Genomic DNA, 113,172 nt, shown 5'->3' on the forward strand with positions numbered 1-113,172 from the left:
CGGACGAACTTCCGCCTTGCCGGACCGCCGCCTGGACTCCGCCTCGGCTCAACCGAGGGCTTTGACACAGGCCCTAACCGGAGTGCGGCGACCTCCGGCCGGCGGCTTTTCGCGTCAACGACCCGCGAGCGGGCAACCGCTTCTTCAGGTCCGCCCAGGCGGCCTGCACGTCGGCGCTGATGGGGGTGCCGGCTTCGCGGTAACCGAGAAGCCGGGCAATGCCGAGCCCGATCGCGAAGCCGCCGAGTGCGCCGAGCGTCGCGTGCAGGGGCCACGACACGGCTACGGGTCGTTCCGGGGCCTCGGCGGCCTTGAGCACGCTGACCTGTGCCAACGCGCCGAGACCGGCCGGCGCGGCGTCCCGTTCCGCGATCCGCTGCAACTCGGCGGCGAGCTCGTTGGCGATTGCCGCAGCTGCGGAAGCGTCACCGTCGGTAACGGCAACGTCGATCGCCAGGGCATTCACCGTTGACGACGCCACGATTTTGTCAGCCATCTCTGCGGTCGTGTATGGCAACTGGAGCGCGTCGACCACCGGCCGGGTCAACCGCGGAGTGTTCATCATGCTGGCGTAGGTCTTCACCCGCCGCTGCATCAGCTTCTCGGCGTTAGGTGGCGCGGAGCCGGCCTGCTCCTGCGTGTTGGGCCCGTTCCCCTGCCCGGTGGCGGGCTGTTCCCGAACGAAGGTGACGAGCAGTTGCACCTCGGCCCGATAGCTGAGGGGCTGACTCGTGGCCAGGACGCCGGCTCCGGCACCGCCCAGCACCGCGAGCGTCGCCACGATTACCCACCGTCTTCCGATTACGCCAAGCAGGCGAGCGAGGTACATGCGGCTCCACGTCAATCGGCCGTCGAGGAAGCGCCAGACTACCTCCCGCGCCAACCGAGGCCGTTGGGCTGCCCCTGGTAGCGGTGGCTCCACCACCCCGGGCACCTGGCGCGCGCCTGACACACGCCCCAGGTGGGCCGGGAACGCGAAGTCAAGGAGCGGTCGCGAGGAGTCCGGTCCTCGCGGGCGATTGCGGAGCGGAGCATCGTTCGGGTAGAAAGTGCCAGCGGCGTGGAACCCGTCGTACCACGCACTTTTGCAACTTCGGGGGAAAAGCGAGTGGAAGGCGTGTGGCCAGCCGCAGCTGTTCTACAGGCTGGCATCGATTCGAGGTCTGTCCGAGGCATCGGGTGTTAGTTCTGCTACGGCGGCTCGTCTCGCCGGAACGCCTCTATATCGCAGCCCTCGGCCTGACCGGTCTCGCGGCGCTGGTGTCGGTGACCCTACCCGCGACGGAGCGCGGCGAACTCGCCGCGAACATGGTGAGCGCCACCATGGGGGCCGCGCTTGGCGGTTTCTCCATTGACACGTTCCTGCTGTCTCGGCCAGGCGGATGGATCATCTCCCGAGGTCGGCGGTGGATCCTGGGCATCCTCGCGCTGTCGCTGGTGCTCACCCTCGTGGCCGCGGCGCTACTGACCGCGTTGGCCGGCATCGGCAGCTACGCGGTGGGCATGGGCGCCGCGTGCGGTCTGACCGTCTTCAACACGGCCGCCTCGTTGGGCCTGCGACTCAAGAGGTTCTGGTTCGTCTACTCCATGCGGGCCGTAGCCGGCGCCGTCCTGGTGGTCGGCTACGGGTTCCTCTATCTGGACAAGCAACTCGACGGCGGCCTCTGGAGCATGCTGTGGCTTGTCGTGCAGGTCGTCGCCGCAGCTGTCCTGGGCTTGGCAGTCCTCGCGTGGGCCCGGCGGTTCCGCCCAATTCCGGCGGCTACCGCAGGGCAGCCCGAATATCGCGCCGACCTTGTTGCCATGGGTCGGCTGCACATCGGGGTCTGCGCGCAGATGCTGACGTACCGGATGAGTCAGATCCTGGTGGCCCGCTTCGCCGGAGCGGGGGCACTCGGTGTCTACGCATTGGCTGTGGCGGCCCTGGAATTCGCTCAGTCCGGCGCGGTGGTCAAGTCGCAGCGGATCCTCGCCGAGCGTGATCCGGACGCCATCCGTGACCATGGCCGAGAGGTCATCAAGGGTGCGCTGCCGGTCGCGTCCCTGGCCGTCATCGGGCTCACTGTCCTTGGCCTGGTCGCGCCCGACTACCACTATGCGTGGATCTTCGGACTGCTCCTGTTGCCGGGAACGTTGGCTCTCTCAGCCGGCAAGACCTGGAGTGCCGCCCTGCTCAAGCGGAGCGGTGAACAGGCGACCACCGCAGTGGCCCTGATCACGATGTCCGTATCGATGGTGCTGTACTTCCTCCTCATTCCGTGGGCGGGCGCGTTCGGCGCCGCCATCGCATCATCGGTCGCGTACGGTGTGTACGCCTTCCGGACTCGGCAGAGCCTACAGCGCAATTCGCATTTCCTCCTCAAACGAATGGCTTAGCGGTGGACGTCTCAATCATCGTATTGACCTGGGAAGACTTCGAGCGCACCAACGGTTGCGTGCGATCGTTGCCGGCCGACGCGGAGGTCGTCGTCGTCGACAACGGCAGTGCCGCCGACATCAGTGCGGCACTGAGCGCGATGTGTGAAGAGACCGGAGCAAAGTACGTCCGCTCGGACGAGAATCTCGGCTATGCCAAGGGAATGAATCTTGGCGTGCGGCACAGCACGCGATCGCGCGTGATTCTGTCGAACAACGACATCGTCGTGGAGCCGGGCGCGATCGAGCTATTGATGGCGCAGCTCGATGATCCCGCTGTCGGGGCCGCATTCCCGAAGGTGCTCGACGCCACGGGCAAGGACCAGACCGCGGCGGGCCGCTTCCTGACGGTGGGTGCTGGCGTCGCGCACGCCACCGGGCTGAGCATGCTCTTCCCACAGTTGCGAATCGTCTCCACGCCCGATCAGGGCGACTGGCTCTCCGGGCCGTTCGTCGCGATGCGGCGGCAGACGCTCGACCAGATCGGCGGCGTCGACGAGTCCTCGTTCTTCTACTCCGAGGATCTGCGGCTCTGCTGGGCTGTTCGGCAGTTGGGGCTGCGTCTCGCCTACGTGCCGGAATCCGTCGTGATGCACGAGGACGACGCAAGCGCCAAGCGCCGGTGGCCGGTGGAGGAGATCTCGCGCCGGCAGACCCGCGAGTTCATCCGGGCCAGCCGGGAGCTCGCCGGCTGGCGCGGGAACGTCGCCTGCTCCGCATACACGTTCGGCGTGCTGATGCGGGCGGCCGTCGGCGGCGGCACGGCCCGACGGGCGGTGGCCAAGGGGGCGGTGGAAGGCATGGGAGCACGATGAAGGTCCTGTTCGTCTGCACGACCGGCGGTTCAGGGCGACGACAGCTCGGTGGCGCCGAACGTTTCCTCATCGAGATGCTTCCGGCCCTGACCGAGCAGGGCGTGGAGGTGATCGCCGCCACGCCGGACGATGAGGTTGCGGAGTCGCTTCGCGCATCGGGAATCCAGTGGATTCCGCTCGGCGCCACGAAGCGCGTCGATCTCGGGTACGCGCGGGGGATCCGACGGATCGTCGAAGAGCTACGTCCGGACGTGGTGAGCGCGCACCTGCTGTCCGCTGCGATGCACGTCCGCGCGGGGCTGGGCGTCCAGAGCCGGCGGACGCCGGTGGTCGTCGCGCTGCACAACAGCCTGTGGCAGTACCGCGACACGGCAGAATCGCTGCGCCAGAAGGCTGCGGTGCAGGCCAATATCACCACGGACCTGGCCTTCCGCCGGCTTCGGCCGCACGCGACCGTTGCGGTCTCCACCTTCGAGGGCGACGAACTAGAAAAACGTGGACACGTGCGGAAAAACGTCCACGTGATCCCGAATCCGCTGCCCGCGGTCTGGCCCTCGGTCGACGACATGCCCGAGCTCGCGCCGTCGGCTCCGATCCGCGTCGGCTTCCTCGGTCGGATCGAGCGGGAAAAGGGTGCGGACCTGCTGTCGGACATCGCGGCCGCGCTGCCCGAGGTCGAGTTCTTGATTGCCGGCGCGGGGACCACGCCGATCGCGCCGCTTCCGAACATCCAGTTGGTTGGACGGGTGGATGCGGCCTCGTTCCTGCAAAAGGTGAATTGTCTACTCGTGCCGTCTCGGGTGGAGTCCTTCGGACGCAGTGCCCTGGAGGCGATGTCTCTCGGCGTACCGGTCGTGCACTCCGGTGTCGGCGGGCTGTCGGAGATCACCCGGCAGGGTGCGGGTGTCCTCGGGTTCCAGGCTGAGATGACCCCGGAGGCGATGGTGGCGGCCATCCAGGCGGCAACCAAGCCGGCCGCCTACAACGCGCAGCGCCGCGACCTGGCGCGGGAGTACGCGACGCAATACTCCTTCTCGCGCTGCGTGGAGCGCTGGCTCGGCCTCTATCGAGCAGTCGCGAATGACACTCGCTGAGAGACGGCTCTGGTCGGTCGGACTCCCTCTCGCCCTTGGCATTCTCCTGCTCCTGGCCACCCAGTGGGCCGGGCTCGCGGTCACGGCCGGTCTGGTGGTGGTGGCCATCTTCGCCGCCCGGGCCCGGTCCTGGGCCCTGGCTGCCTGTGCCGCCGTCTGGAGCGCTGCCATGCTCGCGGTGCAGACGCTGCCCGGCCCCTACGATTCCTGGGCGGGCAAGGCGGTTCTGCCGGTTCTCGCTGGATACGTGTCCGTCTTCCTGGCCGCTTGGGCCATCGGAAGGCAGGTGATCAGCTGGCGAACCGACCGGATCAACCTGCCCATGCCCAGGCCTAGGCCGCAACTCCGCTGGCCAACCGACCGGCGCCTGTTGACGTACCTGTTGGTGCTGCTCGGCATCGCGTCCGTGACCGCGGCAATCCGCTTCCGCGGCGTCGTACCACCCCTCTTCGCCGACAACCCAGACGTGGCCCGGCAGGCGCTCCGGCTGCAGTCGAGCATCGTCATCGGCCTGTTGTCCGAGGCGTGGACCCTCGGGATGGGCGTCTCGCTGCTGCGCGCCGTGTCCGGCAACCGGAGCAGGTCGCTCATCTTCTACGTGCTCGCCGGCGTCTTCACGGTGGGTGCGGCCCTCGGCGCGAGCAAGAACTCGGTGCTCGTCGGCATCGCACCCGCCCTCATCGCCGCGCTCTCGGCACGACACTCGCGGCCACGCGCGTCGAAGTCCTTCAAGAAGATTCCGGTCATACTCCTGATCGCCGCGGTGGTGCTCGGCACGGCGGTCTTTCTCGGCGGGCAGCGCACCATGGCGGGCACCGGCTCGTTCGAGACGGAGTTCCGGTCGCGATATGGCAACAGCGCGCTGGCGAGCAGCGCCGCGTCGCTCGACCTGTCGCTGAGCTCCTCCACCGAGACGTTCGGCCGACTCTGGTCGCAGCGGGAGAACTTCGAACCGACGTACGGCGCGTACTCGCTGACGTTCCTGGGGTCGCACGCCCAACCGCTGTTCGGTCAGGTCGACCTGTACGGGCTGACGTCCCAACTGAGCCAGCCGTACTTCATGAATACCGCGACCTTCGTGGCCATCCCGTTGCTCGACTACGGGCCGATCGGGGTCCTCTTCTTTCTCGCCGCCCTAGGGTTGGCGATCGGCTCGACCGAACGCTGGTTCGAGTTTTCGGCGTCACCCGCCGCACAGTTGGGGCGGGGATTCATCGTGTACTTTGCCCTGTTCGGCGTCTACGAGCTATATCCGCTCATCTATCCAACCTGGCTGAGCCTGGTACCCGGGCTCTGGGTCCTGCACTGGCTGGGGAGAACGGCGAAATGAACGAGACACGGCCCATGGGCCTCACAGTCGTAACTGTCCTCTACAGGTCTGCCGAAATGCTGGCGGAGACGCTACCGACCTGGGTACGCAGCGCCGGCAACCTTCCGATCACCTTCATCTTCGCCGACAACTGGCCAGAGGACGGGTGCGAGAAGGTCATCGCGAACTGCCTCGCCGACGACCAGTACGAGTACCTCCCCGACTCGTCGAATCCGGGTTTTGCGGCGGGCTGCAACCGTGCGGTCTCCGCCGTCGATACGAGCCACGTACTGCTGCTCAATCCTGATGTGTGGCTGCCCGACGACGCGTTGGCCCGCATCTGCGCCGCCATCGCCGAGGACCCAAGCAGGCCGATCGCGGTCGGTCTGGCGATGCACGGTGGGGAATACATCGGCATCGACGTCAACCCGATCTCGCTCTTCATCGACCGAACCGCCACCGCGTCGCGGGGGCCTCTCGGGCCGTCGGGCGGCGCCGCCGTCTTCCCAACCGAGCTGTTCCACCGCTTCGGCGGGTTCTACGAGCACCTCTTCGCCTGGGGTGAAGACGCTGACCTGGCCTACCGGCTCTACGCGTCGGGACTGCGGACTCGTGCGCTCGATCTCGTGCTTCCCCACGCGGGTGGGCACAGCGTCGAGGGCGACAACAAGCTCCAGGGCTTCCGCGCCTTCCTGTTGGCCCGCAACCGGCTCCTGGTCGCGGCCCGGGTCTTCACCTGGCCGCTGATGCTCGTCGCCATGCCGATACTTGCCCTGGCGCACCTTGCGCTCGCCGCCCGGCGTGTCCGTCAAGGCCTGCTGTGGCCGTTCCTCCGTGGCGTCGGACGTGGCCTGGTGGAGAGCCCAGCAGCCCGACGGCAGTGGAGCGGCAAGCGGTTCGGCTTCACATCCCTGTACAGCTATTTGAATGTTCGGAGAGCCGAATGACAGCACACAGCTGGAGCGTCGTTACGGTCACCTACAACTCGGCGGAAACGCTGCGTCAGTGTTGGGCCGGCGCGGCGAAACCGTACGAGTGGATCGTGGTGGACAACTGCTCGGCCGACGACTCCGTGGCCGTCGCGGAGGAGTTGGGCGCCCGGGTGATCCGCCTGCCGGAGAACGTCGGCTTCTCCAAGGCCAACAACGTCGGGGCACGGGAGGCGGCGGGCAACTATGTCCTGTTCGCCAACCCGGACCTCGAGATCGAGCCAACTGGCTTCGATGTGCTGCAGGCGCACATCGACGTCCACGGTGGCCTGGCCGCGCCGCAACTGGTCACCTCGGAAGGCGTCCTACAGCCCAACGGTCGTGGCTTTCCCTACGCGACGGCCAAGCTGGGCAACCGCAAGGTCTGGCCCCTGTCCCGGATGCATGCCTCCTACCGGATCATCGCGAAACCTGGCGAGGCGATCTGGGTGGCCTGGGCAATGGGTGCCGCGATTGCCGCACGCAAGGCGGATTTCCTCGCGATGGGCGGGTGGAACGAGGAGTTCTTCCTCTACTACGAGGACCACGAGCTCGGATTGCGGGCATGGCGGCACGGCCTTCCCGTCGCCCTGCTCGGTGACGTCCGGTGGACCCATCACTGGGCTCGTGCAACCAACTCGTTCCGGTGGTCGCGGGCGCATTCGTTCGAGCTGCAGAGCGCCCGGACCTTCTTCGGCATGTTCCCCGAGTTCCTGATCGGGTTGCCCCTGGCCTCGCGGCGCAACCGACAGGCGGCGAGCCTGATCGGATCGCCGGTGCCGGCCCAACGGGGTCCGGGCGAGTCGGTGCCCTCGCCGACCAGTGCCGGGGGAGCCAGCTAGTTTAGGCGGTCTCCGTTGCTACCTTTCCTCAGGCGCCCGGCGCGACAGCCGATGATGTCGCAGCCGGCCGCCGAGGCGTGTGGCGTCGATCGGTGCGGCACCGTCGACGGCCGGTGGCAGGGTCCCAGCACTGCGCCCGACCACCTGCGGCAGACCTGGTGAAGCGACCTCCGACAGATGCTGGTGGCCGTTGCGCTCGGGCTGGTCGGCTTCTTCAACGCCCGGTAGCTCCCCACTGAAGATGGGAACTTGCGTGGTTACACAGCTCGCGGGTCGACACGTGGGCAGAAACGAAGCGATGGCCGCGCGCTCGATCAGGCGCCTCCCGAACCCGGCGGACTGGATCGCCGTCGCCGTGCTCCTTGCGTTCCTTCCGGTCGTGCACGACGTCAGGACCACGCTCACAGCCCCCTACTGGCTCGATGAGGCATGGGTGGCGCTCTCGGTACGGTTCCCGCTCGCCGACCTGCCGGTCACGACCTCGTCGACTCCGATTGGCTGGAGCTTCCTCCTCCGACTCGTCCCGGACCCCGACTACCTTCGGGCGGTTCCACTCGCTTTTCACGGACTATCGGTCGGTGTGGCGTATGCGCTCGGGCGTCTGCCGCAGTGGCCGACTCGGCGACTCGGGATCGTGGCGGGCACCGTCGCCGGAGCAGCGGTCCTACTCCTCCCGGCCCAGCAGGTCCGCCAGGACCTGAAGCAGTATTCCGCCGACGCCGCCGTCGCGGTGAGTCTGCTCGCGTTGACCGCATGGACGGAACGGGCGTGGTCTCGCAGGCGGCTCGGCGTGGTCGCGGCCGCAGTGTGCCTGGGAATGCTCTTCAGCCACGTGACCGCCATCATCGCCCCATGCGTGTTCGGCGGATTACTTCTGGTCACCGTGATTCGACGTCAGTGGTCGCGGCTCCTTGACGTCGCCGTGGCCGGCTTCATTGCCGCGTTGCTCGCGGCAGCCATCTATGTCGGCATCTCGGCGCGAGCCCGAACCGACGCAATGCAGGAGTTCTGGGCCTCAAGTTTTCCACGGCTGGCAGAGGTGCCCGGCTATGTTCTAGATCGGGCACACGACCTGACCGTGATCCTCGGCGCGCCCGTGCTGCTCGTTGTCGGGCTGGTCGTCATCGGCGTCGTAAGCCTCGTTAAGGCAAGCCGCCCCGCCACGGCCATCGCGGTGAGCCTGCTGCCGACGACGGTGGTAGCCCTGGGGGTCGCGAAGGTATACCCACTCCTGGACCCGCGCACCTCGCACTTCCTCCTCGTCACGGCTGCGGCGGTGGCGGGCATCGGTCTCGTCGGCACGGCGAACCTGGCGGCCGGGCTCGTCAACCGCGTGCTGCACCGCGATGCGCCGACCGTCGTGACTGCGGCGATCTGCGCGCTCCTGCTCGGTGTGTTCAGTGTTCACAACGGCGCCTGGTACCGGTTCGATGGAGACGAGCCCGGGCTCGAACGTTTGCCGACCACCATGATGGACGTTCGAACAGCGACCGAGTACGTAAACGCACACCGATCGCGGAACGACGTGGTCATCCTGAACCACAAGGCGTGGTACGGCTTCGTGTTCTATTCCGGAAGCACCGCGATTGACCTGGTCGCTCCGTACGGCAATACCGTTGGCTGGTGGGTCGAGATGCCCACTCGGTCAGACGTCGTCATGGTCCCCGGTACAGATAAGGCAGGCATCCGTCTCGGCCTTGACCAGGCGCTCAGGTTGGCTGGGCAGCGCGGGGGCGCGCGCATCTGGTTGATTCGGTCCTACGTCGGAGGCGAGGAGGCCGAAGCTTGGCGGTCGGTGCTCGCCGACTACCGCGTGGAACAGGTGACCGACGGAATCGAGCCGGTGGTCCTGATCAGCGAGGGCTAACAAATTCCGCATTACACGCCGCAGCGGGCCGGCCGTCCCGCGAGACCGATCAGCGACCCAGGTTAAACACGAGCACATCGACGCCCCGCTCAATCTCAGCCATCAGATTTCAATCCATGGACGGACCGCATGCAGACAGCCGAGCAGGGCAGCCGCGAATCCGCAGTTGCCGCAGAATCCACAGCACTGAGGAGTGACACCTCAGACAGGCAGATCGAATCTGAGGCCGCTGCGCCGGCCATGGTTCGAATCGAATCGAAATACAGGGAACTGGTCGCACGCCTACCCGGGATGGCGGCGTTCGCATGGTTCGGCCTCACCATTCTGGTCGCAGGCGTACCGTCCGCCCTGATGCCTTCGCCGGGTTTCGACCCGAGCTGGAAGGCCGGCATCGGCTTCGCAGTCTCCGACAATCTGCGCTTCGGTAAAGACATCGTCTTCAATTACGGTCCGTGGGGGTTCCTCGACTGGCCGCAGCATGTGAGCCGCCCGCAGGCGGCGCTGGGCTTCCTGTTCACGACGACGGCGGTTGTCGTCCTCTTCTGGGCCATCTACCTCTGCGTCCGACTGAGGTGGTCCGCCGGCGCCGCTGGCGCGATCGCTTTCGCCGTCACCGTTGCCAGTGGGCCAGCCGGGCCGGGCGGCAGGTTCGTCTACGCCGGCCTTCTGTTCGCCCTTCTAACGCTGCACCACCGGAGCACCAGGCGGACACACGACTGGCGGGGCACCCTGCCGACCGCAATCCTCACTGCCGTCGGGACCTTGCTGCTACAGGTCAAGTTCTCCGAGGGTGTGGTACTCCTTGCCCTGGCCGGTCTCGTCGCGGTGAGCGTCCGGTCGCTGGGGGACCTCATCAGGGGCGTCGGAGTAGCCGCGGCAGCCTTCGTGGTGACGTTCCTGACGCTCTGGCTTGTGGCAGGGCAGCGGGTCGCCGACATACTGCCGTGGGTGCGAGGCTCGCAGGAGATTTCCAGCGGCTACCAGGAAGCCCTCTCCATCGAGCAGGGCGAATACATTGTTGGCTATCTCGCCGCAGGGCTACTCGCGATCATCGTCGGAATCCTGGCATTGAGCAATGCGGTGCGCCACAAGACCGTCGTAACCGCCGGAGTCGTCGTGGTGTCGGCGGTCGTGCTCGCTTTCGGATTCAAGCATGGGTTCACCCGCCACGACCCGGCACACGAAGTCTCGTTCTTCATGGCGGCAGGCTTCCTGCTCATCGGCTTCGCCGCCTGGGTACGACGCCCCGGAATTGTACTGGCAGCCGCACTGGCGGCATTCATCATGGCACCCTCCGGCCTTGGAAACTACGACCCCTTCCAGGCCAGAGACCAGTGGAGGACGGGCACAGAACTCCTGGTCAACAACAACTATCGCCTCACCTCGATAGAGGCCAGCAGGATGCGGGCGCGCGACAAGTATCAGTTGCCGGAGAATGTTGTCAGCGAACTACGTGGTCGACCCGTGCACGTCGACCCGATGGAGCTGACCCTGCCGTGGGCCTACTCGTTGGACTGGCGCCCGGTCCCGGTCTTCCAGTCCTTCTCGGCGTACACGCCGTACCTCGACGAACTCAACGCCAAAGCTCTCGTCGAGGCGCCGGCAAACCAGGTCGTGCTGCACGAGGCCACGGTCGGCATCGATCGCCGCAATATCCGATGGGACACTCCCCAGTACCTGCTTGCCTTGGCTTGCAACTATCGTGTCGGCGCGCGCGCCGAACGCTGGTCTGTTCTTCATCACAGCCAGAACCGCTGCTCTCCGCCACAGACCACGCTCACCCAGCCGGTGACGGCGGGCGTGCCCGTTGCGGTCCCAGAGGCCGGTCCGAAGGAGATGATCGTCGCGCGTTACCGGCCTGAGCCAAGCTCGATGCTGGCCTCGTTGGTACACCTCGGCTTGAAGGACTGGTCGCCAATCCAGGTCGGCACCGACGACGGGACCTTCCGCCTGGCGGAGGCACTGACCGATGGCCCGCTAATGGTCTCACTCCCCGCCGAACTGGCCTGGCAGGCACCCTTCGACGCCTTCCAGTACCGCCAGCTCACCTTCAACCGCGCCGGCACGGTCGAATTCCAGGTCATCAGGGTGCAGTAGGTCAAGAACGAAGGCCTCCGGCCGGTGGAGCTGCCCAGGGACAGCGCCGCCAACCGGAGGCCTTCGTGTTTCCACCGCTGCCGGCCAGCTGACCGGGCCCGTACACGTTCAGCTGCCGCGACGCCACAGATCCCGGAGTGCGTCCCAGTTGCCAGCGATGCCTTCTTGGCAGAGCGTTTCGATGTAAGTGACGGCGTCGGTGTCATCGCGGTCCCACCAGATACCGCACATCACCCGACCATCCTTCAGTTTGAATACATACTCGAGGTAGCTCCCGGCCACACCGCTGATGTTGCCGGTCGTACGGGTTGCCTCGCGCAGCCCGGGCGACAAGGTGCCGCCGGCGAGGTTGAGCTGGAGGCGGAAGGCGCGTGCCGCGTCCTTCTCCTTCTTGTCGGGATAGAGCACGAAATGCAGAAATGCACCGCCGTAGTGGCAGAAGATGTGCCGCTTCTCGTTTGCAGGCAGGAACGGGGCGCCAAGGTCGTTGTACGCCGCACAGCCGCCGGCCTGCGCCAGCCAGGGCTCGGCCAGCGGCGCCAACTCGCCCTCGAACTTGGTCTTGTTGATGGACAGCTGCGTCGCCTCGAAGGGCGCGAGGGTGGCCTCGGTCGACGGCGCTCCCGCGTCGTCGCCACTGCGGCCGACGAAGAATCCTGCGGCGCCAGCGAGCAGGACGAGTACCAACGCACCGGCAATCAGAAACCACTTGGGGCGCTTCGGCTTTGGAGCCACCGGGGCGATCCGCCGGCCTCCGGATGACAAGGGATCAAACGGCGTCGGTCCGGCATGGTCGGCGTAGGCCGGGGACTGTGGGGCGGCAGAGACCGGCCGTGTCGACGGCGGTAGGGGCGAGGCCGGCACACCGGAGACCGATAGCGGGGGCACCGAGACCGGTTGCCCGGAGACCGGCTGGGTAGACATCGCCCACGGCTGCGCAGCCCAGGGCGGCTGAGGCGGAGCGGAAACCGACTGCGGCGGAGCAGAGACCGACTGCGGTGGGGCAGAGACCGACTGCGGCGGAGCGGAAACCGACTGCGGTGGGGCGGAAACCGACGCCGGCGGAGCAGAGACCGACTGCGGCGGAGCAGAGACGGACTCCGACGGCCCAGCACCCGGGTCTGGCATCGGGATGAGCACCTCCGACGCAGAGGTCGGCGGGTGCAGTTCCATGCCAAGGGCCTCGAACAGGCGTTGCGCCCCCATGCCGTTCTGCGCCGGGTACGCGACCCACGGCCGGGCGGCGGTGAAGTCACAGTTGACGTAGCGCTGCCCGCCAGGGGCGTGTGCCATGGCGCTGGCCGCGCTGGCGAACGCCTGCCGCCACTGTTGGTCGGCGGCCGCGGCACCCTCCAGCACCGCCACCGTGACGAGCCGGTCCTGCCCGTCGATAGCCCACCAGGCCATGCCCACCTTGCAGACGCTGAACGCCTCGGTGAACCTATACGGACCGACCGGTTGCATACAACAACTCCTCTGCTCATCCGCCGTGCGGATAGTACAGAGGCGATGCCCGTGCCATCACCCCCTGCGTTCGCCGCTCGCGGTGTGCTCGACCACTATCTGCCACTGCGACCAACCCGACGGCGCACGACCTTGCCCTTGAAAGTTTTCATGCATACAGTCGCGCCATGAATGAAGGCGGTGCGGGGTCGACCGACCACCTGCTCGACCTCTTCCACGGCGTACGACTCACCCCCATCCAGCGCCGCATCGCGCACTGCCTGGTGCAGCACGCCAGAGCAGCGGCCTACCTGTCCGCCGCCGAGGTCGCCGAGATGGCCGGAGTCAGCCAGCCGTCGGTGACCCGGTTTGCGATGGCGCTCGGTTACGACGGCTACCCCGCCCTCCGCCGCCGGCTACGGGACGCGGGTGCCACCGATGGCACAACGACAACTACGGACGACGCCGGCAACGAACTACAGCAGGCGGTACGCGCAGAGATGGGGAACCTGGACCGGCTGGCGACTCAACTCGCCGACCGGGACCGGATCGCCGAGACCGGGCGGTTGCTCGCACAGAGCCGCCCCCTGCCAGTGCTCGGCCTACGCGCCGCCGCGCCGCTCGCCGCGTACTTCGCCTATTTCGCGGCCAAGGTGCACCCGGACGTGCGGGTGCTCGACGACGGCGGCAGCCTGCTCACCGACCGCCTGGAGCAGGCGGCTGAGGCCGGGGCGTCCGCCCTGCTCGCATTCGTGCTGCCCCGCTACCCCAGGGAGACCCTGGACGCGCTGCGCGACGCCCGCGCCGCAGGGCTGACCGTGGTGGCGATCACCGACTCACCGGTCAGCCCCGCCACCGAGCACTCCGACGTGGTGCTGCCCGCGGCGGTCGGCGCGCAGCTCGTCTTCGACCTGCACACCGCCCCGATGACCCTGGCCATGGTGCTGTTGCAGGCGATCTGCGACGCCGCCCCGGCCGATACCCAGCGCCGACTGGAGGCGTTCGAGGCCTCTGCGGCTCGCCGTCAGTTGTTCCGCGGATGACCGGAGGAGACCCGAGATGACCCAGCCCGTCCGTGCCGCACGGGGCAGCAAGCTCACCGCCCGTGGGTGGCAGCAGGAGGCCGCCCTGCGGATGTTGATGAACAACCTCGACCCCGAGGTGGCCGAACGACCCGACGACCTGGTCGTCTACGGCGGCACCGGCAAGGCGGCACGGGACTGGCCTTCGTACCACGCGTTGGTCCGCACGCTTACCGACCTGCGCGAGGACGAGACGATGCTTGTGCAGTCCGGCCGCCCGGTCGGCGTGCTTCGCACCCACGAATGGGCGCCCCGGGTGCTGCTGGCCAACTCGAACCTGGTCGGTGACTGGGCGACCTGGCCGGAGTTTCGCCGGTTGGAGCATCTCGGGCTGACCATGTACGGGCAGATGACCGCCGGTTCGTGGATCTACATCGGCACCCAGGGCATCCTGCAGGGCACCTACGAGACGTTCGCGGCGGTGGCCGCGAAGAGGTTCGCGGGCACCCTCGCGGGCACACTGACGCTGACCGCCGGCTGCGGCGGGATGGGCGGCGCGCAGCCGCTCGCGGTCACCATGAACGGCGGTGTCTGCCTGATCGTCGACGTCGACCGGACCCGGCTCGACCGTCGGGCGCACGACCGCTATCTGGACGAGGTCGCCGACTCGCTGGACGACGCGGTGCGGCGGGTGCTCGCCGCGAAGCGGGACCGGCGCGCGCTCTCCGTCGGCGTGGTCGGCAACGCCGCCGAGGTCTTCCCCGAGTTGCTGAGCCGTGGCGTCGCCATCGACATCGTGACCGACCAGACCAGTGCCCACGACCCACTGTCGTACCTGCCGGTGGGGGTGGAGTTGGCCGACGCCCGCGACTACGCGCAGGCGAAGCCGGCCGAGTTCACCGACCGGGCTCGTGCGTCGATGGCGAAGCACGTCGAGGCGATGGTCGGTTTCGCCGACGCCGGCGCCGAGGTCTTCGACTATGGCAACTCGATCCGCGGCGAGGCGCAGCTCGCCGGCTACCAGCGCGCCTTCGACTTCCCCGGCTTCGTGCCCGCGTACATCCGGCCGCTGTTCTCCGAGGGTAAGGGCCCGTTCCGGTGGGCGGCGCTCTCCGGCGACCCGGCCGACATCGCGGCCACCGACCGGGCCATCCTGGAGCTGTTCCCGGAGAACGAGCACCTGGCCCGCTGGATCCGGATGGCCGGCGAGCGGGTCGCCTTCCAGGGCCTGCCGGCGCGGATCTGCTGGCTCGGGTACGGCGAGCGGGACAAGGCGGGCGTGCGGTTCAACGAGATGGTCGCCTCCGGCGAACTTTCCGCCCCGGTCGTCATCGGTCGGGATCACCTGGACGCCGGCAGCGTCGCCAGCCCGTACCGGGAGACCGAGGCGATGGCCGACGGCTCCGACGCGATCGCCGACTGGCCGCTGCTCAACGCCCTGGTCAACACGGCCAGCGGCGCCTCCTGGGTGTCCATCCACCACGGCGGCGGGGTGGGCATCGGCCGGTCGATCCACGCCGGGCAGGTCTGCGTGGCCGACGGCACCGCCCTCGCCGGGCAGAAGATCGAGCGGGTCCTCACCAACGACCCGGCGATGGGTGTGATCCGGCACGTCGACGCCGGTTACGACATCGCCCGTGACGTGGCGGCCCGCACCGGCCTCCGCACGCCGATGACGGAAGGCGGACCCGCGTGAGCGCGAGGAGTGCAGCGCAGCGGAGCCCCGCAGTCGCGAACAACAGGAGTAGAGCGTGACTGACGACCTTCCCGGCCGGTTCCGGGCTCTGTGGGACGAGATCGCGCCCGTCGGGCGGGACGCCGACAGCGGCGGCTACCTGCGGTACGCGCTGACCGCGCCGGAGATCGAGCTGCGCAGCTGGTTCCGAGCGCAGGCCGAACGCCGGGGCCTGCCGGTGACCGAGGACGGCAACGGCAACCTTTTCGCTCACTGGGGTGACCTGGAGGCTTCCGACGCGGTGCTCACCGGCAGCCACTTCGACTCGGTGCCGCACGGCGGGGCGTACGACGGGCCGCTCGGCATCGTCAGCGCGTTCCTCGCCGTGGACGAGCTGCGCGCCGCCGGTGTCACCCCGAATCGGCCGCTCGTGCTGGCCGCGTTCGTGGAGGAGGAGGGTGCACGCTTCGGCGTACCGTGTCTGGGGTCGCGGCTGCTCACCGGGGCCCTGCCGCCGGACCGCGCGGCCGGCCTGCGCGACGCGGCCGGGGTGAGCTTCGCCGAGGCGCTCGGTGACCGGCCGGCGGGTGCCCGCCCGGAGCTGCTGGGCCGGTTCGGCGCCTTCGTGGAGTTGCACGTCGAGCAGGGCCGCGCCCTCGTCGACGCCGACGCGCCGGTCGCGGTGGCCAGCGCGATCTGGCCGCACGGCCGGTGGCGCTTCGACGTCGTCGGCGAGGGCAACCACGCGGGTACGACCCGGATGGCCGACCGCCGCGACCCGATGCTCACGTACGCGTTCACGGTGCTGGCGGCCAACAAGGAGGCCCGGCTGCGGGGTGCGCACGCGACGGTGGGTCGGGTCGCCGTCGAACCGAACGCCACAAACGCGATTCCGTCGAAGGTGACCGGCTGGCTGGACGCCCGGGCGGCCGACCCGCAGACGCTGACCGGGCTGGTCGACGCGGTCTGGGGCAAGCTCGCCGAGCGGGCCCGGCGCGACGGTACGGTGGTGACGGTCACCGAGGAGTCGGCGACCCCGCTTGTCGCCTTCGACGGCGGGCTGGCCGAGCGGCTGGCCACGCTGCTGGATGCGCCAGTGCTGCCCACCGGCGCGGGGCACGACGCCGGGGTGCTCGCCGCGCACCTGCCCACCGCGATGCTGTTCGTGCGCAACCCGACCGGGGTGTCGCACTCCCCCGCCGAGGCGGCCAGCGACGACGACTGCGCCGCCGGGGTGCGGGCGCTGGCCCGGGTGCTGGAGGAGCTGACATGCCGGTGACACCGACCCGCTGGCTCGCCGAGTACGCCTGGCTGCCCGAGCACGCCGAACCCACCCCCGACGTGCTGATCGAGGTTGAGGACGGCCGGATCACAGGGCTCACGCCGCTGCTCGGGACCGGCGGCCCGCCCGCCGGGATCGAGGTGCTGCGGGACGCCACCCGGCTGCCCGGCCTCACCCTGCCCGGGCTGTCCAACGTGCACTCCCACGCCTTCCACCGGGCGTTGCGCGGGCGTACCCACGGTGGTCGGGGCGACTTCTGGACCTGGCGGGACCAGATGTACGCCGTCGCCGACCGGCTGGACCCGGACACCTACCTCGCCCTGGCCCGGGCGGTCTACGCCGAGATGGCGCTCGCCGGGATCACCGGCGTCGGCGAGTTCCACTACCTGCATCACCGGCCCGACGGCGGCACCTACGACGATCCGAACGCGATGGGTGCGGCGCTGGTGGAGGCCGCGGCGCACGCCGGGATCCGGCTCACCCTGCTGGACACCTGCTACCTGACCTCCAGCGTGGACGGTCAGGCCCTCGCCGGGCCGCAGCGCCGCTTCGGCGATGGCGACGCGACCCGCTGGGCCGAGCGGGCGGCGGCATTCCAGCCGACGGACTCCCACGCCCGGGTCGGTGCGGCCGTGCACTCGGTGCGGGCGGTCCCGGCCGACCAGCTCCGCACGGTTGCGGACTGGGCGCGGGAGCGGCGGGCACCACTGCACGTGCACCTCTCCGAGCAGCCCGCCGAGAACGACGAGTGCCGGGCCGTGCACGGGCGCACGCCCACCGCCGTGCTCGCCGAGCACGGCGTGCTCGGGCCGGACACCACCGCCGTGCACGCCACCCACCCGACCAGCGGCGACCTGACCCTGCTCGGCGAGAGCCGGACCGGGGTGTGCCTCTGCCCGACCACCGAGCGGGACCTCGCCGACGGGATCGGCCCGGCCCGTCGGATGGCCGACGTGGGGATCCGGTTGAGCCTGGGCAGCGACAGCCACGCCGTGATCGACCTGTTCGAGGAGGCCCGGGCGGTGGAACTGGACGAGCGGCTGCGCACCCGCCGACGCGGCCACTTCGCGCCGGTCGACCTGCTGACGGCGGCCAGCACCGCCGGGCACGCCGCGTTGGGCTGGGCCGACGCCGGGAGGATCGCCGTCGGCGCTCGCGCCGACCTGGTGACGGTACGGCTGGACAGCGCCCGTACCGCCGGCGTGCCACCGGTGGGCGTGTTCTTCGCGGCCTCCGCAGCGGATGTCGAGCAGGTCATGGTGGACGGCCGGGTGGTGGTGGCCGAGGGCCGGCACCTCACGGTCGACGTGCCGGCCGAGTTGTCGGCGGCCATCGAGGCGGTGACTCCCGCATGAGCAGTCTGCTTGTCGACAACATCGGGGAGCTGGTCACCAACGGTGCCGGTGAGGGCCCGCTGGGCATCCGCCGCGACGCCGCCGTACTCATCGAGGGAGGCCGGGTGGCCTGGGTCGGGCCGTCCGCGCACACGCCAGCCGCTGACCAGCGGGTCGACGCCGGCGGAGCGGCCGTGCTGCCCGGCTTCGTGGACAGCCACGCCCACCTGGTCTTCGCCGGGGATCGGGCCGCCGAGTTCGCCGCTCGGATGGCAGGTGCGCCCTACACCGGCGGCGGCATCCGGACCACTGTCGGAGCGACCCGGGCCGCCACCGACGACGAACTGCGAGCCACCGTGCGCCGGCTGCGCGGGGAGGCGCTGCGCCAGGGCACCACGACCATGGAGATCAAGAGTGGGTACGGGCTGACCGTCGCCGACGAGGCCCGCTCACTGCGGATCGCCGCCGAGGTGAGCGTGGAGACCACCTTCCTCGGCGCGCACGTGGTGCCCGCCGAGTACGCCGACCGCCCCGACGAGTACGTGGGGCTGATCTGTGGGCCGATGCTGGCCGCCGCCGCGCCGTACGCGAAGTGGATCGACGTGTTCTGCGAGCGGGGTGCCTTCGACGTCGACCAGGCCCGGGCCATCCTGTCCAGCGGTCAGGCCGCAGGGCTGGGCGTCCGGATCCACGCCAACCAACTCGGTCCCGGCCTGGGCGTTGCGCTCGGGGTGGAGCTGGGCGCGGCCAGCGTCGACCACTGCACCCACCTCAGCGACGCGGACGTGGCCGCACTGGCCGGCACGGCCCACAGCGACGGGTCGGGAACCCGCACGGTGGCGACCCTGCTGCCGGGTGCCGAGTTCTCCACCCGATCGCCGTACCCGGATGCCCGTCGACTGCTCGACGCCGGTGTCACCGTTGCGTTGGCCACCGACTGCAACCCCGGCTCGTCGTACACCTCGTCGATGCCGTTCTGTGTGGCCCTCGCGGTCCGCGAGATGCGGATGACCCCGTCCGAGGCGGTCTGGGCCGCGACCGCCGGTGGCGCGCGGGCGCTGCGCCGCGACGACATCGGCGTCCTCACCCCCGGCGCCCGGGCCGACCTCGTCGTCCTGGACGCGCCGTCCTACCTGCACCTGGCCTACCGGCCCGGTGTCCCCTTGATCCGCCAGGTAATGCGCAACGGAGTGCCCCAATGACGACCGTGACCATCCAGCCCACCGGAGTTTCGGCCGACGACGTGCTCGCGGTGGCCCGTGCCACCGCCACTGTCGTCCTCGACCCGGCCACCATCGACGCGATGACGACCAGCCGAGCCATCGTGGACGGCATCGAGTCGTCCGGCCGCCCCGTCTACGGTGTCTCCACGGGGTTCGGGGCACTGGCCAACACGTTCATCGCCCCGGAGCGGCGGGCCGAGCTGCAACACGCGCTGATCCGCTCGCACGCGGCCGGGGTGGGCGCCCCGATGCCCCGCGAGGTGGTCCGGGCCATGATGCTGCTGCGGGTCCGGTCCCTCGCGCTGGGCCGATCCGGGGTCCGCCCGCTGGTCGCCGAGGCCCTGGTCGATCTGCTCAACCACGACATCACCCCCTGGGTGCCGGAGCACGGCTCGCTGGGCGCGTCCGGTGACCTGGCACCGTTGGCGCACTGCGCGCTGGTGCTGCTCGGCGAGGGCTGGGTCCTCGGCCCGGCCGGCGAGCGGCAGGACGCGGCCGACGCGCTGACCGCCGCCGGGCTCAAGCCCATCGAGCTGGCCGCCAAGGAGGGGCTGGCGCTGATCAACGGCACCGACGGCATGCTCGGCATGCTGCTGCTGGCCATCCACGACGCGGCGCACCTGTTCGCCATGGCCGACGTGACAGCGGCGCTGGCCATCGAGGCGATGCTCGGCTCGGAACGGCCGTTCCTGCCCGAGCTGCACGCGATCCGGCCGCACCCCGGTCAGGCGGCATCGGCGGCGAACATCCACCGACTGCTACAGGACTCCCGGGTGATGGATTCACACCGCGACGACCTGGCGCACGCCGTGCAGGACGCGTACTCGATGCGGTGTGCCCCGCAGGTGGCCGGCGCGGCCCGCGACACCCTGGACTTCGTCCGCACGGTCGCGGGCCGGGAGCTGGTGTCCGTGGTGGACAACCCTGTCGTGCTGCCGGACGGCCGGGTCGAGTCGACGGGCAACTTCCACGGTGCGCCGCTCGGCTTCGCCGCGGACTTCCTCGCCATCGCCGCCGCCGAGGTGGGCGCGATCGCCGAGCGGCGGGTGGACCGGTTGCTCGACGTCACCCGATCCCGGGAACTGCCGGCGTTCCTGTCCCCCGACGCCGGGGTCAACTCCGGGCTGATGATCGCCCAGTACACGGCGGCAGGGATCGTCGCCGAGAACCGTCGCCTGGCCGCCCCTGCCTCGGTGGACTCGCTGCCCACCAGCGGCATGCAGGAAGACCACGTCTCGATGGGCTGGGCTGCGGCCAAGAAGCTACGCACCGTGCTGGACAACCTCACCAGCCTGCTCGCAGTCGAGTTGCTGGCCGGCGTACGCGGCCTGCAACTGCGCGCACCGCTGGACCCGTCACCGGCCGGCCGGGCCGCCGTCGCCGCGCTGGGCGGGGCGGCTGGCGAACCCGGCCCGGACGTGTTCCTCGCCCCCGTGATGGAGGCCGCCCGTGCCGTCGTCGCCGGGCCGGACCTGCGCGCCGCCATCGAACGGGAGGTCGGCCCGCTGGGCTGACCTCCCTCGGGTCGCTGTCGTCCGCAGCAGGTCAGGCGGCGGGCGGCAGCACCTCGCGCCCGTCAGGAGGCGGGCGGCAGCACTTTCGCGACCAGCTTGGCCAGCTCACGCAGCGCCTTGCCGCGGTGACTGATCGCGTCCTTCTCCGCCGGGGTGAGTTCGGCGTTGGTCCGCTCCTGCCCGTCGCCCAGGAAGATCGGGTCGTAGCCGAACCCACCATCGCCGCGCGGAGCGCGCAGCACCCGACCGGGCTGCCGGCCGTCGACCAGGTGCTCCTTGCCGCCGGGCAGCACCAGCGCCACCGTGCAGACGAACGAGGCCGCCCGCTGCTCGTCGGGCACGTCGGCGATCTGATCCAGCACCAACTGAAGGTTGGCCTTGTCATCGCCGTGCTTGCCGGACCAGCGGGCGCTGAACACCCCCGGCATCCCGTTGAGCGCGTCCACCGCGATCCCCGAGTCGTCCGCGATGGTCGGCAGCCCGCTCTGGCGGCAGCCCTCCCGCGCCTTGATCAGCGCGTTCTCGCCGAAGGTCAGGCCGGTCTCCGGCAGCTCCGCGTACTGCTCGATGTCGTCCAGCCCGATCAGGGCGATCCGGTGCGCGCCGAGCGCGCCGTCCAGGATCCGCTGAAGTTCCACAAGCTTCTTACGGTTACGCGTAGCGAGCAGGACCTTGTTCATGAAAGAGCCTTCCGCTGCGCTTCGGCCAACTCCGCGCAGCCCGCGACGGCCAGGTCGAGCAGGCTGTCGAGCTGGTCCCGGGCGAACACGCCCGCCTCGCCGGTGCCCTGCACCTCCACGAAGTCACCGGCACCGGTGCACACCACGTTCATGTCGACCTCGGCGGCGACGTCCTCCTCGTAGCAGAGGTCCAGTCGCGCCTCGCCGGCGATGATCCCCACGCTGACCGCAGCCACCGACCGGTGCATCACCTTCTCCGGCTTACCGGCCAACGCCTTGCGGGCGGCAAGCCACCCCACAGCGTCGTGCAACGCGACGTACGCGCCGGTGATCGCGGCCGTCCGGGTGCCGCCGTCGGCCTGGAGCACGTCGCAGTCGAGCACCACCGAGTTCTCGCCGAGCGCCTTGAGATCGATGCTGGCCCGCAGACTGCGGCCGATCAGCCGGGAGATCTCGTGTGTGCGGCCACCGACCCGACCCTTGACGCTCTCCCGGTCGGAGCGGGTGTTGGTGGCCCGGGGCAGCATCGCGTACTCGGCGGTCACCCAGCCGAGCCCGGAGCCCTTGCGCCAGCGGGGCACCCCCTCGGTGACGCTCGCCGTGCAGAGCACCCGCGTGCCGCCGAACTCGACGAGCACCGAGCCCTCCGGATGGGTGCTCCAGCCTCGGGTCAGGGTCACCGGTCGAAGTTGAGAGGGCCCTCGCCCATCAGGTCGCGCCATCCCTGCACCCTATGCGGTGCGGTGATCCACCTCGCTCGGGGTGCCCCGAGCAGCATTCGAGTCGTGCACACGGAGGAACCCGGCGACCGCGGCCGGCCACCCGAACTCCTCGGCCCGCTCCCGGGCGGCACGCCGCCGCTGGGCCTCCGGCCGGGCCGCCAGGCTGGTCACCGCCGCCGCCATCGACTCCCCCGAGCCGTACGCGGCCAGCCCGGCCTCGCCGACCACCTCGGGCAAGGCACTGGCAGCGTTGACCACCACCGGGGTGCCACCGGCCAGCGCCTCCAGCCCAGCGAGACCGAAGGTCTCCACCGGGCCCGGTGCCAGCACCACGTCCGCGCTGGCCAACAACGCGGCCACCGCGGCACGGTCCGGCAGGAAGCCGACGAACGTGACCGGCAGCCCTGCCGCCCGCCGGGCCAGAGCGCCGCGCAGCGGGCCATCACCGGCCATCACCAGCACCGCCGGTACGCCTTCCCGGCGCAGCTCGGCCAACGCCTGCACGGCCAACTCCGGCCGCTTCTCCGGGGACAGCCGAGCGCAGTGCACCAACAACAACTCGTCGGAGTCGGCGTACCGAGCGCGTAGCCGAGGGTCGGCCCGGTCCGGGTGGAAGGTGTCCAGGTCCACCCCGAGCGGCACCAGGTCCACGTTGTCGGCGCCGATCCGGTCGAACTCCTCGGCAGCCCACCGGGTCGTGCAGACGATCCGGTCGTACGCCCGGCTGGTCGCCCCGTTGAGCCGATCGGCGATCGGCCGGCGCAGCGCGTCCGGCACACCCCACTGGCCGAGCAACCCGGTCAGCGACTCATGCGACACCATCACCGACGGCACCCCGTGCGCCCGCGCCCACCGGCCCGTCCAGCGCAGCGACCACCGGTCGGAGACCTCCAACCGATCCGGTGCCAGATCGACGAGCAGCCGGGCCAACCGGCGTCGACCAACCAGCAGCCGGTAGCCGCCGCTGCCGGGCAACTCCGGGCCGGGCAGGGTGACCACCCGCCCCCACGGGTACGACTCGTCGGCGGCCCGCTGACCGGGTATCACCAGCACCGGCTCATGCCCGGCCGCCCGGTAGCCCTCCCCGAGGTGTCGCAGCGCGGTACGCAGGCCACCCGAGCGTGCCGTCACGAAGTTGGCGAGCCGCACGATCCGCAGCCCGCCCGCAGCCCCGGTCACGACGCGGCCGGCAGGCCAACGGTGGCGGCCACTGCCCGTACCGCGTGGTAATGCCCGATCAGCTCGTCGCCGACGGCCTCCCAGCTGCGCCGGCTGACCGCGACCCGGGCGGCCAGCCCGTAGGCCCGCCGCCGGTCCGCGTCGCCGGCCAGGTCGGCTACGGCGGCGGCCAGCGCGTCGCCGTCGTTCGGTGGCACCAGCAGCCCGGTCACACCCTGGTCCACCAGGTCGACCGGTCCACCGCTGGCCGGCGCCACGACCGGCACCCCGGAGGCCAGCGCCTCCTGGATGGTCTGGCCGAAGGTCTCGTGCGGTCCGGTGTGCACGAACAGGTCCAGGCTGGCGTAGAGCCGGGCCAGTTCCTCGCCGTGCTGCACGCCGAGGAACGTCACCCCGGGCAACTCCCGGGCCAACTGGCGGCGGGCCGGGCCGTCGCCGGCCACCACCACCCGCACCCCGGGCAGCCGCGACGTCGCCGCCAACAGCTCCACCCGCTTCTCCGGTGCGAGCCGACCGACATAGCCGACCAGCAGCTCACCGCCGGGTGCCAGCCGGTCCCGCAGCGCCGCACACCGCTTGGCCGGGTCGAAGCGACAGGCGTCCACACCGCGGCGCCACAGCCAGATCCGCTGCACCCCGTTGGCGATCAGGTCGGCGGCGGCACGAGTAGACGGGGCGAGGGTGCGCTGCGCCGAGTTGTGGATCTCCCGGATCCGGCGCCAGGCCGCCGCCTCACCCCAGCTCACCCGGTACGCCCGCGCGTACGCCGCCACATCGGTTTGATAGACCGCCACCGTGGGCAGGCCGTGCCGGCTGGCCAGCGTGGCCGCCCGTGCGCCGAGGACGAACGGACTGGCCAGGTGCACCACGTCCGGCTCGGCCGACAGCAGCGCGCCGGTCAACCGGCTGGTGGTCGGCACACCCAACCGGAAGCCCTGGTAGCGGGGCAGCGGCACGCTGGGAATGCGCACCACCGGGTACGGCAGACGATCGATGTTCTGCCGGCCCGCAGAGTGCGGGGCGGGTGCGATGACCACCGGCTCGTGGCCCTGGTCAAGCAGATGCTCCGCCGTCCGCACCACGGAGTGCGCGACGCCGTTCACATCCGGTGGGAACGACTCGGTCACGATGGCGATCCGCATGCCCACACGGTGCGGGTGCCACGGGTGCGACAGACGACCGTCCGCTGACCGGCCGGCGAACACTACGGCACAACACCGCGGCCCGGCCCGCCCCAACCGGGACGTGGTGGGTCAGATGTCGTAACTGGCGCCGGGCCGGGCCACGTCGATCGATCCCGGGTACGCGGTGGCGGCCGACTCCAACGTGTGTGCCTCGCTGCCCCAGGCGGGCACCAGGTGGGTGAGCAACAGCCGACCCACCTGGGCCTTGGTCGCCGCCTCACCGGCCTCCCGGCCGGTCAGGTGCAGATCCGGCGGATTGTCCATGCCGTCGAGGTAACTAGCCTCGCAGAGGAAGACGTCGGCGTCCTGGGCCAGCCGCAGCAGCGCCTCGCAGGGCGCGGTGTCCGACGAGTAGCACAGCGAGCGGCCCTCGTGCTCCAGCCGCACCCCGTACGTCTCGACGGGATGGTTGACCCGGTCGACAGTGACGGTGAACGGGCCGATCGGGAAGGTGCCCGGCTGCAGGGCGTAGAACTGGTAGACGTCCTCCACGGAGCCGTCGTCGCCGTACGCGGCACTGAGCCGGTCCGGCGCACCTGCGGGCGCGTAGACGGGCAGTTTCGGGTAGGGGCCGTCCGGGGCGTACCGGCGCACCACCACATACAGAACGGCGTCGAACATGTGATCACAGTGCAGGTGAGTCAGCAGGATCGCGTCCGGGGCGTGCAGTCCCGCGTACCGCTGGAGGCTGGACAGCGACCCTGAACCGAAGTCGACCAGGAGCCGGAAACCGTCGGCTTCGACGAGGTAGGCCGAGCAGGGCGACTCGGGGCCGGGAAAGCTGCCGGCGCTTCCAAGGACGGTCAGTCGCATCGAGTTGTCTCGCTGTCACTGTCAGTAGCATTCGTGGCGGTCGTCGCCTCAGCCATGATCTCTACCGACGCGTACGTCACGCTGCGCAGCCTACGCTGGGGTGCCTGGCAGCAAGAATCATCCAACCGAAGTTGTCACGAACGTGACACGTGCTCACGGCGCGGCGGGCCGCCTACGGGCCGTCGACGCACATCGACGGCCCGTACACGAAGAGACCAATTCGGTCAGGCCCAGAGCTGCCCCTCCAGGGCGTCCTCGGCATCGGCGAGCGTGCCGCCGTACGCGCCGGTGGACAGATACTTCCACCCGCCGTCACACACCACGAAAGCCACGTCGGCCCGCCGACCGTCACGGACCGCCTCGTGCGCCACCGCGAGCGCGGCATGCAGGATGGCGCCGGTGGAGAATCCGGCGAAGATGCCCTCCACCTCCACCAGTTGGCGGGTACGCAGCACCGCGTCCCTGGTCCCGACCGAGAAGCGCCGGGAAAGCACCGAGGCGTCGTACAGCTCCGGCACATACCCCTCGTCGATGTTGCGCAGGCCGTAGACCAACTCGCCATAACGCGGCTCGGCGGCTACGACCTGAATGCCGTCGACCTTTTCCCGCAGGTAACGCCCGGTGCCCATCAGGGTGCCGGTGGTGCCGAGCCCCGCCACGAAGTGCGTGATGGTGGGCAGGTCGTGCAGCAACTCCGGCCCGGTCGTCTCGTAGTGCGCCCGAGCGTTTGCCTCGTTGCCGTACTGGTAGAGCATCACCCAGTCGGGGTGCTCGGCGGAGATCTGCTTGGCGGTGGCGACCGCCTGGTTGGAACCACCCGCCGCCGGCGAGAAAATGATCTCGGCCCCGTACATCCGGAGCAACTGGACCCGCTCGGTGGAAACATTCTCGGGCATCACACAGACCAGCCGGTAGCCGCGCAACTTGGCCACCATCGCCAACGAGATGCCGGTGTTGCCACTGGTCGGCTCGAGGATCGTGTCACCCGTCCGGAGCCGACCGGCCTCCTCCGCCGCCCGGACCATGAACAGCGCCGCGCGGTCCTTGATGCTGCCGGTGGGGTTCCGGTCCTCCAGCTTGGCCCAGAGCCGCACCGGCGGAGCCCCGTCAGGCACCATCGGGGAGAGCCGGGGCAGGCCGACCAGCGGCGTACCCCCGCAAGCGTCCAGCAGGCTGTCGTACCGCGCCATGGCGGCCGACCTCAGCGAGCCGCGACGGCGGCGCCGTGCGAACTGATCGCCGCTGCCGCGGCGCCGTGCGAGCTGATCGCCGCTGCCGCGGCGCCGTGCGAGCTGATCGCCGCTGCCGCGGCGAAGCCGAACGCGCCGCCGGCGACGGCCGGCAGGATGGTGACGCTGTCGCCGTCGGAGAGCTTGGCGTCCAGCGCACCGAGGAAGCGCACGTCCTCGTCGTTCACGTACACGTTGACGAAGCGGTGCAGCGTGCCCGCCTCGGTGATCAGCCGGCCGCGCAGGCCGCCGTGCCGGGAGTCCAGGTCGGTGAGCAGATCGGCGATCGTGTCGCCGGTGCCGTCGACGACCTTGGCGCCGCCGGTGTAGCTGCGCAGGATGGTGGGGATGCGAACTTCAATGGCCATGATGTCTAGCTCCTCGATCGGGTGTGCCTACGGGTGACGTGACGAGACGGGTGCGGACGCTGACGGATCAGCGGCCGGAACACTCGTAGTCGACAGTCGCCGGGCTCTGCCCGAACATGTAGGACTGGACGGCATGCGGGTCGACGCCCGCCTCCACGACCCGGACCGGCTCCTCGGTGATCACGCCGTCGACGATCCGGAACGACCGGATCTCTTCCAACTCGGGGTCACGGGTCGAGACGAGCAAATAGTGCGCGCCCGGCTCACCGGCAAAGGAGACATCCGTCCGCGACGGGTACGCCTCGGTGGCGGTGTGCGAGTGGTAGATGACCACGGGCTCTTCGTCCCGGTCGTCCATCTCGCGCCACACCCGCAGATGCTCCATCGAGTCGAACTCGTAGAAGGTCATCGACCGCGCGGCATTGTCCATCGGGATGTGCCGGGTCGGGGTGTCGCTGCCGACGGGACCAGCGACCACGCCGCACGCCTCGTCGGGGTGATCCCGGCGCGCGTGGGCGACGATCGCGTCGATGATCGACCGGTCGATGCTCAGCACAGGCACCAGCCTAACGCCTGCCGAGCACAGGTCGAAGTGGTGACGGTCACGCTTAGTCGATCAAGGCGTTGAGCAGCGACTCCTGCAAATACCCGAGGTACGCGTAGACCGAAAGCTGGAACACCCGGCTGGAGGCCGGGTCCTCAGCGACCGCGTCGTCCAGCTCCTCGCCCAGGTCCGTGCCGTCCTTGATCTCCAGCCGGACGCCCATCGCGAGCCGGGCGTCGTTCAGCGCCCGCAACCACGCCTCGGCCGTTTCGGCGTCCAGCCGCACCTCGCCGCCAGCGTCGTCGGGCAGCGCGGCCAGGATCGCCCCCGCCTGATCGATCTTCGCGGTCTTCAGGTCGCCCTCGGTGTAGCGGCGGAACTCGGCGGTGTCGGGCGCATCCTTCGGGTAAACCGCCGGAAAGAGCCGACCGACGACCGGGTCGGTGTGGTCGAAGCCATCGGTGAGCAGGCCGACCACCTCGGAGGCGACCTTGCGCAGCACCCGCACCTCGTCGACGGCGAAGTTGGCGACATAACGGCCAGCCTGACGATGGAACATGCTCACGATTTGTCCACCGTCGCCCACAGCCCATACGCATGCAGCTGCGACGCGTCGTGCTCCATCCGCTCCCGGGCACCGGTGGAGACCACGGCGCGGCCCTTGTGGTGCACGTCCAACATCAGCTGCTCGGCCCTTTCCCGGCTGTAGCCGAAAAGCTTCTGGAAGACCCAGGTCACGTACGTCATCAGATTGACCGGGTCGTCCCACACGATCGTCACCCATTGCCGGTCAGCCGCCGGCACCTCGTCAGTGTCCGGCGTCTCGACCGGTGCAACCTGTGGAGCCGCCATGCCCTCCATCGTGCCACCGGTTTCCCGGAACCGAGGAACCGGAACGCCGGCCCGGCGCGGATCGCCCATCCCGGGCACCCCTGAACCACCCCGGACGCCCTCGGAGGCGTGGGGCGGAGCAGACCCGGACCGGGAGGTGGTCACGCCGTCACGCGAGCAGGATGCCGTGATCGACTGCATCGGAGAGCACCGCGCCCAGCGAGAGCCGGATCACCTCGAACCGTCGGGAGACCTCCCGGGACAACCCCAGCTCGACCTCCCGCACCGCGCGTTGGGACCAGGCCCGCGCTGCGCTGTGGTCGTCCTTGCCGGGCGTACGCCACTGCTGCCAGCACCCGCCGGATAGCGCCACCGCGACTGGTGGGAGCACCTCGTCGCGGGACGCCGTCGGATAATTGGCGAGGGCGTCGATCGCCTCCGCCCCGGTCAACCCGGCCACTCCGGCCGTGCTGGTGATCAGCAGCACCTTGTCCAACTCGTGACCGGGCCGGTGATCGGCCAGGCCGTACTGCACGGCAGTGGCGATCCGCCGCAGCACTCCTTCGGCCGGTGGCGCGGCGAGCACCCGGGCCGCGGCGTCGGCCACGATGCCGCGCACCGCCTGGTCGCACTGCGCGGTGGCCAACAGCGACAACGCCGCCATCTCCCGGTCCAGTAGATCCGGTAGGCCCGCGCAGCCGACCCCGAACACGATCTCCTGAACTGCGCGCAGGTGGATCTTCGCCAGTTCCAGTGCGAGGTGCTGGCGGATCCGCTGAGCACACGAGCGGGTGAGCCGGTCGAGTTGCTCGGACCAGGCCCCCGGATCGGCGGCCACGGCGACCCGGCCCTGCTGGCCTGGCAGCACCGGAGGGTCGACGCTGGCTCGCTGCAACCCCTCCTGCGACGACCAGCCCACCAGTGCCCGGCGCAGATCGGCGATGGAGTCGGCAGCCGAGTCGGCGCTGGCCGGGAACCACCGCGCGCCGGCCAGCGCTGGCACGGCGGCCAGCAACGCCGCTCGGTGTGCCGCCACGGTCACCGCGACCGCGTCCACTTCTGTCGACTGACCCTGGACCGACGGGACGGACGCCCCCGCGTCCTCCGTTCCCGCGGTGCCGTCGGTCAGCGGCGCCCAACCGGCCGCGCCGGGGGTAACCGCGAAGACGACCTCCACCGGGGTCGGGGCGACCTCGGCAAGCAGGTTCAGCTCAGCGGCGGTGAACGCCTGATCGGCGGCGATCACGAAGAGCAGCGCACCGGCCCGGCCCACCGCGTCGAGCAGCACCCGCTTGCCAGCCACCCCAAGCGTGGCGGTGTCCGGAACGTCGATCAGAGTGAAGTGCCGCAGCAGTGGCTCGGGCACGGTCAGCTCGACACGCCGAGGCGGACGGGCCAACGCAGGGCCGGCGGCGTGCCGGTCCGCGCCGTACGAGTGCGGCTGGCGGTAACCGGGCACGAACGCCGCCCGAGTGGGCACCTTGGCGTCTCGCACCACCAACCAACTGCCCGACGGCACGGTGAGCATGACCGGGTCGAGCCCGAGCAGCCGGGCGAGCACGGTGCGCCGTTCGGCACCGGCCGGGCCGACAGCGACCACACCGAGTGGCTCCTCCGGGGCAGGCGCGGTCACGCCGATCTGGGTGGGCAGCGGGCCGCCGCTGGGCAGGTCGGTCGGGCCCACGATGTCATCCGACGAGTCGACTGAGGGGAGAGGGCCCTGCTTCATCAGGTGGCCTCCCGTGGCAGGCGACCGGACACCCGGTCGCGTGGGAATTCCGGTAATAGGAACCCGGATGCCGGAAGAGTACGGGCGGGCCGATGACCAGGAGGAACACTTCGGATACTCAGCGGTAATTGTGCGGCTACTCAACTTCGTTGGGTGATGGTGCGGGCGCGGACGGATCCCGATCGATATGCTGCGCGCATGAGTCGATGGAAGTTCGTCGGCCGGACCGACGAGCTCAACCGCCTGCTCGCGGCGGTGACCGGCGAGGCTGGCCGTGGGCTCTTCTTCAGTGGCAGCGCGGGCATCGGCAAGAGTCGGCTGCTGCGCGAGGGCGTGAGCGCGTTGCCCACCGAACGGTTCGCGATCTGGTCCATCGCGGCCAGCGCAACCACCGCCGCGCTGCCGTTCGGCGGGCTGGTGCAGGTCCTCCCCGCCGAGCAGCCCCAGGGCCTGTCCCCCGCCGGGATCCTGCGCTGGGCGCTCAACGTGCTGCAACAGCAGGCAGCTGGCCGACGCATCGTGCTCGCCATCGACGATGCCCACCTGCTCGACCCGCCCTCGGCGGCGCTTGTGCACCTGGTCGCCCGCACCGAGAACGCCACAGTGGTCGGCACCCTGCGCGACGGCGAGCAGATTCCCCTGCCGATCCGGGCACTCTGGACCGACGATCTCGTCGAGCACGTCGAGCTGACCCCGATGCCGCACGCGGACACCGCTGGCCTGCTGGCGGCGATCCTGGGCGGCCCCGTCGACGCCGGCTCCGCCGACCGGCTCGGCCGACTGTCGGCAGGAAATCCGCTGATGCTGCGGGAGCTGGTGCACGCCGCCAACGGCAGCGCCGAGTTGAAACGCACCTACGGGATCTGGAAGTGGACCGGGCGACTGGAGCTGGCACCCAACCTGACCGACCTGATCGACACCCGGGTCGGGAAACTCACCGACGGCGTCCGCGCGGTCGTCGAGCTGGTCGCGTTCGGCGAACCACTCGGCCTGCACCTGCTCAAGCAGGCCGCCGACCAGTCGGACGTGGAGACCGCTGAGGAACGCGGGCTGATCAGTGTGGTCCAGCACGACCGGCGGACCAACGTCCGGCTGGCTCATCCGCTCTACGGCGAGGTGATGCGCCGCCGCTGCCCGGTCAGCCGCACCCGCCGACTTCAGGCACACCTCGCGGAGCTGCTCGAGCAGGTCGGCAAGCGCCGACGCGACGACCTGCTGCGGGTCGCGGTCTGGCGACTCGACTCGGGCACCGCCCAGGACCCGGCCCTGTTGGTGGACGCCGCGGTCCAGGCGTTCACCCGTTATGACGTGCCGCTGGCGACCCGCCTGGCGCGCGCCGCGTTGAACGCCGATGGCGGCTCCGACGCGGCGGAGCTGCTGGCAACCATCCTGATGTTCGCCGACCGGCCCGAAGAGGCGATCGAGGTCCTCGACGCGGTGACCCCCGACCCGGGCGACGAGCGGCGGTTCTGCCGCTGGCTGACCGTGCGGGGGATGGTCAGCTACTGGGGGCTGAGCCAGGAGTCCACGGTGGAGGAGATCGCGAGCCAGGTCGAGCAGCTCAGCGACTCCGCCGACCGGTCCCGGGTGCACGCCTTCGAGGCGATCATGCGCCTGCACCGACTGGACACGACCACCGCGGTGCGGCTCAGCCAACGCGTACTGGACCGACCGGCGGCCGGCGTCGCCGCCCGCGAGCTGGCCCGCTGCACCATCGCGTACGTCCAGGCCGCGCAGGGCCAGCTGAACCACAGCGGTACGGCGATCGCCCAGGTGCATTCTGCGGTAGCCAACTGGCGCACCGACATGCCGTACCTGCAACTGGCTCTGGAGCTCGCCCGGGGCACCCGGCTCATGCTCACCGGCGACCTGGCCGGGATCGACGCGATCGTGGCCGACGAGTTCGCCGACCTCGCCGGCGCCGGTGACTTCCGGCTCGGCACCGGCTACCTGGCCATCCTCCAGGCGTACGCGGCCCGGCTGCGCGGGCAGAGCGACGCGGCCATGCGGACCTCGCTGGGTGCCTGCGCGGTGCTGGCCACCAGCCGGGTCTACGCCGGCCTGGCCCAGGCCGAGCGCGCCCAGTCGGCGGCGCTGCGCGGTGACGCCGTGCAGGCCGCTGCGGCGATGGCCGAAGCGGACCGCACCCATGCACCGGGTATGGCGGTGCTCTACCCGTGGCTGGAGCAGGCCCGGGGCGCGACGCTCGCCGCGTCGGGTGACCTGCCGGGCGCGGTCAAGCAGCTCAGCGACCTGGTGGACCGGCTACGTTCGGACGGCTTCGCCGGGCACGAGGTGCACGTCCTGCACGACCTCGTCCGGCTGGATCAGGCTGGCATGCCGATCGGGCCCACCTGCTCCGATGGTGGCCGGCGCACCGTGGCGCAGCGCCTGGCCGAGCTCTCCGAGCGGGTCGACGGGGTGCTTCCGCCGCTGCTGGCCCGGCACGCCCGCGCCGCGGTGACCGACTCCGCGGCGGATCTGCTCGCGGTCGCCGACGACTACGCCGCACTGGAGTTGACCGTGTACGCAGCCGAGGCCACCTCCCAGGCCGTGCAGCGGTTGCGCCAACAACACTCGGCGGCGGCCAACGATGCCCGGGAGCGCCTGGCCGGCCTGCTCGGGCGTTGTGACCTGATCCGGACGCCAGCCCTGCAGGCGGGCGCGCCGGTGCTCACCGAGCGGGAGTGGCAGGTGGCCCGCCTCGCCGCGCACGGCGCTTCCAGCCGGGCCATCGCCGAACGCCTCTACCTCTCGGCCCGCACCGTGGAGAATCACCTCCAGCGGATCTACGCGAAGCTTGGCGTGACCGGCCGGGCCGAGCTGTGGGCCGCGCTACGCGCGATCCCGGGCCACGACGGCGGCGACGCAGACTGAACCTTAGGCTGGGGCGGTGAGCATCAACCGCCCCGCGCTGCTGACCGACCACTACGAGCTGACGATGGTCAGCGCGGCACTGAAGGACGGCACCGCCGACCGCCGGTGTGTCTTCGAGGTGTTCAGCCGTCGGCTGCCGAGCGGCCGGCGGTACGGCGTGGTCGCCGGCACGGCCCGGCTGCTCGAACTGATCCGCGACTTCCGGTTCGACCCGGCGGAGGTCGACTTTCTGCTGCGGACCGGTGTGGTCGACGAGGCGGCGGCGGCCTGGCTCACGGACTACCGCTTCACCGGCGACATCGACGGGTACGCCGAGGGCGAGCTGTTCTTCCCCGGTTCACCGATCCTGACCGTCTCCGGCGGTTTCGCCGAATGTGTGGTGCTGGAGACGCTGGCGCTCTCCGTGCTCAACCATGACAGCGCGGTGGCCGCAGCGGCGGCACGAATGGTGACCGCGGCGCGGGGTCGGGCGCTGATCGAGATGGGGTCGCGTCGGGCGCACGAGGAGGCGGCGGTGGCGGCGGCGCGGGCCGCGTACCTGGCCGGCTTCCGGTTCACGTCCAACCTCGCCGCCGGCGCGCGCTATGGCATCCCGACGGCGGGCACGGCGGCGCACGCGTTCACCCTCCTGCACGACGACGAGCGGGCGGCGTTCGCTTCGCAGGTCGCCACGCTGGGCAAGGAGACGACGCTGCTGGTCGACACGTACGACATCAGCCAGGGCATCCGCAACGCGATCACGGTGGCCGGGCCGGAGTTGCGGGCGGTTCGGATCGACTCGGGTGACCTGGCGGTAATCGCCCAGCAGTCGCGGGAGCTCCTCGACTCGCTGGGCGCCACCGAGACCAAGATCATCGTTTCCGGCGACCTGGACGAGTACTCGATCGCCTCCCTGGCCGCCGAACCGGTGGACATGTACGGCGCTGGCACGGCCGTGGTCACCGGCTCCGGAGCACCGACCGCCGGGCTGGTCTACAAGCTGGTCGAGGTCGAGGGACGGCCGGTGGTGAAGCGCTCCGAGCACAAGGCGACCATCGGCGGCCGGAAGGTCGCGGTCCGCCGGCACAAGCCGACCGGCACCGCCACCGAGGAGATCATCGTCCCGCAGGGCGTACCGGACCGGCAGCCCAACGACCGCATGCTCCAACATTCCTTCGTGGTCGCCGGCGAGCCGGTCTCGCTGCCCACCCTCGACGAGTCGCGGGAGCACCTGCGCGAATGCCTCATCTCCATCCCCTGGGAGGGGCTGAAGCTCTCGGCCGGCGACCCGGCCGTGCCGGTCACCGTCGTACCCGCTGGCTGAGCTCATCGAGGACCGCCACCGCAGACCGACCATGAGGAGATGGACCCCCCAATGGCCAACGCGCTGATCATCGTGGACGTGCAGAACGACTTCTGCGAGGGCGGCTCGCTGGCCGTCGCGGGCGGTGCGGGGGTGGCTGCGGGCATCTCCCGGCTGCTCGCCGCCGAGCCAGAGCGGTGGGCGCACGTGGTTGCCACCAAGGACTACCACGTCGATCCGGGTGCGCATTTCGGCGATCCGCCGGACTTCGTGGAGTCCTGGCCCCGGCACTGTGTGGTCGGCACGAGCGGCTCGGAGTTCCACCCCGAGCTGGACGCCGGTCGGGTCGAGGCGATCTTCCACAAGGGCGAGCACGCGGCGGCGTACTCCGGGTTCGAGGGGCACGCCGACGACGGCGAGTGCCTGGCCGACTGGCTGCGCCGGCACGACGTGGATCGGGTCGACGTGGTCGGCATTGCCACCGACCACTGCGTCCGGGCGACCGCGCTGGACGCCGCCCGGGAGGGTTTCACCACCACCGTGCTGCTCGAGTTGACCGCCGCCGTCGCTCCGGCGACTACCGACGTGGCACTACGTGCGATGGACGGCGCCGGGGTGACCTTGCACGGCCAGCCTGTGATCAGGGCCGCATGAGCGAATAATTGGTTGGCCATCGGGCCGCCGCCGGTTGAGGATGTCGCCGGAGGTACGGACCCACATGAACATGAAGCCTTACCGGCAGGCGCTCGCCCTGCCCGGCCTGCGGTCGCTGCTGTTGGTTGCCGTCCTTGCCCGCATCCCGCTCACCGCGACCGGGGTGACGCTGACCTTCCACGTGGTGCTCGACCTCGATCGGGGTTACGGGGCCGCTGGCCTGGTCGGCGCGGCCAGCACCGTGGGCGCGGCGATCGGTGGGCCGCTGCTCGGCCGACTGGTGGACCGGCGTGGCCTACGCCCCGTCCTGGTGCTCACTGCCATCGCCGAGGCGATCTTCTGGTCCACCGCTCCTTCGCTGCCGTACTCCCTGCTGCTGCCTGCCGCGTTCGTTGCCGGTTCTCTGGCCCTGCCCATCTTCTCCGTGGTCCGCCAGTCGATCGCGGCGTTGGCCCCCGAGGACCAACGCCGCCCGGCGTACGCGCTGGACTCGATGTCGGTCGAGCTGTCCTTCATGATCGGCCCGGCGTTGGCAGTGGCCCTGGTCACCGCGATCTCCGCACAGACCACCATGTACCTGGTCGGCGGCGGCATCGTCGCAGCCGGGATCGCGCTGTGGCTGGTCAACCCGCCGATCCGCGGTGCCGAAGAGCCCACCGGGCCACAGCGCCGCGTGCCTCGCCGGGAGTGGTTGACGCCCCGCCTGCTCGCCGTGTTGGCGCTCAGCGCAGCCGCGACCCTGGTGCTCGGAGGCACCGACGTGGCGGTGGTAGCTGTGCTCCGGGCCAGCGGCGAAGTCGGCTGGACCGGCGCGGTGCTAGCCATCTGGGCGGTCGCCTCGCTGGTCGGCGGGTTCGCGTACGGGGCCGTCCACCGGTCGTTCTCCCCGCTCACACTGACCGCTGCCCTCGCCCTGTGCACCATCCCGGTCGGGCTGGGCGGTGCGCACTGGTGGCTGCTGTGCCTGGCGCTGATCCCGGCCGGCGCGCTCTGCGCGCCGACCATCGCCGCCTCCTCCGACGCGGTCAGCCGCCTGGTCCCGGCAGAGGTACGCGGTGAGGCGATGGGCCTGCACGGCTCAGCCGTCACCGTCGGCATCGCCGTCGGCGCGCCGCTCGCCGGCGCGGTGATCGACGCCAGCACGCCGCTCTGGGGCTTCGTGGTCACCGGCGCGCTCGGCGCGCTGGTCACCCTCGTGGTGCTCCCGATCGAGCTACGCCGCCGCCGCAACGCGGCAGCGACAGCGGCAGCAGCGGCCCCACCGCCGCCCGTCGAGGCGGATCTCACCCCCGCTGCCCGCTGACTCGCTCTGTCCCCGAGGCACGGCCCGGCCGGCGCGGAGGCCGGCGCGGAGGCCGGCGCGGAGGCCGGATCAAGCAGGGCAGACTCCCGGACCGTCTCTCCGATAAGCGTGATGAACGGCTCGCGACCAGCCAATGATCGCCGCGACGTGCGCTGGCGGGCAAGCGGGCCGGCGGGCAAACGGCCAAGCCGCCAAGTGCCGGGGTAGCCGGGGCGGTCCCGGCTTCGGTCGGCGTGCACCTCGATGAGCGGTATACCTGTGAGTCATATTTATGACTCACAGGTATACCGCTCATCAGGAGCATCGCTTGTGACCAGGCCGCGCGAGCCCGGACCGCGCCGCAAGGCCAGTCCCCACCGTGCAATGCCAGGCCAGGCAGGCAATGCCCAGGCCGGGCATGGCTGGCCCGCGGAAGGCCACGCCGCGCACGGCCTGGCGGCGCGAGACCACGCCGTGCGAGACCACGCCGAACTTGCGGCCTGACCAGACCCGGCACGGCACGGCCCGGCCAGGCACGGCCCGGCGGGCAGGGTGGGATCGAGCTGGACCAGGCTCGGCCCGCACTATGCCGGCCGAAGCCAAACCTGACAGGGCGACGGGCGCCGCTCCCGGTGGTCCCGGGGGCGGCGCCCGTCGTACAGCCGAGCTTGTGCGTCAGTGCCGATCGATGTCGCTTGCGATGTCCTCGCGGTAGCTGGCCCCGCCGTCCGACTCGCTGGTGAGCGGCTTGGAGCCGCCCTCCGGCGGGCCGGCGAGGCTCTGGCCGGCGGCCAACTCCGGGAACTTCGCGTCGAACGCCGGCCGCTCGGAGCGGATGCGGGGCATCCGGTCGAAGTTGCGCAGCGGCGGCGGGCAGCTGGTCGCCCACTCCAGCGAGTTGCCGTGACCCCACGGGTCGTTTACCTCGACCACCGGGCCAGTCTTGTACGACTTCCAGCAGTTGTAGATGAACGGCAGCGTGGAGATACCGGTGATGAACGCGCCGATCGTGGAGATCGTGTTCAACGTGGTGAAGCCGTCGCTGGGCAGGTAGTCGGCGTACCGGCGGGGCATGCCCTCGTTGCCGAGCCAGTGCTGCACCAGGAACGTGGTGTGGAAACCGATCATGGTGAGCCAGAAGTGCACCTTGCCCAGGCGCTCGTCGAGCATCCGGCCGAACATCTTCGGGAACCAGAAGTAGATGCCGGCGAAGACCGCGAACACGATCGTGCCGAAGAGCACGTAGTGGAAGTGCGCCACGACGAAGTACGAGTCCGACACGTGGAAGTCGATCGGCGGGCTGGCCAGCAGCACACCGGTGAGACCACCGAAGAGGAAGGTGACCAGGAAGCCGACCGCCCAGAGCATGGGCGTCTCGAAGCTGATCTGGCCCCGCCACATCGTGCCGATCCAGTTGAAGAACTTCATACCGGTCGGCACCGCGATCAGGTAGCTGAGGAAGCTGAAGAACGGCAGCAGCACCTGACCGGTGGCGAACATGTGGTGCGCCCAGACGCTCATGGAGAGCGCGGCGATAGCGACGGTCGCGGCGACCAGACCCTTGTAGCCGAAGATCGGCTTACGGGAGAAGACCGGGATGACCTCGCTGATGATGCCGAAGAACGGCAGCGCGACGATGTAGACCTCGGGGTGCCCGAAGAACCAGAACAGGTGCTGCCAGAGCATCGGCCCACCTGTTGCCGCGTCGTACACGTGTGCGCCGAGGATGCGGTCCGCGGCGAGCGCGAACAGCGCCGCGGCCAGCAGCGGGAAGACCAGGATCACCAGAAGGCTGGTGACCAGGATGTTCCACGTGAAGATCGGCATCCGGAACATGGTCATGCCGGGCGCGCGCAGGGTCAGCACCGTGGTGATCATGTTGACCGCGCCGAGGATGGTGCCCAGACCGGAGATGGCCAGACCCATGATCCACATGTTGGCGCCGACGCCGGGCGAGTGCTCGACGCTGCTCAGCGGCGCGTACGCGAACCAGCCGAAGTCAGCGGCGCCACCCGGGGTGAGGAAGCCGGCGGTCGCGATCGTGCCGCCGAACAGGTACAGCCAGTAGGCGAAGCTGTTCAGGCGGGGGAAGGAAACGTCGGGCGCGCCGATCTGGATCGGCACGATGTAGTTCGCGAAGGCGAACACGATCGGCGTCGCGAAGAACAGCAACATGATCGTGCCGTGCATCGTGAAGAGCTGGTTGTACTGCTCGGGCGACAGGAACTGCAGCCCGGGTCGGGCCAGCTCAGCCCGCATGATCAGGGCCATCAGGCCACCGATCATGAAGAACACGAACGCGGTGATCATGTACATGATCCCGATTTGCTTCGCGTCCGTGGTTCGCAGCAGCCGCGCGATGGCCGACCCCTTGACCGGCTCCCGGACCGGCCAGGGCCGGGTCACGACCGGCTTGGGTGCGACGGTGGTCACGAGTGGCCTCCGGTTCTCGGTTGTCCCGCTCGGCACACGCTGGTTATCGGCGGGCCGTCATCCGCAAGGAGGATAGTCCCCGGCAGGCCGCAGCACCGCGTGGGGTGGCGTGACACGATCTCCAACGGGGCTACAGCGGGCCGAGCAGGAGCCGGTAGTGCTCCCCGAAGATCCGGCCGCCGCGTCCACGCAGCAGCGGGTCGCGCAGCGCCGGCGGCACGTCCCTGGTCCGGTTGCGGTCCCGGGTCCGGTCCCGCACCCATCGGGTACGCGGACGGCGACGACTCTCGTACGCCACCAGGGCGGCCTCCACGGTGCCGGCGGCACGCAGCGACTCGGCCAGCACTACGGCGTCCTCCAGTGCCATCGCCGCGCCCTGGGACAGCGTGGGCGCGGTGGCGTGCGCGGCGTCTCCGACCAGCAGCACTCTCCCCCGGTGCCAGCGGCCCAACTCCACCTCGTCGGTGATCCCGACGTGCACCCCGTCGAGTGCCGCCAGCACCTCGGGCACCGGGCCGCGGTAGTCGGCGAAGAGTTCGCGCAGCCGGGTCAGGGGGTCGGTGGGCGCAACGGTGCCGGCCTCGTCGGCGTAGATGTGTAGCCGCCCAGCGTCGATCGGCACCATCAGGAACCCGGAGCGCTGGCCGAGCAGGGCGGTCCACTCGGTGACCGGTGGACCGTCGCGCAGCACCGCCCGGTAGACCACTTGACCGGCCGGCCGGGGCGGCCCGCCGAGCGCGGCCAGGGCGCGGACCGAGGAGCGCGGCCCGTCGGCGCCGACCACCAGGTCGTACTCGGTGGTGGTGCCGTCGGTGAAGGTGACCCCGACCGCGCCCGGCAGCAGTTCCAGGGTGCGAACCTCGGCGCCGTGCCGGACGGCACCGCCGGCGCCGCTGAGCAGCACCCGGTGCAGGTCGGCCCGGGGCAGCGCCCGACACTCGCCGACGCCGGCCCAGAGGGCGTCGAGGTCGACCTCGCAGAGATGCGCGCCGGTGGCGTCGAAGAACCGCTGGCGGTGGATCACCTGCCCGAGCGGGCGGACCGGGTCGTGCAGATCGAGCCGGTGCAGCGCGCGGGCGGCATTGCCGGGCAAGTAGAGGCCGGTTTCGGTGGACTCCCCCGGTGGCAGCCTGTCCGTGACGTCGGGCCGGAAGCCGGCCAGGCGCAGCGCCCGGGCCACGGCCAGGCCGGCGATGCCCGCGCCGACGACGAGGATGCGCAGGGGGGAGCCACCCATGGTGGTGTACGCCTCCGGAGGGGGAGCGGAACGCGTTGGAGGCAACACGCTACTCGGAGCTATTGCCGCACACCAGGGCCAATCGGCCGGCTCGGCGGCGCTCGTCGGCGACTCGCGTCGCTTAGCTGGCCGACCGGCGACAGCCGTCCGGCGGGGCGTGGCAATCCTCACATTTCACCGGTTTGGCTCATGCAGTTGCGCCTAAGTTTCAAGCATGTAAATGTGTCATTGAGCGTGGGAGCGCTCCCGCACTGCCCCACCACATCCGGCGCCCGGCACGCGCCGAGTCAAGGAGTGTCATGAAACGTCCACTTCGGGCCCTGGTCGCCGCCGGCCTGCTGCTCAGCGGCTCACTCGTCGCCGTGGCCCTCGGCGGCAACGCCTCCGCCGACACCCAGATCTGCGAACAGTACGGCTCGACAGTCATTCAGGGCCGGTACGTGGTGCAGAACAACCGTTGGGGCACCACCGCCCAGCAGTGCATCAACGTCACCAGCAACGGCTTCGAGATCACCACCCTGAACGGCAGCAGCCCTACCAACGGCGCGCCGACGGCGTACCCCTCGGTGTTCTTCGGTTGTCACTACACCAACTGCTCCCCCGGCACGAACCTGCCGATCCAGGTGTCCCAGATCAGCAGCGCCACCAGCAGCATCTCCTATCGGTACGTGAGTGGCGCCATCTACAACGCGTCGTACGACATCTGGCTGGACCCGTCGCCCAAGCGGGACGGGGTGAACCAGATGGAGATCATGATCTGGCTCAACCGGCAGGGCCCGATCCAGCCCATCGGCTCGGTAGTCGGCACGACGACCCTGGCCGGCCGGACCTGGGAGGTCTGGCGGGGCAGCAACGGCTCCAACAACGTCATCTCGTACGTCGCGTCGTCGGCGATCTCCAGCCTGAACTTCAGCGTGCTGGACTTCATCAACGACACCCGCAACCGGGGCGCGATCACCAACTCCTGGTACCTGACCAGCATCCAGGCCGGCTTCGAGCCCTGGCAGGGTGGCGTCGGCCTCGCGGTGAACTCGTTCTCGGCCAACGTCAACGGTGGCGGCCAGCCACCGACCAACCCGACGACCCCGCCGCCGAGCGGTGGCGCGAGGTGCGCGGTGAAATACACGGCCAACTCGTGGAACAACGGCTTCACGGCCGACGTGCAGATCACCAACACCGGGTCCAGCGCGATCAACGGCTGGACGCTGACCTACAGCCTGCCGAGCGGGCAGCAGGTCACCAACGCCTGGAACGCCACGGTGAGCCAGAGCGGGTCCACGGTGACCGCCCGGAATGTCGGCCACAACGGGTCCGTGGCACCCGGCGGCACGGCAAGCTTCGGCTACCAGGGCACCCTGAGCGGGTCGTACTCGTCACCGACGAGCTTCTCGCTCAACGGGGCCACCTGCTCCCGCACCTAAAGCACTATCGCCACTGACAGTGGGGGCGTGACCACCCGGTCACGCCCCCACCGCTCTGCCAGGATCGTCAGACCCGGGTGAGGCGTACGGCGTCGGCGATGACGAGACCGGTGGCGCTGCTCCACCGGCTCACGCCCACCCGGTTGGCGTCGCCGGCTGGCAGCGTGAACGTGCCGAGGACCCGCCACTGCCCGCCGGTGGCGCGTTGGTCGACACGGACGGTCTGGTTGCCGCTGCTGGTGGCGACGATGTACGGGGCCGCGCTGTTGTAGCCGGAGTTGGCCGGCCACCAGGCGTCGACCCGGTAGTTGGCGGTGGCCGGGACATTGAACCGGTACCACGCGACGTCGCTGGCGGCGATCGGGTCCGCGTACCGGTAGTCGGTGCCGTACCGCTGCCCGGAGTACGACGACACGCCCCAGTTTGCGCTGGCGGTGAAGCGGCCGGAGGTGGTGTTGTCCACGGTGGATGACCAGGCCGTGCCGCCGGCCATCTTCGCTGCCACGTCGGCCCGCATCACGTTCAGGTCGATGAAGGACGGGTCGATCTTGCCGGTGGTGCTGGTTTCCCGGTGCCCCCGGGCGTAGCTGCTGTCCCGGCCCAGGCGGGTGAGCACGGCGGCGGTGGCGGCGAGCGACGCGCTGTACTGCGCCGCGGTCATCTCCTGGCTGACGCCGTTGTAGTCGATCTCCCACCCGATCATCAGGGTGTTGCCGTCACCCGCCGGGATCGGTCCGCTGCCGCCGCTGACCCCGGCGTGGTTGCAGCGGCCCGCCGAGATGACGTGGAAGACGCCGTTGTAGTCGACGAGCGCCTGACAGAGCGGGCCGGGCAGGTCCGACCGGCCGTTGATGCAGATGCCGAGCGCCGGGTGCGGGTTGCTGGCGCTGGAGGTCGAGGCGGTGTGGTGCCAGAGCACCCCGATGGGGTCGAAGGAGCCTGGTCGCATCCGGTTGAGCCAGTCGCCCTCGACGACGACCTGGACTCCGGCGGCGCGCAGCACGTCCACCAGCCAGGGGATCGTCGCCATCAGGCGTCCTGAAGCAGGTCGGCGAGACACTCGGCCTTCGGCGCGGCGCTCGCCGGGGCGGGTCGGGCGACGACGGTCAGCGCGGCGGCCACCAGGGCGGGGATGCCGAGCACCCCGCGACGGCGCAGACGGATGGATGGTGATCGGGCCATGGCGAGCCTCCAGCGAGGGCGGGTTCGATCGGATCGACGATCGTGATGACGGGCACGCTATACCGTCACGAATGTCGATGTCGATACCCTTCACTGCCGAGTCGCGCACTGAAGAAAATCGCCGGTTCAGACCTCGCCGAGCGCGTCGATGTCGCGCATCTCCTCGGCCGTCAGCGAAAAGTGGAAGACGTCGAAGTTGGCGGTGATCCGCTCCGGGGTCACCGACTTCGGGATCACCACGATCTCGTGGTCGATGTGCCACCGCAGCACCACCTGCGCCGGGGAGACACCGTGCGCGGCGGCGATCCTGGTCAGCACCGGGTCGCTGAGGTCGCTGGTCTTGAACGGGCTGTATCCCTCCAGCACCACACCCCGGTCCCGGTGCTCGGCGTGCCGCTGCCGGTCGTACAGCGCTGGGCTCCATTTGATCTGGTTGACCGCCGGGTTCTCCTCGGTCGACTGGATCAGCTCGTCGATCTCCGCGGTGCTGTAGTTGCTGACGCCGACCGCCCGGACCAGGTTCTCGTCCCGGGCGGCCAGCAGCTCGCGCCACAGCGGGATGCTGTCCGCCGGTGACGACGGCGTCCAGTGGATCAACCAGAGGTCGACCTGGTCGACGCCGAGCGCCTCCAGGCTGGCCTCCAACGTCGCGCGTTCCCGGCCCACCCGGTCCGGGGGGAGCTTGGTGGTGATGAAGACGTCCTCGCGACGCAGCCCGCTCTCCTGCACCGCCCGGCCGACCTCCCGCTCGTTGCCATACATGGTGGCGGTGTCGAGGTGCCGGTAGCCGGTGTCGAGCGCGGCCAGCACCGCCTCGTAACCGGCCTGGCCGGTGGCCTGCCAGGTGCCGAAGCCGAGCAGGGGCATCTGCACGTCCCCGGGGAGCAGGGCGGTGGGCTGGTCGGTGAGGTCCATGAGGTCCGTTCTACCCCGCCGAGCCGGTGCCCGCCGAGCGAACCGGACACTCCGGCACCCAGCACGGTGGTCCGGTTTACCGGAGAATGCGGGTGTGACCGACCGGCGAGGAGCAACGTGTACCTGACTCACCTGGACTGCCCGCGCTGCGGACGGGAGTCAACGGCCGACCAGCTGCAGAACCTCTGCGAGTGCGGTTCCCCGCTGCTGGCCCGCTATGACCTCCCGGCGGTGGCGAAGGCGGTCACCCCGGAACGCTTTCCGCTGCGCCCGGCGGACCTGTGGCGCTACCGGGAGCTCCTGCCGGTGGGCGACCCCCGGCATGTCACCACGCTCGGCGAGGGCTGGACGCCGCTGCTGCGCGCCCCCGCGTACGGCGCCGAGATCGGCATCGCGGACCTGATGGTCAAGGACGAGGGGTTGATCCCGACCGGCTCGTTCAAGGCGCGTGGTGCGGCAGTCGGTGTGAGCCGGGCCCGTGAGCTGGGCGTCGAGCGGATCGCGATGCCCACCAACGGCAACGCCGGGTCGGCCTGGGCGACGTACGCCGCGCGGGCCGGGATGGGTGCGACCATCGTCATGCCGTTGGCGGCGCCGAGCATCTGCCGGCGTGAGTGCGTCGCCGCCGGTGCGGACCTGCGCCTGATCGACGGGCTGATCGGCGATGCTGGCCGGTGGGTGGCCGAGCTGATCGCGGAGTCGAACGGGGCGATCTTCGACGCCGGCACGCTGCGCGAGCCCTACCGGCTGGAGGGCAAGAAGACGATGGGGTACGAGATCGTCGAGCAGCTCGGCTGGCAGGCGCCCGACGTGATCATTTATCCGACCGGTGGCGGTGTCGGCCTGATCGGCATCCACAAGGCGCTGCACGAGCTGCGCGAGCTGGGCTGGATCGGCGACAAGCTGCCCCGGCTGGTGGCGGTGCAGTCGACCGGCTGCGCACCGATCGTGCGGGCGTTCGCCGCCGGCGAGGAGCGGGCGCAGCCGTGGGCGGACGCGCAGACGGTGGCGTTCGGTATCACCGTGCCGGCGCCGCTGGGCGACGAGCTGATCCTGGCGGCGCTGCGGGAGTCCTCCGGCACGGCTGTCGCCGTCGACGACGCGGACATCCTGGCAGATCTTCGGGACTTCGCCGCCCGGGAAGGGCTGCTGCTCTGCCCGGAAGGGGCGGCTTGCCTGACCGCGGCACGGCAGCTACGCGCGGGCGGGTGGATCCGAGCCGGCGAGCGGGTGGTCGTGCTCAACACGGGCGCTGGGTTGAAGTATCCGGACACGGTCGACGTTTCTGGCGTACCTCTGGTGGAGCCGATCGCTCAGTAACTGTCCGGCTTGGTCAACCGCCAGGCCGCGTTGATCAGCCCGATGTGGGAGAGCGCCTGCGGGGTGTTGCCGAGCTGCATCCCGGTGGACAGGTCGATCTGCTCGCTGAACAGCCCCACGTCGTTGGAGTATCCGACGACCCGCTCGAAGAGCGCCTCGGCCCGCTGCTGCTCACCCGTCATCACCAGGCACTCCACCAGCCAGAACGAGCACAGCAGAAATCCGGCCGGGTCGGTCGACCACCGCCGCAGCAGTCCGTCCTCGGTGCCCAGGTCGCGCTCGACCATCGCGATGGTCGACCGCATCCGCGGGTCGGTGGCCGGGAGGAAGTGCGTGACCGGCAGGGTGAGCACCGAGGCGTCCAACTCCGCCGAGCCGAATGCGCCGGTGAACGCCCCGATCCGCTCGTTCCACCCCTCACGCAGCACGGTGTCACTGATCTCGTCGCGGATCGTGGCCCAGCGACGTGGGTCGGCCCGATCGCCGAGCCGGTCGGCGAGCCCCACTGCCCGGTCCATCGTGAGCCAACAGGCCACCTTGGACGAGACGTAGTGGCGGTCCTCGTCCCGGGTCTCCCAGATACCCCGGTCCGGCAGACGCCACGTCGCGGCCACCTGCTCGGTCAGCCCGAGCACCATCTCGCACAACTCGCCCTCGAACGTCGCGCCGAGGTAGTCGCGCAGGCGCCACACCGCGGACATCACCTGACCCGGCACGTCGAGCTGCCGCTGCCGCCAGGCGTCATTGCCGACCCGCACGGGCCTGCTGCCACGGTATCCGCGCAGATGGGAGCAGTGGTGCTCGGAGATGTCGCGCTCGCCCTCCAGCCCGAAGAGCACCGGCACGGGCTCGTCGCCGAACCGGCCGATCGAGCGGGTCGCCCAGGCGAACAGCCGGGACGTCTCGTCGGGGCAGGCCGCCACCCACAGCGCCCGCATCGTCAACGAGAAGTCCCGCAGCCAGGAGTATCGGTAGTCGTAGTTCCGGTCGCCGCCGATCTGCTCCGGCAACGAGGAGGTCAGCGCGGCGGCGACCGCGCCACTGCGGGCGTACGTGAGGCCGGTCAGGACCGTCGAGCTGTGCTTGACGAGTTCGGGGTAGCGGCCGGAATACCCGTGCGTTTCCCGGAACGCCTGCCATGCCTGTGTGGTCTCGGCGAGGGTGGTCAGCGGGTCAACCTGGGCCGGCGGGTCGCCGTACGCCGCACCGAAGGCCAGGTCCATGCCGATCACCTGACCGGAGGAGACCTCGAACTCCTGGGTCACCCGGTCGGTGCCCGCTCGCAGGTGCAGATCCCCTGCGCGCAACACCAGCACCATGGGGCCGGCGCCGGCCAGCACCCCGCCGTCCGGCTGCTCGTGCAGGTACGGCGTGAGCAGGCCGTACTCCGGGCGGGGCGCGAAGTCCAATGCCATCCGCACCCGGCCGGACAGCCCCTGGACCACCCGGATCAGCACGGCGGGCGAGTTCTTACCCAGCTCGTGGGCGCGGGCACCGACCTCGGCGGCCAGGGCATCGGTGACCGCCACGCTGCCGTGCGGAGTGTGGTGCACCGTCCGCAGCACCAACGTGTCCGGCAGGTACGCGCGCTCCACCCGGAACCCCGGGCCGCCGACCCCGACCGGCGCCAGCCGGAAGTGGCCAGCCCCCGGGTCGAGCAGCCGCGCGAACACGGACGACCCGTCGAACCGGTGTGGGCACCACCAGTCGACCGAGCCGTCCTTGCCGACCAACGCCCCCGAACGGGAGTCCGAGAGGAACCCGTAGTCGGAGATCGGCGGCTGCTGCTGTTCCACCCGCCGGGGGTACCCGCATCGGCCTGGATCAGACCGCTGCCGGCCCGGTCACCCCGTCGGTGGCTCGTCCTTGCCCGCCGCCTCGGCCGCGTCGGCCTCCTTCTTGGTGCGGTGTACGGCCTGGTCGGCGTGCTCCGGCGGCCCGTAGACGGTGTACAGCACCAGCGGGTTGGGGCCGGTGTTGACGAAGTTGTGCTTGGTGCCCGCCGGCACCACGACCAGGTCGCCCGCGACGACCTTCCGCTTCGCACCGGCGACCCGGGCCTCACCAACGCCGCTGACGAAGGTCAGGATCTGGTCGACGTCCTCGTGCACCTCCTCGCCGATCTCCCCATCGGCGGGGATGGTCATGATGACCAACTGGGTGTGGTCACCGGTCCACAGCACCCGCCGGAAATCTGGACTCTTCTCGGCAATGGTCGCGATCGTGAAATGCTCCATGCCCGCGCTCATACCCCGTTCGGCTGCGCGCCACGCCGGGACACACAGATGGTGGAATTCCCCACGGTCGGAAGGTTTGGACCTGCGCGGACCGGGGATCGATCACTCTGACCGGCGCAAACGGCCGGTCGAGCCAGGTCCCCGCTGGCGTACCGCCGAACGGCTGCGGTGGTGGGAGACGGCCAGAGCGCGGCGACGTTCCGACCACGGTCGAAGCGGCGCCGTGCGCTCGTTTGACTATCGATGCAGCCAGTTGAGCAGGTCGGGCGGGGCCAATGCCGCCGTACGCTGCCGGTAGTGGGCCTGCGCGGACGAGTCCAGCAGGCTGCGGCCCTGGCCCGAGGCGCCCTGGCGGAAGAACGCCTGCCGGTCGCGCAGCACGCCGAGGGTGTCCGGGGCGAGCCGGTCGGCGCGCTCCCGCATCTGCCCGAACGTGGCCGCCTCGACCAGGTCGGGCCAGCGCTCGGAAGGGACCGGGATGTCCCACCGGTCGGCGAGCCGGCGCATCTCACCGCCCAGGTCGGCCAACAGGTCGTCGTAGTGCACCAGCTCGACGTTCGGCTCGTGCCGGCGGGCCCAGGCGTCGCGCAGATGCAACATCACCCCGGGCAGCGAATCCAGCTCGACGCGCGGGTCCGCCTCCTGGTCGACCCAGCTCGTCAGCCACTGCTCCACCGGTTGGCGTGCCCGAGGCGGCCCGGCCGGGGCAGGCTGGCCGGTCAGCTCGGCGAGGCGCACCCGGTCCAGGTTGCCGGCCTGGTGGTAGAGGGAGACCGCCATGTCCAGCGGGTGCCGGGCCACCACCACGTACTGCACCCGGGGATCGAGAGGCACGCCGTCCAGCGGGGTGTGCGTCTTGATGAACCGCCGGTGCGGTTGCGCGGCCAGTCTGTCGAACACCGCTTCCCGAGGCTCGACCAACCAGTCCAGCCACGGCGAGAGCACGGTCAGCGGCGCCGGCAACTCCGGGGTGCCCAGCACCAGGAGCGCGCAGATCATCTGCATCCAGGTCGTACCGCTCTTGGACCGGGTGCTGATCACGATGTCGCCGTCGCGGAACGGGAAACCCGCCCACCGGCCGCTGTCCTCGTCGTCGGATCGGTACCGGTGAGCTGGCGTGAGCATCGGAGGAGCGTAGTCGTCGAGCCACAGCCGAGCAGCCCAATTCTGACCCGCTGGGCGGGCTCAGCCTCGCTTACTGCCGCTCGGTGAAGCCGAACTGGATGATGCCCTCGTCGTCGACGGTGGCGTCCACAGACGCGTCACCGAGCAGCTCGGCGGCATCCTCGTCCAGGAAGATCCGGGCACCCTGGTTGTCGACAACGCGATCGCCCTGCACCGGCTCGGGCACCAACTCCACAGTGAGCGAGCCGGCCTCGGTGTCGGCGGCGATGCGTACTCCGCCGTCCTGGGCGACGTCCTGTTGGTTGGCTAGGTCGCGGATGACGAGCACGGCGTTATCGGTCATGGTGAGCATTTGCGGAACTCCTCGTGGATTCTCGGCTCGCGGTCGAATACTGCGCAGACCGGACAGTCGGCCCGCGTACGAGCCACGTGGGAGGCGACAGGAGGGCGAACGGTCGTCGCGCCGTCGCATCGAATCGGGGCAGCTGACGGCCCCGTCACTCCCACCGTGCCCGCTGCTGGACCATCCGTCAAATAGAGGCAGATCAGTCGAGAGCGGCGGCCGGGGTCAGCCAGGCGCGAATCTCGTCGACGGCCGCGCGGCCGCCCCGGTTGGCTCCGATCGTGCTGGCCGAGGGGCCGTAGCGGAGCGAGATGGTCGATGGCGGGGTCTGGTGTGAGCCGGTAGAACATGGGTAGCCCTCATCGTTCGCGCCGATCACAGACGGCCATTCCGGTTATGACCAGCGGATCTGTGTTTACGCTGCGCTTATGAGTGATTACCGTCGGTATGCGGCCGAGTTCATCGGCACCCTGCTGCTGGTCTTCTTCGGAGTGGGTAGCGCCGTCGCCGCGCGGATTGACGGCGGTGTGGTGGTGGTCGCGCTGGCCTTCGGGTTCGTGATGGTCGCCCTCGTCTACACGATCGGCCCACTGTCCGGCAGCCACGTCAACCCGGCGGTGACGCTCGGTGTGCTGCTCTCCGGAAAGATCTCGGTGATCGGCGCGGTGGCGTACTGGATCGCGCAGTTCGTCGGCGCGACCGTGGCCGCCTTCGTGCTCTGGGCGCTGACCCGCTGGGGCGACATGGCGGACCAGACCGGGGCGCTGGGCACGAACGGTTACGGCGCGCACATCAACCGGGGCGGTGCCGCCGTGCTGGAGGTCGTCCTGACCTTCCTCTTCGTGCTGGTCGTCCTGGTGGTCACCAGCCGCAGCGAGAATCCGGGCACCGCAGGGCTGGCCATCGGGCTGGCCCTCGCAGCGACCCAACTGGTGGGAGTGACGCTGACCGGCGCCGCGGTCAACCCCGCCCGCGCGTTCGGCCCGGCGGTGTTCGAGGGTGGCGTGGCCCTGCGGCAGCTCTGGGTGTTCATCGTCTTCCCGCTGCTCGGCGGGGCGCTCGCCGCGCTGGTCGCACCGATGGTCATGGGGGCGCAGCGGCACTACTGGGGTGGCCACGACAAGTCGGTCGGCCGGCCGTCATAGTCCAGCCGGAGCGCCCGGCGCCGGTGCGCCTCCCGGCCGGACGCACGCTCAGGCCGGACGGTCCGGTGGGGGGACCACCGCCGTCGGGTCGCCACGTTCGATGAGCGCGGCGATGTCGGCAGCCCGCAGCCCGCGCAGCGCCAGCACCCGGGTGCCCCAGCGGTGCAGGCGGCACGGGTGCGGGCTGGCGTCGTTACGGCAGACCACTCCCCCGGACCACCGCTGGGGGGCGTGCACCACCACCGCCCGCACCGCGAACTGGGTGTCCTCGCCCGTCACGTATGGCGGCAGGGGGATGTCGCGGAGCCCGTCCGCGGACGCTTCACCGGCAAGGGCAACGGACGAAGCGGCACGACGGACGCGGTGGGCTGTACTGCTATTCATCTCCGCTGCCTCCACACTGGATGGTCGGTTGGCGACAGCAAAAAGTTACGACCTCCTCGACCGTACGCGACGGACAAACTGTCCCGCTGTGCGATCGGTCGGTCAGCGGACCGCCACGGCCTGGAGGCCGACGTTGCCGCAGTGCGGGGTGAAGACCTTCTCGACGGTCCAGGTCAGCAGCAGTCGGGCGTCCTTCGGCAGCTTGAACCGGATCGTGAACTGAGCGCTCTGACTGGTGTACGGGTCTTCCAGGACCACGGTGCTGGCGGGCCCACCAGTGGACAACCGCGCTTCGAGGCGCCCCCGGGCCATCCAGATACCGCCGTAGACCTGGACCGTGCGCGGCTCACCACTGCCCGCGACGGCGAGGGTGAACCCGTTGCCGGCACCGCAGGTGTAGACGCCGTCGGAGTTGCCTCTCGCCGAGCGCTGCGACGAGCCGTCGGACCAGCGGACGTACTCCTGGTTGCCGTCCCAGCCGACCCGCTTGCCGGCGCCGCCCCCGTCGATGATCTCGCCGGAACCGGAGCGTTTGCGGACCGTCGAGTCGCCGCGGTGCTGCCCCCAGTGCATCCAGTCCCGGGTGCCAACGGCGGTGAGGTCGACCTCTGCGGGCATCTCCCCCTTGGTCACCGACAGCAGCGCCTTGGGCGATACCGGCGGCGCGGCGGGCGCGCTCGTCGACGGTGTCGGGTCGGGCGAGGGTGGGCGCTGGCGCGGACGCAGGCCAGGCATCGCCGGCCCCGCGTCGCCGGTGCGCCCGTCGGTGGCCGGGAGAGCGGGGGGACGGGCGGCACCGGCGGGCACGTCGCCCGAGCGTCCCGCCTGGTCGTCGCCGGTCTCCGGGTCGGACCGACTGCCGAGGTACGTGATCAACACCACCAGGCAGGTGAGTACGGCGACGCCCTCCACCGCCCAACGTCGCCACTGCCGGGCACGGGTAACCCGGCGCAGCGCGGTGCGGCTCTGCGCCCGCGTGCGGTCTTCCTCCGCCACCGACCCCTCCACCTTTACCGCCCGGCCGCCGTCGACCGTTGCGGATCGCACCGTCCACTGTGGTTGCTTCACGTATGCACCAGTGTGGACGACACGCTAGATCCGGACTGCCGGACGTGTCCAGCCCGCCACCGAACGCGGTCGGACAACCTGGCCCGCTCGGACGAGGGCTTGACTGGACCGCGGGCCGCCCGCGCGTCAGCCGATCCGGAAGCCGAGCAATTGCGCGATGACCACGGCCTGCTCGACGTCGACGATGGCACCGGCCCGCTCGACGACCGTCGGGTCGAGCGCGGTGAGATCGCTGCCGCGCAGGTCGGCGCCACCGAGCCGAACATTGAGCAGCTGCGCGCCGGAAAGATCGACGCCGGTGACGGTGGCACCGGTGAGGTTGGCCCTGGTCAGGTCCACCTCGCGCATCCGTACCCCGGTCAGCCGTGCGCCTCGCAGGTCGGCACCGGGCAGCGCGACGAAGGACCAGTCGCCGCCGTCCACCGCCAACGGACGCAGGTCGCAGTCGATGAAGGTGCTGCCGACCAGCTTGCAGCCGGTGAACTCGGCCTCGAAGAAGTTGCACCGCCTGAAGACGCAACGGGTGAAGGCGGAGTCGACGTGCCGGGAGGCGTTGAACAGCACGTTGCCGAACGTGCACCCGGTGAAGACCGCACCCCGGCTCACGGCCTCCGTCAGGTCAACGTCGAAGAACTCGCAACCCACAAAGTGCCGGTCGGTCAACTCCTCGCCGTACCAGTCCTCGTTGCGGAAGGTCACGTCCTCGGTCAGCTCCGGCATCCGGCCAGGTTAGTGGGCGTCAGCGACACTCTGCGGCCGGTGCGTCTGGTGGCGGCCCCCTTCCGGTAGCGGCGTACCGGCTAGTACGTTCGGCGACGTGAGTGTGGCTCGGAGCAAGGACCCGGATCAGATCGGTTTCGACCCGGCGCGGTTGGCGCGGATCGACGAGCACTTCGGCCGGTACGTCGACGACGGCCGGCTGGCCGGCTGGCAGGTGGTGGTCACCCGTCGCGGCGAGGTGGCGCACTCCTCGACGTACGGGCTTGCCGACCGGGAGTCGGGCACGCCGGTCGAGGCCGACACGCTCTGGCGCATCTACTCGATGACCAAGCCGGTCACCTCGGTCGCGGCGATGATGCTGTGGGAAGAGGGCCGGTTCGAGCTGACCGACGAGATCAGCCGTTGGCTGCCGGAGTTCGCCGACCTGCGGGTCTACTCCAAAGGATCGACGCTCAAGCCGTTCACCGTGCCGGCGACCGAGCCGATCCGGGTCTGGCACCTGCTCACCCACACCGCCGGCCTGACGTACGGCTTCATGCAGACCTCGGTGGTCGACGGGATCTACCGGGCCGCCGGCTACGACCTGTACCCGCCGGCCGACGTCGACCTCGCCGGCGCCTGTGCGGCCTTCGGCGAGCTGCCGCTGCTGTTCCAGCCCGGCTCCGCCTGGGGCTACTCCGTCGCCACCGACGTGCTCGGCCGGCTCGTCGAGGTGATCTCCGGGCAGAGCCTCGACGCGTTCTTCGCCGACCGGATCTTCGGCCCGCTGGGCATGACCGACACCCGCTGGTGGGTGGACGGCGACGAGACCGAGCGGCTGGCCGCGCTCTACGCACCGGATCCGCGCAGCGGCCGGGCGGTCCGCTACGACAGCCTCGGCGCGCTCGCGCACCGCAAGCCGGCCCTACTCTCCGGGGGCGGGGGTCTGATCTCCAGCGCCCACGACTACCACCGGTTCACCCAGCTGCTGCTGCGCGGCGGCGAGCTGGACGGCGTTCGGCTGCTCGGGCCGCGCACGGTGCGGTTCATGACCCGCAACCACCTACCCGCTGGCCAAGATCTGGGCGCCCTGTCCACCGGCGGCTTCGCCGAGACGACCCTGGACGGGATCGGCTTCGGCCTCGGGTTCGCGGTGGTCGACGACCCGATCCCCAGCCGGGTGCCGAGCAGCGTCGGCGAGTACTACTGGGGTGGCGTGGCCAGCACCGCGTTCTGGGTGGACCCAGCCGAGGAGATCACCGCGCTGCTGTTCGCCCAGCTGATGCCGTCGAGCACGTACCCGCTGCGCTCCCAGCTGCGCCAACTCGTCTACGCCGCCCTGGTCGACTGACCGAGACGACCGCCGGGCCGCTCGGCGCTGGCCTCCGCAGTCCCGGCGGCAGCTGGCGTCGGACGGTCCGGCTGCCGACCCCACCTGGCTGTCGCCGCCGCTGTAGAGCTGCCCCAGATGTGGGGCAAGCGGCGGCAGCTACCGCCCGGCGATCGCGCCACCCCCGGAACCGCAACGTCCCCCGGAACGCCCCCGGACCGCGCCACCCCCGGAACGCAGCCTCCCCCGGACCGCAACGTCCCCCGGAGCGCAACGTCCCCCGAACGCGACCGGCGACCTGCCGTCTCCAGCCGCCCCATATTCGGGGCAGCTCTACAGCACGGCGGTCCCACCCCATGACCTCCGCCTAGGGTGTCCGCGTTCGTCGTCAGTTGAGGTGGTCACGACGCCGCGCTGGCCTCCCGAGCGCAATCGACCTCAGTCGGCGAGGCGGGCCGGGAAGCCGCCGGTCGCGATCGGGCCCCAGGCGTCGATGGTGACCCGGATCAGCGACTTGCCCTGGCGCACCATGGCAGCCCGGTAGTCGTCCCAGTCCGGGTGCTCGCCGGAGATGCTGCGGAAGTAGTCGACAAGCGGCTCCAGCGCCTCGGGCAGATCGAGCACCTCGGCGGTGCCGTCGATCTGCACCCAGGGGCCGTCCCAGTCGTCGCTGAGCACGCAGGCGGAGACCCGGGGGTCGCGGCGGATGTTTGTCACCTTGGCCCGCTCGGGGTAGGTGGAGACGACCAGCCGGCCCTGCCCGTCGATCCCTGCGGAGACTGGCGACGACTGCGGGCGGCCGTCGGCCCGGGTGGTCATCAGCACGACGCGGTGTCGCGGCCGGAGGAAGTCGAGCAGGGCGTCCCGGTCGACCCGGGTGTTCTTTGCGATGCTGCGTGCCATCTCTCGTTCCTACCAGGTGCGGGCCCAGCGGTGGCGGCGGGTCAGCGAGGCCGGGCCGCGGAGCGGTGCACGGCCTGGGTGGGCACCCTGGGGCGACCGGACGGGCGCCAGGCCCGACCGTTGGCGTAGATCACCCGAAAGCCGAGGTACGAGGCAAGTGGCGCCCAGTGGGCGGAGCCCATCCGCAGCTCGGCGGCATTGTGCCGCTGGCCGTTGGCGAGCACGTCGAGCAGGACAGTTTCGAAGGCCGCCGACTCGACCCAGTCGACTTCTCGGGTGAAACCGCAGATCAGAGCGGCTCCGGTGATCTCCAGGAACTCGCGCAGCACCGCGTCCGAGGCCCGCAGCACCGAGCAACTGCCGAAATAGAGTCGCCGCCCCTCGGCGCGGCCGGCCATCAGCTCGGCCACCTCGTTCAGCTCCACGGACTGCCAGTCGGTGAGGCAGAGCCGGCTCGGCTCTCCGTGCATGGCGAAGAAACCGACCCGGTGGTCGGCGTACTGCTTGAGCAGCCAGCGGTCCAGGAAGTAGAACAGCTCGTCGCGGGTGGCCGCGTCCTTGTGGATGAAACGGATCTTGCCCAGTCGCTCCAGCAACTCGAGGGTGGGCAACACGGAGCCTCGCTCATTGAGGTCGCGGTGCCACTGACCCTCGACACAGAAGACGCCACCGCGTGCCACGCGCACCTCCGCCAGTCCGCCGCCCCGAGGCTGACGTTACCGCCCGCCAACTGCCGGGAAGCATCACCCTCGGTGTAGCAAAGTGCGACGTTCGGTGCGCTTGAGCGTTCTTGACCCCAGCAGGGCCGATCGGCAGTGAATGACTGTTTCGAAAATCAGGCGAATTCCCAGCCAATGCCCAGATACTGCGGATTGTGAGGACGATTCTCGTTAATCCCCTCCAACCGCAATCATCAGTGTCAGGGTGGAAATCACGGGACTTCTCGGTCGATGTCCCGGAGCCACCCCATTCGCTCTCCTATCGGGAGGACTTCTGTGCGCGTAAACACCTTGAAGCGAGCTGCCGTCGCATTCGCCCTGGCGCTGCCCGGGGCAGCAATCGCCACGGTGGTCGCCGCACCAGCAGCGCACGCGGACGGCTGTTACACCTGGAACCGCAACCTGTACCAGGGACGCTCGGGCGACGACGTCCGCCAGTTGCAGATCCGGGTCGCCGGCTGGGCCGGCTACCGGGACATCGTGGAGAACGACGGCCGCTACGGGCCGAAGACCGCCGCCGCAGTCAAGCGGTTCCAGCAGGCGTACGGACTGCGCGCCGACGGTGTCGCCGGCCCGCAGACCTACGCCAAGCTGTACCAACTCCAGGACAACGACTGCACGCCCGCGCACTTCGGCCACAACGAGCTCGACAACGGGTGCGGCGGCTCCGGCTACAGCGGTGGCCCGCTCTCGGCGACCCAGACCCGGCAGAACGCGCTACGCACCATGTGGAAGTTGGAGGCGCTGCGCAAGAGCCTCGGCGACAAGCCGCTCGACGTGTCCAGCGGGTTCCGCAGCCGCGCCTGCAACGAGCAGGTCGGCGGCGCGTCCGACAGCCAGCATCTGTACGGCAACGCGGCCGACGTCACCTCACGATCGTCCTCGCTGTGCCAGGTCGCCCGCAGTGCCCGCAACAGCGGCTTCAGCGGGATCTACGGTCCCGGATACCCCGACCACGACGACCACGTGCACGTCGACTCGCGGCGGGAGAACAACAGCGACAGCAGCTCGAACACGACCAGCTGGTCCGCTCCGGACTGCGGGGTCGGCAACTGAGCGGCCCGCTCAGAGCGACGTCGGCCCGACGCGGAGGGGGATCTTCGCGCCGGGCCGGCGTCACGTCGCCCCGGGTCGGGTGGGCGCAGGGGTGGCGCGCTCAGCTCGCCCGGGGCCAGCGCGGCGCGGGGACGGCGGGAGTCACCGGCCGGCCAGCGGCGGTGGGCCGTGCCCCCGGCGGGACGACCCGCGCGGCCTGCTGCCGCGACGGCCCGGTCGCCGTGAACGGGAAGGGCACATGCACGAACGGGTTGCCGTGCCGGATCAACGCCTCGATCTGCCGTTCGTTGAGCCCGTGTGTCTCCAACACCCGTCGCCCCCAGCGGTGCAGGCGACACGGGTAGGAGGCGCCGTCGTTGCGGCACAGCGGCCCGGTGGGCCACTCCTCGGCGGTGTGCACGACCACCGCCCGGACCGCGAGCCGAACATCCTCCGGGGTCAGCTGTGCCGGCACTGGCACCTCACCCAGTATCAGATCGATGGGATCCGTCGACTGCACACCAACTCGCACGGCAGGCCTCCCGCAGCTCGGCAGCGGTACGGCGGACTCACCGCACCGACATCCTCGGCCAGTGGTACGGCCGACGTCGCCCGATAGTTCAAATCCGGTACGCGGTAAGCAGATCCTCCGGCGACAGCCCGCGCGCGCAACCTCCCGTCAGACCAGGCCGGCGTCGTGCACGAGCAGGGCCACCTGGACCCGGTTGTTCAGGTCGAGCCGGGTCAGCAGCCGGGAGACGTACGCCTTCACCGTCGCCACACTCATGAACAGCTCGCCCGCGATCTCCGCGTTGGTCTGACCCCGCCCCAGAGCGACCGCCACCTGCCGCTCCCGCTCACTCAGCCCGGTGAGCAGCCGCAGCGCCCGCTCCCGGCGCGGGTCGGGGCCGACCGGGCCGGGTGCGGCGGCGGTCACGTGGGTGATCAGCTTCCGGGTAACCGTCGGGGAGAGCGTCGCCTCACCGGCTGCCACCCGGCGCACGGCGTGCACGATCTCCGCCGGCGGAGTGTCCTTGAGCAGGAAGCCAGCCGCACCGGCGCGTAGTGCCCGCAGCACCTGCTCGTCGGCGTCGAAGGTGGTCAGCACCAGCACCTCCGGCGGGTGCGGCTGGGCACGCAGCGCCTCGGTGGCGGTCAGCCCGTCCACCCGTGGCATCCGGATGTCCATCAGCACCACGTCCGGGGCGTACGCGGCGACGGCCGCCGGCACCTCGCTCCCGTCGGCCGCCTCGCCAACCACGGTCAGGTCCGGCAGGCCACCGAGGATCATCGAGAGCCCGGCGCGGACCAGGGCGTCGTCGTCCACGATCAGCACGCGCACCGACGGCACGACCGACTCAGGCCCGGCCACTCCAGAAGACCCGGCCGCGCCGGAAGTGCCCGTCACGCCGGCCACGGCAGCCAGGCGGCCAGCCGGAAGTCGCCAGCGTCGTCCCGGCCGTAGGCCAGCTGTCCGCCTGCCAGCGTGACGCGCTCGCTGATGCCCACCAGGCCGGTGCCGGCGCCCGGCAGCGTGCCGCCGGCCTGCGGACCGACCGGCCACCGGTTGCCGATCGCCACGGTCAGACCAGCGCCCGGCCCGCCGGCGACATCCACAGTGACCGCCGCGCCGGCCGCGTGCTTGCGGGCGTTGGTCAGCCCCTCCTGCACGATCCGGTACGCGGCCCGGCCCAGCGCCGCCGGCACCTCCCCCGACCGGTCGACGATGTCGCTGACGTTGACGTTGACGCCAGCCGAGCGCGACTCGGCGATCAGGGCCGGCAGGTCGGCGAGGGTCGGCTGGGGCGGCTCCGGGGCGTCGACATCGCTGTCGACCTCGGCGCGGAGCACCCCGATCACCTCCCGCAGGTCCTGGAGGGCGGCGTGCGCGCTACCCCGGATCACCCCGGCGGCGCGGGCCACCTCGTCGGCCGGTGCGTCCGGCCGGAACTCCAACGCCCCGGCGTGCAGGCTGAGCAGCGAGATCCGGTGGGCCAGCACGTCGTGCATCTCCCGGGCGATGCGGGTGCGTTCGAGGTGGCGGGCCTGGGCGACGCGGAGCTGCTGCTCCGCCTCGGCCCGCTCGGCCCGCTCGCGCAGCGACACGATCAACTGCCGGCGGGCCCGGACGAACATCCCCCAGGCCAGCATGGCGAAGCTGAACACCACGCCCCACGACGCTGTCGCCCAGTACGGCCAGGCCGGGTCCGGACGCAGCCAACTGAAGATCAGGTTGGTGACCAGACCCGCGGCGGTCACCGCCATCGCGATGGCCGTCCGGCGATGCACCACCACGGTGAAGAACATGATCAACAGTGGGATCGCGGCGGCCAGCGAGAACATGGTCAGCGGTGTGGTGGCCACCAGCAGCCCGAGCGGCCACCGCCGGCGCAGCCAGAGCAAGCCACAGCAGACCAGCCCGATCAGGGCGTCAGCGACGGTCATCCAGTCGTGCGGGAGCGGGATCGCGATCGCCGGCTCCGGCGACAGGGCGTCCGCGGTGACGAACAGCACCCAGAGCAGGGAGACCAGGAACGCGACGGTGTCCACGATCCAGTCGCGGGTGGTGCGGCGCGGGTGGGTGCGCCCCTGGTCGGCCGGCACGGCCAGCTCCCCTGGCAGCAGCCAGGGATGCTCCGGGACGGCGAGGCTGGTCACGGCCCTATGCTAGGCAGCCGACGGGCACCACGACCAGCTACCAAAGTCGAGACCGAACCGCTACCAAGGTCGGCGCGGCACCGACCGGCGGCCGCTGCGGATGGCCGGGCGGCGCGGGCAGGCTCAACCGCATGATCACGGTAGAGAACCTCACCAAGCGATACGGGCCACACCCGGCCGTGGACGATGTGTCCTTCCAGTGCGAGCCGGGCACGGTCACCGGCTTCCTCGGCCCCAACGGCGCCGGCAAATCCACCACCATGCGAATGATCTGCGGGCTCACCGCACCAAGCGCCGGCCGCGCCACCGTTTCCGGGCGCCCGTACCGGGAGCTACCCAACCCGGGACGGGAGGTCGGGGTGCTGCTGGACGCCTCCGCCCAGCACGCCGGGCGCACCGGCCGCGAGGCGTTGACGCTGTCCGCGTACACCATGGGTTTGGACCGGCGCGAGGTCGCCGCGAAGCTCGACCTGGTCGGGTTGAACGCGGTGGCGGCGAAGCGACGGGTACGGGCGTACTCGTTGGGCATGCGCCAGCGGCTCGGCCTGGCGCAGGCGCTGCTCGGCGATCCCCGGGTGTTGATCCTCGACGAGCCGGCGAACGGCCTGGACCCGGAGGGGATCTTCTGGATGCGCGGTCTGCTGCGCGACTTCGCCGACCGGGGCGGGACAGTGCTGCTCTCCTCCCACCTGCTGCGCGAGGTGGAGGCGGTCGCGGACCGGCTGGTGGTGATCGGGGGCGGCCGGATCGTGGCCCAGGGCAACAAGAACGAGCTGCTGGCCGGCGGCGGCACGGTGGTCCGGGCCCGCGACGATGCGGCGCTGCGCCGGGCACTGGAGAGGGCCGGGTTGAGCCCCGCCGACAGCTCCGAGGGGCTGCTCGTGCAGGCCGACGCCGAGGCGGTCGGCCAGGCCGCCGCCGATGCCGGCGTCGCGCTGGCCGAGCTGCGCCCCGCCAGTAGCGGTGGCCTCGAACAACTCTTCCTCACCCTGACCGCCGGCGAATCCACCAAGGAGGCCGTCCGATGACCACCACCACCGCGCCCGCCGCCGGCGCCGTCGCGCCCCGGCAGCACACCCCGGTACGCCGTCCGTCGCTGCTCCGGCTCAGCGCCGTGGAGATGCGCAAGCTCGTCGACACCCGGGCCGGCCGTTGGCTGCTGATCACCATCGGCCTGGTCACCGCCGTGATCGTCACCCTGCAGTTGATCTACTCGAAGGACGCCGACCAGACCTTCCCCAACTTCTTCGTCCCGTCGCTGCTGCCGGTGTCGGTGCTGCTGCCGGTGCTCGGCATCCTGTCGATCACCAGTGAGTGGTCGCAGCGGACCGCCCTCACCACGTACGCCCTGGTGCCTCGCCGGGAACGGGTGGTCGTCGCGAAGCTGAACGCCGTGATGCTGACCGCGCTCGCCTCGGTGGTGGCCAGCCTCGTCTTCGCCGCCGTCGGCACGCTCGTGGCCTCGGCCACCGGAGGCGCGGGCACCTGGCAGTTCGACTGGTCACTGCTGCTGAACGCGGTGATCCTGCAGGTCACCGGCGTGCTGACGGGTGCCGCCTTCGGTCTGCTGCTGCTCAACCCGCCGCTGGCGATCGTCGGTTACTTCCTGCTGCCCACCATCTGGGGGGTGCTCGGCGAGATGGTCAAGCCCCTGCGCGGCCCGTCCGAGTGGTTGGACACCAGCAAGACCATGGAGCCGTTGTTCAGCAGCGACGCCGTCACCGGCGGGCAGTGGGGGCGGATAGTGGTGTCCCTCCTCGTCTGGATGGTCCTCCCGCTGGCCGCAGGCCTGTTCCGGACGCTGCGCCGCGAGGTGTCCTGACCATGGACGTCGCAGGTTCTCGGCCACGCACCGTGGTCAGCGGCGGCCCGGTGGAGCTGGCGGTCCTGTGGGGTGGCCTCCCGTTGCTCGGCGCGGGCGCCGGATGGCTCCTCGCCGCGGCGACGGGCTGGCTCACCCGGCTGCCCTGGGTGCCGTTCGGGGGCCTGATCGAATGGCTGGATCGGCTCCCCGAGCCGCAAGCCACCCTCGGCACGATCGCGGTGGGCGTCCTGGCCGGCCTGGTGTTCGCCGGGATCGGCACCGCCGAACGGCTCATCGTCACCGTCGACGCGGCGCAGGTGCGGCTGCGCCGCTCCGACCAGGACCGGACCACCGCACGGGTCGACGCCCGGGTGGTCTTCCTCGCCGACGGGCACCTGGTGCTGCTCGACGGCGACGGCGCCGAACTGGCCCGGGAGTCGACGGACCTGCCAGCCGCGAAGCTGGCCGAGGCCTTCCGGACGCACGGCTGGGGCTGGTCGGACGACGACCCGCACCGGTCGGCGTACCGGCTGTGGGTGCCCGACCTGCCCGGGCTGCCCGCTGGCGCGGACGCACTGCTGCGTGCCCGCGAGCGGGCGCTCGGGCGGGACCGCCGCGACGACGCTCGGGAGCTGCGCCGAGAGCTGGGCCTGATCGGGGTCGTGCTGCGCGACGAGGGCAAACGGCAGTACTGGCGGCTGAACGCGCGGGCAGTCACCCGGGGGCCGGAGCAGCCGACTTCGGCCGAGCGAGAGCCAAATGGGCGGTAGCGTCTGTCCCAGGAGATTCTGGGAGCCGCGCGATGACCGAACAGCAGCCGTACCGGGTGGTGTCCCGACACCCCGGCTTCGAGCTGCGCCGCTACCCGGCCCACCTGGTGGCCGAGATGCAGATCCAGGCGTCGTTCATCCGGGCGCCGATAGAGGCGTTCCGGCCGCTGGCCGCGTACATCGGGGGTGCCAACCGGGCCCGGCACCCGATCGGGACGGCCACGCCCGCGATGCCGGCGGCCACCGGCTCGGAGAAGATCGCGATGACCGCGCCGGTGGTCCAGGTGGAGGGCGAGTGGCCGGGCGCCTACCTGGTCCAGTTCGTCATGCCGGTCACCTTCACCGCCGCCACCCTGCCCGAGCCTGTCGACGCCCGGGTGCGGATCCGCGAGATTCCGGCGCAGTTGGCAGCGGCGACGCGTTTCTCCGGGCGGTGGACCGAGCAGGCGTTCAGCCATCGGGCCACCCTGCTCGGCCGGTCGGTCACCGCGGCCGGGCTGCAACCCACCGGCGCCATCCGGTACGCGCGCTTCGACCCGCCGTGGAAGCCGTGGTTCCTGCGCCGCAACGAAGTCGTGCTGCCGGTCGTCGAGTGAGCTGCCGGCGGGCGGCTGAGCTACCAGCGGGCGGCTGAGGTACCGGCGGGCGGCTGAGGTACCGGCGGGCGGCTGAGCTACCAGCGGGCGGCTGAGCTACCGGCGGGCGGCTGAGGTACCGGCGGCATCGGCGGTCGGCCAGGCCAGCAGCAGGGCCATCCCGAGGCCGGAGAGCAGCCCGCACAGCGAGACCAGCACGTCGGAGTCGGCGGCGTTGATCGGGCTGTTGCCGGCAAGCGCGGTGAACGTCGCCCCGATCGGCAGCATGATCATCATGGGGATGGCCGTAGCCAGCAGGAATGCAAACGGGCCCACCAGCGCGGCGAGGGCGGCCAGTGTGTGGTGCCACCAGATCGGCTGACCGCCCGGCCAGTTCCAGGCCAACAGGGTCACACCGGTGAGCAGCACCGCCCCGAGGGCCATCTCCGGCAGGAGCCGCGTCCCGGGCGCGGCGGCTCGGACCAGCCCCACGCCGAGCAGCGCCGCCACGGCAAGGCCGGCCGCCAACCCGACGCGGGCCCGGGAACGCTCCGGGGCCGCCGCCAGCGCGGCAGCGACGGCCAGCACGACCAGCAGCGCGGCGGTGGCCAGGGCACCCTGATTCAGCTCCGGCTCCCGGTCGGTCGGTGACTCGATGCCGGCCGCCGCGAGCGTCAGCACCCCGGCCACACAGGCCGCGCCGGTCAATGCCTTCCGCTCGGTGGCTGGTGGCGTGCCCCGCTCCCGCCAGAGCAGGAACGCCGTGAGCACGCCGAGCACGGCACACCCCCCGAGCGCGAGCAGCACCGTCGCCTCGACGCCGGTCGGATCGGACCGGTCGATCGCGACGTCTGCGGCGACCCAGCAGCCACCGAGCAGCACCGCCGTTCTGCTCCACCGCAACTGCCCCCGGCCGGCCAACACCAGCCCGACGGACACCGCCATGATCGCCAGGAACCGTAGGTCGCGCGCCCAGTAGGCGTTGTTGCCCGGCAGGTTTTCCGACCACGGGCCGATCGGCTCGGTCAGCGGTTGCAGCACGGTCACACCGAACGCCCACAGCACGACGGCGGCTGCGGAGAGGATCAGCCCGATCGGGCGCGCGGATCGCATCCGTGGAAGGTAGCGTACCGACAGCCCTCCCCAGGGGGCGCGATCATCCGACGACGCCGACCGACGACCGGGCGGGACGGTGGCGCAGCGACCGCCACGTCGGCAGCACGCTCGCCAGCGCCGCCAACAGCAGGCACAGGCCCACCACCCCGGTGACCACCGACCACGGCACCACCAGGTCGACGGGGGCGCCGACCTGCTCGGCGAGGCCCGCACGGATGCTGAGCAAGCCGGCGAACGCGACAGCACCGCCGAGCAGCGCGCCGATCAGCACCACTAGGGCGGCCTCGGCCGTGACGAGCCAGATGACCTGCCTCCGGGTCGCCCCGGCCAACCGGATCAGCCGAAGGTCCGCAGCCCGGCCTGCGGCGGCCAGCAGCAGCGTGTTCGCCACCGCGATGGACCCGTAGCCGGCCGACACACCGATCAGTAGCAGCGTGAACAGCCAGACGAGACGGTCCTCGGCAGCGTCCGCCTCGGCCGCCCAGGTGGCGACGTCGACGACCCGCGCCCCGAGTGGAGGGTCGATCCGGTCCTGGACATACACCGTGGAGGTGAGCGCCGATGGGTCGTGCGTTCGCACCACGGCCCGAGGCAGGAGCAGATCGCCGGGGATCGAGTCGTCGGTGACGACGGCGACGATGCGCAACGACACCGACGTCCCGTCGGCGAAGACCAACGCGTACGGCTGGGACGGCAGCAGGTTCGTCGAGGCGGTGACCACCACCGTGTCGTCACCACGCAGGTCGTTCAGGGAGCCGGCGACGACGGCGAGCGCCCGGTTCGCGGCGGTGAACCCCGCCGGGTCCACACCGAGCGCGGTCAGTGGCCGGTTCTCCGGCAGTGTTCCGGGGTCGGTGCGGAAGACGGTGGTCGGTAGGAGGGCGGTGCCACCGGTCGCGGCGACGGCCTGGTCCGACAGACCGGGCGCCCGGTCGGGCACGACGATCCAGCCGGCGTTCACGTTGTCCGCCCGCCCTGCCGCGTACGCGGCGGTGGTGGTGCGCACCATTCCGGACACCAGGACCGCGAAGGCGACAGTGAGCAGCACCGGCGCGGCGATTGACGCCGTCCGCCGGGTCGCGGTCAACGCTCCACCCCGGACCAGCATTCCAATCGCCCCACCGCGCCGTCGCACCGGAGACCGCAGCAGTCGCACCATCGGCCTGACCACCGCAGGGGCGAGCACGGTAGCACCGGCCACCAGCGCCATCACCGCGTACAGGGCGTACTGCCCCGCGATGCGGGCCTCATCAGCGGTTGCCGTCCCGACGCTGAGAGCGGCCCCCATGGCGACGAGAAGCGCCCCGGTCGCGACGCGTAGCCGCCCGATCGGCCGCTGCTCCACCGCCGCCTCGCGCAACGCCTCCAACGGACGAACCCGTGCGGCCCGTCGTGACGTCGACCAGACGGCCAGCAACGCGATCACCGGCCCGGCGGCGAGCGCGACCGCGACCGGCCAGAGGGCGTACCGGACCTGGAAGGTCGACGGCTCGAGACCGACGTCGACGATCGGCCCGCCCAGCGCCGGAGCGAGCACCAGGCCCACCAGCAGGCCGACGAGCCCGCCCACGACACCGACCGTGAACGCCTCGACGTACACCATGCGGCGGACCTGACGCCCGGTGGCGCCGACGGCGCGCAGCAGGCCCAACTCACGGCGGCGCTGCGCGATGGTGAACGCGAAGGTGGAGGAGACCACGAAGACCGTGACGAAGCCGGCGAGAGCCGCCGTGGCGGTGAGCACCTGCATGCCGATCCACCGGGTACGGGCATCCGTCCGCGGCTCCAGCGCACCACGCGCGTCGCCGGTCAGCACCCGTCCGTCAGCGCCGACGACACCGCCAGCAGCCACGGCGACCTGCTCCGGATCGGTGCCCGGCGTCAGCACCAGGCCAATGGCCCGGACACCGGGTGCGAGCGCGGCAGCGACCTCGTCCGCGACGTGGACGCCGGGCGCGTCGACCAGACCGGTGACGGTGTACGGCTCCGGACCCGCCGCGGTGAGTAGGGTGACCGACCCGCCGACACGCAACCCGAGCGCGCGGTCGACGACCACCTGCCCAGGCGTCCGGGGCGGCTCGCCGGCCGTGAGGCGTAGTCCGCCCAGCCGGGCGCTGGACCAGCCGTGCCCCTGCTGGGCGTCCTCCCGCTGGGCGTCGGTTGCCGGGGGGCGGCCGTCGACGAGCGGCTGGGCGTAGAAGGTCCGGTCCGGGACCGCCGCCGCCACGCCGGGCAGACCGGCCAGCCTGCTGGTGAGTTCCGCCGCCCGGGTGGCGGACCAGGGCCGGGTCGGCACGAACGAGTCAGCCGATGCGCCCGCCTCGGGGCTCTGCACCACGACCGCCGCCTGTGCGAGTCGCTCCGGCACCTGCGGGCGTCCGGAGGCGAGGAGCAGGGTGGTGGTCGCGACCAGCGCCACCCCGAGGGCGACGGCCACGAACGCGCTGGCCGACCGCCGAATGCTCGACACGACCGCGCCACGGCCGTTCCGGATGCTCGACACGAGCGAGCCACGGCCGTTCCGGACGCTCAGCACGACAGCTCCGCGGCAGTCTGCGCCGCGACCGTCTCCCGCTCGGCGATCCGCGCGGCGACGACCGCTGCGGTGATCCCGTCGGTCAGCTCGTCGACGACACGGCCGTCGGCAAGCAGGAGGATCCGATCGGCGTACGCCGCTGCGGCGGGATCGTGGGTCACCATCACCACGGTCTGCCCGTGGTCGTCGACGAGCGCGCGCAGCAGCCGGAGCACCTGCCGGGAGGACGCGCTGTCCAGTGCCCCGGTCGGCTCGTCGGCGAAGACCACCGCCGGACGGGTGATCAATGCTCGGGCCACCGCCACGCGCTGCTGCTCCCCGCCGGACAGCTCACTCGGCCGGTGCCCGGCCCGGTCGGCCAGCCCCACGGCGTCGAGCGCTGCGGTGACGTCCCGGGCCGGCGGGCGACGCCCGGCCAGCCGCGACGGCAACTCGACGTTCTGCGCGGCGGTCAGCGTGGACACCAGGTTGAACGCCTGGAACACGAAGCCGATCCGGTCACGCCGCAGCCGGGTCAGCTCGTTCTCGCCCAGGTCGTTGAGGCGTGTGCCGTCGATCGTGACGATCCCCTCGGTCGGGCTGTCCAGCCCCGCCGCGCAGTGCAGCAGGGTGGACTTCCCCGAGCCTGACGGGCCCATCACCGCCGTGAACGTGCCGGTCGCGAAGCTTGTGGTCACGCCGTCGAGCGCCGTCACCTGCCGGGTTCCGGTGCCGTACACCGCGCGCAGCCCCGTCAGGGTCACCGTATGTGTGGTCATGACCGCAAGGTTGCCGGTTGCGGCAGGTGCCGCGCGTCGTACCGGTGCGGGCACTTTCCGGCCCTCCCCCGGGCGGAGACGCACCCCGATCCGCGACCCAACGTCGTCCCCGAGGATGACGGCCCGCGGGTGGACGCGACCACGCCGGCGGGCCGATACCGTCTACCGGGTGACCCCTCTCCTGCTGTCCCGACGGCTGCGGCCGGCGGAGTTGTACATCGTGGACGTTGTGCTCGCCGTGGCGGTCGGCGGGCTGATCTGCCCGTACGCGGCGCTGGAGTCCCCGCAGCACGGTGGCGTACACGAGCCGATCTGGGTATCCGTGCTCGTCGGGATGGCCCTCGGGCTGCCGTTGGCCGTCCGGCGACGGTGGCCGATCACAGTCGCCGTCGTGCTCAGCTCAGTCACCACCGTTGCCCTGATCACGGGGGTGATTCCCAATTTCGCCGCCGCCGCACCGGCGTTCGCCATCGGCCTGTCCTTCTACACAGTGGCGGCGTCGACGGCCACCCGCCGGTCGGTGCTCTGCGCGGCCGGTTGTCTCGCTCTGGTCAGCGTCGGCCTGGTCCTGACAGCCGGCGACCTGTGGTCGCGTACGGGTGCGGTCGGCTACGCCGCCGTCATGATCACGCCAGCGTGGTTGATCGGCTGGTTGATTCGGGAGCGACGCGCCCTCGACGCCCGGCAGAGTGAGCACCTGGTCCGTCAGGCCGCCACGGAAGAGCGGCTGCGGGTGGCTCGGGAGTTGCACGACGTGGTGGCGCACACGCTGAGCCTCATCGTGGTGAAGGCGGCCATCGCCAACCACGTCGCCGAGGCCGACCCACGGGAGGCGGGAGCCGCCCTGCGGGTGATCGAGGAGACCGGCCGCACCGCGCTGACCGACGTGCGCCGGGTGCTCGGCGTGCTGCGCGAAGGCACCCCGTACGCGCCGACACCCGGGCTGGACGAGCTGCCCATGCTCGCCAGGCAGGCGGCGATCGGCGGCGTCGACGTTCAGCTCGACGTTCGACGGGACGAGCCGGCCGCCGTGGTGCCCGAGTCGGTGAGCCTCGCCGTCTACCGGATCGTGCAGGAGGCAGTGACAAACGTGGTGAAGCACGCGGCGCCCGCCGCCTGCCGGGCAACGGTGACCGTGACGCCCGACGAGGTGCGGGTGGAAGTGACCGACGACGGCCGGCGTCCAGTCCTCACCGGCGAGGATGGGCACGGGCTGATCGGCATGCGGGAACGCGTGGCGTTGCACGGCGGCGAGTTCTGCGCCGGGCCACGCTCGGCCGGGGGCTTCGCCGTGACGGCCCGCCTGCCGTACCGGGTGGCCGCGTGATCCGCGTGCTGATCGCCGACGACCAGGCGCTGCTGCGTGGCAGCTTCCGACTGCTTGTCGACCTGACCCCGGATTTCACCACCGTCGGCGAGGCGGGCACCGGCGTGGAGGCTGTCGCGTTGACCGAACAGCACCGGCCGGACGTGGTGTTGATGGACGTGCGGATGCCGGAGATGGACGGCATCGAGGCGACCCGACGAATCTGCGCCGACCCGGTGACAGCCGGCACCCGGGTCATCATCCTGACCACGTTCGACCTGGACGAATACGTCTACGGGGCGTTGCGCGCCGGCGCCAGCGGGTTCCTGCTCAAGGACACCCCACCGGCGGACCTGCTGGCCGGGATCCGGGTGGTCGCCGCCGGCGAGGGGCTGCTCGCGCCCACGGTGACCCGCCGGCTGATCGACGAGTTCGCCCGGCGGCCGGAGCCGACCCGGCCGTTGCCGCGCCGGCTGGACGGGGTGACCGAGCGGGAACGGGAAGTGCTCGCGCTGATCGCCCGGGGTCTGTCCAACGCGGAGCTGGCCGTGCACCTCAGTCTCAGCCCGGCCACGGTCAAGACGCACGTCGGGCGGTTGCTGACCAAACTGGCGGCGCGCGATCGGGCGCAGTTGGTCATCGTCGCGTACGAAACGGGCCTGGTGGGTCCGGGCGGGTCGAGGTCGGCCGACCTAGGCTGAGCGGATCGGCTGCACCCGAGGAGGCACCATGACCCGGTACGTCGCCCTGCTGCGCGGGGTCAACGTCGGCACTACCCGTCTGGCGATGGCCGACCTGCGTCGGATCGTCACGGATCTCGGCCACGAGGACGTCAAGACGTACCTGCAGAGCGGCAACGTCGCCTTCGGCAGCTCGGTGCGCGACGCCGAGAAGGTGGCCGCCGGGATCAAGCAGGCGCTCACCGACGAGCTGGCGTTGACCGTGCCGGTGCTGGTGCGCAGCGGCCGGGAGTTGGCGGCGGTGGCCGGCGGCAACCCGTACGCCGATCGGGAGGATGACCCGACGAGGTTGCTGGTGGCCTTCCTCGCGACCCCTCCGAAGAAGTCCACCGTGGACGCCCTCACCGTGCCGGGCAGCGAGAACGTGTCGTTCACGGTGACCGGCCGGGAGGTCTTCCTGCACTTCGTCGACGGCGGTTACGGGCGGTCGAAGTTCACAAACGCGTACCTGGAGAAGAAGCTCGCCGTGGTGGCCACCACCCGCAACTGGAAGTCGGTGCGCGCCCTGGCCGAGATGGCCGCCGCCTGACCCCGGCGGGGGTCGCGGCCCTGCGACCCCCACCGGCGCTGGTCAGAAGTGGTACGCGGTTTCGTACTCGGGCACCAGCACCCGGCTGCGCGGCGAGATCCGGCGCACCGCGGCGATCATGTCGTCCAGCCGGACACGGTCGGCCGGGGCGACGACCGGCGGGTTCTGCAACCCGGTCTCGAAGTTGTCGTAGTGCACCGGCACCACGACCTTTGGGTAGTCGAGGCCGGCCAGCAGTCGGGGCAGGTAGTCGCCGGTGGTCGTGGCGCTCTGCACGGCCACCATCGCCACGTCCGGTGCCAGGCCGGTGAGGTTGCGCTCGGCGACGTCGCTGGCCCCGGTGAAGTAGACCGACGGGCCGCCGTCGACGCGCAGCAGATAGCCCAGCGTGTCGCCCTCCGGCAGGTCGCCAATGGTCGCCGGCTTCGCCGGCTGACTCACGCGCACCCCCGGAAACGCCACCGCGTACCCCGCGTTGCGGCTGTGCAACGAGCTGACCACCTCGACGCTGTGGTCGCCGAAGTCGAGCACCTCGCCACCCTTGACGGCGCTGAGCTGCGCCGCCGGCACACCGTAGGCCAACCCCAGGTGGTACGCGGTAAGCGTGCCGAACACCCGCGCACCCGTGCGGCCGGCGATGTAGGGCACGTCCATGAAGTGGTCCCAGTGGGTGTGCGTGACCAGCACCGTCGTGGCCCGGTCGACGCGCGCGTCGATCACGTCGGTGCGCACGGTCAGCGGAGTGGCCGTGTTGAACGCGCCGGTGAACAGCCCGGTGTCGATCCGGCTGAGGAACGGGTCGACGAGGACGGTCCGGTCGCCGATGTCGACGCGCCACCCGGCCGTACCCCACCAGCGGAAGCTGACCGCGCCTTTACGACGGGCGGTTGGCGTGGGTGCGGCGGCCGGCGGCGCGGCTTGAGCCGGGGTGGCGGAGCCTGCGACGAGACCACCGGCGGAGACCAGGGCGGTGGTGGCGGCGGCGTCCCGCAGGAAGCGACGGCGGTCGAGGTTGGGCATGCGGATCTACTCCCCGTGGTCGGGTGATCGGTCGACACGAGCCAACCAGCGCCACCGGGCTCCGGTCCAAGATCGAAGGCCGTCGGCTCCGATACGCCGCCGCATATCGGGCCTGCTCAGACACCGTGCGATGAGGTGCAGGCGGACGGGAAATCAGTTGCCGCGCAGCGCCTCGACGGCCGTACGGGCCGCCCGTCCCATCGCCAGGTCCACGTCGATCCGGCGCGGGGCCAACTCGTCGGCGCGGGCGAAGACAGCGATGGCGTACCGGCCGCCGTCGGGGTATTCGGCGACCCCCGCCTCCAGGTGCAACCCGGGCAGGGTGCCGGTCTTTCCGGAGACCCGGACGCCGGGCGGGAACCCGGCGGCCAGGCGGGTCCAGAAGATCTGCCGAGCCATCCAGGTGCGGACCATCGCGCAGGCCGCCGCCGGCCCGGCCTCGTCCCGCCAAATGAGCGTGAGCAGCCGCGTGATCTCCCGGGCCGTACTGGAGGTGGTGCGCGCCGGGTCGAAGACCCGCATGGCCCGAACCCGGTCCGCCGGCAACGTGGGGAAGATCCGGGCGAACTCCGCCTCGGTCCGTGCACCCACGTCGGCGAGCATCAGCTCAACCAGCTCCCGAGGACCGCCGAGGACGCGGGTACGGGTCAGCCCCAGCTCGCTGGCGAGCATGGGCAGCAGGTCCGGGCCGACCCGGCGCAGCAGCAGGTCGGCGGCCGTGTTGTCGGTGACCGACATGGCGAAGTACGCGAGGTCACGCAGCGACACCTCGGCGTCGTCGGTGCACCCGGCCAGACCCCACCCGCCGAGCCGGTCGGCGGCGGTGACCACAATTCGCTCGGTCGGGTCCAGCTGACCGGCCTCGACCTGCCGGGCAAACTCCAGCACCAGCAGGATCTTGAAGATCGAGGCGATCACCACCTGCTCGTCGGCCCGCACCCCGATCTCCCGAGCACCGCCGCCCGGCCCGTCGAAGGTCAGGTCGACCGCGTCCAGGTCGACGACGTGCATGCTGGCCGTCACCCCGGCGACGGCGAAGATGGTCTCGATGCGCTCGTCCACGTCCACCCGAGCACGGTATCCAGCGGCGTCGTGCCAGCGCTGGCGTAGGGTCCGCCCGTGGATCTGCTCCGACACCTGCGGCATTTCGTGGTGGTGGCACACGAGTTGCACTTCGGGCGGGCCGCGGAGCTGCTCGGGATGGCTCAGCCACCACTGAGCCAGTCGATCCAGCGGTTGGAACGGGAGTTGACTGTCGAGTTGTTCGACAGGTCCCGCCGCCAGGTACGCCTCACCACCGCCGGTGAGCTGCTGCTCGGCGAGGCGGAGGAGTTGCTCGCCGGTGAGGGGCGACTACGTAACCTGATGGGGCAGATCCGTGCCGGTGAGCTCGGCGTACTCCGGGCCGGGGTGCCGCCCGAGACGCCTGCGGTGACGCTGCGCGCGCTGCTGGACGGGCTCACCACCCGGGCACCCGGCCTGGACGTGGAACTACACGAGCTGACCACAGCCGAGCAGGTGCGGATGCTCGCCGAGCGGGCCCTGGACGTGGGGCTGGTGCACCATCCCGTGACGGCGGACGGGCTGCGCTTCGGCGCCCCGGTCGACGTACCCCTGGGGGTGCTGCTGCCGCGCACCTCGCCGCTGGCCCGCGGCCGTGCGGTGACACTCGCGTCGCTGGCCGGTCTGGATCTGGTGGCCGCGCCCCGGGCCACCGCGCCCGGCTGGCACGACCACCTGCTGGGCGTGTGCCGGCAGCACGGTTGGCACCCAACTCGGGTGCGCCCGGCCCGCAACCCGGAGTTCCTCTTCGGGCTGGTGCTGGCCGGGGGCGGGGTGGCCGTGGAACCGGCGACGGTGGCGCGACGGGAACCTCGGATCGCTTGGCGGCCGATCGCCGGCGCACCGCTGGCCAAGCGCACCTCGGCGGCCTGGCCGGACCGGTCGGCACACCCGGCGGCGTCGATGTTCGGGCAGCTCGCCGCCGAGGTGCTGGCCGACGCCGAGCCCGCGCCGACCGCTCCGGCCGAGACGTTGGTGCCAGCGGCACGGCCCTGGCCGGTGCTGTTCGACACGACCGGGTGAACGGCTCCGACGTTGCGCTCGTCACCCGACGTTGGGCGGTGAATCACCGGCAAGCTCGGGTAGGGATGACAGGCAACGAAGATGACGCGAAGGAGCCGCAATGGCCAACATGATTCCCGACATCAGCCTGAACGACGGCACCACCATTCCGCAGCTCGGCTTCGGGGTGTTCCAGATCGAGCCCAAGGACACCGTCGCGGCGGTGACCACGGCATTCGAGGCGGGTTACCGGCACATCGACACCGCCGAGATGTACGGCAACGAGGCCGAGGTCGGCGAAGCGGTACGCGTCTCCGGCCTGGACCGGGGCGCGGTCTACGTGACCAGCAAGCTGAACAACGCTTTCCACCGCCCCGACGACGCCCGCAAGGCGTTCGACTCGACGCTCGCGGCGCTGAAGATGGACTACATCGACCTGTTCCTGATCCACTGGCCGCTGCCGACCCTGTACGACGGTGACTACGTCTCCACCTGGAAGGTGCTGGAGGAGTTCCAGCGCGACGGCCGCGCCCGCTCGATCGGCGTGTCGAACTTCCAGGTGTCGCACCTGCGGCGGCTGGCCACCGAGGCGAGCGTCGTGCCGGCGGTGAACCAGATCGAGGCGCACCCGTACTTCGGCAACGAGGAGGTCCGCGCCTACGGCCGCGAGCACAACATCCTCACCGAGGCGTGGTCGCCGATCGCGCAGGGCAAGGTGCTGGACGACCCGACGGTGGTCGACATCGCCGGGCAGCTCAGCCGGACCCCGGCGCAGGTGGTGCTCCGCTGGCACGTGCAGCGCGGCGACATCATCTTCCCGAAGTCGACCACCCCGAAGCGGATCGAGGAGAACACTCGGATCTTCGACTTCGAGCTGGACGCCACCGCGATGGAGCGGATCACCGTGCTGGACAGGGGCGAGGCCGGCCGGCAGGGCCCAGACCCGGACACCTTCGCCTACCTGCCGGTGTGATGCGACGGCCGGCGACGGCGCTCAGTGAACGGGGGCCCATTCGGGCCCCCGTTCCGCGTGAGAGGACCACCCCCCGGCAATGTCGCTCCGCCGTACCACTTTGGCTTTCCTGTCGTTGCTTTTGCTCGGGCCTGCGGCCTGCGCACCGAGCCAGGCCGCCGGCGCTCCCCGCTGGTCCGCGCCGACGGCCTCGGCCTCGCCGACCCCGCCGAAGCCACGCCCGGCGCCGACGTCCACCGCCGACGTCCGCAACCGGGTCACCACGGCGATGCTGAACCTGAATGCGGAGTTCCACCCGGAGACGGCGCAGTACACCGACGAGAACACCACGGCGTGGAAGCTGATCTCGTTGTGCAGGTCCAGCCTGCCGTCGGACGTCAAACGCACCGCCTACCGGGAGCGAGTTTGGGACGGCGAGAACGTGTGGATCCGGCAGTACGTGATCGGCTACCTGAAGGTGCCCGGCCGCAAGCTCGCCGACGAGCTGCGGTCCGTCCTCACGACGTGCAAGCAGTACGAGGTGCCCGACGACGGGCGCACCTCGACCATCCTGCGGCCGTCGCCCCCTCCACTGCCGAACGGCCCGGACGTGATCACCTTCTGCGAGCGGCTGAGCGGGAAGACTGTCCTGCACCAGTGCACGCTCGTCCTGGCGCGCGGCAACTTCGTCATGGAGGTGGACACCTCGATGACCAACGGTGACCTCGCGGCCGGCACCGCACTGATCGCGAAGATCGCGCCGCTCGCGGTGGCCGCCCTGGAGAAGATCGCCTGAACGCTGCCGGGGGCTGGAGCGGGACATTTCGCTCTACCGGCGGTCCGACCACGGAGACGGGCTGGTCGGCTGCCGGTCAGGTCAGGACCCGACGCGCTCGGCGATCCGCCGGAACGCCGCCTGAGTCGGCGAGCCGGGCTCGGGGACGTAGACGATCATCCGTTGGTCGGTCTCCGGCACCAGCAGCACCCGGCACTCGAACTCCAACGGCCCCAGTTCCGGGTGCGGCACCCGCTTGACGACTGGGCGGCGTTCCCCGACCTCGTGCTCGGCCCAGAGCTGAGCGAATCGGGGCGAGGTGCCGAGCAACTCGGTGACCAGCTCACGGATCGCCGGGTCGGCCGGGTAGCGGCCGTAGGCGGCCCGCAAATCCGCCACCGTGCTGCGCACGAAGCGAAGCACCTCCGCGTCGGTCCAGTAACCGCTGGTCGCCGGCTGCCGAAACGTCCAACGGATCATGTTGCGGTCCGCGTCCGGCACGGCCGAGAGATCCCCCACGAAGTACGTGGCAAGCTGGTTCCAGGCCAACACGTGGTAGGCGGCGTCGACGAGGTACGCCGGAGTTTCGGTCATCGCGTCGAGCAGGTGCCGCAGGCCGGGGTTCACCTCCCGGCTCGGCCCGCCGGCCAGTGGCGGATTCTCCCCGGCGATCCGGAACAGGTACTCGCGCTCGTCCCGGCTCAGCAGCAGCGCCCGGGCCATCGCGGCGAGCACCTGCCGGGACGGGTGCGGCCCACGGCCCTGCTCCAGCCGGATGTAGTAGTCGATCGACATTCCGGCGAGCTGGGCCACCTCCTGTCGGCGCAGGCCGGGGGTGCGCCGGCGTACCCCGTCGGGGAGGCCGACCTCGGCGGGCCGCAACCGGGCCCGGCGGGTGCGCAGGAACGCCGCCAGTTCGTCACGCCGCAGCCCGCTGCTCGTCATGCCCCCAGCATGCCTCGGCCCGGGTCAGCGAGGGTGGTACCGCTGGTCCCAGCCTCGGCCCGTCTCTCCCCATCTGCCGCCCGCGAGGACAGGATCGACGGCATGACGAACACGACCGCCCTGATCACCGGGGCCAACAAGGGAATCGGGCTCGCCACCGCCCGACAGCTCGGCGGGCTCGGAATGACCGTGCTGGTCGGCGCGCGGGACGCCGAGCGGGGTCGGGCAGCGGAACGGGAGCTGCGCGACGGCGGCGCGGACGCCCGGTTCGTGCCGCTGGACGTCACCGACGCCGAGTCGGTGGCAGCCGCCGCGAAACTGGTGGAGTCGGAGTACGGCCGGCTGGACGTGCTGGTCAACAACGCCGGCATCATCCTCGCCGACGGCACGCTGGGGCTGCCCAGCGAGACGACCGTGGCGACGATGCGCGGGGTGTACGAGACGAACGTGTTCGGGGTGGTGACGGTGACCAACGCGCTGCTTCCACTGCTGCGCCGGGCACCGGCGGCCCGGATCGTCAACGTCTCCAGCGAGGTCGGCTCGATCGCGGTGATGACCGACCCGAACAGCGCGCTGGTCGAGTTGACCTCAGTGCCCTACCCGTCGTCGAAGACGGCGCTGAACATGCTCACCGCCATGTACGCCAAGGAGCTGCGGGACACCCCGATCAAGGTGAACGCGGCCAACCCCGGCTACTGCGCCACCGACCTCAACAGCCACCACGGCTTCCGCACCCCCGAGCAGGGCGCCGAGGTGAGCGTGCACCTGGCGACCCTGCCGGCCGACGGGCCGAGCGGGCTGCTCTGGGGCTTCCAGATGGACGCCGGCGGCGGTTACGGGGTGCTGCCCTGGTGACCTGCCAGCAGCCGCCCCGCCGACCTCAACTCCCGGTCGGCGGGGCGGTCAGGTCGAACTGCCAATCGTTGGCACGCATCATCTGCCCCGGCGGGTATTCGAAATCCGTCTCGCCCAGCAGGGTGAAACCAGCCTTACGGCAGACCGCGTTCGAGGCGGGATTGCCGACCGAGGGGTAGGCGTGGGCGTAGCGCCGGTCCCGCCGGGCGCGGGCCACGTCGACGACCGCACGCACCGCGGCGCTGGCCAGGCCCTGCCCCCGGTACGCGGGCAGCACCGCCCAGCCCATCTCGTACACCTGTTGCTCGCGCCACTTCCGGGCCCAGTAGCCGACGCTGCCCGCCCGTGCGCCGTCCGGCAGCACCAGCGTGAACATGCAGCCCTGCCCAGCGTCGGCGAAGTGCACGTACCGGTCGTGCCGGGCAACCACCTGCGCGTCGGTCTCCGGACCGCCGGTGTGCTTGCGAGTGTCCGGTGAGTTGAGCTCCCGCAGCAGGTCGAGGTCGTCCTCGTGCCACGGTTGGATGCGGACCTGTGCCATTCCAATCCCCTGTTCGTCGGCCCCAGCCAAGCCGACCTCTCTGACATTCTGCCCCGAAACGGCCCCGCTAGATCGGATCTAGCGGGCTCCCTCGCGCCTGATGGGTGGGACCGGCAGACCGGGGAGGGGTAACGATGACACCGTTGCGGATCGCCGTGATCATCGGCAGCACCCGGGAGGGGCGGGCCGGCGATCAGGTCGCCCGATGGTTCATCGACCAGGCCACGCCGCACGACGACCTGGCGGTGACGGTCGTTGACCTGACCGAGTACGACTTTCCGGCCACCTATCCCGCCGAGCCGACCACGTCCATCCGGGCGTTCGTTCGCGAGGTGGATCGGGCGGAGGCGTTCGTCGTGGTCACTCCGGAGTACAACCACAGCTTCCCAGCGCCCTTGAAACAAGCCATCGACTACGCGTACGACGAGTGGCAGGCCAAACCCGTCGGCTTCGTGGCGTACGGCTGTCGGTCGACCGGCCTGCACGCGGTCGACCAGCTACGCACGGTCTTCACCGCGCTGCATGCGATGACGGTGCGTGACGTAGTCGGGATCGACCTGCTCGCGGGCGATCCGACGCCCCAGTGCAGCGACGAGCTGCGCCGCGACGCCACCGTCCTGCTCGACCAGCTCCGCTGGTGGGGGCTGGCCCTGCGCCACGGCCGGGCGGCCCGGCCCTACGCCTCCTGAACACGTCGTCTCCTGAACACGTCACATACGAAAGGTACGAATCATGAGTAGACGCACCACCGGCCTGGCCATCGAGGCCGAGGGGCTCACCCGCTCGTTCGGGGAGACCCGGGCGCTGGCCGGGATCGACCTGCAGGTGCCCGCCGGCACCGTCTACGGCCTGCTCGGCCCGAACGGGGCGGGCAAGACCACCGCAGTCCGGGTGCTCGCGACGTTGCTGCGCCCCGACGGCGGCTCGGCACGGGTCTTCGGGCACGACGTGGTCGCCGAGGCCGACAGGGTCCGTTCCCGGGTCAGCCTCACCGGCCAGTACGCCTCGGTCGACGAGGACCTGACCGGTACGGAGAACCTGGTGCTCCTCGCCCGTCTGCTCGGCCTGCGCAAGCCGGCCGCCCGGGAACGCGCGGCGGCCCTGCTCGCCGCGTTCGGTCTGACCGAGGCGAGCGACCGTCAGGTAAAAAAATATTCGGGTGGGATGCGGCGGCGCATCGACATCGCCGCGAGCATCCTCAACACGCCTGACCTGCTCTTCCTCGATGAGCCGACGACCGGTCTCGACCCGCGTAGCCGTAACCAGGTGTGGGAGATCGTGCGGGCGGTGGTCTCGCACGGCACGACGGTGCTGCTGACGACGCAGTACCTTGACGAGGCCGACCAGCTCGCCGGGCGGATCGCGGTCGTCGACCACGGCCGCGTGATCGCGGAGGGCACCCCGGGCGAGTTGAAGTCGTCGGTCGGCTCCGGCACCGTCCACCTGCGACTGCGTGACCCGGCGCAGCGGCCCGAGGCGGAGAAGGTGCTCCGGGAGGCGCTCGACGTGCCGGTGCAGCTCGCCGCCGACCCGGTGGCGTTGACCGCCCGGGTCGGTGAGACCGGCACCGACCTCGACGCCAGCGCCCAGGCCGCTCGCGCGCTCGGCGACCTGGCTCGTGCCGGCATCGTCGTCGACGACTTCTCCCTCGGCCAGCCGAGCCTGGACGAGGTCTTCCTGGCCCTGACCGACCACCCCGCCGTGCCGGCCGACGAGCGCGACGACGAGCTGGAGGCAGCCCGATGAGCGACGCCACGACCACCACGACCGAACGGGCGCCGTCCGTCTACGTCCCGTCCGCCGAGGCGCTGGCGACCGTGCTCGCGCCCAGTGCCCGACCGCCCCGGCCGAGCGCGCTGGGCGCGTCGCTCACCTTCGGCTGGCGGGCCATGCTGAAGATCAAGCACGTGCCGGAGCAGCTGTTCGACGTGACCGCGTTCCCGATCATCATGGTGCTGATGTTCACGTACCTGTTCGGCGGTGCCCTCGCCGGCAGCCCTCGTGAATACCTGCAGTTCTTCCTGCCCGGCATCATGGTCACCAGCGTCGTGATGATCACCATGTACACCGGGGTCGGCCTCAACACCGACATCGAGAAGGGCATCTTCGACCGGTTCCGGACGCTGCCCGTCTGGCGCCCAGCCGCCCTGGTCGGCATGATCTTCGGCGACGTGCTGCGCTACATCCTCGCCGCCCTGGTGATCCTGGGCCTGGGGCTGGTGCTCGGTTTCCGGCCCGCAGGCGGGGTGCTCGGCGCTGCCACCGGGATCGGGCTGCTTGTGGTCTTCTCGTTCGCGTTCTCCTGGGTGTGGACGTTCTTCGGGCTGATCCTGCGCAGCGAGAAGTCGGTGATGGGGGTCAGCATGATGGTGCTGTTCCCGCTGACGTTCCTGAGCAACGTGTTCGTCGAGCCGAGCACCATGCCCGGCTGGCTCCAGGCATTCGTGAAGGTCAACCCGGTGACTCAGCTTGTCGCGGCGATCCGCGGGGCGATGAGCGGCGACTCGGACCCGTCGGCCACGATGTGGCTTCTGCTGTGGAGCGCCGGATTCGTGCTCGTCTTCGGCACCCTGACCATGTACAGATACAACCGCCGCTGACCCCGCTCCCCGCCCAGCCCCAACCCCCACCCGGCCCCCAGCCCCCGGCCCAGCCCAGCCCCCGCCCAGCCCCGCTCCGCCCCGCCCCCGCCCCGCCCCGCCCCGCCCCGCCCCGCGATCTTGCACTTTCTGCGCCGACATAAGTGGCATATCTGGCTGAAACGGCAGCAGAAAGTGCAAGATCGCGGGAGGGGTGGGGGTGGGGGCGGGGCGGGGTGGGGGCGGGGCGGGGTGCGGGCGGGGCGGGCAGGGGCGGGGTGCGGGCGGGGCGGGCAGGGGCGGGGTGCGGGCGGGGCGGGAGGGTGGGGTTAGAGCTGCCAGGGCAGCGGCTCGGGTGGCAGGTAACGGCAGGTGTTGCCGGTCGAGACGGATTCGCGCAGGTGGCTGGCCAGGGCCGGATGTCGTTCGTCGAGTTTGCGCAGGGTGTCCCGGATCCGCGCGGTCACCGTCTTACGAGCCCGCTCGGCCTCATCGCCCAGGCGGCGGCTGCGGCCGGCCAGCCCCGCTGCCGCGCGCAGCTCGTCGAGCAGCGCACTCCGCTCAGCGTCCAGCGCGGCCACCTTCCGGTCGTCGCCACGCGCGGCAGCCCGGTCGATCTCCTCGTCCAGGCGGTCCAGGTGCCGCCGGAAGCGGGCCTTTGCCTCGTCATCGAGGACCGGGTCGGCACCCATGCGCCGGGCGGCGACCAGCTCCGGACCGGCGGCCGGGTCAAGCAACTCCACCGCAGGGATGTCACTGCCCGGCTGGCTCAGGAGTAGGTGCAGGTCGTGCAGGCCTTTGGCATCAGGCAGGTGCGCCACGACTCCGGCGTACGCGAGTTGCCAGACCGGTCCGTCGCACCGAAACTCGTACCCCTCGATCGCCAGCGTGATCGGCGCGGCCTGGGCTGGCGCGACGACCTGGGCTGGAGCGACTACCTGGGCTGGCGCGGCTGCTGTGTACGCGAGGGCGTTCATGGGCGTTGGCACGGCGAGCCGGTGGAGCACCTGCGTCATGCCGAGAGCGGTTGCTTCCTGGGCGGTGGCGGCGCGCAGCGCGGCCAGTGGCGCGGTGTCGTCCGGGTGGCCGCGGCCGGCGAGAGCGTTCGCGAGGCCGGCACGGGCGATGAGCGACCAGGGGCGGGAGCCCAGCCGATCGGCGGAGTCACGCGCGGCCGTAAAGCCGGCGATGGCGTCGTCCCAGCGCTGTTGGGCGGCGTCGACCAGGGCCAGCCAGTGGTCGACCGGCCCACTGACATCACAGCCGAAGAGCGCCACCGTCCACTCTCCACGGTGTGGGGCGAGCGCCACCCGCACGGCGTCGCAGCGCTGCCGGTCACCGGACGCGGCCGCAGCTTGGGCGCGTAACCGTAGCCAGAGCGGCGACACCGGACGCGGGTACCGGATGTTGGCAGCTTCGATGCCGGCGGTCAGCCGGATCGCCGTCTCGTCGTCGCCGCGCTCGGCGGCGGTGATGGCCCGCAGCAGCTCCCGGTAGGGGTAGTCGACCGAGGTCAGCTCGTCCAGCAGGGCATCGGCCTCGGCGAACCGGCCCTGGAGCAGCAGCCGGGACCAGCGCAGGTGATGGCCCATGAACCCGAACTCGGTATGGCTCGGGTCGGCAGGGTCGGCAGGGTCGGTGAGGTCGGTGAACCGCTCGTCAGCCTCAGCGAAGTCACCCCGGAAAGCCGCGATGATCCCGCTGTCGACGGCTGCTGCCATCCGGTGTCGGGAAAGGTCACCGCGCCGGTCCACGTTGACGAAGGTAGTGAACTCCTCGACGAAGCCGGGGTCGCCCAACTCCAGCAGCGCCACCCAGCGCAGCGAGGTCGCCCACAGCTCAGTTTCCCGGTCTCCGGTCCGGCGGGCCACGTCACGAATTTCGGCGGTCAGCGCCGCACGGGCCGTCGCGGTGCCCAGCCCCCAGGTGGTGTCGTGGCGGGCCCAGAGGCTGAAGGTGAGTGCCTCGTCGTCGTGCCCTCGACGGGCGATCGTCTCGGTGACGGTGATCAGGTCGGCGATCAGCGTGCCGACCGACGCGGCGGCGTCGGGTTCGCCGATCAGCCGCCGGTACGCCTCGCGCACCAGCTCCGCCGCCTCGATCGAGTCGGTGGTCTCCACCTGGCGGGATCGGTTGACGATGAGAGCGACCCGGGCCAGGAGCGGCGGGTCGTCGAGGGTGCGGGCCAGCTTCGCGGCCTCGGTGAATAGTTGCCCGGCCTCTTCCCGGCCGGCGTGATGGTATTGCGCTTCACCGAACTCGACGAGGATCCGCACTCGTTGCGCCCGGTCCTCGACGACCTCCAGCGCCCGGCGAAAGTGCACCGCCGCCTCGTCGGTGGCCAGCCGGGCGAATGCGTCGCGCCCAGCGGCGACGAGCAGCGTGGCCACCCGGGCCCGGTCGAGTGCGGGGCCGGCGAGGTAGGCGTGGCGGGCAAGGTCGGCCGGGATCAGCCGATCGGTGAGCTCCCGCAGATCGTCGACGGCCCGGACGACCGCGCCGTGCCGGGCCTGCCGGTCGTCGTCGGTCAGGCCGTCGTAGAGCGTCTCCCGGACCAGGTCGTGGGCGAAGGCGAACCGGCCGCCACCTCGGGCGACCACCAGCCGGGCGGTCACCGCACGGTCGAGCAGCCGGTCGACCTGCGCCACCGGGGCGGCCGTGCAGGCCGCGAGGACCTGACGGTGAAATTCACGACCGAGCACGGCGGCGACGGTGAGCGCCTCGATCACGGCCGGGGGTAGTTGGGCCAGGCGGCGGCGCACCGCTTCGCGTACGCCGGGTGCGATCGTGTCGGCCGCGTCGTCGGCGTGCCACAGCCGGGCGGTCTGCTCGATGAAGAACGGGTTGCCGCCAGTCCGCCGGTGCACCTCGTCGACCAGGCCGGCATCGGGCGCGCGCCCGGCGGTCCGGGTCATCAGCGCGGCCACCTCGTCACGGGAGAGGCCGGTGAGGGTGATGGTGGTGGCCTTCGCGACCAGCGGCATCAGCAAAGGGCGTAGCGGGTGCTCACCCGACTCGACCTCGGCGTCACGGTAGGTGCCGATCAGCAGTAGCCGCTCGAACCAGGTGTGTTGGGCGGCGAAGCTCAGCAGCCGTAGTGAGGCCGGGTCGGCCCAGTGCAGGTCGTCGAGGACGACCACGACCGGCCGGTGTTGAGAGACCGCGACCAACGCGGCGGTCACCGCGTCATACAGCGCGAACGCCTCCTGGTCGGCGGTGTCTGTGTCGACGCCGGCCCAGTTGGTGAGCCGGTCGGCCTGCTGCTTGCTGGTGTCGGCCTCGCCGAGCAGGGCTGCGAGGGCCGGCTCGGCTGCCTGCCGCGCCACCGCCCAGTCGTCGGCGGAGCGCCGGAGGCCGCGCAACACCTGGACCCAGGGCCAGTAGCCGGGGGCGCTGTCGGAATCCCAGCAGGCTGCGCCGAGCACCAACGCGCCACGCTGGCGGGCCTCCCGCGCCACCGACGTGACCAGGGTCGTCTTGCCGATGCCCGGCTCCCCGGTGACCAGGGCGAGGCCGCCGTGGCTGGTGGTGGCCCGGTCGAGCTCAGCGCGCAGCAGACCCGCAGGGTGATCCCGCCCGATGATCGCGTCGCCGCGCCGCGCGTCCATGGTTTCCAGACGGTACTGGAACCGTCCGACACCGTGGGCGAATTGTTCGACGCCTGCACCACGCATCAGACCCCAACATTCCCTAAACTTCCCTATTCGTCTACGGTAGGGAGCAATGAAGGGGAACATGTACTCGGTCGAACAGGTCGCCGATCGGCTCGGGCTGCACGTGCGCACGGTGCGCGGCTACATCCGCTCCGGCCGGCTGAGGGCGGTGCGGATCGGCAAGCAGTATCGGATCGCCGCCAGCGACCTCGACACGCTCACCGGGCAGGCCCCGGCCGCCACCAACGTCAGTGGGCAGGCGGAGGTGTCGAGCATCGTGCAGATCGACGGCGTCGACCGAGCCGCCGCAGACCGACTCGGCACGCTCGTGCTCGCCAGCGCCAACACTGGCCACGACCAGGCCAACCCTCTGCGAGTGCAGACGGTGCACGACGAGCAACGACACCGCATGAAGATCATCATTCTGGGTGATCCCGCCGCCACTGCTGAGCTGCTGCACCTGCTCGACGCCGTCCTCAACGCCGACAACGGCCTGCTCGACCGGGAGGTCCACGATGCCTGACGAGATCCAGGAACGCGCCGGGGTGCCGGTGCTGGTGTGCGACCCGGCCGGCCCGACGGTGGCTACCGAGCAGGACGCGCTGGACCTGATCGGTGCGGCGTTCCTCGGCGCTCAGGTGGTCGCCATGCCGGCCAACCGACTCGACGAACGCTTCTTCTCGCTGGGCACCCGCTTCGCCGGCGACGTGATGCAGAAGTTCGTCAACTACCGGCTGCGGCTGGCCGTCGTCGGCGACATCTCGGCACAACTCGCGGAGAGTTCGGCGCTGCGCGCCCTGGTGTACGAGTCGAACCAGGCCGGGCACGTCTGGTTCGTCGAGGACCTCGACGCGCTCGACGCCCGCCTGCGTGCCGCCCAGTAGCCACCTCAACGGTTGTGGACGACCGCCAGCTCCACCGCGTCGGGCTCAACCTGCCCGACCTGGGCCTGCTCGGCCGCCCAACGCAGATAGGCCAGCCACTCCTCGGATGACCACCCGTTTCGCCGACCGACGCCGGCCTCGGCGGGGAGTTGGCTGGCCACGACGCGGTCGAGGATCAAGGGCTGCAGGCCGCCCACACCTCGCCGATAGCCGACGAAGTAGAGGACCTTCGTGAACAGGCCCGGCCCCAACCATGGCAGGCGAGCCTGGTCGGGGTCGCGGAAGCGGCGGTACGCCGTGCACAGCGCCTCCTCGTCGGGTGCTGACGCGGACACCGTCTCCAGCGCGTACGCCAGGCGTTTGCCGTCTGGATCGGCACCGAGCGACTTGGTGGCGCGCCACGGGCCGTACCCGATGGGGCCGTAACCCCAGACCAGCACAGCCGTCAGCAGTTGTCGTGAGCTTGCGGAACCGGCCCGGTAGGCGTCGGCCACCGCGAAGACGTCACGCCGCCAGATCTCGCCACTTGGCGCAAGGGTGTCCGGCCACGCGTCCGGTGGCAGCCCCGCCCGCCAGCGGATTGTGTTGACGGTGACCGGGGCCTGCTCACCCGGTAACACCAGAACGTCGGTCATGGTCGCCCCCTCGGATCGCGCCCTCTGTCCGGACGCTACGACCGAGGCACTCCCGCCGGCCGTCCACTGACGCCATATCGCGGTATCGAACGCACGAGCCACAAGCCTCAATATTGATTCGCTCTGGCCGAGACGCAGAGCATCGGGGCGTGCGATTATCGCACCATGACCGAAACCGGCGACTGGACGACGGTCGGTGAACAGGTGCGCCGGGCCCGCCTCGGAGCTGGCCTCTCCCAGACTGAGCTGGGTGGTCAGCTCGGCCTCGATCGCACGATGATCGCTAAGATCGAATCAGGTGTCCGGCGAGTCGACGCGTTGGAGCTGATTCGGCTCGCGGCTGCACTCGACGTGCCCATCGACCATTTGCTTGAGCGACGGCCCGCGGTGATCTCGCGCCGCTCGGAACTCCTCGCCGAGGACAACGACACAGACGCCGCGCGACGGTCCCAGCGCCTGGAAATCACGCTCGCCTCCTGGCTCAGGGACGTCCGACAGCTTCTGGCCTCCGAAACGCTCACCCTCGTCAGCCCCGTCCGATACAACGGCAGCCTCACCTCCGACGAGGACGCTCGGGACGCCGCTCGATGGCTGCGCGGTATCCACGGTGTCGGCACAGATCCCATCGAGACCCTCATGGATTTCTGTGAACGCAGTGGCCAGTACGTCCTTGTCAGTGACCTGTCGGGCGAGGGCGCATCGCTGGTGGACGGAGACATCGCGGTGTCGATCGTCAGTGTCGAGGGAAACCCAGGCCGACGTCGAGCCACCGCCGCCCACGAGCTCGGCCATCTGGTTTTGGGCGACGAATACTCCACCGACCTGGCGGTGCACCTGTCGCGCACTGAGCGGGAGGGCCTGATCAATGCTTTCGCAGCCGAACTCCTCCTCCCGGTCGCCGCTTTTGACGACGTCAGTCGCGGCACAGCATCTCGCGACGAGCTGATCCGGCTCACCGCGCGCTACCGAACGTCATGGTCATTGGCACTGCGGCAGGCCGAACAGGCCGGGTGGCTCGACGCGACATCGGCGCGCTGGATCCGCACCACGCCCACCCGTGCAGAGATTATGGATGCGGTCGGCTGGGCGCCTCAGCCAGATCTCGACGCGATTCGCGTTCCGCCGGGTTATTCGCACGCCGTCATGGAGGCCTGGCGGCGGTATCTCGTATCGGACGCCCGCGCGGTCGAACTCCTGCATGGCCAGATCAGTCTCGACGACCTGCCCACACGCGACGAGACAGATCTGGCACCGTGAACGCGGCAGCCCTGGCTCGAGAGCCCTTGCTCGTCTTCGATGCCACCGTGCTGCACCATTTCGCCCTCGCCGACCGGCTCGACGTGCTTGCCGACCTCGTCGCGGGACAACGCGCGGCCACCACCGCCGTCGTGCTCGACGAAATTCGCGCGAACTCCGAGCGTGAGCCCGCTCTGAGGGCAGCACTGGGTCTTGGCTGGGTTGATGTCATCGCACTCGACACAATCCTCGAAGTGCGTTCCTTCTCGGCATGGGTTCGCCGGATCGGCGCCGGCAGACGGGACCTGGGCGAGGCGACTGTATTCGCCGCGGCGGAGACCCATGGAGGTACGGCCGTCACCGATGACCGCACAGCAACCAAGGTCGGTCGTGCCTACGGTCTAGAGGTTCATGGCACGATCTGGCTCCTCGCCGACAGATGCCGGTCCGGCAGGCTCACCGAGGTCAACGCGGGCGCCATCATCGACGCCCTCCGGGAGACACGGCACCGACTGCCGTGCACCGGGGCCGAGTTCCCCGCGTACGCACGAAAGGCCGGCCTGCTTCCACTCGCAACTGCGCAGATACCGAATCCGACACGACCGTCGTTTGGTGCGCCCGCTCGGGCTCATGACTAGCAGCTGACTGATCGTGGCTGACCGCACTGCTTTCGCACAGGGCGGCCAGCCACCTGGCGAGTTGCTGCTACGCCGTGGCGCAGATGGCGTACGCGGTGTCGGACCAGTTGCCGGCGAACGCATCCTCCTCGTAGGCACCGGAGTCGACAGTCGTCGGCGCGGTCGCGGGGCCGCCGTTGGGGCGGAAGTCGTCCACGATGCCCTCACCAGTGACACCGTTCAGCTCGTAGCCGGCGCCGGTCATCACCTTCCCGAGCGGGCAGCCTGCGACGACACTGCGGAAGTCGAGGGAGTTGTTGGCGCCCACGGTGGTTGCCCGCACCAGACCAGGCAGCGGGTTGGCGCAGATCGCGTACGCGGTCGTGGACCAGCTCAGGGCCGTGGCATCCGACTCGTACGCGCCGACGGTCACGGCGGTCGGTGCCGCGGCTACGCCGCCGTTGGGGCGGAAGTCGTCGACGACGCCCTCACCGGTGACGCCGTTCAGCTCGTAGCCCGTACCGGTCAGGACCTTGCCGACCGGGCACGTCGCGGTGGCGCTGTGGAAGTCGGCCGAGTCGCTGACGCTGACCGCGGCGACCCGCACCAGGCCGGGCAGCGGGTTGGCGCAGATCGCGTACGCCGTCACCGACCAGTTGCCCGCGAACGCCTCCGTCTCGTAGGCGCCCACCGTGACGGCCGTCGGCGGGGCGGCCGGGCCGCCGTTGGGGCGCAGGTCATCGACGATGCCCTCACCGGTAACGCCGTTCAGCTCGTAGCCCGTGCCGGTGAGCACCTTGCCGGCCGGGCAGGTGGCGGTGGCGCTGTGGAAGTCGGCCGAGTTGCTGACGCTGACCGCGGAGACCCGCACCAGGCCGGGGACCGCGGCGGACGCCGGGCTCGCCGGGGCGATCACCGCCCCGGCCGCGACGAAACCGAGCACGAGTACGGAGGCGCGGGCTTGTTTCTTGGTACGCATGGTGTTTCTCCCGTCTGAGGCCCGAGCGGCGGGTGTTGCATCGCCGACAACGAGGCCGATCGTGATGACGGGTTCACGGTAGGTAGTCGCCTGACCAGGCATTATCTCCAAACCGACTACGTCGTGTAACGGACCAGCGGGAGCCGACCCGTCGACACGATCATTTGACGCGCTGTCGGAACCGCCTCTCCTGACGGCCGATCGCCTCACTCCTCGGACTTGACCGGTCACCATACGATCCGCACATGCGGCGCGAGGAGATAGACGGAGTTGCTGTCATCCAACGCAATCTGCCTGGCATGCTGACCGCGTCGCTGACGTTTGGCTGCGGTGCCCGCGACGAAGAGATCGACTCCATCGGCCTGACTTATCTTGTCCAGCACCTGGTCGACTGGACCGACGATCACATCGCGGCGAACTTTCAGGACTACGTCTGGATGAACGACACGTTATTCATCGCAGGCGGTCCACCTGACCGGGTCGTGGAGCACTTCGCCACCATCTGCTCGGCTATCAGTAATCTCCCGCCCGACGATCTGTCCGACGCTGTCGAGGGCCTCGATGCCGACAGCCGGTTCGTCTTGAACATCGACGAGGGCCTGCTCGACACCTGGGGGGCGTTGCTTTCGCGCCGTTTTGGGCCGCGCGGGTACGGCCTGTCGCGCTGGCCCGCAGTGGACTACCGACTCTTCACCCCGGACGAGATCCAACGGCACGTCGAAGGGTTCTTCACCAGCGGCAACGCTGTCCTCACCCTGACCGGCGAAGCACCTCAGGCGATGCGACTCCCGTTGCCCGCAGGTCCGCGAGTCACTCGCAGCACGTCACTCGTCAACCACCAGATCGGGCCGATCTGGTACGCAGACGAGGTCCGCGGCGTCGCGCTGATGGTCAGTGTCGAACCCAGCTTCGAAGCGGTCGCTCTGATGTGGGCGCTGCGGTCGCGAGTCGCTGGAGCAGTGGACCGCGCCGGGGTGGCCATAGGTGCTGAATTCATGTTCGAGGTCGTCGACACTACGCGGCACGAGATCGGGTTGAGGGTCGTGCCGCATTTCGGCCGGAAGAGCAAGAGTTTCGACCCGACCGTCGCGGCGGAGCTGATCTGGACCGAGCTGCAACGGCTCATCTCCGATGGAATTGATCGAGTGGAGATCGCCGACTTGGTGCCAACTCAGCGCATGCCCATGACGGGCGATATTGAATGGATGCAGGCGATCCACAACCTCGAGTCCTTGACCCACCGGGAGCTGTTCGGCACGGCTGAGATTGACTTCTCGGATTCGCTCACCGAGCTGGCCGGGATCACTCCGCAAGTGGCGCGGGACGTCGTGTCCGGCTGGCTCTCAAGCACCATGATCGTCGTGCCGTACGGGTCGAAACCGAACCTTCCTGGCGCCACCGACGATTCCTGCCGGACCACCCGCTTCGTGCCGGCAGGCGAGGTGGTCAGGCCGACGTTCGCCAAGCGGTTCCGCAACAAGGGCTCGCTGGTCATCGGCATCGACGCCATTTCCACGGTGGATGGTGACGGCAACGTGCACACCGTCCCGCTGTCCCAGGCGCTCGTGGTCGAGCGGATTGGCGTCATCCGGCTCGCCCACCTCGGCCACGGCTGCGTCACCACGATCTCGGACTTCGCTGACGCCACCGACAAGCTCCGGGCCGCCCTGCCGCCGCGGCGTTTCCGCCAGGCCGTCACACAGCTCAGCGCGCGTCTCTAACCGGACGTCGACCATCAGCAGGTGAAGCTCTCGGGCAGATGGATGCGCGCGGCGGGGATGCCGAGGGCAAGTAACCGTGGGCGCGCGTCGACCAGCATCGCAGGTGGGCCGCACAGGTAGATCTCCTGGCCAGGCTCGTAATGCTCCAAGGCAATGGTCAGGGCGTCACCCTGCTCGGCCTGTTCTGCGAGCGGGTCGTCGGAGAACGCCGGCACGATGGTCAGCCAGTCGTGCGCGCACTGCAGCTTGTCGAGGGCGATCGCGTCGTACAGGTCGGTGAAATTGCCGGCACCGACGATCAGCGTCACCCGCCGGCCGTCCGGTGCGGCGGCGACCTGCTCGACGAGGGCGCGCAGCGGCGCCAGCCCGGTGCCACCGGCGACGAGCAGCAGATCGTCGGTGCGCGCCGGCTCGAGGCTCAGGCCGGTGTTGCCGGGTGGTCCGAGCCAGAGCAGTTCGCCGGGGCGTACCTCATGGACCAGGCGGTGGGAGACGGTGCCCGCGGGTACGGCGCGGACGTGCAGCTCGACGGTGCCGTCGGCGCGTGGGGCGTTGGCCGGTGAGAGCCAGCGCCAGTGCCCCGGCAGGCGGGGTGTGCAGACCGGGACCGCTTGGCCTGGCTGGTAGGGCAGTCGCCGCCAGGGACGTACCGTCAGGATGGCAATGTCGGGCGACGGCCGGTCATAGTCGATCACCTGGACGTGCCACCAGGCCGGGCCGTCGCCGACCCGGGCGGCGGCGCGACGCACGGCACGGGTGGCGCGGCACAGGGCCCGCTCCCCAACCGCCGCCCATAGTGGATGTGGCGCGTGGCGGGCGACCGTGGCGAGCAGCGCGTCACCGATGTTGGCGGCGTGCGGGAGCAGGTCGAAATGACGGTACGCGCGGCCGAGCACCATGAGCAGCGCCGCCCGGCTCGCCGGGTCGTCCTCGCCTGCCGTGAGGCGGCCTAGCGCGGTGAAGAACAGCGGTGCGTCGCGGTGTGGGAGCAGCCCGGGGCGGCGGTCTTCGAGGGTGCACCAGAAGTCGCCGGCAGCCCGCACGTCGACCGACGCCCAAGCGGCGGCCAGGCTCACGCGAGCACCTCGAAAGCCCGCAGCTCGGCGACCCCTACCAGGTAGTCGACCATCCGCCGGTGCTGCGCCTCCGACAACCCCAGGCCGCGCCAGCCTTCGGTTGGCGTTGCATGTCCGTCGAGCGCGTTGGCGAGGCTCGCGGTGAGATGCGCGGAGAGCCGGCCCAGATCAACCCCGATGAGGTACGGCGACAGCTCCGCGTCCGCCTCCACCAGCCGCAGCCAACGGGCAACCACCTCGGCGGCGGTCACGGGTACACCCAGGTCGGGTGCTCAATCAGGACGCTCATGCCGGCTCCTCCCCTTGTCTTGCTGATGGTGTGGCGCCGGGGCGGGCGGGGACGGAGCTGCGCCGATGAGGGCCGGCGCAGTTCCGGAGCGCTGCACCCGCCCCGGGCCATGCGTCGACCCTCGCGGTTGACCAGGTACGCCGGTATGTCGCGTTGATCGTCGACGGCATGCGCGGTCCGTATGCGCTCGACTACACGACGGCTGAATCGGGCAGACTGCGGGGCATGACCGAACGCCCGGTGCTGTACCTGGTTGTCTGCGCCGCCGGTCCGGCGGAACACATCGACGAGCTGGTCGACCTGCTGATCGCGGACGGATGGCAGGTGTGCATGATCGTCAGCCCGACCGCCGCGCCGTGGCTCGACCGGGAGGCGTTGCAAGACAAGACCGGCTATCTCGTACGCGTGGAGTGGCGGATGCCCGGCGACCCCGAGCCGCACCCGCCGGCCAACGTGGTGGTGGCCGCGCCGGTCACGTCTAACACGGTGGCGAAGTGGGCGCTGGGCATCAACGACACGCTGGCGCTTGGCGTTCTCAACGAGTCGCTGGGCGCGGGCCTACCGATCGTTGCGTTCCCGCACGTCAAGGCGGAGTTGGCGGCTCATCCGGCTTACGCCGGTCACCTGGCGGTTTTGCGCGCTGCCGGCGTTGTCGTCTCTGAGGGGAAGGCATTGAACCCTGCGCACGGGCTGGATCGTTGGGGCGTGGTCATCGAGGCGGTGCGCTCAGCTCGCCGCTCTTGAGGGCGTTTCCCGCCAGTGACGCCGAGCCGCTAAATCGTTGCGGGCGCCTTCGGTGGGCCGCCCAGCGGTGGGCCGCGTCGAGGATCGGGCCACGGTGGGGTGCCGGGGCGCCTAGCTGCTTGCGTTGCCAGAGTCGCACCAAAGCGTCGACGAGACCGGTCACCGCATGCTCCGATGCGGCGGCGTAGGCAGGGATCTGCATGGCCCACTCTTCGGCGGCGGCCGGGGTGTGACCGGCGCGAACGAGTCGGAGCGCCAGAAATGCGCTGTCAATCCAGGCGGCGCCGCGGGCGGGGCTGGACCAGTCGACGAGCCGGACTCTTGATCGTGCCCGCCCAAGCGGCACCAGGAAGTTCCGCGGCGTCATGTCGGTGTGCAGAAGCGTGTCGCCGTCGACCAGCTCGGCGTCAGTGAGGCCGTGCCAGCGGTCGCGGAAGGGACGCAGAGCGACGGGCGGGCAGGGCGTGAGCTGGCGGCTCAATTCCGTGAGCAGTGCGGCCAGCAGTGGCAGGTCAGGTGAGTCCGGGGTCAGGTCGGGGTGCTCCCCCACGACGTGCTCGAAGCCGAGGAGTAGCCAGCCGTCACGTTCAACGGTCCAGAGCAGGCGGGGTGCCGCGTCCGGCAGCCACGGGTTGACACGGGCTTCGTTGCGGTAGAGCCAGGCGGTCGGGCTGCCCGTTTCCCCGCCCTTGCAGAAGACCAAGCCGGTAACGGTGTCGAGGGTGACCGCAACCTCGCAGGAGGCGCCGGTGGGGATCGTCGCTGCCGAACGGATCGGGCCGGTGTGCCGCTCGACCTCTGCACGTACCGGCTCGGGAAGCTCGGCCCAGTCGCGACGGCGTGGCATGCGGTGGCCCTTCTGACGGCGAGCGGTCCCGGGCAGTCTAAGCCCGGGACCGCTGGTCAACCGCCCTATCCAGTCGGGCTGTCGGTGCACCCGGCGTGGCACTGGGTGCAGTCGGCCGTGCCCTCATCCGTCCAGAGCGCGGCATCCACGGTGAAGCCGGCGGCTCGGATCGCGCTGACCGTCCGCGAGATCGGTGCGCCTATCGGCTGCGGGACGTCGTCGTCGGGTGCCGGCTCGGGCTGGTGGTGGATGAATCGGCCGGCGATGCGGTGGCAGAACTCCGCGTAGTCACGGGTATGCAGGATGAACGTGTGCCAGCCGATGTCGACCAGCGCGCTCGGGCCAATGGGCTGGGCAGTAACGGCGCAAGCCGCAAGGAAGGCGAGCGCCTGGTCCACGATTCTGGGCGGCAAGTCGGGGGCCAGCTCGGGGTGATCGTGGGCGATGCGGGCGGACAACCGGGCGAAGAGTTCGTCGGAGACGAGTGCCCTCCCGGTACTCGTCTGGGACGTGGTCAGCAGCATGACGCTCCTTCCGATGGCTTTCACCGACCGTGCGGCCCGGAGGCCCGATGCCGAATGACGGCGCGAGCATCATCGATATGCGCGCCGTGTATACCGCGACTCCACGCAGCGGGTTCAATGGATAGGCTCGATGAAGCGAGATGGACGGAGCCGCCCGTGACCCACTCGAACTGCCCTCGGTGCGGCGGACGGCTGGCGCGGGACAACGACAGCGGCCGGTGTACGCCGTGCCAGGCCGCCGAGCGGGACCGGCTGAGCGCGCCGCCGGTAGTGCCGGCGAACTTCTGGAACCACGAGCCGGTCCGGCGGGCGCTGGCGGAGCGGCATCTGGGACGGGTGGTTCGGGCCTACCGCTGCCATCCGTACCACGGGCGGGTCGCCTTGCCGCAGACCGTGGTGGCGGGGTGGCTGGGGATCACGCAGGCGCAGCTCAGTCGGGTGGAGAACGGGCCGCCGCTGGTGCACCTGGACCGGCTTACGCACTGGGCGCAGTTGCTACACATCCCCGAGGCATTCCTATGGTTCGCGCTTCCCGGTCGAACCCACCGAGCGAGCGAAAGCGGCAAGGTCGCCAGCGCCTCAGCCGCGCCGCGAAGCGCTGTACCCGACGAGGGTAGGCGGGCGTTGTTAGCCGGCATCGCCGCTGTCGCTGCGGGAGCAGGACTGCTGGGCGGCACCGAGATCGTCCAGCCCCGACGTGTCGGCGCTGCGGATGTCGCTCGGCTGAACGCCGTGCTGGAGCTTTACCGTTCCGTGGACTACGAATGCGGCGGCGGTCTGCTGTACCGGGAAGTGGCCCGGTTCGCCGAGTCGGTGTACCGGATGCTCGACTGGTCGCACCCGACCGGGATCACTCCGCGCCTCGTCGCGGCGGTGGCGGCAGCTCGACACCTGGCGGGGTGGACCGCTCTCGACGCAGGCCGCCACGACGACGCACAGCGACACTTCGTGGCCGGGGAGCGCGCCGCCTTAACCGCTGAAGACGTCCCGCTCGCTGCGAGAATCCGGTACTCACAGGCCAAGCAGCTTCAACACCTGCGACACAACCGGGACGCCCTCGCAACGCTGCAACTCGCTCACGCGCAGCTCGGATCGCACGCAACTCCGGCGGTCAAGGCCCTGCTCTGGGGCGCGGAGGCCGCCTCGATCGCCGCCCTCGGGGATCACCAGAGCGCTGTGACCACCCTCGGCAAGGCGAGCGACCAGTTTGAGCGCATCGACAGCGACCGCGAGCCGGACTGGATGGGCTTCTACGACCGGGGCGAGCTGTTCGCCCAGTATGGCCGCGTCTACCGGGACAGGGCGCGCCGAGACAGCAGGCAGGCGTCCGAGGCGGTGCGCTGGGTCCAGGAGGCCATCGCCGCTTTCGGGCCGGCAAACGTACGGAGCACCGTGCTGAACGAGGTCGGGTTGTGCAGCGCGCTGTTTCTCGCCGATGAGCCCGAGCAGGCGCTTGGAGTTGGCAACAGAGTGCTGGAGCGGTCGCAGGCGATCAGCTCCAAGCGCGTGATCGATCGGGTCGTCAACCTGCGTCGCGACCTCGCCCGACATCGGGAGCTACCCGCGGTGGCCGAGTTCGATCGCGTCCTCGCTGCTCGGGCCGCGGTAGCAGCATGAGCGGGCGGTTCTCCGAGGAGACGATGACGGCCGCCATGCATGACATCGCCGTCGCCTTGGATGTTCCGGCTGACGATGCCCAGTTGCTGCGTTTGACCAACAACGCCGTCTTCGCGCTACCCACGGCTGGAATCGTCATCCGGATCGCGCGGACCCATCAGCTGCGGGACAGGGCGACGAAGGTGGTCCAGCTTGCGCGCTGGTTCGCCGCGATCGACGCGCCGACGATCCGCCTAGCGCGCGAGGTCAAGCAGCCGATCGAAGCAGGGGAACTGGTCGCTTCGGTGTGGCAGTACGTCCCACCGCAATCAACTGCCCTGACCGTCCAAGACCTCGGCACGGTGCTGCGCAAATTTCATGCTCTCGGCGTGCCCCCCTTTCCGCTGCCTGCCTGGGATCCTGTTGGCGACGCAAGGCGACGGCTGGCAGACGCCGACGGACTCAGCAAGCCGGACCGGGATTTCCTGGCCGACTGGTGTGATCGCCTGGAGCCGGAAGTCGCAGCCCTTAACGATCCTGGGACGCCGACACTGATCCACGGGGACGCCTACGCCGGCAACCTTCTCCGCGAGTCGTCGGGCCGGACGATCATGTGCGACTTCGATGCGACATGCATCGGGCCGTGGCAGGTTGATCTAGCAGCGGTTGCGGTCAGCGAGGCCAGGTTCGGAGCAACCGGGGGGCACCGCTCGTTGGCCACCGCCTACGGCTTTGACGTCACCTCAGACCCGTCATGGGCAGTCCTGCGAGAGGCTCGCGAATTGAAGATGATCGCAGCCGCCGTGCCGCTGCTGGCTACGTCGCCGGGCGTCGCGGCTGAGTTCGCAAACCGCCTCGAGTCCGTGCGGCACGGTGATCCGGCTGCCCGTTGGAGCCCGTTCGCCGATCTTGCGGTCCCAACAAGGAGTCGCAGGTGACTCACGCGAACTGTCCCAGGTGCGGCGGACGGCTGGCCCGGGACAACGACAGCGGCCGGTGTACGCCGTGCCAGGCCGCCGAGCGGGACCGGCTGAGCGCGCCGCCGGTAGTGCCGGCGAACTTCTGGAACCACGAGCCGGTCCGGCGGGCGCTGGCGGAGCGGCATCTGGGACGGGTGGTTCGGGCCTACCGCTGCCATCCGTACCACGGGCGGGTCGCCTTGCCGCAGACCGTGGTGGCGGGCGGGCTGGCTGGCTGGCTGGCTGGCTGGCTGGCTGGGGATCACACAGGCACGGCTCAGTCGGGTGGAGAACGGCCCCCCGCTGGTGCACCCAGACCGGCTGGCGCACTGGGCACAGTTTTTGAGGGTGCCGGCAGAAAGCCTCTGATTCCGCCTTCCTGATCAGCACTGCTAGTCGGGTGCAGGCCTCATGGAAGGCGAAAGGGAAAGCGCAGATGGCGACGCTCAGATGACCGAGCTAGGCAAGCGGGCAACCATGGCGGTTACCGTGGAGCAGGCACCGAGCAAAGAAGGTGGCGCTACGGACCGCCGACGCTTCAGCGCCATTGTCCGGACGCGAGGATCCTCAGTAGGCGAATTCGAATCCTCCGCGACAAAACCATTCATTTTCCGCCAGCGCTCGATAGGTCGCAGCCTGCCAGCTGTTTGTGTGCGCAGCGGACCGACTAACCGCCTGCTCCCGCAGGTGCTGCTTAACCACGGCTTCACCACCACGGTCAAAGATTTGCGACAGCCCAAATCGGATGTTATTCAATTCCTGTGCAGCCTGAGATGAGTACAGGCCCGACAGACCAAAAGTCTTGAAATGCAGACTGGCGCGCGCAAACATGATTTCGGTCCATCCGACTGGATGATCCACAAAAAAGATTAATGCTGCCGGCCCAACCTCTACGACTCGCGCTCGAAGCCACAAGTCCTTTTCGATATCATCGAAATACGGATGCAGGGTCTCTTCATGCCGGGAGACCGGGATGGAAGAGCTCTTAGCCTTATTGCAATCAGAGCAAGCAGGAACAAGGTTTAGTGGATCAACCGCAAGGGCAGGAAAGCTTGACTTTGGGAGGTGATGGTCCAGCGTCGAAACCGAACGCTGACCACACAATGGACACCGTCCGTGCTTTGCAGCCAACATAAGCTCATCATAAATAAATCTGCCTGCGGATCCCTTCTTCGCCATTCGCCCTTCGTAGACTCCAACCATTTCTTTAGCGCTCACGGCCGAGAGAGAGAAGGCCGAGTCAACCAGCGAATGAATACTCGCCTCAGCTGCGGCGGCGGCATACGTTGTTGACGCGCGCACGACATCCTCCTCCACGTTCAGCAGCCGCGCTCGCAATTCCGCGTCCCGAATTCTTGATACACACTTTGAGAAGCTGAAGCGTGCAGACCTAGTCGGCTGGGCAACCTTCCACATCAGAGACCGACCTCAGCTTCCCTCGCAGCAATTAGCCCGCGGCCGAGCGCCCTGGCCTCGCCTCCTACCTGTCCATCCAGCCGATCGACAAGCTGCTCATAGGAGGCCCCTGATCCCACAATCTCTCGCACCACCTGGTGAAACCCTGAACGCGTAACCTCTAGTCCAAAGACTTCCCTCGTAAGCACACCGACGTTCTCGCCAAAAGTCTCAACTACCGGCCTCTCGGCAACAAGCTCACCGGCCGAACGACGCAGTTTCCAGGAACACTGCGCAGGCACCTCCTGAAGCACAACGGGCGAGTGAGTCGCGATGATCGCGACTCCGTTTCTTTCAACAAGGAGGTCGGACAGAGCGCGGATAAATGCCGATAGGAGCGGAGGGTGCAGATGCGCTTCAGGTTCATCGAGCAAGACTAGCGAGCGTTCCTCGACACTCTCAACCAAGCGAGTCACGGTCAGCAACACAATCTTATGGCCAGAACTGAGCGATCTGAATAGCTTGCTCGCCTTCTGCCTCAGCTCTTCGTCCTCCATCGCGGACGCCGCCAGCTCCGCCACTCCCGCATCGCAAAAGATCGGGTCCGCCTCAAGCGTCAGGAGCGCTTTCCGCCAGCGGGTTAACCTAGCGCCTTGCAGACAGACTTTTACGCTCAGCCCGAACTCCCGAGCAAGCGCAGCAGGGCTTTTAGGTGCAAGCGGCCGGTCATCGGCCGCCGTCCGCACCCTTTTCAAGCCAACGTAGGTATATTGAAGACCAGTCGCCTTATTCCTTCGGTTCCGGATTGGCTCGAATACATCGAACGCGCTGAAGGTAACGGAAACAAGGTTCGCAAAGCCCGTCTCAGCCTGATCGGAGTTGAGGTTCTGAAACAGCCCCACCTCGTTCTGCGACGCGTGGTCTTCCGCGAGCGCTCGCGCCATATTATTAAGAAGATGAGTCTTTCCTACACCATTTGGGCCTATCAGCACATGAATGTTAGTTGGCGGGCTAGATCCCGGCTGCACGTCGAAGTGAAGCGTGATCAGTCTGCTCACAGTCGCGTCGCTGCGGGGCGGCGTATACGAGAACGAAATCGGAGAAAGTCGGTCGCCCCCGCTTGCCAGTCGTCGAAATTGCCCCTCCACGGAAGCCCGTTGAACAGACCTTAAAAGCGAAGTTCCAGTCACGTCTTCATACAGCGCCCGCTCGAACAAATCCTCATGCAAGGCGATGTCGCGAAGTGCGGTCAACACGGCCGCCTTTCGGCCACGGCCGATTCTGTCGAGTCTCTGGTAATAGCTGTCGTCCTGACCGACGGAGAAGAACTCCTCACCCAGCCCAGCGAAAGTTTCTGGCATCAGAGGCCGCCGTTGCTCTGGCCCCATCCCGAACTGGCCGATTTTGACCTGTCCAATATCCAGCACTTCACCGTTCTCAAGCCGACACAGTAAATTAAATTGTGTGCGAAAACCGAAGTCATCCCAATCCTCGGCGACCAGCAGCGCAAGAAATCCTCGATACTGCGGCTGGCGCTGGGTTCTCGAAATAACTTGAAACTGCACTGCGGCCTCCATATTAGCCTGCCCGCCCTATCGCAGCGATAGCCCACCTACGCCCGTGATGCGCAACGTGAGGATCTATTCTTTCCGCCTGAGAACTTGGTCTGTCAGGAGGCGCAGCACGTGCTCGGTATTTACAAGGGGATAAGCGGCCCAATGGTGTGCTAGGGAAACGGGAATCAGCGCATCGTCATAGAGGCGACTCCCTAGCTCGTCAAGTAGGTCCAGCGCACGAGCCAAGGTTGAGAATCTGCCGACGGCACTCAGATCCTCATCTGCGCCGGGAGCGCCATAGGCTGCTCCCGTGTTCGGGGGCACCGTGATCACCAGCAATTGATCGTCGGAAGCATGGTAGAAGAGTTTCCGGCCAAAATACGTCTCTGTGAGACTCACGATCCGCAGGCGAGTGGTCATGTATTTGTCGTCTAGCCGCATTAACGATCTGCGTGGTATGAATCGATGAATGCCTCGAAGGTGCTCCACCGGATAACCACTTTTAGCGACGCCTACCACTACTGGTGGTTCGTGCCCACGAGACGCTGCCCGCGTCCACAGGGCTTGCCAAGCCCCAAGCAAACCTGCATGATACCGAGCCGCCTGACCGAATATGGCAAGGTCGCCATCGCAGATAAAAGCGGTCCGCTGCAATACCCGTGGTGACGCATCTTCTAGCCCTAAAGCCACTCCAAGGAGAACTAGATGCTCAATAACCTGATGCGTTCGACCAAGCACCTCGCCGTTACTTGCATCCGGCTTAAATGCCTCCCAGATGCGTAAGGCGTCGGTCGACCAGACGGTGCAGCCACACGACGGGCAATTGGCAGGCTGATCAAATGAGATCGGAAATGCGTTTCGCTTACCCGAGGCATTGCTGAGTTTGCACTCGGCATTAGGACACTTCGTGAGAAGTAGCTGTCCCCTGCTGGCCGCCGCCGAAGCACCTTCGAGTCTAATATACTTCGCCGCTTCTAGTAAGACGTCCAGTAAAGAACGCTTCTGCACCTTAGTGGAGGCAAACAGATAGAAGAGCTCGGCTCTAAATGCCTCGACCGGGTCGTCATAAAACTCATGCTCGAGGAAGGAGCTCGGCAAGAACCCAGAGACGACCGAGGCTTGAGTAGCGTCGGCAATCCGGGCAGGATCAACCCACTCGTCATTCTGATCGAGCATTTTGTGGAGGTCTATGAAAACGCCTGCGACCTGCATATATAGCGCTCGGGTGGACGGAAAACGGTTAAACGCCTCCTGCGTCTCGTAGCCAGACCCGTCTACACAAACTACGTAGCGAACCTCCGGACCGCCGTAACGTTTCAACGTTTCGGCAGAGACAACCCTTTCTTCGATCATCGAAGGATCGAAGCCATCCTCCGGACGTCGATACTTTGACAGCCGTTCAAGGATGGTCTTATTACTTGAAGTTGGCAGGTGACCGAAGCGAGCAGCTACTTCGTATCGGACGACGCCTCGTGGTCCGCTAAAGTTGTAGGGCATCAGTGGTTCCCTGATCCCGCCCCGCCGGTGATCTTGGCGTAGATGGCATCGGGATCTTCACAGTCTGACAGGTCATCCGCCTGCACTGAGATGTCCGGGATGTAATCAGTGCTAGGGCCAGTTGGCGGAAGCCCTGTCGCTGCCCTGACCGCATTGACCATCCCCAAGTCGAACTTCGCTACTTGAACCGGCAACGTGTAGGGAGAAGAGTCAGTGCGCAGGCGGACGAAACCTCGGTCATCTGCGCTGAGGATCTGCTCCGCGAAATCGGCAAAGTCATAGTACTTCGCAAGCTTCTGCGTCTCGGCCGCATTATTCATATAAGCGCAGACCCAGTTGGCCGTATTTGAAAGAATCATGGGATCAACGCTCGACACCTCCTGAGTAGCGTAGATCATCCCAATCTTATACTTCGCAGATTCTTTCGCGAGGCGAACATATGGGTCAGACACACTGGTCGTCTTATTGAACTTATCTCGGTCTAACAATCTATGCGCCTCTTCAAGGAAGATTTGCATTGGCCTCGGCGGGTGTCCTTCACGAAACCTGCGGGACGCGCGAGAAAGGATTTCCCGGACAACTCGTTCAGCACATGTCTGTAGAACCTGATCGGAGCCCCTGGATAGGTCGACGATTACCAGTCGCCCGTGCGCTAGATCGGCGTATATTGCAGGGGCGAAATCAGTTGTCGCCTCGGCGGAATGGTAAGTGGCTAAGCCGCGGAGTATCTTCCACCCACTTGCAGATCCCGACGGGGAGAGCATTCCGACTAGGCCATCTACGCCCGGGTCTCCATGGCCTCCCGCCGAGCGGTCACTGAACCAGAGTTTCACGGCTTCCTTGATAGAATCATCTTTTTTCTTTAAAGCAGCATTCCGTGCGATCACCTCACATACAATTTCCAGTTGTTGGGCTGACACCCGGAGAGGGCCCCGCGCTGGAATACGTATGTCATCAACGTCGGAGAGGAGTGTCCGGGTCTTGTCATTGATCGGGATTGAACAGGTCCACCCATCCTTCGGCTTGAACCCAGCCTTTATGAGGATCCCAAAATACATCGCCCTGACTGCTTCTAACCGATTTTTGTCGCCGTAGTCGTCCATATCCTCGGGTGAACGACTGGGATCAGAAGCCAAGAAATTCCGCACAAACTGCCTCGTGTCATCGCCCAAAAAGCTAGTGATGAGGCTCCATGAGCCATCGATCTGACTGTCGTCGAAGAAGTTTATCGACAGCGGCCGGATATTCTGCGCCCGTTCGACAGCAGTCGCGCCCAAACGATAAATTCGGACATCCTCGCCAAGTTGGGATAGCGCTGTGTGGTCTTGGCGATTGGCGTATGCGTATTCGCCAGCTGGGTCAAAGATGAGTTGACCGACACGACTATTGGTCTTATATGCATACAGATGCACGGCCGAAGCGAGAACTTTCATCGTATTCGACTTGCCAGCACGTGTCATGCCAAAAACGGCCGTTTTGTGTGCTACGAAGTCCTTCGGCCGAACTTGAACAGCTACTTCCGTCGTCTTGCCGTTGGCCGTGGCAATTCTCTCTCTTTGTCTCGAAGATGAGTACCGCAGCTTCCCAATCTCGATCGTCGCCTCGGTATCCGGAAGATCAGCATTAGGGGCCTCATCGCCACGCTGCTCGTCAACTCGTTCGCCCATGGGGAGCTCAACGTGGTCAATTATCAGCTGGAGGCTACCCCCGTGAGGCTTTGCCACCATATACCTTCCGGCCGCGTATATATTGTCCACGTCCTTGCCAAACACCAGATCCCCTGCATCGTTCTCAACAAAAGTACCGATGACTCGACAACGGAAAGCTGCTTGTTGCATCATCGCGCGAGTCAACACGTCGGTCTCCGGACCTAATTCATCCACATCTCGATAGAAGTTTGTTATTGCTCTATCCGAGTCCTCGGCACGGAGATGGACGAGATCCGCCTGGTTTGGAAGGCTCGTTTCACGCAACACTCTGAGCAGGATCACGCCACGGTCAATGCGGGGAACCTCGTCAGCCTGGTTGTGGATCCCCATCTTTCGCGGAAACGCGAGCAGGAAACAATGTTGCGGCAGGCCAAAGGCGCGTGCCAGCCAAGCATCATTGGTGATGATGCTAGCTTCCTTGTACCCGAGGTCGAAGACTCCGCCAATATTTGTTGAATTGCTCAGTAGGCGATTCAATGCTGATTCTTCCGCGACTGCGTGCGTACCCAGCATGAAGTCCACTTTCCCACCTCCACTAAGTAGTGCGTCAAGGTTCTCAACTATCTGAGGGTCCCGTCCGCATGTTGCATGAGTCGCAATTCCAGTCGCTCAAGGCATGATAGGAAGGCGACGAAGGGATCACCGGGAGGTCCGTAACAAGCAGTTCTTCACGAACGGCCCGCCGTCGCTTTCCCTCTGGCGTCGCCTTCAAGCCCGCCGCGCTGTAGCGATGCTTAACATGAAGCACACTGCGGTTACCCTGTTGGGGATAAAGTTCCCGGATCCGCGGGCTATCGTCATAGGAGAGCAGCCACCGGTAGCCCTTCGCCTCAGCCAAATGCGATGCTAAGGCGCCGTGTTCATCGTCTTGAAAGGACCACTGATACAAGTATGGTGCTTTGTCGACATAGGGTGGGTCCAGGTAGACGAGGATCTCGTCCGGCTCCAGAACTTTTTTATATTCACGTCGAAGCCGCTCAAGGCTCTCTCTCCAGTCACACGCCCAGACATCTAGCAGACGGCCGGCAGAGGCAAGCTCTCCCACTGCCGCGATTCGTTCCGCCAGCGCAGATTTGTTGAATCGACAGTCGATAGGGTATTTCGCGTCAGATCCTTGTTTCTTTCCGCCGATTGGCCCTGCGCGCCCGTGCAGGATCCCGGAAAAGGTTGTCCGGTTGAGAAAGATGCATTTGAGAGCCATGTCGCGCCGCGTTTTGGCACTATAGGCCCGCCACCACTCCCATCGCTCCACGGTCACAGGCTCGTCATTCATCGCGTCTATCAACCAGTCGGTGTCGAATGCCGCCGCGTGCCAGAACGCGGCAACTAGATTGTCTGCGTCGGCGAGGATTCCGTGCTCCACGGCTCCGGTTCCCAGCAAGCGAAGACTTGTTGTCGCGCCGCCACAAAACGGCTCGAGCAGTAGCGTCGGGGGAGGGAAGTTGGCTCGAATTATTTGCTCGACTATTGGCACCAGTTGCCGCTTGGCTCCTGGATACCGAAGCGGGCTAACCACAGATTGAGCGAAGAGGCGGTCGCTGCTCAGGTTTCCAGGCTTACAGATGACCTGGCTCGATGGCCACGGCTGACGTCGGCCCAGTGGCATTACATTGGCGTCGCCCGCAGCTTGGAAAGCGTGGCCCTCGTCGTCGGCGTGGACAATGACCTCCTGCGCGCAGAACAAATCCAGCTTGATTTGATCGTCGGTGATTGACATTGTCGCTTGGTATCCACTGATTCCGTAGGTGGCCGAACATTGTATGGTTCGCTTTCTGAGGCAGCTGGGGATCGTGCCGGCGCCAGGCGCACCGTCGCCGCCGACGTATCAGCGCAGAGCAGCGCTGGCGGTGTCGACCATGACGTGATACCCAGCTCGGCGTAGCCGAGGTGTATCGCGGGTGGGGCGCGACCTGACCGTGGCAGGCGGCCCGGACGACGATCCGGTGCCGCCCGGGGCGACACACACAGCCGTAGGTCAACACCTGCCGTCATTTCCGCTTCAGCAGCCGGCTGGCGCTGACTTGATGGGTCGTGCGACAGGCAGCCCGGCGACGCAGCCACTCGCCCAACTACGTCGACCCGGTCAGCAGCGTTAACCGGCCCGCGGTCGACCACCATCTCCCGGCGGTCACTCACGTCAAGGTCGGCCAGCGCGGCAGCGGTCATCATTCGTTCCGATCCGACCGCGGGCGGCAGCTCCCGCCAAGCACGCATCGCTCCTCACCTCCCCACAAGGTGCCGGGGAGATTACCGGCAGGAACCCCGTAGCGGGAGCCCCTGTGATCACCCGTCTAGCCGGGCTGATCGAACTGTTCCCACTACTAACAACGTGCGGATCAATCTCTGTCGCGATACGGATGCTCCCGCGCTCAGAGATTTGCCAGGTGCAGGAAGAGACCGCGTCAGGCCGACCGTCGTAATCGGTGCACGCGGCAGCGCCCTGGGGCCGTCTGCGCCGATGCTACGAGCATCTGTCTGACACCCGACAATGGCTCGACCGAAGGCGGGACAAGCTGAGAGCGTCAGGGACGGTTACGGTGCGTAAATGACGGATCTTGAGCGGGGTGTTTACGAACACCTGATCACCCGTGAGCTGGCCACCCGCCTCCAGCACGTCGACCCTGCCCGGATCCAACACCACAGACTCGACCCCGCCGACGCCCACCACACCCTCGCCCGTCACATCGCCACCCTGGCCGCCCGCGCCCTCCAGTCCGTCCCCATTGGCGACGACAAGCTCCACCACCAGGTCGAACTGGCGAATCAGATTGCCGACGCTATCGCCGCCCTGAGCCCAAAGGCAGCGACGGATCAGGACCAGGTAACCGACGCCAAGCACCTGCTCCACGCCATCGCCGCCCCGCCAACCCCACCGGCGCTACCAGCCTTCCCGCAGCGCCCCACCACCCCACTCTCGACCGGCGCCCTGCTGGTCAACGGCCGCCACCAGCCCCGCATCGGCCACGAGGTCAACCACGAGATGGCCTCCGCCGACCAGGTAGACCTGCTCTGCGCGTTCATCAAGTGGTACGGCCTGCGCATCGTCGAGCCAGCCATCCGCGAGCTGATCGCCAGAGGCGGCAAGGTCCGCGTCATCACCACGACCTACCTCGGTGCCACCGATCAGCGAGCGCTAGACCGGCTCGCCGAGCTGGGCGCCGAGATCAAGGTGTCGTACGAGACGAGGACCACCCGGCTGCACGCCAAGGCGTGGCTGTTCCGCCGCTCCAACGGCACCACCACTGCGTACGTCGGCTCGTCGAACCTGTCGAAGACCGCTCTGGTGGATGGCGTGGAGTGGAACGTCCGCATCTCGAACCTGGAGCAGCCGCACGTCATCGACACGTTCACGGCGACGTTCGAGGACTACTGGAACGATCCGGCGTTCGAGGCGTACGACGCGGCTAGGGACGCCGAGCGCCTGCGGCACGCGTTGAGCGGGGAGCGCCGCGACCAGGCGCCAACCGAGATCTCGAACCTGGACGTGCGTCCGTACCCCTATCAAGCCGAGATTCTGGCCGACCTGGACGCCGAGCGGCTGGTGCACGGCCGCTGGCGCAACCTGGTGGTGATGGCGACCGGGACCGGCAAGACCGTGGTCGCCGCCCTCGACTACCGCCGGCTGCATCGCAGCAAAAAGGCCGACTCGCTGCTCTTCGTTGCCCACCAGGAGCAGATCCTGCGGCAGAGCCTGTCGACGTTCCGGCAGGTCATGGGGGACGGCAGTTTCGGCGAGACGCTAGTCGCGGGCGAGACGCCGAACGGCTGGAAGCACGTCTTCGCCTCCATCCAGTCGCTGCACCGGCGGGAGGTCGACCCCGAGGCGTACGACATGGTGATCGTGGACGAGTTCCACCATGCCGAAGCGCCGACGTACACGCGGCTGTTGGAGCGGCTGCGTCCCCGCGTACTCCTGGGACTGACGGCGACCCCCGACCGGGCCGACGGCGGCGACGTGCGCCGGTGGTTCGACGGGCGCGCGGCTGTTGAGCTGCACCTGTGGGAGGCGTTGGAGCGGCAGTTGTTGGCGCCGTTCCAGTATTTCGGGCTGCACGACGACGTGGACCTGTCGCACGTCACCTGGAAACGCGGCCAGGGTTACGACCCGACGCAGCTGAACACCATCTACACCGGCAACGATGCTCGGGCGCGGACGGTGCTGCGGGCGGTCCGCGACAAGGTGGACGTCGGGCGGATGCGGGCGCTCGGGTTCTGCGTGAGCATCGGGCACGCCGAGTTCATGGCGGCCTGGTTCAGTGAGCGCGGCGTCCCGTCGGCGGCGGTGACCTCGCGGTCCGGCACTGATCGGGCGGGGTTGTTGCGGGACTTCAAGGCCGGCAAGCTGCGGGTGCTCTTCACCGTGGACCTGTTCAACGAGGGCGTTGACCTGCCGATGGTCGACACGATCCTGATGCTGCGGCCCACCGAGAGCGCAACGATCTTCCTGCAACAGCTCGGCCGTGGCCTGCGCTTGGACGACGACAAGCCCTGCCTCACGGTGCTCGACTTCATCGGCGGGCAGAATGCCAACTTCCGCTTCGACCTGCGGTGGCGTGCCCTGACCGGGGTCAGTCGGCGGGCGATCACCGAGGCGGTCCGCGACGACTTCCCGAGCCTGGCGAGTGGCTGCCACGTCGAGCTGGACCGCGTGGCGAAGGAGGTGGTGCTCGCCAACCTGCGATCGGCGCTGCCCACCTCGAAGGCTGGCCTGGTGTCCGAGCTGCGGCAGCTCGGCGACGTCAGCCTGGCGACGTTCCTCCGCGAGACCGGCCTGGAGATCGAGGACGTGTACCGATCGGCCAGCATTGGTGGCTGGACCGGGCTGCGGCGGCTCGCCGGCATCGAGACGTCCGAACCCGGCCCGGACGACCGGGAGCTGGGCCGCGCAATCGGTCGCATGCTGCACACCGACGACGTCGACCGGCTGGAGCTGCTGACCCGAGTCGCGGCCGGACCGCCCGCCCCAGGTCAACAGGAGTACGCGGGCAGCGGTCGACTGCTGGACATGCTGCACTTCAGCCTCTGGGGGCCGAACGCACCCCTAGCCACGCGCGACGATCGACTGGCACGGCTGTGGAAGGAACCGGCGCGCTGCACCGAGCTGCGGCAGGTCGCCGAGGTGCTGCGGGACCGCATCCACCGGGTTACGCCGACTGCCGCCCCGGGTGCAATGCCGTTGCGGGTGCACGCTCGATACAGCCGTAACGAGGCATGCGCCGCCTTCGGCATGACCAACCCGGGGTCGCTGCGTGAGGGGGTGAAGTGGCTGCCCGACGCCCAGGCGGATCTGTTCTTCGTCACGCTGGTGAAGTCCGAGGCGCACTACTCCCCCACCACCATGTACGCCGACCGCGCCATCACCGACACCCTGTTCCAGTGGGAGTCGCAGAGCACCACCTCGGCGGCGTCAGCGACCGGGCAGCGCTACACGTCGGGCGGCTCGACGGTGCACCTCTTCGTCCGAGAAACCCGGATCGCTGACCGCGACCTCGGCGCACCGCCGTACCTCTACGCCGGCACCATGACGTACAAGTCGCACACCGGCGACCGCCCCATGCGGGTTCTCTGGCAGCTCCAGCACCCCCTACCCGCCGACGTGTACGCCACCGCGCGGACGATCGCCGCCTAGCCTGAACCGGTCAGGCGGCGTCGGCGTTCGGCGTGAACCTGACGTCCAGTCTCCTGTCCAGGGCGCGGGCGAGGCGCTCCAAAACCGGCAGAGTCGGCACGGTCCCACCTGCCTCGAAGCGGGCAACCGCGGACTGAGTCATGCCGGCGGCGAGCGCCAACTGGCTCTGACTCCAGCCGTGCCCCTCTCGCAGGTGGCGCACCTCCTGACCGAGCTCGAAGGCGATCCGGGTGGCCTCGTAGGTTTCGGCGGCCCCTGGCTCCGCCATCCGGCTCTCACGCAGGTCGTTCCAGTCCAGGCGATCACTCATCGCTGCAACTCCATAGCGTCGATGCTATGCGGTGAACCTGTCGATTGGCTCCAACACGTCCTTGGTGGCGAGCGGATGTGGACCGTGCGTTACAGCCGGCCCTAGGCGTGACGTCAGCGCCCAAACCCAAGGAGCCCGAAATCGCCGACGGCGGCCGCACTGGGAAAGCAGCAGGACGAGTGCAGCATCCGGTCAGCACGGGCAGCACCCGAGCGGATTGTGCGCTGGGCATTACGGGAAGGGAGTAGTTCGGACCCGCAACCTCCTGATTGGACGGAGACCGACATGCTGGAGAACCTTGCCGTGGTCGGCGGCCCGAAGACGCCCGTCGCCGCGCCGGTGCTTATCGGCTTCTTCGCCCTCGTCGTGGTCGCCATCGTCGTCATCCTGTTCCTGCGCTCGCGCAGCAAGTAGCACCGCTCGGATGATCGCCGCTTAGCACCGCTCAAGCGCAACCGGACAAGCAGGCCCCGTTGTGCACGGTGACAATGTCCGTATGGCTTTCCCTGAGGCTTGGTGGGTTGACCTGAATCCGCAGCTACAGGACCAGATCGATGAGTTGCTCTGCGTGGACCGGCTGGTCGCGGCTGTCGTGCTGCTGCGCCGAGAGGGGCAGCTGCACCCGTTGCCCGGGCTCTACGAGGCGCAGGACATGCTGTTGAGGCGCCGCCGCGAGCTTGACAGCCAGGGCCTTGTCGCGCGGAAAGCGCCGCCGCTCACGACCGCGGAACTGATCGAACTGGCGGTCGCCGTAACCGGACCGGTCGTTGCTGTGGAGGCGGTTTGGAACGGCGACACTCAGGGCTGGTTCGTCGACCTGGTGGTGATCGTGCAACGGGTGGGGCAGCACCACGACGAGTACGACGAGGTGTCGTTGACAGGGCTTTCCTTCGGCACCGACGTGCGCCTGTTCACCGGCGAGGTGCCTCCTTGGCCAGAGGCAGTGCAGGCGACCGAGCAGGGCCGAGCCGTCGCTCAGCATCTCGGCGTGCCGTTCCGCTTCAGCAGCCCGACGGCACCGGACGTGGACCTGTCTCGCTGGTGGGACTCGCAGCCTCGCGGCGAGGCCACGCGTCGGTGATGCACCACCTGCCGGGTAGGCCGCGGGGCAGGAGGCCGGGTCGGCATCGCACGGCTGACCGATCCAGTGGGAGCCACAGAGCACCACGTCGGCGGCGTCGGCGACTGGGCAGCGCTACACGTCGGGCGGTTCGACGGTGCACCTCTTCGTGCAGGAAGCCCGGATCGCCGACCGCGACCTGGGCGCAAAGCAAGACTCATTCATTGATTGCCGGAGAGCCTCATCCCGACGTGTGTCGTCAGCGCGCCGGGTCCGGATCTCGCTCCGAGAACCCGCCCGCGCCCCCACGATCCGCGCAACATCGGTGATGTTGCTGCCTCAGACGCGCGGGAGGCAGCATCATCACCGATGTTGTGCGGTGGCTCTGTTCCACGCCGCGAAGCCGCGGCCCAACTGTGCTATCGGCGGCTCCACTGCTGGTTGGCTTGGCCGGTGCAGGTCCAGAGGATGAGCTTCGTGCCGTTGCTGGTGCCCTGGTTGCTGGGGTCCAGGCAGAGGCCGGACTGCACGCCGGTGATGGTGCCGTTCGCGTTGACGTTCCACTGCTGGTTCGTGCCGCCGTGGCAGTCGTAGATGGTGACCTGGGTGCCTGGGGAGGTGCCGTAGCCGGCGGCGTCGAGGCACTTGTTGCCGTACACGGTCAGCGCCTTGCCCGTGGTGTAGGTCCACCGCTGGTTCGTGCCGCCGTGGCAGTCCCACAGACCTACCTGGGTGCCGTTGGCGGTGGAGTTCCCGGGGACGTCGACGCACCTGCCGGACCGGGCGCCCACGATGGTGGTGGTGGTCTGCCCGCCGCCGCTGCCCGGGTTGCCGATGCTTCCGGGCACCGACTGCAGGGCGCTGTACCAACGGGCGGCCATCTTGTCGTAGCCGCCGGCCGTGGGGTGGACGCCGTCGATCAGGTCGGCGGTGGTGACAGCGCTGTGCATGTCGACCAGGCGGACCCGCTTACCGGCGTTCACCTTGCTCTGGACGATGCCGGGTATCGCCGCGTTGAAGGTGCGTACGGCCGCTTCCTGGCTGCTGTTGGAGAGCGGGATGAGCTGCGCCACGAACACCTCCGCCGTCGGCACGGTGGTGGTGATGCGGTCGATCAGCGTGGAGAGCCGGTTCGGCGCGGTGCTCACGTTGTAGTTCTGCAGGATGTCGTTGGTGCCGATGTGCAGCAGGACGGTCTGCGGCCGCTGGGTGTTCAGCCAGCCGACGATGTTGGCGTCGATCTGGTCGATCCGCCAGCCGGGGTGCCCCTGGTGGTCGTGGTCGCCCAGGCTGGCTGGCCCGTTGAACTGTGACCCGACGAAGTCCACGGTGTACCGGTCGTTGACGAGACGCTGCCACAGCCCGATGCGGTAACCGCCCGGCACCTGGGTGCCCTCGGTGATGGAGTCGCCGAGCGGCATCACCCGTACCCCGCCGTTGGACTCCGCTTGGGCGGCGCCGGCGGGTGTCACCACTCCGGCGACCACGACACCGAGCGCGGCGAGTGTCGCCAGCCATCGTGCCCTCGTTCGCATAGCTTCTCCCCTGGTTGGTCGAGCTGGCCGAGGGCATGGGCCGGCCGGACCGAGCAGCCGTCGGCCGCCGGGCGTCATCCGGCGTACCGACTGTCACTAGGGCGTGGCGTTACTGCCTCAGCACTGGGACGAGTGTGAGCGCTAACAGCGATGATTGTAGATTCCTTGGGTTGATCAGGTCCAGCTCTACGTCGGGGCTGCCTGCCAGGCCCCCGGGTGGCCGGGGGTTAGGTTACGACGATGGAGCAGCGGATCAGTCTGATCACCCTGGGAGTCACGGACGTAGCGCGCGCGAAGGCGTTCTACGAGCACCTCGGCTGGCACGGCCAGGAGGTCGAGGAGACGGTCTTCTTCCAGGCCGGCGGCCTGGCCCTCGTCCTGTGGGGACGCGACAAGCTGGCCGACGACGCCGGCATCGAGGGGCCGGGCACCGGCGCGCTGACCCTGGCCCAGAACGTCCGCTCGCGAGCGGAGGTCGACGAGGTCATCGCCACGGCGACCAATGCCGGTGCCACGGTGACCAAGCCGGCGCGGGAGACGTTCTACGGCGGCTACGCCGGCTATTTCGCCGACCCGGACGGTCACCTGTGGGAGATCGCCTGGAACCCCGGCTTCACCCTCGCCGCGGACGGCACCCTCACGGTTCCCGACTTCGGCGCGAAAGACGCGAAAGACTAGACCGGGAGCGGATCAGGGTGCCGGGGACGGGCAGAGCAGCGGGTCCAGCAGCGGGAGCTGCAACGGGTCCAGACAGACCGTCAGCAGCATCGGCTCTGGCGAAGGCGTCGCAGTCGGGGTCGGGGTCGGCGAGGCCGACGGGGCGGGCTGCGTTGGAAGGGCTGGCATCGGCGGGTCGGTGGTGGGCACCGGACCAGGGGTCGGCACCGAACTAGCGGACGGTGCCGGGACGACAGCCGGGACGACGACCAAGGGAACAGGGGCGGCCACCGGGCGGGCCACCGGCGCCACCGGCCGAACAGGCGCGGCGCTGGTCGACGGGGCGGACGGCCGGCCCTTCGTCGCGCGGCTGATCGATCCTGCCCTGGGCTTCCGTGTCACAGGCCCGACGGGAAGGACCGGCGCGAGGAGCGCCTCAGCCACAGGCGCGGCCTGCTCGGACCCCAACGCGCGAGGGGTCATCGCGCCAGTCCCCAGAGCGCCTGGACTGAGCGTCGCGAACACCACCGCTGCCACGGCGGCAGCACCGAGCGCCCGGCGGTCGGGGCGTACGGCCGTCAGCGGTGCCTCGTCCGGCCCCACCGAAGCCATCGGCACGGGCCGGGCGCCCTGATGAGCGGCCAGCAGCGCGTCAACCTGCGCGGCAACGCCAGCGCGACCCCCGGAGGGAGAAGCAGCCGCGAGGGTGAGATAGAAGCGGAAGTTCACCACGGCGTTGGCCGGGACGAGCAGCCCCTGAAGTCGACTGTGTTCGGGCAGCAGGGTGACCGGGACGTCGGGGTGGTGGGCGGTGCCGACCAGGTCGGCGTACTTCCATTCGCGCCGGCGCTCACTCCCGGCGAACGCCACCCGGTGGTTGGTCACGACGGCCATGCCCGTGTCGACGACCCGCAGGCCCGCGGGCAGCGCCGCATCCGACGTAGGAGCGAAGTCGCAGGGGCCCGGGGTGGGCAGCCCGGGGAGGTGTCGCGCCTCGGCCTCGACCAGCTTGGCGGTGGGGACGACGCGGAAGACGAGTTCGTCGTCGTCGAGGTCCACTGGTAGGCCGGTGCGTGGCTGCGTACACCCGAGGAAGCTGGCGGCTTCGACGCGGAGCCGGGCCAGGTGGTCGTTGCGGCGCTGCCAGGCGTCGGTGGCGTCGCGGTACGCGCGCTGCCGGCGCTGGTTCTCGCGCTCGGCCCAGGCGATCCGCCAGGGCGAGCACTCCACAGAGGTCACGGTCACACGCGGTACAACCGCTCACGTATGTGACAGGGAACGCGACCGTGATCGATGCATCCCGTTGCGCCCGAAAGGAGAGAATTGCAGGATCACGCCCGGCAGCGGCGGAGCCGGGCCACGATCGGTCCGGCTCCGCCCCCTGTCAGGACCTGCGCAGCGAACTGAAGAACAGCCTCATCTCATCGGCCAAGAGGTCCGGCTCCTCCAACGGCATGAAGTGCCCACCCCGGCCCGGTTCGCTCCAGTGCCGGATGTCGGTGCAGGCCCGCTCGGGTGAACCGTTCAGCCGGCGCGGCGTGGGTGGTGGTTCACCGGCCCGGAGAACGGGTCCTTGGCGGGAAACCTCGACGGGGCGCGTGGCGGGTACGCCGCGCAGTGTTCGGTCCACTGGTCGGCGGCGGTGGTGAGGGCGTCCGCGGAGATGGTGAGGATCAGCGGGTAGATCGCGCTGGACGGGCGACGCATCCACGGTGGCAGTGACTCGGCGGAGAATTCCACTATCAGCTCCAGCCGGCGGCGGCGAAGCACCCGGGTGCGCAGGGCCAGGTTGGGTTCGGTGAAGCGGACCAGCGCCGGCGGGGCGCTCAGCCCGAGGGCCGCGGTGGCCTGGCCGTGCAGCCAGCCGCCGAGTGCTCGGGCTTCCTCGACCATGAGGCTCGGGTAGTGGTGCGACCAGGTCTGCCCGTCGGCGGTGCGGGCGTCCACCTCGACGAGTAACCAGTCGTGCCAGCCGGGCGCGGCCCGGTCGGGGTCGTCCGGCGGGTCGATGCCAGGCTGGTAGCCGACGGGGCGCATCCGCACCCGCGCGCCATCGTCAGACCGGATCTCCACTCGATCATTGTGGCCGACCGAAGCAGACTTTAGCTTCCAAATCGGTCACTTCGTGATCGTTCGCCGCACCCCACCGTGGTTCCCGCAGGCCTTCGGCCCGCCGCCAGCCAGGCTTACCGACCCGTCACGGCACTGCACGAGGTAACCCCGGCCGGCCCAGAACTGCGGCACGCAGTCGAACCAGTCGCACACCTCGGTGGCGGGCCGCCGGATCCGGGTGCCACCACAGAAGCCGTACCCCAGGGGGTTTTCCGGTGCCCCACAGCGCGACTCCCGGGTGGTGCTGGGTGACGGTCGGGGCAACTTCGTCGGCTTCTGCGGCTTCGGCGTTGGGAGGCTGCGCGTGAGCGCCGGGGCGGCCGGGCGGTTCGGCGCGGGCGACTCGCTGGGAGTGGCGGCGACGGCGACCTCCGGGCCGCCGGTCGGGTCGGACGGGTCGGACTCGATCAGCGCCGCCGGCACCAGCAGCACGAGGGCGGCGGCCACCGCGACGGTCCTTCGGCCACCGGGCACGAACGACGACAGCCGGGCCTGCCCAGGCGTGTTCACCGCCGGCCGGAACGGCTTGAGTTGGGCGTGCTCGGCGATCAGCTCGTCAAGTTGGTCGAGCACCGCGGCGCGCTGTTCGATCGCGTCGGCGAAGGCCAGGGTCAGCTTGAACCGGAAGTCCGGCGCCGCGTCGGTGGGCAGCAGCAACCCGGAGGTACGCCGCCGGTCCAGCACCTGGATCAGGGTGACCGGCGACGCCGGGTCATGGGCCAGACCCGTCATCCGGCCGTACGCCCAGTCGCGCCGGCCGCGTCCGCCGAGCAGCACCAGTCGGCGGCTGGTGAGCACGGCCATGCCGGCGTCGGTGACGCGTACGCCGTCCGGGCGGCGCGGGCGCAACGGCCCGGTCGGCGGGGAGACCGTGAGGTCCGGGGCGGGCAGCACAGTGGTGTGCCGCACCTCGACCAACTGCGCGGCGGGCAGTGCCCAGAGCACCACCTCGTCGGTGGCCAACTCCAGGGGCAGGCCGTCACCGGCCGCGGCGGAGCCGTGGAAGCCGGCGGCAAGGGCGCGCAGCCGCCGTAACTCGTCGTCGCGTCGCCGCCACGCCGTCTCGGCGCCGCGGTACGTGCTGAGCCGCCGCACGTTCTGCCGGTGCGCCCACCGGTACCGCCACGTGGAACCCGTCGAATCAGTCTTTGCCACGCCGACTCCTCCGCCGCGCAGGCCACCAATCTGGGTGTCACAGTGTCAACAGGCCTGGTGCGGCGTACGGACACGCCAGAACGGGCGAAATGCCCGATCGGCGGAGCAATACGCACGATAGGGCGATATGGTTGCGTCGATTCACCTTTACCGAGGGGGTGCCGGTCGTGCCGCCAGTCACCATGCCGGGGGTGGTGATCGGGGTCGACATCGGCACCACCAGCACGAAGGCCAACGCGTACGACACGGCCGGTAAACAGCTCGCCAGCCACCTGGTCGGCTACCCGCTGAACAACCCGCAACCCGGGTACGCCGAGCAGGACCCGCAGCTCATCCTCGAGGCCGTGTTCAAGTCGATCAGCATGGTCGCGGCCGAGCTGGCCGTGCCGGTGTCCGGGTTGGCGTTCTGCTCCGCCATGCACAGCCTGATCGGGCTGGACCCGGCCGGTGACCCAATCACCCCGTCGTTGACCTGGGCCGACTCCCGGTCGACCCGGCAGGCCG

104 protein-coding genes (1 of these 104 only partly in view) are annotated in these 113,172 nt (G+C 69.5%); 50 read left to right on the forward strand and 54 right to left on the reverse strand.

Annotated elements, in window-relative coordinates:
- Positions 1-73: 73 nt before the first annotated feature.
- A complete protein-coding gene (locus tag ACLQ28_RS25215; protein ID WP_425688748.1) occupies positions 74-781 on the reverse strand; it encodes a YveK family protein in 708 nt (235 codons plus the stop codon).
- Positions 782-1,179: 398 nt separating this feature from the next.
- Between ACLQ28_RS25215 and ACLQ28_RS25220 the strand changes: the two genes are divergently transcribed.
- The 8 genes from ACLQ28_RS25220 to ACLQ28_RS25255 all read left to right on the forward strand — a co-directional run bounded on the left by ACLQ28_RS25220 (position 1,180) and on the right by ACLQ28_RS25255 (position 11,407).
- Complete coding sequence (locus tag ACLQ28_RS25220; protein WP_425688749.1) at positions 1,180-2,376, forward strand: lipopolysaccharide biosynthesis protein; 1,197 nt, start codon at positions 1,180-1,182, stop codon at positions 2,374-2,376.
- A gap of 2 nt (positions 2,377-2,378) precedes the next feature.
- Positions 2,379-3,230, forward strand: a complete 852-nt coding sequence (locus ACLQ28_RS25225; protein WP_425688750.1) for a glycosyltransferase — start codon at positions 2,379-2,381, stop codon at positions 3,228-3,230.
- The gene (locus ACLQ28_RS25230) at positions 3,227-4,324 is read left to right on the forward strand and encodes a glycosyltransferase family 4 protein (protein WP_425688751.1); all 1,098 of its coding nucleotides are present in this window, start codon (positions 3,227-3,229) and stop codon (positions 4,322-4,324) included. Before ACLQ28_RS25225 ends, ACLQ28_RS25230 begins: the two co-directional genes overlap by 4 nt.
- Positions 4,311-5,654 carry an O-antigen polymerase gene (locus ACLQ28_RS25235; RefSeq protein ID WP_425688752.1) on the forward strand — a complete coding sequence of 448 codons (1,344 nt, stop codon included), beginning with the start codon at positions 4,311-4,313 and terminating at the stop codon, positions 5,652-5,654. Before ACLQ28_RS25230 ends, ACLQ28_RS25235 begins: the two co-directional genes overlap by 14 nt.
- A gap of 14 nt (positions 5,655-5,668) precedes the next feature.
- A complete protein-coding gene (locus tag ACLQ28_RS25240; protein ID WP_425688898.1) occupies positions 5,669-6,580 on the forward strand; it encodes a glycosyltransferase family 2 protein in 912 nt (303 codons plus the stop codon).
- Positions 6,577-7,443, forward strand: coding sequence for a glycosyltransferase family 2 protein (locus ACLQ28_RS25245; protein WP_425688753.1), 867 nt, complete (start codon positions 6,577-6,579; stop codon positions 7,441-7,443). Before ACLQ28_RS25240 ends, ACLQ28_RS25245 begins: the two co-directional genes overlap by 4 nt.
- 298 nt (positions 7,444-7,741) lie before the next feature.
- The gene (locus tag ACLQ28_RS25250) at positions 7,742-9,310 is read left to right on the forward strand and encodes a hypothetical protein (protein ID WP_425688754.1); all 1,569 of its coding nucleotides are present in this window, start codon (positions 7,742-7,744) and stop codon (positions 9,308-9,310) included.
- Positions 9,311-9,439: 129 nt separating this feature from the next.
- The gene (locus ACLQ28_RS25255; protein ID WP_425688755.1) at positions 9,440-11,407 is read left to right on the forward strand and encodes a hypothetical protein; all 1,968 of its coding nucleotides are present in this window, start codon (positions 9,440-9,442) and stop codon (positions 11,405-11,407) included.
- Positions 11,408-11,515: 108 nt separating this feature from the next.
- Here the strand turns inward: ACLQ28_RS25255 and ACLQ28_RS25260 are convergent, their stop codons facing one another.
- Positions 11,516-12,871: a hypothetical protein gene (locus tag ACLQ28_RS25260; protein WP_425688756.1), complete on the reverse strand. Its 1,356-nt coding sequence runs from the start codon at positions 12,869-12,871 to the stop codon at positions 11,516-11,518.
- A 167-nt stretch (positions 12,872-13,038) separates the two neighbouring features.
- On the opposite strand from ACLQ28_RS25260, the gene ACLQ28_RS25265 reads away from it, so the two are divergent.
- From ACLQ28_RS25265 to hutH, 6 genes are read left to right on the forward strand one after another with little or no spacing between them, the layout of a single operon-like run.
- Positions 13,039-13,893: a MurR/RpiR family transcriptional regulator gene (locus tag ACLQ28_RS25265; RefSeq protein ID WP_425688757.1), complete on the forward strand. Its 855-nt coding sequence runs from the start codon at positions 13,039-13,041 to the stop codon at positions 13,891-13,893.
- A gap of 16 nt (positions 13,894-13,909) precedes the next feature.
- Positions 13,910-15,568 carry a urocanate hydratase gene (hutU, locus tag ACLQ28_RS25270; RefSeq protein ID WP_425688758.1) on the forward strand — a complete coding sequence of 553 codons (1,659 nt, stop codon included), beginning with the start codon at positions 13,910-13,912 and terminating at the stop codon, positions 15,566-15,568.
- A 55-nt stretch (positions 15,569-15,623) separates the two neighbouring features.
- Positions 15,624-16,826 (forward strand): allantoate amidohydrolase, encoded by a 1,203-nt coding sequence (locus ACLQ28_RS25275; RefSeq protein ID WP_425688759.1) that lies wholly within the window; start codon positions 15,624-15,626, stop codon positions 16,824-16,826.
- Positions 16,817-18,184: a formimidoylglutamate deiminase gene (locus tag ACLQ28_RS25280; RefSeq protein WP_425688760.1), complete on the forward strand. Its 1,368-nt coding sequence runs from the start codon at positions 16,817-16,819 to the stop codon at positions 18,182-18,184. The genes ACLQ28_RS25275 and ACLQ28_RS25280 overlap by 10 nt, the downstream gene beginning before the upstream one ends.
- Positions 18,181-19,365, forward strand: coding sequence for an imidazolonepropionase (gene hutI, locus ACLQ28_RS25285; protein WP_425688761.1), 1,185 nt, complete (start codon positions 18,181-18,183; stop codon positions 19,363-19,365). Before ACLQ28_RS25280 ends, hutI begins: the two co-directional genes overlap by 4 nt.
- Complete coding sequence (hutH, locus tag ACLQ28_RS25290; RefSeq protein ID WP_425688762.1) at positions 19,362-20,900, forward strand: histidine ammonia-lyase; 1,539 nt, start codon at positions 19,362-19,364, stop codon at positions 20,898-20,900. The genes hutI and hutH overlap by 4 nt, the downstream gene beginning before the upstream one ends.
- 62 nt (positions 20,901-20,962) lie before the next feature.
- Here the strand turns inward: hutH and rdgB are convergent, their stop codons facing one another.
- The 11 genes from rdgB to ACLQ28_RS25345 form a co-directional block, all read right to left on the reverse strand.
- Positions 20,963-21,580: an RdgB/HAM1 family non-canonical purine NTP pyrophosphatase gene (gene rdgB, locus ACLQ28_RS25295; protein WP_425688763.1), complete on the reverse strand. Its 618-nt coding sequence runs from the start codon at positions 21,578-21,580 to the stop codon at positions 20,963-20,965.
- Positions 21,577-22,302: a ribonuclease PH gene (gene rph, locus ACLQ28_RS25300; protein WP_425688764.1), complete on the reverse strand. Its 726-nt coding sequence runs from the start codon at positions 22,300-22,302 to the stop codon at positions 21,577-21,579. The genes rdgB and rph overlap by 4 nt, the downstream gene beginning before the upstream one ends.
- 9 nt (positions 22,303-22,311) lie before the next feature.
- Positions 22,312-23,481, reverse strand: coding sequence for a glycosyltransferase (locus ACLQ28_RS25305; RefSeq protein ID WP_425688765.1), 1,170 nt, complete (start codon positions 23,479-23,481; stop codon positions 22,312-22,314).
- Positions 23,478-24,623, reverse strand: a complete 1,146-nt coding sequence (locus ACLQ28_RS25310) for a glycosyltransferase family 4 protein (RefSeq protein ID WP_425688766.1) — start codon at positions 24,621-24,623, stop codon at positions 23,478-23,480. The genes ACLQ28_RS25305 and ACLQ28_RS25310 overlap by 4 nt, the downstream gene beginning before the upstream one ends.
- 111 nt (positions 24,624-24,734) lie before the next feature.
- Positions 24,735-25,478 carry an MBL fold metallo-hydrolase gene (locus ACLQ28_RS25315; protein WP_425688767.1) on the reverse strand — a complete coding sequence of 248 codons (744 nt, stop codon included), beginning with the start codon at positions 25,476-25,478 and terminating at the stop codon, positions 24,735-24,737.
- A 224-nt stretch (positions 25,479-25,702) separates the two neighbouring features.
- Positions 25,703-26,668, reverse strand: coding sequence for a PLP-dependent cysteine synthase family protein (locus tag ACLQ28_RS25320; protein ID WP_425688768.1), 966 nt, complete (start codon positions 26,666-26,668; stop codon positions 25,703-25,705).
- A gap of 11 nt (positions 26,669-26,679) precedes the next feature.
- Positions 26,680-27,075, reverse strand: coding sequence for a MoaD family protein (locus ACLQ28_RS25325; protein WP_425688769.1), 396 nt, complete (start codon positions 27,073-27,075; stop codon positions 26,680-26,682).
- A gap of 67 nt (positions 27,076-27,142) precedes the next feature.
- On the reverse strand, positions 27,143-27,631 hold the full coding sequence (locus ACLQ28_RS25330) for a Mov34/MPN/PAD-1 family protein (RefSeq protein ID WP_425688770.1): 489 nt from the start codon (positions 27,629-27,631) through the stop codon (positions 27,143-27,145).
- 52 nt (positions 27,632-27,683) lie between these two features.
- Complete coding sequence (locus ACLQ28_RS25335; RefSeq protein WP_425688899.1) at positions 27,684-28,178, reverse strand: DUF2017 domain-containing protein; 495 nt, start codon at positions 28,176-28,178, stop codon at positions 27,684-27,686.
- Between the two features lie 2 nt (positions 28,179-28,180).
- The gene (clpS, locus tag ACLQ28_RS25340; RefSeq protein WP_139583456.1) at positions 28,181-28,471 is read right to left on the reverse strand and encodes an ATP-dependent Clp protease adapter ClpS; all 291 of its coding nucleotides are present in this window, start codon (positions 28,469-28,471) and stop codon (positions 28,181-28,183) included.
- A 148-nt stretch (positions 28,472-28,619) separates the two neighbouring features.
- Positions 28,620-30,179, reverse strand: a complete 1,560-nt coding sequence (locus ACLQ28_RS25345) for a hypothetical protein (protein ID WP_425688771.1) — start codon at positions 30,177-30,179, stop codon at positions 28,620-28,622.
- 198 nt (positions 30,180-30,377) lie between these two features.
- Here ACLQ28_RS25345 and ACLQ28_RS25350 point away from each other — a divergent pair, with 198 nt between their 5' ends.
- Genes ACLQ28_RS25350 through ACLQ28_RS25365 form a run of 4 tightly spaced genes read left to right on the forward strand, consistent with a single transcriptional unit; the run spans position 30,378 to position 36,295 of the window.
- Positions 30,378-33,056 carry a LuxR C-terminal-related transcriptional regulator gene (locus ACLQ28_RS25350; protein WP_425688772.1) on the forward strand — a complete coding sequence of 893 codons (2,679 nt, stop codon included), beginning with the start codon at positions 30,378-30,380 and terminating at the stop codon, positions 33,054-33,056.
- Positions 33,057-33,072: 16 nt separating this feature from the next.
- Positions 33,073-34,359 (forward strand): nicotinate phosphoribosyltransferase, encoded by a 1,287-nt coding sequence (locus tag ACLQ28_RS25355; protein ID WP_425688773.1) that lies wholly within the window; start codon positions 33,073-33,075, stop codon positions 34,357-34,359.
- Positions 34,360-34,410: 51 nt separating this feature from the next.
- Positions 34,411-34,992 carry an isochorismatase family protein gene (locus ACLQ28_RS25360; RefSeq protein ID WP_425688900.1) on the forward strand — a complete coding sequence of 194 codons (582 nt, stop codon included), beginning with the start codon at positions 34,411-34,413 and terminating at the stop codon, positions 34,990-34,992.
- Between the two features lie 40 nt (positions 34,993-35,032).
- Positions 35,033-36,295, forward strand: coding sequence for an MFS transporter (locus tag ACLQ28_RS25365; RefSeq protein WP_425688774.1), 1,263 nt, complete (start codon positions 35,033-35,035; stop codon positions 36,293-36,295).
- A 654-nt stretch (positions 36,296-36,949) separates the two neighbouring features.
- Here ACLQ28_RS25365 and ctaD read toward each other — a convergent pair.
- Entirely contained in the window at positions 36,950-38,707 is a 1,758-nt protein-coding gene (gene ctaD, locus ACLQ28_RS25370) for a cytochrome c oxidase subunit I (RefSeq protein WP_425688775.1), read from the reverse strand.
- A gap of 130 nt (positions 38,708-38,837) precedes the next feature.
- The gene (locus tag ACLQ28_RS25375; protein WP_425688776.1) at positions 38,838-39,944 is read right to left on the reverse strand and encodes an FAD-dependent monooxygenase; all 1,107 of its coding nucleotides are present in this window, start codon (positions 39,942-39,944) and stop codon (positions 38,838-38,840) included.
- Between the two features lie 299 nt (positions 39,945-40,243).
- On the opposite strand from ACLQ28_RS25375, the gene ACLQ28_RS25380 reads away from it, so the two are divergent.
- Positions 40,244-41,365, forward strand: a complete 1,122-nt coding sequence (locus ACLQ28_RS25380; protein WP_425688777.1) for a GH12 family glycosyl hydrolase domain-containing protein — start codon at positions 40,244-40,246, stop codon at positions 41,363-41,365.
- A 67-nt stretch (positions 41,366-41,432) separates the two neighbouring features.
- Here the strand turns inward: ACLQ28_RS25380 and ACLQ28_RS25385 are convergent, their stop codons facing one another.
- The 3 genes from ACLQ28_RS25385 to ACLQ28_RS25395 all read right to left on the reverse strand — a co-directional run bounded on the left by ACLQ28_RS25385 (position 41,433) and on the right by ACLQ28_RS25395 (position 43,462).
- Entirely contained in the window at positions 41,433-42,395 is a 963-nt protein-coding gene (locus ACLQ28_RS25385; protein ID WP_425688778.1) for an N-acetylmuramoyl-L-alanine amidase, read from the reverse strand.
- The gene (locus tag ACLQ28_RS25390; protein ID WP_184181929.1) at positions 42,395-42,547 is read right to left on the reverse strand and encodes a hypothetical protein; all 153 of its coding nucleotides are present in this window, start codon (positions 42,545-42,547) and stop codon (positions 42,395-42,397) included. The genes ACLQ28_RS25385 and ACLQ28_RS25390 overlap by 1 nt, the downstream gene beginning before the upstream one ends.
- A 126-nt stretch (positions 42,548-42,673) precedes the next feature.
- On the reverse strand, positions 42,674-43,462 hold the full coding sequence (locus ACLQ28_RS25395) for an aldo/keto reductase (protein ID WP_425688779.1): 789 nt from the start codon (positions 43,460-43,462) through the stop codon (positions 42,674-42,676).
- Between the two features lie 117 nt (positions 43,463-43,579).
- Here ACLQ28_RS25395 and ACLQ28_RS25400 point away from each other — a divergent pair, with 117 nt between their 5' ends.
- Positions 43,580-44,782: a threonine synthase gene (locus ACLQ28_RS25400; RefSeq protein WP_425688780.1), complete on the forward strand. Its 1,203-nt coding sequence runs from the start codon at positions 43,580-43,582 to the stop codon at positions 44,780-44,782.
- Here the strand turns inward: ACLQ28_RS25400 and ACLQ28_RS25405 are convergent.
- From ACLQ28_RS25405 to ACLQ28_RS25420, 4 genes are all read right to left on the reverse strand, one after another.
- A complete protein-coding gene (locus ACLQ28_RS25405) occupies positions 44,776-46,578 on the reverse strand; it encodes a glycoside hydrolase family 15 protein (RefSeq protein WP_425688781.1) in 1,803 nt (600 codons plus the stop codon). The genes ACLQ28_RS25400 and ACLQ28_RS25405 overlap by 7 nt on opposite strands.
- Positions 46,579-46,626: 48 nt before the next feature.
- Positions 46,627-47,019: a cupin domain-containing protein gene (locus tag ACLQ28_RS25410; protein WP_425688782.1), complete on the reverse strand. Its 393-nt coding sequence runs from the start codon at positions 47,017-47,019 to the stop codon at positions 46,627-46,629.
- A 237-nt stretch (positions 47,020-47,256) separates the two neighbouring features.
- Positions 47,257-48,144 (reverse strand): sulfotransferase domain-containing protein, encoded by an 888-nt coding sequence (locus ACLQ28_RS25415; RefSeq protein ID WP_425688783.1) that lies wholly within the window; start codon positions 48,142-48,144, stop codon positions 47,257-47,259.
- Positions 48,145-48,214: 70 nt separating this feature from the next.
- Complete coding sequence (locus ACLQ28_RS25420) at positions 48,215-48,496, reverse strand: adhesin (RefSeq protein WP_406075384.1); 282 nt, start codon at positions 48,494-48,496, stop codon at positions 48,215-48,217.
- A 419-nt stretch (positions 48,497-48,915) separates the two neighbouring features.
- Here ACLQ28_RS25420 and ACLQ28_RS25425 point away from each other — a divergent pair, with 419 nt between their 5' ends.
- Entirely contained in the window at positions 48,916-49,632 is a 717-nt protein-coding gene (locus ACLQ28_RS25425; protein ID WP_425688784.1) for an MIP/aquaporin family protein, read from the forward strand.
- Positions 49,633-49,680: 48 nt separating this feature from the next.
- Here ACLQ28_RS25425 and ACLQ28_RS25430 read toward each other — a convergent pair whose 3' ends face one another.
- The 3 genes from ACLQ28_RS25430 to ACLQ28_RS25440 form a co-directional block, all read right to left on the reverse strand.
- Entirely contained in the window at positions 49,681-50,016 is a 336-nt protein-coding gene (locus tag ACLQ28_RS25430) for a hypothetical protein (RefSeq protein ID WP_425688785.1), read from the reverse strand.
- A 102-nt stretch (positions 50,017-50,118) separates the two neighbouring features.
- Positions 50,119-51,084, reverse strand: a complete 966-nt coding sequence (locus tag ACLQ28_RS25435; RefSeq protein WP_425688786.1) for a hypothetical protein — start codon at positions 51,082-51,084, stop codon at positions 50,119-50,121.
- Between the two features lie 126 nt (positions 51,085-51,210).
- The gene (locus tag ACLQ28_RS25440) at positions 51,211-51,804 is read right to left on the reverse strand and encodes a pentapeptide repeat-containing protein (protein ID WP_425688787.1); all 594 of its coding nucleotides are present in this window, start codon (positions 51,802-51,804) and stop codon (positions 51,211-51,213) included.
- A 97-nt stretch (positions 51,805-51,901) separates the two neighbouring features.
- On the opposite strand from ACLQ28_RS25440, the gene ACLQ28_RS25445 reads away from it, so the two are divergent.
- A complete protein-coding gene (locus ACLQ28_RS25445; protein WP_425688788.1) occupies positions 51,902-53,134 on the forward strand; it encodes a serine hydrolase domain-containing protein in 1,233 nt (410 codons plus the stop codon).
- A 417-nt stretch (positions 53,135-53,551) separates the two neighbouring features.
- Here ACLQ28_RS25445 and ACLQ28_RS25450 read toward each other — a convergent pair whose 3' ends face one another.
- Both ACLQ28_RS25450 and ACLQ28_RS25455 read right to left on the reverse strand, forming a co-directional pair.
- Positions 53,552-54,016: a PPOX class F420-dependent oxidoreductase gene (locus tag ACLQ28_RS25450; RefSeq protein ID WP_425688789.1), complete on the reverse strand. Its 465-nt coding sequence runs from the start codon at positions 54,014-54,016 to the stop codon at positions 53,552-53,554.
- Between the two features lie 41 nt (positions 54,017-54,057).
- On the reverse strand, positions 54,058-54,696 hold the full coding sequence (locus ACLQ28_RS25455; protein ID WP_425688790.1) for a DUF6642 family protein: 639 nt from the start codon (positions 54,694-54,696) through the stop codon (positions 54,058-54,060).
- Positions 54,697-55,011: 315 nt separating this feature from the next.
- Here ACLQ28_RS25455 and ACLQ28_RS25460 point away from each other — a divergent pair, with 315 nt between their 5' ends.
- Positions 55,012-55,791: a D-Ala-D-Ala carboxypeptidase family metallohydrolase gene (locus ACLQ28_RS25460; RefSeq protein WP_425688791.1), complete on the forward strand. Its 780-nt coding sequence runs from the start codon at positions 55,012-55,014 to the stop codon at positions 55,789-55,791.
- 100 nt (positions 55,792-55,891) lie between these two features.
- Here ACLQ28_RS25460 and ACLQ28_RS25465 read toward each other — a convergent pair whose 3' ends face one another.
- The 3 genes from ACLQ28_RS25465 to ACLQ28_RS25475 all read right to left on the reverse strand — a co-directional run bounded on the left by ACLQ28_RS25465 (position 55,892) and on the right by ACLQ28_RS25475 (position 58,428).
- Complete coding sequence (locus ACLQ28_RS25465; RefSeq protein WP_425688792.1) at positions 55,892-56,251, reverse strand: hypothetical protein; 360 nt, start codon at positions 56,249-56,251, stop codon at positions 55,892-55,894.
- A gap of 198 nt (positions 56,252-56,449) precedes the next feature.
- Positions 56,450-57,196: a response regulator transcription factor gene (locus tag ACLQ28_RS25470; protein ID WP_425688901.1), complete on the reverse strand. Its 747-nt coding sequence runs from the start codon at positions 57,194-57,196 to the stop codon at positions 56,450-56,452.
- On the reverse strand, positions 57,175-58,428 hold the full coding sequence (locus ACLQ28_RS25475; protein ID WP_425688793.1) for a sensor histidine kinase: 1,254 nt from the start codon (positions 58,426-58,428) through the stop codon (positions 57,175-57,177). The genes ACLQ28_RS25470 and ACLQ28_RS25475 overlap by 22 nt, the downstream gene beginning before the upstream one ends.
- 131 nt (positions 58,429-58,559) lie before the next feature.
- On the opposite strand from ACLQ28_RS25475, the gene ACLQ28_RS25480 reads away from it, so the two are divergent.
- The 4 genes from ACLQ28_RS25480 to ACLQ28_RS25495 are packed head-to-tail and all read left to right on the forward strand — an operon-like array spanning position 58,560 to position 61,598.
- The gene (locus ACLQ28_RS25480) at positions 58,560-59,456 is read left to right on the forward strand and encodes an ABC transporter ATP-binding protein (protein WP_425688794.1); all 897 of its coding nucleotides are present in this window, start codon (positions 58,560-58,562) and stop codon (positions 59,454-59,456) included.
- On the forward strand, positions 59,453-60,250 hold the full coding sequence (locus ACLQ28_RS25485; protein WP_425688795.1) for an ABC transporter permease: 798 nt from the start codon (positions 59,453-59,455) through the stop codon (positions 60,248-60,250). The genes ACLQ28_RS25480 and ACLQ28_RS25485 overlap by 4 nt, the downstream gene beginning before the upstream one ends.
- A gap of 2 nt (positions 60,251-60,252) precedes the next feature.
- Positions 60,253-61,002, forward strand: a complete 750-nt coding sequence (locus ACLQ28_RS25490; RefSeq protein WP_425688796.1) for a YqeB family protein — start codon at positions 60,253-60,255, stop codon at positions 61,000-61,002.
- Between the two features lie 32 nt (positions 61,003-61,034).
- Positions 61,035-61,598, forward strand: a complete 564-nt coding sequence (locus ACLQ28_RS25495) for an SOUL family heme-binding protein (RefSeq protein WP_425688797.1) — start codon at positions 61,035-61,037, stop codon at positions 61,596-61,598.
- Positions 61,599-61,694: 96 nt separating this feature from the next.
- Here ACLQ28_RS25495 and ACLQ28_RS25500 read toward each other — a convergent pair whose 3' ends face one another.
- The 3 genes from ACLQ28_RS25500 to ACLQ28_RS25510 are packed head-to-tail and all read right to left on the reverse strand — an operon-like array spanning position 61,695 to position 65,987.
- The gene (locus ACLQ28_RS25500) at positions 61,695-62,690 is read right to left on the reverse strand and encodes a hypothetical protein (protein ID WP_425688798.1); all 996 of its coding nucleotides are present in this window, start codon (positions 62,688-62,690) and stop codon (positions 61,695-61,697) included.
- A 43-nt stretch (positions 62,691-62,733) separates the two neighbouring features.
- On the reverse strand, positions 62,734-65,229 hold the full coding sequence (locus ACLQ28_RS25505; protein WP_425688799.1) for an FtsX-like permease family protein: 2,496 nt from the start codon (positions 65,227-65,229) through the stop codon (positions 62,734-62,736).
- Positions 65,223-65,987, reverse strand: a complete 765-nt coding sequence (locus ACLQ28_RS25510; protein ID WP_425688800.1) for an ABC transporter ATP-binding protein — start codon at positions 65,985-65,987, stop codon at positions 65,223-65,225. The genes ACLQ28_RS25505 and ACLQ28_RS25510 overlap by 7 nt, the downstream gene beginning before the upstream one ends.
- Positions 65,988-66,156: 169 nt before the next feature.
- Between ACLQ28_RS25510 and ACLQ28_RS25515 the strand changes: the two genes are divergently transcribed.
- Genes ACLQ28_RS25515 through ACLQ28_RS25525 form a run of 3 tightly spaced genes read left to right on the forward strand, consistent with a single transcriptional unit; the run spans position 66,157 to position 68,562 of the window.
- The gene (locus ACLQ28_RS25515; RefSeq protein ID WP_425688801.1) at positions 66,157-67,314 is read left to right on the forward strand and encodes a sensor histidine kinase; all 1,158 of its coding nucleotides are present in this window, start codon (positions 66,157-66,159) and stop codon (positions 67,312-67,314) included.
- A complete protein-coding gene (locus ACLQ28_RS25520; protein WP_425688802.1) occupies positions 67,311-67,994 on the forward strand; it encodes a response regulator in 684 nt (227 codons plus the stop codon). Before ACLQ28_RS25515 ends, ACLQ28_RS25520 begins: the two co-directional genes overlap by 4 nt.
- 28 nt (positions 67,995-68,022) lie before the next feature.
- Entirely contained in the window at positions 68,023-68,562 is a 540-nt protein-coding gene (locus tag ACLQ28_RS25525; protein ID WP_425688803.1) for a DUF1697 domain-containing protein, read from the forward strand.
- 42 nt (positions 68,563-68,604) lie between these two features.
- Here ACLQ28_RS25525 and ACLQ28_RS25530 read toward each other — a convergent pair whose 3' ends face one another.
- On the reverse strand, positions 68,605-69,582 hold the full coding sequence (locus tag ACLQ28_RS25530) for an MBL fold metallo-hydrolase (RefSeq protein ID WP_425688804.1): 978 nt from the start codon (positions 69,580-69,582) through the stop codon (positions 68,605-68,607).
- A gap of 153 nt (positions 69,583-69,735) precedes the next feature.
- Positions 69,736-70,650 (reverse strand): serine hydrolase, encoded by a 915-nt coding sequence (locus tag ACLQ28_RS25535; protein ID WP_425688805.1) that lies wholly within the window; start codon positions 70,648-70,650, stop codon positions 69,736-69,738.
- A gap of 51 nt (positions 70,651-70,701) precedes the next feature.
- Here ACLQ28_RS25535 and ACLQ28_RS25540 point away from each other — a divergent pair, with 51 nt between their 5' ends.
- The 3 genes from ACLQ28_RS25540 (at position 70,702) to ACLQ28_RS25550 (ending at position 73,394) form a co-directional block, all read left to right on the forward strand.
- Positions 70,702-71,667, forward strand: coding sequence for a LysR family transcriptional regulator (locus tag ACLQ28_RS25540; RefSeq protein WP_425688806.1), 966 nt, complete (start codon positions 70,702-70,704; stop codon positions 71,665-71,667).
- A gap of 100 nt (positions 71,668-71,767) precedes the next feature.
- Positions 71,768-72,619 carry an aldo/keto reductase gene (locus ACLQ28_RS25545; RefSeq protein ID WP_425688807.1) on the forward strand — a complete coding sequence of 284 codons (852 nt, stop codon included), beginning with the start codon at positions 71,768-71,770 and terminating at the stop codon, positions 72,617-72,619.
- Between the two features lie 79 nt (positions 72,620-72,698).
- Positions 72,699-73,394 carry a hypothetical protein gene (locus ACLQ28_RS25550; protein WP_425688808.1) on the forward strand — a complete coding sequence of 232 codons (696 nt, stop codon included), beginning with the start codon at positions 72,699-72,701 and terminating at the stop codon, positions 73,392-73,394.
- An 81-nt stretch (positions 73,395-73,475) separates the two neighbouring features.
- On the opposite strand, the gene ACLQ28_RS25555 is transcribed toward ACLQ28_RS25550, so the two are convergent.
- Positions 73,476-74,318, reverse strand: a complete 843-nt coding sequence (locus ACLQ28_RS25555) for a helix-turn-helix transcriptional regulator (protein ID WP_425688809.1) — start codon at positions 74,316-74,318, stop codon at positions 73,476-73,478.
- A 102-nt stretch (positions 74,319-74,420) separates the two neighbouring features.
- On the opposite strand from ACLQ28_RS25555, the gene ACLQ28_RS25560 reads away from it, so the two are divergent.
- The gene (locus ACLQ28_RS25560) at positions 74,421-75,173 is read left to right on the forward strand and encodes an SDR family oxidoreductase (RefSeq protein ID WP_425688810.1); all 753 of its coding nucleotides are present in this window, start codon (positions 74,421-74,423) and stop codon (positions 75,171-75,173) included.
- Between the two features lie 25 nt (positions 75,174-75,198).
- Here ACLQ28_RS25560 and ACLQ28_RS25565 read toward each other — a convergent pair whose 3' ends face one another.
- Positions 75,199-75,714 carry a GNAT family N-acetyltransferase gene (locus ACLQ28_RS25565; RefSeq protein ID WP_425688811.1) on the reverse strand — a complete coding sequence of 172 codons (516 nt, stop codon included), beginning with the start codon at positions 75,712-75,714 and terminating at the stop codon, positions 75,199-75,201.
- 134 nt (positions 75,715-75,848) lie between these two features.
- Between ACLQ28_RS25565 and ACLQ28_RS25570 the strand changes: the two genes are divergently transcribed.
- The 3 genes from ACLQ28_RS25570 to ACLQ28_RS25580 are packed head-to-tail and all read left to right on the forward strand — an operon-like array spanning position 75,849 to position 78,314.
- Positions 75,849-76,403, forward strand: coding sequence for an NADPH-dependent FMN reductase (locus tag ACLQ28_RS25570; protein ID WP_425688812.1), 555 nt, complete (start codon positions 75,849-75,851; stop codon positions 76,401-76,403).
- Between the two features lie 43 nt (positions 76,404-76,446).
- Positions 76,447-77,460 (forward strand): ATP-binding cassette domain-containing protein, encoded by a 1,014-nt coding sequence (locus ACLQ28_RS25575; RefSeq protein WP_425688813.1) that lies wholly within the window; start codon positions 76,447-76,449, stop codon positions 77,458-77,460.
- Complete coding sequence (locus ACLQ28_RS25580) at positions 77,457-78,314, forward strand: ABC transporter permease (protein ID WP_425688814.1); 858 nt, start codon at positions 77,457-77,459, stop codon at positions 78,312-78,314. The genes ACLQ28_RS25575 and ACLQ28_RS25580 overlap by 4 nt, the downstream gene beginning before the upstream one ends.
- Before the next feature lie 308 nt (positions 78,315-78,622).
- Here the strand turns inward: ACLQ28_RS25580 and ACLQ28_RS25585 are convergent, their stop codons facing one another.
- Complete coding sequence (locus tag ACLQ28_RS25585; RefSeq protein ID WP_425688815.1) at positions 78,623-81,901, reverse strand: ATP-binding protein; 3,279 nt, start codon at positions 81,899-81,901, stop codon at positions 78,623-78,625.
- A gap of 115 nt (positions 81,902-82,016) precedes the next feature.
- Here ACLQ28_RS25585 and ACLQ28_RS25590 point away from each other — a divergent pair, with 115 nt between their 5' ends.
- Complete coding sequence (locus tag ACLQ28_RS25590) at positions 82,017-82,469, forward strand: helix-turn-helix domain-containing protein (protein ID WP_425688816.1); 453 nt, start codon at positions 82,017-82,019, stop codon at positions 82,467-82,469.
- The gene (locus ACLQ28_RS25595) at positions 82,462-82,830 is read left to right on the forward strand and encodes a DUF4180 domain-containing protein (RefSeq protein ID WP_425688817.1); all 369 of its coding nucleotides are present in this window, start codon (positions 82,462-82,464) and stop codon (positions 82,828-82,830) included. The genes ACLQ28_RS25590 and ACLQ28_RS25595 overlap by 8 nt, the downstream gene beginning before the upstream one ends.
- Positions 82,831-82,835: 5 nt before the next feature.
- On the opposite strand, the gene ACLQ28_RS25600 is transcribed toward ACLQ28_RS25595, so the two are convergent.
- Entirely contained in the window at positions 82,836-83,465 is a 630-nt protein-coding gene (locus tag ACLQ28_RS25600; RefSeq protein WP_425688818.1) for a hypothetical protein, read from the reverse strand.
- A 165-nt stretch (positions 83,466-83,630) separates the two neighbouring features.
- On the opposite strand from ACLQ28_RS25600, the gene ACLQ28_RS25605 reads away from it, so the two are divergent.
- On the forward strand, positions 83,631-84,722 hold the full coding sequence (locus ACLQ28_RS25605) for a helix-turn-helix domain-containing protein (protein WP_425688819.1): 1,092 nt from the start codon (positions 83,631-83,633) through the stop codon (positions 84,720-84,722).
- A gap of 26 nt (positions 84,723-84,748) precedes the next feature.
- Entirely contained in the window at positions 84,749-85,339 is a 591-nt protein-coding gene (locus ACLQ28_RS25610; RefSeq protein ID WP_425688820.1) for a hypothetical protein, read from the forward strand.
- A 67-nt stretch (positions 85,340-85,406) separates the two neighbouring features.
- Here ACLQ28_RS25610 and ACLQ28_RS25615 read toward each other — a convergent pair whose 3' ends face one another.
- On the reverse strand, positions 85,407-86,297 hold the full coding sequence (locus ACLQ28_RS25615; RefSeq protein WP_425688821.1) for a hypothetical protein: 891 nt from the start codon (positions 86,295-86,297) through the stop codon (positions 85,407-85,409).
- 245 nt (positions 86,298-86,542) lie between these two features.
- Between ACLQ28_RS25615 and ACLQ28_RS25620 the strand changes: the two genes are divergently transcribed.
- Positions 86,543-88,018, forward strand: coding sequence for a hypothetical protein (locus tag ACLQ28_RS25620; protein ID WP_425688822.1), 1,476 nt, complete (start codon positions 86,543-86,545; stop codon positions 88,016-88,018).
- A gap of 14 nt (positions 88,019-88,032) precedes the next feature.
- Here ACLQ28_RS25620 and ACLQ28_RS25625 read toward each other — a convergent pair whose 3' ends face one another.
- Together ACLQ28_RS25625 and ACLQ28_RS25630 are read right to left on the reverse strand one after the other, a co-directional pair.
- The gene (locus ACLQ28_RS25625) at positions 88,033-89,094 is read right to left on the reverse strand and encodes an FAD-binding oxidoreductase (RefSeq protein WP_425688823.1); all 1,062 of its coding nucleotides are present in this window, start codon (positions 89,092-89,094) and stop codon (positions 88,033-88,035) included.
- On the reverse strand, positions 89,091-89,345 hold the full coding sequence (locus ACLQ28_RS25630) for a hypothetical protein (RefSeq protein WP_425688824.1): 255 nt from the start codon (positions 89,343-89,345) through the stop codon (positions 89,091-89,093). Before ACLQ28_RS25630 ends, ACLQ28_RS25625 begins: the two co-directional genes overlap by 4 nt.
- Positions 89,346-89,608: 263 nt before the next feature.
- Here ACLQ28_RS25630 and ACLQ28_RS25635 point away from each other — a divergent pair, with 263 nt between their 5' ends.
- On the forward strand, positions 89,609-90,127 hold the full coding sequence (locus ACLQ28_RS25635; protein ID WP_425688825.1) for a flavoprotein: 519 nt from the start codon (positions 89,609-89,611) through the stop codon (positions 90,125-90,127).
- Here ACLQ28_RS25635 and ACLQ28_RS25640 read toward each other — a convergent pair.
- Both ACLQ28_RS25640 and ACLQ28_RS25645 read right to left on the reverse strand, forming a co-directional pair.
- Positions 90,093-90,974, reverse strand: coding sequence for a hypothetical protein (locus ACLQ28_RS25640; RefSeq protein WP_425688826.1), 882 nt, complete (start codon positions 90,972-90,974; stop codon positions 90,093-90,095). The two genes, ACLQ28_RS25635 and ACLQ28_RS25640, sit on opposite strands and share 35 nt — an antisense overlap.
- A gap of 65 nt (positions 90,975-91,039) precedes the next feature.
- Complete coding sequence (locus tag ACLQ28_RS25645) at positions 91,040-91,498, reverse strand: glycine-rich domain-containing protein (protein ID WP_425688827.1); 459 nt, start codon at positions 91,496-91,498, stop codon at positions 91,040-91,042.
- A 156-nt stretch (positions 91,499-91,654) separates the two neighbouring features.
- Between ACLQ28_RS25645 and ACLQ28_RS25650 the strand changes: the two genes are divergently transcribed.
- A complete protein-coding gene (locus ACLQ28_RS25650) occupies positions 91,655-93,115 on the forward strand; it encodes an XRE family transcriptional regulator (RefSeq protein WP_425688828.1) in 1,461 nt (486 codons plus the stop codon).
- On the forward strand, positions 93,112-94,032 hold the full coding sequence (locus ACLQ28_RS25655; protein WP_425688829.1) for a phosphotransferase: 921 nt from the start codon (positions 93,112-93,114) through the stop codon (positions 94,030-94,032). Before ACLQ28_RS25650 ends, ACLQ28_RS25655 begins: the two co-directional genes overlap by 4 nt.
- A 588-nt stretch (positions 94,033-94,620) precedes the next feature.
- Here the strand turns inward: ACLQ28_RS25655 and ACLQ28_RS25660 are convergent.
- From ACLQ28_RS25660 to ACLQ28_RS25680, 5 genes are all read right to left on the reverse strand, one after another.
- Complete coding sequence (locus ACLQ28_RS25660; protein ID WP_425688830.1) at positions 94,621-95,370, reverse strand: HNH endonuclease; 750 nt, start codon at positions 95,368-95,370, stop codon at positions 94,621-94,623.
- Positions 95,371-95,468: 98 nt separating this feature from the next.
- Positions 95,469-97,013, reverse strand: coding sequence for an AAA family ATPase (locus ACLQ28_RS25665; protein ID WP_425688831.1), 1,545 nt, complete (start codon positions 97,011-97,013; stop codon positions 95,469-95,471).
- Between the two features lie 75 nt (positions 97,014-97,088).
- Complete coding sequence (locus ACLQ28_RS25670) at positions 97,089-98,501, reverse strand: hypothetical protein (RefSeq protein ID WP_425688832.1); 1,413 nt, start codon at positions 98,499-98,501, stop codon at positions 97,089-97,091.
- The gene (locus tag ACLQ28_RS25675; RefSeq protein ID WP_425688902.1) at positions 98,501-100,723 is read right to left on the reverse strand and encodes an ATP-binding protein; all 2,223 of its coding nucleotides are present in this window, start codon (positions 100,721-100,723) and stop codon (positions 98,501-98,503) included. The genes ACLQ28_RS25670 and ACLQ28_RS25675 overlap by 1 nt, the downstream gene beginning before the upstream one ends.
- Before the next feature lie 43 nt (positions 100,724-100,766).
- Positions 100,767-101,927: a DNA adenine methylase gene (locus tag ACLQ28_RS25680; RefSeq protein WP_425688833.1), complete on the reverse strand. Its 1,161-nt coding sequence runs from the start codon at positions 101,925-101,927 to the stop codon at positions 100,767-100,769.
- A gap of 828 nt (positions 101,928-102,755) precedes the next feature.
- Between ACLQ28_RS25680 and ACLQ28_RS25685 the strand changes: the two genes are divergently transcribed.
- Entirely contained in the window at positions 102,756-105,839 is a 3,084-nt protein-coding gene (locus ACLQ28_RS25685) for a DUF3427 domain-containing protein (protein WP_425688834.1), read from the forward strand.
- 10 nt (positions 105,840-105,849) lie between these two features.
- Here ACLQ28_RS25685 and ACLQ28_RS25690 read toward each other — a convergent pair whose 3' ends face one another.
- Positions 105,850-106,149 (reverse strand): helix-turn-helix domain-containing protein, encoded by a 300-nt coding sequence (locus ACLQ28_RS25690; RefSeq protein WP_425688835.1) that lies wholly within the window; start codon positions 106,147-106,149, stop codon positions 105,850-105,852.
- 285 nt (positions 106,150-106,434) lie between these two features.
- Between ACLQ28_RS25690 and ACLQ28_RS25695 the strand changes: the two genes are divergently transcribed.
- Positions 106,435-106,563: a hypothetical protein gene (locus ACLQ28_RS25695; protein WP_357306035.1), complete on the forward strand. Its 129-nt coding sequence runs from the start codon at positions 106,435-106,437 to the stop codon at positions 106,561-106,563.
- Positions 106,564-106,645: 82 nt separating this feature from the next.
- A complete protein-coding gene (locus ACLQ28_RS25700) occupies positions 106,646-107,230 on the forward strand; it encodes a hypothetical protein (protein WP_425688836.1) in 585 nt (194 codons plus the stop codon).
- 398 nt (positions 107,231-107,628) lie between these two features.
- On the opposite strand, the gene ACLQ28_RS25705 is transcribed toward ACLQ28_RS25700, so the two are convergent.
- A complete protein-coding gene (locus tag ACLQ28_RS25705) occupies positions 107,629-108,744 on the reverse strand; it encodes a ricin-type beta-trefoil lectin domain protein (RefSeq protein ID WP_425688837.1) in 1,116 nt (371 codons plus the stop codon).
- A gap of 240 nt (positions 108,745-108,984) precedes the next feature.
- On the opposite strand from ACLQ28_RS25705, the gene ACLQ28_RS25710 reads away from it, so the two are divergent.
- On the forward strand, positions 108,985-109,422 hold the full coding sequence (locus ACLQ28_RS25710; protein WP_425688838.1) for a VOC family protein: 438 nt from the start codon (positions 108,985-108,987) through the stop codon (positions 109,420-109,422).
- Positions 109,423-109,434: 12 nt separating this feature from the next.
- Here ACLQ28_RS25710 and ACLQ28_RS25715 read toward each other — a convergent pair whose 3' ends face one another.
- From ACLQ28_RS25715 to ACLQ28_RS25725, 3 genes are all read right to left on the reverse strand, one after another.
- Positions 109,435-110,640 carry a hypothetical protein gene (locus tag ACLQ28_RS25715; protein WP_425688839.1) on the reverse strand — a complete coding sequence of 402 codons (1,206 nt, stop codon included), beginning with the start codon at positions 110,638-110,640 and terminating at the stop codon, positions 109,435-109,437.
- Positions 110,641-110,925: 285 nt separating this feature from the next.
- A complete protein-coding gene (locus tag ACLQ28_RS25720) occupies positions 110,926-111,474 on the reverse strand; it encodes a WapI family immunity protein (protein WP_425688840.1) in 549 nt (182 codons plus the stop codon).
- Positions 111,475-111,519: 45 nt separating this feature from the next.
- The gene (locus ACLQ28_RS25725; protein ID WP_425688841.1) at positions 111,520-112,668 is read right to left on the reverse strand and encodes a hypothetical protein; all 1,149 of its coding nucleotides are present in this window, start codon (positions 112,666-112,668) and stop codon (positions 111,520-111,522) included.
- 167 nt (positions 112,669-112,835) lie between these two features.
- On the opposite strand from ACLQ28_RS25725, the gene ACLQ28_RS25730 reads away from it, so the two are divergent.
- Positions 112,836-113,172: the 5' end (the start) of a gluconokinase gene (locus ACLQ28_RS25730; RefSeq protein ID WP_425688842.1), read on the forward strand. The gene runs 1,205 nt beyond the window's last position; 337 of the gene's 1,542 nt are visible here — the first part of the coding sequence; it begins with the start codon at positions 112,836-112,838; its stop codon lies beyond the right edge, outside the window.

The organism is Micromonospora sp. DT201 (assembly GCF_049841575.1).
Classification (GTDB): domain Bacteria; phylum Actinomycetota; class Actinomycetes; order Mycobacteriales; family Micromonosporaceae; genus Micromonospora.

Excerpts from the sequence above, each read along its gene's own strand:
- ACLQ28_RS25570 (WP_425688812.1), top strand. The coding sequence starts at position 75,849 with ATGACACCGTTGCGGATCGCCGTGATCATCGGCAGCACCCGGGAGGGG.
- ACLQ28_RS25530 (WP_425688804.1), bottom strand. The coding sequence starts at position 69,582 with ATGCCCAACCTCGACCGCCGTCGCTTCCTGCGGGACGCCGCCGCCACC.
- ACLQ28_RS25545 (WP_425688807.1), top strand. The coding sequence starts at position 71,768 with ATGGCCAACATGATTCCCGACATCAGCCTGAACGACGGCACCACCATT.
- rdgB (WP_425688763.1), bottom strand. The coding sequence starts at position 21,580 with ATGAACAAGGTCCTGCTCGCTACGCGTAACCGTAAGAAGCTTGTGGAA.
- ACLQ28_RS25675 (WP_425688902.1), bottom strand. The coding sequence starts at position 100,723 with ATGCTGGGTACGCACGCAGTCGCGGAAGAATCAGCATTGAATCGCCTA.
- ACLQ28_RS25410 (WP_425688782.1), bottom strand. The coding sequence starts at position 47,019 with ATGGAGCATTTCACGATCGCGACCATTGCCGAGAAGAGTCCAGATTTC.
- ACLQ28_RS25245 (WP_425688753.1), top strand. The coding sequence starts at position 6,577 with ATGACAGCACACAGCTGGAGCGTCGTTACGGTCACCTACAACTCGGCG.
- ACLQ28_RS25280 (WP_425688760.1), top strand. The coding sequence starts at position 16,817 with ATGCCGGTGACACCGACCCGCTGGCTCGCCGAGTACGCCTGGCTGCCC.
- ACLQ28_RS25525 (WP_425688803.1), top strand. The coding sequence starts at position 68,023 with ATGACCCGGTACGTCGCCCTGCTGCGCGGGGTCAACGTCGGCACTACC.
- ACLQ28_RS25705 (WP_425688837.1), bottom strand. The coding sequence starts at position 108,744 with ATGCGAACGAGGGCACGATGGCTGGCGACACTCGCCGCGCTCGGTGTC.
- ACLQ28_RS25380 (WP_425688777.1), top strand. The coding sequence starts at position 40,244 with ATGAAACGTCCACTTCGGGCCCTGGTCGCCGCCGGCCTGCTGCTCAGC.
- ACLQ28_RS25440 (WP_425688787.1), bottom strand. The coding sequence starts at position 51,804 with ATGCCGGAGCTGACCGAGGACGTGACCTTCCGCAACGAGGACTGGTAC.
- ACLQ28_RS25695 (WP_357306035.1), top strand. The coding sequence starts at position 106,435 with ATGCTGGAGAACCTTGCCGTGGTCGGCGGCCCGAAGACGCCCGTCGCC.
- ACLQ28_RS25645 (WP_425688827.1), bottom strand. The coding sequence starts at position 91,498 with ATGCTGCTGACCACGTCCCAGACGAGTACCGGGAGGGCACTCGTCTCC.
- ACLQ28_RS25560 (WP_425688810.1), top strand. The coding sequence starts at position 74,421 with ATGACGAACACGACCGCCCTGATCACCGGGGCCAACAAGGGAATCGGG.
- ACLQ28_RS25230 (WP_425688751.1), top strand. The coding sequence starts at position 3,227 with ATGAAGGTCCTGTTCGTCTGCACGACCGGCGGTTCAGGGCGACGACAG.
- ACLQ28_RS25375 (WP_425688776.1), bottom strand. The coding sequence starts at position 39,944 with ATGGGTGGCTCCCCCCTGCGCATCCTCGTCGTCGGCGCGGGCATCGCC.
- ACLQ28_RS25670 (WP_425688832.1), bottom strand. The coding sequence starts at position 98,501 with ATGCCCTACAACTTTAGCGGACCACGAGGCGTCGTCCGATACGAAGTA.
- ACLQ28_RS25685 (WP_425688834.1), top strand. The coding sequence starts at position 102,756 with ATGACGGATCTTGAGCGGGGTGTTTACGAACACCTGATCACCCGTGAG.
- ACLQ28_RS25480 (WP_425688794.1), top strand. The coding sequence starts at position 58,560 with ATGATCACGGTAGAGAACCTCACCAAGCGATACGGGCCACACCCGGCC.
- ACLQ28_RS25345 (WP_425688771.1), bottom strand. The coding sequence starts at position 30,179 with ATGAAGCAGGGCCCTCTCCCCTCAGTCGACTCGTCGGATGACATCGTG.
- ACLQ28_RS25590 (WP_425688816.1), top strand. The coding sequence starts at position 82,017 with ATGAAGGGGAACATGTACTCGGTCGAACAGGTCGCCGATCGGCTCGGG.
- ACLQ28_RS25635 (WP_425688825.1), top strand. The coding sequence starts at position 89,609 with ATGACCGAACGCCCGGTGCTGTACCTGGTTGTCTGCGCCGCCGGTCCG.
- hutU (WP_425688758.1), top strand. The coding sequence starts at position 13,910 with ATGACCCAGCCCGTCCGTGCCGCACGGGGCAGCAAGCTCACCGCCCGT.
- ACLQ28_RS25510 (WP_425688800.1), bottom strand. The coding sequence starts at position 65,987 with ATGACCACACATACGGTGACCCTGACGGGGCTGCGCGCGGTGTACGGC.
- ACLQ28_RS25555 (WP_425688809.1), bottom strand. The coding sequence starts at position 74,318 with ATGACGAGCAGCGGGCTGCGGCGTGACGAACTGGCGGCGTTCCTGCGC.
- ACLQ28_RS25690 (WP_425688835.1), bottom strand. The coding sequence starts at position 106,149 with ATGAGTGATCGCCTGGACTGGAACGACCTGCGTGAGAGCCGGATGGCG.
- ACLQ28_RS25615 (WP_425688821.1), bottom strand. The coding sequence starts at position 86,297 with ATGCGTACCAAGAAACAAGCCCGCGCCTCCGTACTCGTGCTCGGTTTC.
- ACLQ28_RS25325 (WP_425688769.1), bottom strand. The coding sequence starts at position 27,075 with ATGGCCATTGAAGTTCGCATCCCCACCATCCTGCGCAGCTACACCGGC.
- ACLQ28_RS25550 (WP_425688808.1), top strand. The coding sequence starts at position 72,699 with ATGTCGCTCCGCCGTACCACTTTGGCTTTCCTGTCGTTGCTTTTGCTC.
- ACLQ28_RS25415 (WP_425688783.1), bottom strand. The coding sequence starts at position 48,144 with ATGCTCACGCCAGCTCACCGGTACCGATCCGACGACGAGGACAGCGGC.
- ACLQ28_RS25700 (WP_425688836.1), top strand. The coding sequence starts at position 106,646 with ATGGCTTTCCCTGAGGCTTGGTGGGTTGACCTGAATCCGCAGCTACAG.
- ACLQ28_RS25240 (WP_425688898.1), top strand. The coding sequence starts at position 5,669 with ATGGGCCTCACAGTCGTAACTGTCCTCTACAGGTCTGCCGAAATGCTG.
- ACLQ28_RS25430 (WP_425688785.1), bottom strand. The coding sequence starts at position 50,016 with ATGAATAGCAGTACAGCCCACCGCGTCCGTCGTGCCGCTTCGTCCGTT.
- ACLQ28_RS25680 (WP_425688833.1), bottom strand. The coding sequence starts at position 101,927 with ATGTCAATCACCGACGATCAAATCAAGCTGGATTTGTTCTGCGCGCAG.
- hutH (WP_425688762.1), top strand. The coding sequence starts at position 19,362 with ATGACGACCGTGACCATCCAGCCCACCGGAGTTTCGGCCGACGACGTG.
- ACLQ28_RS25655 (WP_425688829.1), top strand. The coding sequence starts at position 93,112 with ATGAGCGGGCGGTTCTCCGAGGAGACGATGACGGCCGCCATGCATGAC.
- ACLQ28_RS25235 (WP_425688752.1), top strand. The coding sequence starts at position 4,311 with ATGACACTCGCTGAGAGACGGCTCTGGTCGGTCGGACTCCCTCTCGCC.
- clpS (WP_139583456.1), bottom strand. The coding sequence starts at position 28,471 with ATGGCGGCTCCACAGGTTGCACCGGTCGAGACGCCGGACACTGACGAG.
- rph (WP_425688764.1), bottom strand. The coding sequence starts at position 22,302 with ATGGCGCGACCTGATGGGCGAGGGCCCTCTCAACTTCGACCGGTGACC.
- ACLQ28_RS25395 (WP_425688779.1), bottom strand. The coding sequence starts at position 43,462 with ATGGACCTCACCGACCAGCCCACCGCCCTGCTCCCCGGGGACGTGCAG.
- ACLQ28_RS25425 (WP_425688784.1), top strand. The coding sequence starts at position 48,916 with ATGAGTGATTACCGTCGGTATGCGGCCGAGTTCATCGGCACCCTGCTG.
- ACLQ28_RS25385 (WP_425688778.1), bottom strand. The coding sequence starts at position 42,395 with ATGGCGACGATCCCCTGGCTGGTGGACGTGCTGCGCGCCGCCGGAGTC.
- ACLQ28_RS25265 (WP_425688757.1), top strand. The coding sequence starts at position 13,039 with ATGAATGAAGGCGGTGCGGGGTCGACCGACCACCTGCTCGACCTCTTC.
- ACLQ28_RS25585 (WP_425688815.1), bottom strand. The coding sequence starts at position 81,901 with ATGGACGCGCGGCGCGGCGACGCGATCATCGGGCGGGATCACCCTGCG.
- ACLQ28_RS25350 (WP_425688772.1), top strand. The coding sequence starts at position 30,378 with ATGAGTCGATGGAAGTTCGTCGGCCGGACCGACGAGCTCAACCGCCTG.
- ACLQ28_RS25365 (WP_425688774.1), top strand. The coding sequence starts at position 35,033 with ATGTCGCCGGAGGTACGGACCCACATGAACATGAAGCCTTACCGGCAG.
- ACLQ28_RS25310 (WP_425688766.1), bottom strand. The coding sequence starts at position 24,623 with ATGCGGATCGCCATCGTGACCGAGTCGTTCCCACCGGATGTGAACGGC.
- ACLQ28_RS25450 (WP_425688789.1), bottom strand. The coding sequence starts at position 54,016 with ATGGCACGCAGCATCGCAAAGAACACCCGGGTCGACCGGGACGCCCTG.
- ACLQ28_RS25575 (WP_425688813.1), top strand. The coding sequence starts at position 76,447 with ATGAGTAGACGCACCACCGGCCTGGCCATCGAGGCCGAGGGGCTCACC.
- ACLQ28_RS25490 (WP_425688796.1), top strand. The coding sequence starts at position 60,253 with ATGGACGTCGCAGGTTCTCGGCCACGCACCGTGGTCAGCGGCGGCCCG.
- hutI (WP_425688761.1), top strand. The coding sequence starts at position 18,181 with ATGAGCAGTCTGCTTGTCGACAACATCGGGGAGCTGGTCACCAACGGT.
- ACLQ28_RS25600 (WP_425688818.1), bottom strand. The coding sequence starts at position 83,465 with ATGACCGACGTTCTGGTGTTACCGGGTGAGCAGGCCCCGGTCACCGTC.
- ACLQ28_RS25495 (WP_425688797.1), top strand. The coding sequence starts at position 61,035 with ATGACCGAACAGCAGCCGTACCGGGTGGTGTCCCGACACCCCGGCTTC.
- ACLQ28_RS25360 (WP_425688900.1), top strand. The coding sequence starts at position 34,411 with ATGGCCAACGCGCTGATCATCGTGGACGTGCAGAACGACTTCTGCGAG.
- ACLQ28_RS25595 (WP_425688817.1), top strand. The coding sequence starts at position 82,462 with ATGCCTGACGAGATCCAGGAACGCGCCGGGGTGCCGGTGCTGGTGTGC.
- ACLQ28_RS25315 (WP_425688767.1), bottom strand. The coding sequence starts at position 25,478 with ATGCGACTGACCGTCCTTGGAAGCGCCGGCAGCTTTCCCGGCCCCGAG.
- ACLQ28_RS25250 (WP_425688754.1), top strand. The coding sequence starts at position 7,742 with ATGGCCGCGCGCTCGATCAGGCGCCTCCCGAACCCGGCGGACTGGATC.
- ACLQ28_RS25260 (WP_425688756.1), bottom strand. The coding sequence starts at position 12,871 with ATGCAACCGGTCGGTCCGTATAGGTTCACCGAGGCGTTCAGCGTCTGC.
- ACLQ28_RS25580 (WP_425688814.1), top strand. The coding sequence starts at position 77,457 with ATGAGCGACGCCACGACCACCACGACCGAACGGGCGCCGTCCGTCTAC.
- ACLQ28_RS25335 (WP_425688899.1), bottom strand. The coding sequence starts at position 28,178 with ATGTTCCATCGTCAGGCTGGCCGTTATGTCGCCAACTTCGCCGTCGAC.
- ACLQ28_RS25500 (WP_425688798.1), bottom strand. The coding sequence starts at position 62,690 with ATGCGATCCGCGCGCCCGATCGGGCTGATCCTCTCCGCAGCCGCCGTC.
- ACLQ28_RS25420 (WP_406075384.1), bottom strand. The coding sequence starts at position 48,496 with ATGCTCACCATGACCGATAACGCCGTGCTCGTCATCCGCGACCTAGCC.
- ACLQ28_RS25255 (WP_425688755.1), top strand. The coding sequence starts at position 9,440 with ATGCAGACAGCCGAGCAGGGCAGCCGCGAATCCGCAGTTGCCGCAGAA.
- ACLQ28_RS25390 (WP_184181929.1), bottom strand. The coding sequence starts at position 42,547 with ATGGCCCGATCACCATCCATCCGTCTGCGCCGTCGCGGGGTGCTCGGC.
- ACLQ28_RS25620 (WP_425688822.1), top strand. The coding sequence starts at position 86,543 with ATGCGGCGCGAGGAGATAGACGGAGTTGCTGTCATCCAACGCAATCTG.
- ACLQ28_RS25640 (WP_425688826.1), bottom strand. The coding sequence starts at position 90,974 with ATGCCACGCCGTCGCGACTGGGCCGAGCTTCCCGAGCCGGTACGTGCA.
- ACLQ28_RS25710 (WP_425688838.1), top strand. The coding sequence starts at position 108,985 with ATGGAGCAGCGGATCAGTCTGATCACCCTGGGAGTCACGGACGTAGCG.
- ACLQ28_RS25605 (WP_425688819.1), top strand. The coding sequence starts at position 83,631 with ATGACCGAAACCGGCGACTGGACGACGGTCGGTGAACAGGTGCGCCGG.
- ACLQ28_RS25565 (WP_425688811.1), bottom strand. The coding sequence starts at position 75,714 with ATGGCACAGGTCCGCATCCAACCGTGGCACGAGGACGACCTCGACCTG.
- ACLQ28_RS25320 (WP_425688768.1), bottom strand. The coding sequence starts at position 26,668 with ATGGCGCGGTACGACAGCCTGCTGGACGCTTGCGGGGGTACGCCGCTG.
- ACLQ28_RS25485 (WP_425688795.1), top strand. The coding sequence starts at position 59,453 with ATGACCACCACCACCGCGCCCGCCGCCGGCGCCGTCGCGCCCCGGCAG.